The 95,192-nt window shown below is 53.1% G+C and carries 92 protein-coding genes, 1 tRNA gene and 1 rRNA gene (1 of these 94 only partly in view); 42 read left to right on the plus strand and 52 right to left on the minus strand.

Annotated features, from left to right (window positions below):
* Positions 1–715, minus strand: the 5' portion of a protein-coding gene (gene lptG, locus M987_RS03010) for an LPS export ABC transporter permease LptG (protein ID WP_014071960.1). It extends 368 nt beyond the left edge of the window; 715 of the gene's 1,083 nt are visible here — the first part of the coding sequence; it begins with the start codon at positions 713–715; its stop codon lies off the left edge, out of view.
* Positions 715–1,815: an LPS export ABC transporter permease LptF gene (gene lptF, locus M987_RS03015; RefSeq protein ID WP_014071961.1), complete on the minus strand. Its 1,101-nt coding sequence runs from the start codon at positions 1,813–1,815 to the stop codon at positions 715–717. The genes lptG and lptF overlap by 1 nt, the downstream gene beginning before the upstream one ends.
* Before the next feature lie 266 nt (positions 1,816–2,081).
* Here lptF and pepA point away from each other — a divergent pair, with 266 nt between their 5' ends.
* From pepA to ahr, 5 genes are all read left to right on the plus strand, one after another.
* Positions 2,082–3,593, plus strand: coding sequence for a leucyl aminopeptidase (pepA, locus tag M987_RS03020; protein ID WP_014071962.1), 1,512 nt, complete (start codon positions 2,082–2,084; stop codon positions 3,591–3,593).
* Positions 3,594–3,711: 118 nt separating this feature from the next.
* Complete coding sequence (holC, locus tag M987_RS03025) at positions 3,712–4,155, plus strand: DNA polymerase III subunit chi (RefSeq protein WP_014071963.1); 444 nt, start codon at positions 3,712–3,714, stop codon at positions 4,153–4,155.
* Positions 4,155–7,010: a valine--tRNA ligase gene (locus tag M987_RS03030; RefSeq protein WP_014071964.1), complete on the plus strand. Its 2,856-nt coding sequence runs from the start codon at positions 4,155–4,157 to the stop codon at positions 7,008–7,010. Before holC ends, M987_RS03030 begins: the two co-directional genes overlap by 1 nt.
* A 123-nt stretch (positions 7,011–7,133) precedes the next feature.
* On the plus strand, positions 7,134–7,637 hold the full coding sequence (locus M987_RS03035) for a GNAT family N-acetyltransferase (protein ID WP_014071965.1): 504 nt from the start codon (positions 7,134–7,136) through the stop codon (positions 7,635–7,637).
* Between the two features lie 83 nt (positions 7,638–7,720).
* Entirely contained in the window at positions 7,721–8,740 is a 1,020-nt protein-coding gene (gene ahr, locus M987_RS03040) for an NADPH-dependent aldehyde reductase Ahr (protein WP_014071966.1), read from the plus strand.
* Positions 8,741–8,832: 92 nt separating this feature from the next.
* Here the strand turns inward: ahr and M987_RS03045 are convergent, their stop codons facing one another.
* A complete protein-coding gene (locus tag M987_RS03045; RefSeq protein ID WP_014071967.1) occupies positions 8,833–10,479 on the minus strand; it encodes a dihydroxyacetone kinase subunit DhaK in 1,647 nt (548 codons plus the stop codon).
* 137 nt (positions 10,480–10,616) lie between these two features.
* Here M987_RS03045 and M987_RS03050 point away from each other — a divergent pair, with 137 nt between their 5' ends.
* A complete protein-coding gene (locus M987_RS03050; RefSeq protein WP_014071968.1) occupies positions 10,617–12,122 on the plus strand; it encodes a helicase HerA-like C-terminal domain-containing protein in 1,506 nt (501 codons plus the stop codon).
* On the opposite strand, the gene mnmL is transcribed toward M987_RS03050, so the two are convergent.
* Positions 12,102–13,043: a tRNA modification radical SAM protein MnmL/YtqA gene (gene mnmL, locus M987_RS03055; RefSeq protein ID WP_128738943.1), complete on the minus strand. Its 942-nt coding sequence runs from the start codon at positions 13,041–13,043 to the stop codon at positions 12,102–12,104. The genes M987_RS03050 and mnmL overlap by 21 nt on opposite strands.
* Positions 13,044–13,729: 686 nt before the next feature.
* Here mnmL and gltB point away from each other — a divergent pair.
* A complete protein-coding gene (gene gltB, locus M987_RS03060; RefSeq protein WP_041162137.1) occupies positions 13,730–18,190 on the plus strand; it encodes a glutamate synthase large subunit in 4,461 nt (1,486 codons plus the stop codon).
* A gap of 9 nt (positions 18,191–18,199) precedes the next feature.
* Positions 18,200–19,618: a glutamate synthase small subunit gene (locus tag M987_RS03065; protein WP_014071970.1), complete on the plus strand. Its 1,419-nt coding sequence runs from the start codon at positions 18,200–18,202 to the stop codon at positions 19,616–19,618.
* A gap of 35 nt (positions 19,619–19,653) precedes the next feature.
* Here the strand turns inward: M987_RS03065 and nanQ are convergent, their stop codons facing one another.
* From nanQ to zapE, 11 genes are all read right to left on the minus strand, one after another.
* The gene (gene nanQ, locus M987_RS03070) at positions 19,654–20,121 is read right to left on the minus strand and encodes an N-acetylneuraminate anomerase (protein ID WP_014071971.1); all 468 of its coding nucleotides are present in this window, start codon (positions 20,119–20,121) and stop codon (positions 19,654–19,656) included.
* Between the two features lie 11 nt (positions 20,122–20,132).
* On the minus strand, positions 20,133–20,987 hold the full coding sequence (nanK, locus tag M987_RS03075; protein WP_014071972.1) for an N-acetylmannosamine kinase: 855 nt from the start codon (positions 20,985–20,987) through the stop codon (positions 20,133–20,135).
* Positions 20,968–21,672 carry an N-acetylmannosamine-6-phosphate 2-epimerase gene (locus M987_RS03080; protein WP_014071973.1) on the minus strand — a complete coding sequence of 235 codons (705 nt, stop codon included), beginning with the start codon at positions 21,670–21,672 and terminating at the stop codon, positions 20,968–20,970. The genes nanK and M987_RS03080 overlap by 20 nt, the downstream gene beginning before the upstream one ends.
* Before the next feature lie 4 nt (positions 21,673–21,676).
* Complete coding sequence (locus M987_RS03085; protein WP_014071974.1) at positions 21,677–23,167, minus strand: MFS transporter; 1,491 nt, start codon at positions 23,165–23,167, stop codon at positions 21,677–21,679.
* 92 nt (positions 23,168–23,259) lie between these two features.
* Positions 23,260–24,153 (minus strand): N-acetylneuraminate lyase, encoded by an 894-nt coding sequence (gene nanA / locus M987_RS03090; protein ID WP_014071975.1) that lies wholly within the window; start codon positions 24,151–24,153, stop codon positions 23,260–23,262.
* Positions 24,154–24,275: 122 nt separating this feature from the next.
* Complete coding sequence (nanR, locus tag M987_RS03095; protein ID WP_014071976.1) at positions 24,276–25,058, minus strand: transcriptional regulator NanR; 783 nt, start codon at positions 25,056–25,058, stop codon at positions 24,276–24,278.
* A 102-nt stretch (positions 25,059–25,160) separates the two neighbouring features.
* Positions 25,161–25,658: a ClpXP protease specificity-enhancing factor gene (gene sspB, locus M987_RS03100; protein ID WP_041162289.1), complete on the minus strand. Its 498-nt coding sequence runs from the start codon at positions 25,656–25,658 to the stop codon at positions 25,161–25,163.
* A 5-nt stretch (positions 25,659–25,663) separates the two neighbouring features.
* The gene (gene sspA / locus M987_RS03105; RefSeq protein ID WP_014071978.1) at positions 25,664–26,302 is read right to left on the minus strand and encodes a stringent starvation protein SspA; all 639 of its coding nucleotides are present in this window, start codon (positions 26,300–26,302) and stop codon (positions 25,664–25,666) included.
* A gap of 308 nt (positions 26,303–26,610) precedes the next feature.
* Entirely contained in the window at positions 26,611–27,003 is a 393-nt protein-coding gene (gene rpsI, locus M987_RS03115) for a 30S ribosomal protein S9 (RefSeq protein WP_003860436.1), read from the minus strand.
* A gap of 15 nt (positions 27,004–27,018) precedes the next feature.
* Positions 27,019–27,447, minus strand: a complete 429-nt coding sequence (rplM, locus tag M987_RS03120) for a 50S ribosomal protein L13 (protein ID WP_014071979.1) — start codon at positions 27,445–27,447, stop codon at positions 27,019–27,021.
* Positions 27,448–27,737: 290 nt separating this feature from the next.
* A complete protein-coding gene (gene zapE, locus M987_RS03125; RefSeq protein ID WP_014071980.1) occupies positions 27,738–28,862 on the minus strand; it encodes a cell division protein ZapE in 1,125 nt (374 codons plus the stop codon).
* Between the two features lie 189 nt (positions 28,863–29,051).
* Between zapE and zapG the strand changes: the two genes are divergently transcribed.
* The 3 genes from zapG (at position 29,052) to degS (ending at position 32,149) form a co-directional block, all read left to right on the plus strand.
* Positions 29,052–29,450 carry a Z-ring associated protein ZapG gene (gene zapG, locus M987_RS03130; protein WP_014071981.1) on the plus strand — a complete coding sequence of 133 codons (399 nt, stop codon included), beginning with the start codon at positions 29,052–29,054 and terminating at the stop codon, positions 29,448–29,450.
* 171 nt (positions 29,451–29,621) lie between these two features.
* Complete coding sequence (degQ, locus tag M987_RS03135; RefSeq protein WP_014071982.1) at positions 29,622–30,989, plus strand: serine endoprotease DegQ; 1,368 nt, start codon at positions 29,622–29,624, stop codon at positions 30,987–30,989.
* Positions 30,990–31,081: 92 nt separating this feature from the next.
* Positions 31,082–32,149 (plus strand): outer membrane-stress sensor serine endopeptidase DegS, encoded by a 1,068-nt coding sequence (gene degS / locus M987_RS03140; protein WP_014071983.1) that lies wholly within the window; start codon positions 31,082–31,084, stop codon positions 32,147–32,149.
* An 86-nt stretch (positions 32,150–32,235) separates the two neighbouring features.
* On the opposite strand, the gene mdh is transcribed toward degS, so the two are convergent.
* Positions 32,236–33,174, minus strand: a complete 939-nt coding sequence (gene mdh, locus M987_RS03145) for a malate dehydrogenase (protein ID WP_014071984.1) — start codon at positions 33,172–33,174, stop codon at positions 32,236–32,238.
* Between the two features lie 397 nt (positions 33,175–33,571).
* Between mdh and argR the strand changes: the two genes are divergently transcribed.
* The 3 genes from argR (at position 33,572) to yhcN (M987_RS03160) (ending at position 35,057) form a co-directional block, all read left to right on the plus strand.
* The gene (argR, locus tag M987_RS03150) at positions 33,572–34,042 is read left to right on the plus strand and encodes a transcriptional regulator ArgR (protein WP_003860428.1); all 471 of its coding nucleotides are present in this window, start codon (positions 33,572–33,574) and stop codon (positions 34,040–34,042) included.
* Between the two features lie 378 nt (positions 34,043–34,420).
* Entirely contained in the window at positions 34,421–34,684 is a 264-nt protein-coding gene (gene yhcN, locus M987_RS03155; RefSeq protein ID WP_014071985.1) for a peroxide/acid stress response protein YhcN, read from the plus strand.
* 106 nt (positions 34,685–34,790) lie between these two features.
* Positions 34,791–35,057, plus strand: a complete 267-nt coding sequence (gene yhcN / locus M987_RS03160; protein ID WP_014071986.1) for a peroxide/acid stress response protein YhcN — start codon at positions 34,791–34,793, stop codon at positions 35,055–35,057.
* A gap of 67 nt (positions 35,058–35,124) precedes the next feature.
* Here the strand turns inward: yhcN (M987_RS03160) and M987_RS03165 are convergent, their stop codons facing one another.
* The 5 genes from M987_RS03165 to aaeX all read right to left on the minus strand — a co-directional run bounded on the left by M987_RS03165 (position 35,125) and on the right by aaeX (position 40,102).
* Positions 35,125–35,397: a barstar family protein gene (locus tag M987_RS03165; RefSeq protein WP_014071987.1), complete on the minus strand. Its 273-nt coding sequence runs from the start codon at positions 35,395–35,397 to the stop codon at positions 35,125–35,127.
* A 45-nt stretch (positions 35,398–35,442) separates the two neighbouring features.
* Positions 35,443–36,897, minus strand: coding sequence for an NAD-dependent succinate-semialdehyde dehydrogenase (locus tag M987_RS03170; RefSeq protein ID WP_014071988.1), 1,455 nt, complete (start codon positions 36,895–36,897; stop codon positions 35,443–35,445).
* An 88-nt stretch (positions 36,898–36,985) separates the two neighbouring features.
* On the minus strand, positions 36,986–38,953 hold the full coding sequence (gene aaeB, locus M987_RS03175; RefSeq protein WP_014071989.1) for a p-hydroxybenzoic acid efflux pump subunit AaeB: 1,968 nt from the start codon (positions 38,951–38,953) through the stop codon (positions 36,986–36,988).
* Between the two features lie 5 nt (positions 38,954–38,958).
* Positions 38,959–39,891, minus strand: a complete 933-nt coding sequence (gene aaeA, locus M987_RS03180; protein ID WP_014071990.1) for a p-hydroxybenzoic acid efflux pump subunit AaeA — start codon at positions 39,889–39,891, stop codon at positions 38,959–38,961.
* A 7-nt stretch (positions 39,892–39,898) separates the two neighbouring features.
* Positions 39,899–40,102, minus strand: a complete 204-nt coding sequence (gene aaeX / locus M987_RS03185) for a p-hydroxybenzoic acid efflux pump operon protein AaeX (protein WP_003860416.1) — start codon at positions 40,100–40,102, stop codon at positions 39,899–39,901.
* Positions 40,103–40,281: 179 nt separating this feature from the next.
* On the opposite strand from aaeX, the gene aaeR reads away from it, so the two are divergent.
* Positions 40,282–41,208 carry an HTH-type transcriptional activator AaeR gene (aaeR, locus tag M987_RS03190; protein ID WP_014071991.1) on the plus strand — a complete coding sequence of 309 codons (927 nt, stop codon included), beginning with the start codon at positions 40,282–40,284 and terminating at the stop codon, positions 41,206–41,208.
* A gap of 217 nt (positions 41,209–41,425) precedes the next feature.
* The gene (locus tag M987_RS03195) at positions 41,426–42,040 is read left to right on the plus strand and encodes a YagU family protein (protein ID WP_014071992.1); all 615 of its coding nucleotides are present in this window, start codon (positions 41,426–41,428) and stop codon (positions 42,038–42,040) included.
* Positions 42,041–42,090: 50 nt separating this feature from the next.
* On the opposite strand, the gene tldD is transcribed toward M987_RS03195, so the two are convergent.
* The 8 genes from tldD to csrD form a co-directional block, all read right to left on the minus strand.
* A complete protein-coding gene (tldD, locus tag M987_RS03200) occupies positions 42,091–43,536 on the minus strand; it encodes a metalloprotease TldD (protein WP_014071993.1) in 1,446 nt (481 codons plus the stop codon).
* An 86-nt stretch (positions 43,537–43,622) separates the two neighbouring features.
* Positions 43,623–47,423: an AsmA2 domain-containing protein YhdP gene (gene yhdP / locus M987_RS03205; RefSeq protein ID WP_014071994.1), complete on the minus strand. Its 3,801-nt coding sequence runs from the start codon at positions 47,421–47,423 to the stop codon at positions 43,623–43,625.
* A 43-nt stretch (positions 47,424–47,466) separates the two neighbouring features.
* Positions 47,467–48,936: a ribonuclease G gene (rng, locus tag M987_RS03210; RefSeq protein WP_014071995.1), complete on the minus strand. Its 1,470-nt coding sequence runs from the start codon at positions 48,934–48,936 to the stop codon at positions 47,467–47,469.
* Entirely contained in the window at positions 48,926–49,519 is a 594-nt protein-coding gene (locus M987_RS03215) for a Maf family protein (protein ID WP_014071996.1), read from the minus strand. Before M987_RS03215 ends, rng begins: the two co-directional genes overlap by 11 nt.
* 9 nt (positions 49,520–49,528) lie before the next feature.
* Complete coding sequence (mreD, locus tag M987_RS03220) at positions 49,529–50,017, minus strand: rod shape-determining protein MreD (RefSeq protein WP_014071997.1); 489 nt, start codon at positions 50,015–50,017, stop codon at positions 49,529–49,531.
* Positions 50,017–51,033: a rod shape-determining protein MreC gene (gene mreC / locus M987_RS03225; protein ID WP_014071998.1), complete on the minus strand. Its 1,017-nt coding sequence runs from the start codon at positions 51,031–51,033 to the stop codon at positions 50,017–50,019. Before mreC ends, mreD begins: the two co-directional genes overlap by 1 nt.
* A gap of 62 nt (positions 51,034–51,095) precedes the next feature.
* Positions 51,096–52,139: a rod shape-determining protein MreB gene (gene mreB, locus M987_RS03230; RefSeq protein WP_000913396.1), complete on the minus strand. Its 1,044-nt coding sequence runs from the start codon at positions 52,137–52,139 to the stop codon at positions 51,096–51,098.
* A gap of 280 nt (positions 52,140–52,419) precedes the next feature.
* Positions 52,420–54,360: an RNase E specificity factor CsrD gene (gene csrD, locus M987_RS03235; RefSeq protein ID WP_014071999.1), complete on the minus strand. Its 1,941-nt coding sequence runs from the start codon at positions 54,358–54,360 to the stop codon at positions 52,420–52,422.
* Positions 54,361–54,543: 183 nt separating this feature from the next.
* Here csrD and acuI point away from each other — a divergent pair, with 183 nt between their 5' ends.
* From acuI to M987_RS03305, 14 genes are all read left to right on the plus strand, one after another.
* Positions 54,544–55,518: an acrylyl-CoA reductase (NADPH) gene (gene acuI, locus M987_RS03240; protein WP_014072000.1), complete on the plus strand. Its 975-nt coding sequence runs from the start codon at positions 54,544–54,546 to the stop codon at positions 55,516–55,518.
* A gap of 77 nt (positions 55,519–55,595) precedes the next feature.
* Positions 55,596–56,597, plus strand: coding sequence for a protein-methionine-sulfoxide reductase catalytic subunit MsrP (gene msrP / locus M987_RS03245; RefSeq protein ID WP_014072001.1), 1,002 nt, complete (start codon positions 55,596–55,598; stop codon positions 56,595–56,597).
* Positions 56,598–57,197, plus strand: a complete 600-nt coding sequence (msrQ, locus tag M987_RS03250) for a protein-methionine-sulfoxide reductase heme-binding subunit MsrQ (RefSeq protein ID WP_014072002.1) — start codon at positions 56,598–56,600, stop codon at positions 57,195–57,197. It begins immediately after the preceding gene.
* Positions 57,198–57,431: 234 nt separating this feature from the next.
* Positions 57,432–57,884: a type II 3-dehydroquinate dehydratase gene (gene aroQ / locus M987_RS03255; RefSeq protein WP_014072003.1), complete on the plus strand. Its 453-nt coding sequence runs from the start codon at positions 57,432–57,434 to the stop codon at positions 57,882–57,884.
* 21 nt (positions 57,885–57,905) lie between these two features.
* On the plus strand, positions 57,906–58,370 hold the full coding sequence (gene accB, locus M987_RS03260; RefSeq protein ID WP_014072004.1) for an acetyl-CoA carboxylase biotin carboxyl carrier protein: 465 nt from the start codon (positions 57,906–57,908) through the stop codon (positions 58,368–58,370).
* 10 nt (positions 58,371–58,380) lie between these two features.
* On the plus strand, positions 58,381–59,730 hold the full coding sequence (accC, locus tag M987_RS03265) for an acetyl-CoA carboxylase biotin carboxylase subunit (RefSeq protein WP_014072005.1): 1,350 nt from the start codon (positions 58,381–58,383) through the stop codon (positions 59,728–59,730).
* Between the two features lie 108 nt (positions 59,731–59,838).
* Positions 59,839–60,081 (plus strand): YhdT family protein, encoded by a 243-nt coding sequence (locus tag M987_RS03270; RefSeq protein ID WP_014072006.1) that lies wholly within the window; start codon positions 59,839–59,841, stop codon positions 60,079–60,081.
* On the plus strand, positions 60,071–61,522 hold the full coding sequence (gene panF / locus M987_RS03275; protein ID WP_014072007.1) for a sodium/pantothenate symporter: 1,452 nt from the start codon (positions 60,071–60,073) through the stop codon (positions 61,520–61,522). The genes M987_RS03270 and panF overlap by 11 nt, the downstream gene beginning before the upstream one ends.
* A gap of 11 nt (positions 61,523–61,533) precedes the next feature.
* Positions 61,534–62,415: a 50S ribosomal protein L11 methyltransferase gene (prmA, locus tag M987_RS03280; RefSeq protein ID WP_014072008.1), complete on the plus strand. Its 882-nt coding sequence runs from the start codon at positions 61,534–61,536 to the stop codon at positions 62,413–62,415.
* Between the two features lie 137 nt (positions 62,416–62,552).
* Entirely contained in the window at positions 62,553–63,293 is a 741-nt protein-coding gene (locus M987_RS03285; protein WP_014072009.1) for a carbonic anhydrase, read from the plus strand.
* Between the two features lie 330 nt (positions 63,294–63,623).
* A complete protein-coding gene (gene dusB, locus M987_RS03290) occupies positions 63,624–64,589 on the plus strand; it encodes a tRNA dihydrouridine synthase DusB (RefSeq protein ID WP_014072010.1) in 966 nt (321 codons plus the stop codon).
* 23 nt (positions 64,590–64,612) lie between these two features.
* On the plus strand, positions 64,613–64,909 hold the full coding sequence (gene fis / locus M987_RS03295; protein ID WP_000462905.1) for a DNA-binding transcriptional regulator Fis: 297 nt from the start codon (positions 64,613–64,615) through the stop codon (positions 64,907–64,909).
* Positions 64,910–65,077: 168 nt separating this feature from the next.
* Positions 65,078–65,842: an abortive infection family protein gene (locus M987_RS03300; RefSeq protein WP_014072011.1), complete on the plus strand. Its 765-nt coding sequence runs from the start codon at positions 65,078–65,080 to the stop codon at positions 65,840–65,842.
* A 39-nt stretch (positions 65,843–65,881) separates the two neighbouring features.
* The gene (locus tag M987_RS03305; protein ID WP_014072012.1) at positions 65,882–66,136 is read left to right on the plus strand and encodes a hypothetical protein; all 255 of its coding nucleotides are present in this window, start codon (positions 65,882–65,884) and stop codon (positions 66,134–66,136) included.
* A 452-nt stretch (positions 66,137–66,588) separates the two neighbouring features.
* Here the strand turns inward: M987_RS03305 and M987_RS03310 are convergent, their stop codons facing one another.
* The 11 genes from M987_RS03310 to M987_RS03355 all read right to left on the minus strand — a co-directional run bounded on the left by M987_RS03310 (position 66,589) and on the right by M987_RS03355 (position 73,905).
* The gene (locus tag M987_RS03310; protein ID WP_014072013.1) at positions 66,589–66,939 is read right to left on the minus strand and encodes a hypothetical protein; all 351 of its coding nucleotides are present in this window, start codon (positions 66,937–66,939) and stop codon (positions 66,589–66,591) included.
* A complete protein-coding gene (locus M987_RS03315) occupies positions 66,936–67,535 on the minus strand; it encodes a tail assembly protein (RefSeq protein WP_014072014.1) in 600 nt (199 codons plus the stop codon). The genes M987_RS03310 and M987_RS03315 overlap by 4 nt, the downstream gene beginning before the upstream one ends.
* A gap of 13 nt (positions 67,536–67,548) precedes the next feature.
* Positions 67,549–69,210, minus strand: a complete 1,662-nt coding sequence (locus M987_RS03320; protein ID WP_014072015.1) for a terminase large subunit — start codon at positions 69,208–69,210, stop codon at positions 67,549–67,551.
* On the minus strand, positions 69,194–69,550 hold the full coding sequence (locus M987_RS03325) for a phage terminase small subunit P27 family (protein ID WP_000113647.1): 357 nt from the start codon (positions 69,548–69,550) through the stop codon (positions 69,194–69,196). Before M987_RS03325 ends, M987_RS03320 begins: the two co-directional genes overlap by 17 nt.
* 130 nt (positions 69,551–69,680) lie before the next feature.
* Positions 69,681–69,833, minus strand: coding sequence for a hypothetical protein (locus M987_RS24985; protein ID WP_014072017.1), 153 nt, complete (start codon positions 69,831–69,833; stop codon positions 69,681–69,683).
* Positions 69,826–70,269: an HNH endonuclease signature motif containing protein gene (locus M987_RS03330; RefSeq protein ID WP_014072018.1), complete on the minus strand. Its 444-nt coding sequence runs from the start codon at positions 70,267–70,269 to the stop codon at positions 69,826–69,828. The genes M987_RS24985 and M987_RS03330 overlap by 8 nt, the downstream gene beginning before the upstream one ends.
* Positions 70,269–70,562, minus strand: coding sequence for a head-tail connector protein (locus tag M987_RS03335; protein ID WP_001549740.1), 294 nt, complete (start codon positions 70,560–70,562; stop codon positions 70,269–70,271). The genes M987_RS03330 and M987_RS03335 overlap by 1 nt, the downstream gene beginning before the upstream one ends.
* Positions 70,555–70,893, minus strand: coding sequence for a phage head closure protein (locus tag M987_RS03340; protein WP_014072019.1), 339 nt, complete (start codon positions 70,891–70,893; stop codon positions 70,555–70,557). Before M987_RS03340 ends, M987_RS03335 begins: the two co-directional genes overlap by 8 nt.
* On the minus strand, positions 70,890–72,125 hold the full coding sequence (locus M987_RS03345) for a phage portal protein (RefSeq protein ID WP_014072020.1): 1,236 nt from the start codon (positions 72,123–72,125) through the stop codon (positions 70,890–70,892). The genes M987_RS03340 and M987_RS03345 overlap by 4 nt, the downstream gene beginning before the upstream one ends.
* Position 72,126: 1 nt before the next feature.
* Positions 72,127–72,687 carry an HK97 family phage prohead protease gene (locus M987_RS03350; RefSeq protein WP_000848270.1) on the minus strand — a complete coding sequence of 187 codons (561 nt, stop codon included), beginning with the start codon at positions 72,685–72,687 and terminating at the stop codon, positions 72,127–72,129.
* 51 nt (positions 72,688–72,738) lie between these two features.
* Positions 72,739–73,905, minus strand: a complete 1,167-nt coding sequence (locus M987_RS03355) for a phage major capsid protein (protein WP_014072021.1) — start codon at positions 73,903–73,905, stop codon at positions 72,739–72,741.
* Positions 73,906–74,150: 245 nt separating this feature from the next.
* Here M987_RS03355 and M987_RS03360 point away from each other — a divergent pair, with 245 nt between their 5' ends.
* Positions 74,151–74,891: a hypothetical protein gene (locus M987_RS03360; protein WP_014072022.1), complete on the plus strand. Its 741-nt coding sequence runs from the start codon at positions 74,151–74,153 to the stop codon at positions 74,889–74,891.
* Between the two features lie 77 nt (positions 74,892–74,968).
* Positions 74,969–75,478, plus strand: a complete 510-nt coding sequence (locus tag M987_RS03365) for a hypothetical protein (RefSeq protein ID WP_014072023.1) — start codon at positions 74,969–74,971, stop codon at positions 75,476–75,478.
* Between the two features lie 34 nt (positions 75,479–75,512).
* Here the strand turns inward: M987_RS03365 and M987_RS03370 are convergent, their stop codons facing one another.
* From M987_RS03370 to M987_RS25205, 6 genes are all read right to left on the minus strand, one after another.
* Positions 75,513–75,773: a hypothetical protein gene (locus M987_RS03370; RefSeq protein WP_014072024.1), complete on the minus strand. Its 261-nt coding sequence runs from the start codon at positions 75,771–75,773 to the stop codon at positions 75,513–75,515.
* Between the two features lie 214 nt (positions 75,774–75,987).
* Positions 75,988–77,352 carry a helicase RepA family protein gene (locus tag M987_RS03375; RefSeq protein ID WP_014072025.1) on the minus strand — a complete coding sequence of 455 codons (1,365 nt, stop codon included), beginning with the start codon at positions 77,350–77,352 and terminating at the stop codon, positions 75,988–75,990.
* Positions 77,349–77,717, minus strand: coding sequence for a hypothetical protein (locus M987_RS03380; RefSeq protein WP_014072026.1), 369 nt, complete (start codon positions 77,715–77,717; stop codon positions 77,349–77,351). Before M987_RS03380 ends, M987_RS03375 begins: the two co-directional genes overlap by 4 nt.
* Positions 77,714–77,935 carry a hypothetical protein gene (locus M987_RS03385; RefSeq protein WP_006178882.1) on the minus strand — a complete coding sequence of 74 codons (222 nt, stop codon included), beginning with the start codon at positions 77,933–77,935 and terminating at the stop codon, positions 77,714–77,716. Before M987_RS03385 ends, M987_RS03380 begins: the two co-directional genes overlap by 4 nt.
* Positions 77,928–78,113 (minus strand): hypothetical protein, encoded by a 186-nt coding sequence (locus tag M987_RS03390; RefSeq protein ID WP_014072027.1) that lies wholly within the window; start codon positions 78,111–78,113, stop codon positions 77,928–77,930. The genes M987_RS03385 and M987_RS03390 overlap by 8 nt, the downstream gene beginning before the upstream one ends.
* Positions 78,106–78,627, minus strand: a complete 522-nt coding sequence (locus M987_RS25205; RefSeq protein ID WP_342626511.1) for a host cell division inhibitor Icd-like protein — start codon at positions 78,625–78,627, stop codon at positions 78,106–78,108. The genes M987_RS03390 and M987_RS25205 overlap by 8 nt, the downstream gene beginning before the upstream one ends.
* Here M987_RS25205 and M987_RS24995 point away from each other — a divergent pair.
* Entirely contained in the window at positions 78,512–78,808 is a 297-nt protein-coding gene (locus M987_RS24995; RefSeq protein ID WP_014072029.1) for a YlcI/YnfO family protein, read from the plus strand. The two genes, M987_RS25205 and M987_RS24995, sit on opposite strands and share 116 nt — an antisense overlap.
* A 378-nt stretch (positions 78,809–79,186) precedes the next feature.
* On the opposite strand, the gene M987_RS23640 is transcribed toward M987_RS24995, so the two are convergent.
* The 3 genes from M987_RS23640 to M987_RS03410 form a co-directional block, all read right to left on the minus strand.
* A complete protein-coding gene (locus tag M987_RS23640) occupies positions 79,187–79,396 on the minus strand; it encodes a helix-turn-helix transcriptional regulator (protein ID WP_014072030.1) in 210 nt (69 codons plus the stop codon).
* Between the two features lie 115 nt (positions 79,397–79,511).
* Positions 79,512–80,354, minus strand: a complete 843-nt coding sequence (locus M987_RS03405) for a DUF6387 family protein (RefSeq protein WP_014072031.1) — start codon at positions 80,352–80,354, stop codon at positions 79,512–79,514.
* Positions 80,351–81,574, minus strand: a complete 1,224-nt coding sequence (locus M987_RS03410) for a tyrosine-type recombinase/integrase (RefSeq protein ID WP_014072032.1) — start codon at positions 81,572–81,574, stop codon at positions 80,351–80,353. Before M987_RS03410 ends, M987_RS03405 begins: the two co-directional genes overlap by 4 nt.
* Positions 81,575–81,946: 372 nt before the next feature.
* On the opposite strand from M987_RS03410, the gene M987_RS03415 reads away from it, so the two are divergent.
* Positions 81,947–82,111 carry a DUF2556 family protein gene (locus M987_RS03415; protein WP_014072033.1) on the plus strand — a complete coding sequence of 55 codons (165 nt, stop codon included), beginning with the start codon at positions 81,947–81,949 and terminating at the stop codon, positions 82,109–82,111.
* A gap of 139 nt (positions 82,112–82,250) precedes the next feature.
* Complete coding sequence (locus M987_RS03420) at positions 82,251–84,332, plus strand: putative bifunctional diguanylate cyclase/phosphodiesterase (protein ID WP_014072034.1); 2,082 nt, start codon at positions 82,251–82,253, stop codon at positions 84,330–84,332.
* Here the strand turns inward: M987_RS03420 and envR are convergent.
* The gene (gene envR, locus M987_RS03425) at positions 84,327–84,974 is read right to left on the minus strand and encodes an acrEF/envCD operon transcriptional regulator (protein ID WP_014072035.1); all 648 of its coding nucleotides are present in this window, start codon (positions 84,972–84,974) and stop codon (positions 84,327–84,329) included. The two genes, M987_RS03420 and envR, sit on opposite strands and share 6 nt — an antisense overlap.
* Positions 84,975–85,373: 399 nt before the next feature.
* Here envR and M987_RS03430 point away from each other — a divergent pair, with 399 nt between their 5' ends.
* The 7 genes from M987_RS03430 (at position 85,374) to M987_RS03460 (ending at position 94,804) form a co-directional block, all read left to right on the plus strand.
* Positions 85,374–86,513 carry an efflux RND transporter periplasmic adaptor subunit gene (locus M987_RS03430; RefSeq protein ID WP_014072036.1) on the plus strand — a complete coding sequence of 380 codons (1,140 nt, stop codon included), beginning with the start codon at positions 85,374–85,376 and terminating at the stop codon, positions 86,511–86,513.
* A gap of 11 nt (positions 86,514–86,524) precedes the next feature.
* On the plus strand, positions 86,525–89,635 hold the full coding sequence (locus M987_RS03435; protein WP_014072037.1) for an efflux RND transporter permease subunit: 3,111 nt from the start codon (positions 86,525–86,527) through the stop codon (positions 89,633–89,635).
* A 303-nt stretch (positions 89,636–89,938) separates the two neighbouring features.
* Positions 89,939–90,160 carry a lipoprotein gene (locus M987_RS03440; RefSeq protein ID WP_008502867.1) on the plus strand — a complete coding sequence of 74 codons (222 nt, stop codon included), beginning with the start codon at positions 89,939–89,941 and terminating at the stop codon, positions 90,158–90,160.
* 490 nt (positions 90,161–90,650) lie between these two features.
* Positions 90,651–91,676 (plus strand): amino acid ABC transporter substrate-binding protein, encoded by a 1,026-nt coding sequence (locus tag M987_RS03445; RefSeq protein ID WP_014072039.1) that lies wholly within the window; start codon positions 90,651–90,653, stop codon positions 91,674–91,676.
* A gap of 67 nt (positions 91,677–91,743) precedes the next feature.
* Positions 91,744–92,925, plus strand: coding sequence for an amino acid ABC transporter permease (locus M987_RS03450; protein ID WP_014072040.1), 1,182 nt, complete (start codon positions 91,744–91,746; stop codon positions 92,923–92,925).
* Positions 92,926–92,934: 9 nt separating this feature from the next.
* Positions 92,935–94,038 carry an amino acid ABC transporter permease gene (locus M987_RS03455; protein WP_014072041.1) on the plus strand — a complete coding sequence of 368 codons (1,104 nt, stop codon included), beginning with the start codon at positions 92,935–92,937 and terminating at the stop codon, positions 94,036–94,038.
* A 7-nt stretch (positions 94,039–94,045) separates the two neighbouring features.
* A complete protein-coding gene (locus tag M987_RS03460; RefSeq protein ID WP_014072042.1) occupies positions 94,046–94,804 on the plus strand; it encodes an amino acid ABC transporter ATP-binding protein in 759 nt (252 codons plus the stop codon).
* A gap of 142 nt (positions 94,805–94,946) precedes the next feature.
* Here the strand turns inward: M987_RS03460 and rrf are convergent.
* Positions 94,947–95,062 (minus strand): 5S ribosomal RNA (rrf, locus tag M987_RS03465).
* A 43-nt stretch (positions 95,063–95,105) separates the two neighbouring features.
* Positions 95,106–95,181 (minus strand) — tRNA-Thr (locus M987_RS03470).
* Between the last annotated feature and the right edge of the window lie 11 nt (positions 95,182–95,192).

Below are 95,192 nucleotides of genomic sequence, written 5' to 3' on the forward strand. Positions count from 1 at the left end.
GTTTGTCCGGGGTAAGGTTGGTCTTCCACGTACCAGAAACCGTCTGAGAGCCGGTGATCTGTTTCGGGTCTTTGAGGTCTGATTCATCAACCTGTGATAAGCGCCATTGCTTATGCTCGGGATCAAACTTCGCAGAGGACGCGTGACGCACAGACTGTAAACGACGCTGGTCGTTGAAAGCGTAAATACTCACGCCCCCCAGTTCATCATCGCCTTTCACCCGTTCAATGTAGACAAAGTTATTGCCATCTTTTGCCCACAGCCCTTGCTGGGTCGAGAGCAATGAACCACCGTACATGGCCTGCGCACGATAGTTACGCGCCATCTGCTCCCCCTGTGGCGCCACCCACTCGCCGATCGCCATGGTCAGCAGCACCAGCGGAATAGCGGTTTTCATGACCGAGAGAGCAACCTGCAAACGGGTAAACCCGGAAGCCTGCATCACCACCAGCTCACTACGTTGCGCCAGCATCCCCAGGCCAAGCAGTGCGCCTAACAAAGCGGCCATAGGGAAGAAGATCTGGACATCTTTTGGCACGCTGAGAAGGGTATACATCCCGGCGCCCAACGCGTCGTAGCTACCCTGCCCGGCTTTTTTCAATTGGTCGACAAATTTAATAATGCCGGAGAGCGACACCAGCATGAACAACGTCATCATGATGGTGGAGAAAATGGTTTTACCGATGTAGCGGTCGAGAACGCCAAACGCCTGCATTACAACGCTCCTTTACGCGAGAATCTGGCACGAATGCGGCGCACCGGCACCGTATCCCACAGGTTTAATCCCAGCGCCAGCAGGATATACAAACTGTTGACCGCCCACGTCCAGACCATTGGATCAAGTTTACCCTTCGCACCATTCGAACGAATCGAGGTTTGCAGCAGGAAGTAGACCAGATAGAGCAGCATCGCCGGCAGCATTGAAAGCACGCGGCCCTGACGCGGGTTGACCACGCTCAGCGGAACGACAATCAGCGCCATCATAAACACGGTGAATACGAGAGTAATACGCCAGTGGAACTCTGCGCGCGCCCTGTCGGTATCGGTATTCCAGAGCGTGCGCATATCCATCTGTTCGGTATCGCCAGGATCAAGCGCAACCGCCTGGTGACCAATAATGGCCTGATAGTTCTCGAAGTCCGTAATACGGAAATCGCGAAGCATCGCGGTGCCTTCAAAACGAGTGCCTTTATTCAGCGTAACAATCTGGGAACCATCTTTACGCTGCGCCAGCTGGCCTGAATCAGCCACCACAACTGACGGGCGAGCATTGCCCTTCGTGCGCAGCTGCGCGAGGAATACGTCATTGAATTTGCTGCCATCAACGCTTTCGATGAACAGCACAGAGTTACCGTCGGTGGCCTGCTGGAACTGCCCTTGCGCTAACGCCGCCATACCCGGGTTGGCTTTGGCTTCGGCCAGCACTTCATCCTGATGACGAGAGGACATGGGGCCCGCCCACATGACATTCACCGCAGCAACAATCCCGGTAAACAGCGCCAGTATCATGGCGGCCTTCACCAGCACGGCTTTACTCAGGCCGCAGGCGTGCATGACCGTGATTTCACTTTCGGTATAGAGTCTGCCCAGCGTCATGAGCAAACCGAGGAAAAGACTCAGCGGCAGAATGAGCTGCGCCATCTCCGGGATCCCCAGCCCTAGCAGGGAAAGCACCAGATTTGTTGGGATTTCGCCGTCAACGGCCGCGCCGAGGATCTTCACCAGCTTCTGACAGAAGAAGATCAGCAGCAGGATGAACAGGATCGCCAGTTGACTTTTGAGCGTTTCCCGCACCAGATATCTTATGATTATCACTTTAAATACGCCCGTAAAAACCCGTCTTTTTGCTGGAAAATCGCTTGTTTCATGGCTTAAACGTCATTTATTCTCTTGAGTCGTCGAAATCATCGCTAAGATTAAAAAACCCGGCGGATTCACGCTTCAGGATATTTTCTGACGTGTCGAAACCGTAATAACGTAAGATTAACACGAAGTCACCACAACAGCGGACATGAGTTACGAAAGGTTTCAATTCTATCCGTAGCAGCCGCCGTTGTCTTTAAGATTCAGGAGCGTAGTGCATGGAGTTCAGTGTAAAAAGCGGTAGCCCGGAGAAACAGCGGAGTGCCTGCATCGTTGTGGGCGTCTTTGAACCACGCCGACTCTCCCCGATCGCCGAACAACTCGATAAAATCAGTGACGGCTATATCAGCGCCCTGCTGCGCCGTGGCGAACTGGAAGGCAAACCTGGGCAGACGCTGTTACTGCACCATGTTCCGAACGTGCTGTCCGAGCGCATTTTGCTGATTGGTTGTGGCAAAGAGCGCGAACTGGATGAACGCCAGTACAAGCAGGTTATTCAGAAAACCATTAACACGCTGAATGATACCGGCTCAATGGAAGCGGTATGCTTCCTGACCGAACTGCACGTCAAAGGGCGTAACACCTACTGGAAAGTGCGTCAGGCCGTTGAGACGGCAAAAGAGAGCCTGTACAGCTTTGATCAGCTTAAGACCAACAAGAGCGAGCCACGTCGCCCGCTGCGTAAAATGGTCTTTAACGTCCCTACCCGTCGCGAACTGACCAGCGGTGAGCGCGCCATCCAGCACGGTCTGGCGATTGCCGCAGGGATTAAAGCCGCGAAAGATCTTGGCAACATGCCACCGAACATCTGTAACGCGGCATACCTGGCTTCCCAGGCACGCCAGCTGGCGGACTCGTACAGCAAGAACGTCATCACCCGCGTGATTGGCGAACAGCAGATGAAAGAGCTGGGGATGCACTCTTACCTCGCGGTCGGCAACGGTTCTCAGAACGAATCGCTGATGTCAGTCATCGAGTACAAGGGCAACCCGTCCGAAGAAGCACGTCCGATTGTGCTGGTCGGTAAAGGCCTGACCTTCGACTCCGGCGGTATCTCCATCAAGCCTGCCGAAGGCATGGACGAGATGAAGTACGACATGTGCGGCGCGGCAGCGGTGTACGGCGTGATGCGAATGGTCGCTGAGCTTCAGCTGCCAATTAACGTCATTGGCGTGCTGGCTGGCTGTGAAAACATGCCTGGCGGTCGCGCGTACCGTCCGGGTGACGTGCTGACCACCATGTCTGGCCAGACTGTTGAAGTGCTAAATACCGATGCAGAAGGCCGCCTGGTACTGTGCGATGTGCTGACCTACGTTGAGCGCTTCGAGCCAGAAGCGGTTATCGACGTCGCGACGCTGACCGGCGCCTGCGTGATTGCACTGGGTCACCACATTACCGGCCTGATGTCGAACCACAACCCGCTGGCACACGAGCTTATCGGTGCGTCCGAACAAGCCGGTGACCGCGCGTGGCGTCTGCCGCTGGGCGACGAGTACCAGGAACAGCTGGAGTCCAACTTTGCGGATATGGCGAACATCGGCGGTCGTCCTGGTGGTGCTATCACCGCAGGCTGCTTCCTGTCGCGCTTTACTCGCAAGTATAACTGGGCACACCTCGATATCGCGGGCACCGCATGGCGCTCCGGTAAAGCCAAAGGCGCAACCGGTCGTCCGGTCGCTCTGCTGTCGCAGTTCCTGCTCAATCGTGCGGGTTTTAACGGCGAAGAGTGATGTAAAACGCCGGGTGGCGGCTTCGCCGTACCCGGCCAACAACGTCACTCAACCGTAGGCCGGGTAAGCGTAGCGCCACCCGGCTTTGCATTTAAATCCACGACAAGAAGCCCCATATATGAAGAATGCAACGTTCTACCTTCTGGACAACGACACCCATCAGGATGGCCTGAGCGCCGTTGAACAACTGGTGTGTGAAATTGCCGCAGAACGTTGGCGCGCGGGCAAACGTGTTCTGATTGCCTGCGAAGATGAGCAGCAGGCGATCCGCCTTGATGAAGCGCTATGGTCGCGCCCGCCGGAGAGTTTTGTTCCGCATAATTTGTCTGGCGAAGGGCCGCGCGGTGGCGCACCGGTCGAAATTGCCTGGCCGCAGAAGCGCAACAGTAGCGCGCGTGATGTGCTGATTAGCTTGCGCATCGATTTTGCAGATTTTGCCACCGCTTTCACAGAAGTGGTAGACTTTGTCCCCTACGAAGAAACTTTGAAACAACTTGCCCGCGAACGCTACAAAGCGTACCGCCTGGCTGGTTTTAACCTGAATACGGCAACCTGGAAATAATGGAAAAGACATATAACCCACGCGATATCGAACAGCCGCTTTACGAGCACTGGGAACAGCAGGGCTATTTCAAGCCTAACGGCGATGAAAGCAAAGAGTCCTTCTGCATCATGATCCCGCCGCCGAACGTCACCGGCAGTTTGCATATGGGTCATGCTTTCCAGCAGACCATCATGGACACCATGATCCGCTACCAGCGTATGCAGGGTAAAAACACCCTGTGGCAGGCGGGGACTGACCACGCGGGTATCGCGACCCAGATGGTTGTTGAACGTAAAATTGCCGCTGAAGAAGGTAAAACTCGCCATGACTACGGTCGCGATGCCTTCATCGACAAAATCTGGCAGTGGAAAGCAGAATCCGGCGGCACCATCACCCGTCAGATGCGCCGTCTCGGCAACTCCGTGGACTGGGAGCGCGAGCGCTTCACCATGGACGAAGGTCTTTCCAACGCCGTTAAAGAAGTGTTCGTCCGTCTGTACAAAGAAGACCTGATTTACCGTGGCAAGCGCCTGGTAAACTGGGACCCGAAACTGCGCACCGCAATCTCTGACCTGGAAGTGGAAAACCGCGAGTCTAAAGGCTCCATGTGGCATATCCGCTATCCGCTGGCTGACGGCGCGAAAACCGCAGACGGTAAAGACTACCTGGTTGTGGCAACGACCCGTCCGGAAACTCTGCTGGGCGATACCGGCGTGGCCGTTAACCCGGAAGATCCGCGCTATAAAGATCTGATCGGCAAATTCGTGGTGCTGCCGCTGGTTAACCGCCGTATTCCGATTGTGGGCGACGAACACGCCGACATGGAAAAAGGCACCGGCTGCGTAAAAATCACCCCGGCGCACGACTTTAACGACTATGAAGTCGGTCGTCGTCACGCCCTGCCAATGATCAACATTCTGACCTTCGACGGTGATATCCGTGAAAGCGCAGAAGTGTACGATACCAAAGGCGAAGAAACTGACGTTTACTCAAGCGATATCCCGGCAGAGTTCCAGAAACTGGAACGTTTTGCTGCACGTAAAGCCATCGTAGCTGCTGTTGACGCACTGGGCCTGCTGGAAGAAATCAAACCTCACGATCTGACCGTGCCGTACGGCGACCGTGGTGGTGTGGTTATCGAGCCAATGCTGACCGACCAGTGGTACGTGCGTGCCGACGTGCTGGCGAAACCGGCTGTTGAAGCGGTTGAAAACGGCAGCATTCAGTTCGTGCCGAAGCAGTACGAAAACATGTACTTCTCCTGGATGCGTGATATTCAGGACTGGTGTATCTCCCGTCAGCTGTGGTGGGGTCACCGTATCCCGGCCTGGTATGATAACGAAGGCAATGTCTACGTTGGCCGTACTGAAGACGAAGTGCGCCAGGAAAACAACCTGAGTGCCGATGTTGCCCTGCGTCAGGACGAAGACGTGCTGGATACCTGGTTCTCCTCTGCACTGTGGACCTTCTCCACGCTCGGCTGGCCAGAAAACACCGATGCGCTGCGTCAGTTCCACCCAACCAGCGTGATGGTTTCCGGCTTCGACATCATCTTCTTCTGGATTGCTCGCATGATCATGATGACCATGCACTTCATCAAAGACGAAGACGGCAAACCTCAGGTTCCGTTCCATACCGTCTACATGACCGGTTTGATTCGTGACGATGAAGGCCAGAAGATGTCCAAATCCAAGGGTAACGTTATTGACCCACTGGATATGGTTGACGGTATCTCTCTGGAAGACCTGCTGGAAAAACGTACCGGCAACATGATGCAGCCACAGCTGGCTGAGAAAATCCGCAAGCGCACCGAGAAGCAATTCCCGAACGGGATTGAATCTCACGGGACTGACGCCCTGCGTTTCACCCTGGCGGCACTGGCCTCAACCGGCCGTGACATTAACTGGGACATGAAGCGTCTGGAAGGTTACCGTAACTTCTGTAACAAGCTGTGGAACGCCAGCCGCTTCGTGCTGATGAACACCGAAGATCAGGATTGCGGTTTCAACGGCGGCGAAATGACTCTGTCTCTGGCCGATCGCTGGATCCTGGCCGAGTTCAACCAGACGGTGAAAGCGTTCCGCGACGCGCTGGACAGCTATCGCTTCGATATTGCTGCGGGCATCCTGTACGAATTCACCTGGAACCAGTTCTGTGACTGGTATCTGGAACTGGCTAAGCCGGTCATGAACGGCGGTTCAGAAGCGGAACTGCGCGGTACGCGTAATACGCTGATTACCGTGCTGGAAGGTCTGCTGCGTCTTGCGCATCCGGTCATTCCATTCATCACCGAAACCATCTGGCAGCGTGTGAAGGTTATTGCGGGCATCAACGCAGACACCATCATGCTCCAGCCATTCCCGGAATTCGATGCAGCCCGTGTTGATGAAGCCGCAGCGGCCGATACCGAATGGCTGAAACAGGCGATCGTTGCTGTGCGTAACATCCGTGCAGAAATGAACATCGCGCCAGGTAAACCGCTTGAGCTGCTGCTGCGCGGTTGCAGCGAAGCTGCCGTTCGTCGTGTCACCGAGAACAACACCTTCCTGCAAACCATGGCGCGTCTGGAGAGCATCACCGTACTGCCTGCTGATGACAAAGGTCCGGTATCTGTGACCAAAATCATCGACGGCGCCGAGCTGCTGATCCCGATGGCTGGCCTTATCGACAAAGACGCAGAGCTGGCTCGCCTGGCGAAAGAAGTGGCGAAAGTCGATGTGGAAATTGGCAAAATCGAAAGCAAACTGGCGAACGAAGGCTTTGTGGCCCGCGCGCCGGAAGCGGTCATCGCCAAAGAGCGTGAGCGTCTGGTTGCTTTTGCTGATGCGAAGACCAAGCTGATTGAGCAGCAGGCGGTTATCGCGGCGCTGTAATGCTTTAACCCCTTACGCTTCAGAGCGTAAGGGGTTTCCTTCCTGAAATATCCTCGCTTGCACTCCCCTTTATGCGGTGCTATTAACAGCAGATATGTATCAATTTTTGTCATGAGTATTGCTATGAGCGTGATTACCCCCGTCGCGACTACCATGCGTCGGATCACAGAGCAGGATAACCCGGCCATCGCCGCCGTCATCCGCACGGTTTCTGCCGAATATGGCCTCACGGCCGATAAAGGCTATACGGTTGCCGACCCCAACCTGGATGAGCTGTTCCAGCTATACAGCCAGCCGGGCCATGCCTACTGGGTTATCGAGCAGGACGGCAAGGTCGTGGGCGGTGGCGGTGTTGCGCCACTCAGCTGTAGTGAACCGGATATCTGCGAACTCCAGAAAATGTATTTTCTGCCTACGGTCCGTGGGCAAGGCCTGGCGAAGAAACTGGCGCTGCGGGCCTTTGAACACGCGCGTGCTCAGGGTTTTAAACGCTGCTACCTCGAAACAACCGCCTTCCTCAAAGAAGCTATCGCCCTGTATGAACATCTGGGCTTTGAGCATATTAATGCGCCGCTTGGTTGTACCGGCCATGTTGATTGCGAAGTCAGAATGCTGAAAAATCTGTAAATTTCGTTCCTGCCGTCTTGTGTTAAGCGACTGTAAACTGAATGCTCTACACTCTCAGTTCACACCATAACGGGGGAAAAACGATGTCGAAGATAAAAAGCTACGCCGCACCGCAGGCGGGTGCAGAACTTGAACTGTACGAGTACGATGCGGGCGATTTAAAAGCTGAAGACGTCGAAGTGCAGGTTGATTACTGCGGGATCTGCCATTCAGATCTCTCCATGATCGACAATGAATGGGGCTTCTCCAGCTATCCGCTGGTTGCCGGACACGAAGTGATCGGACGCGTCGTCGCCCTCGGAACCGCTGCGCAGGATAAAGGCCTGAAGATCGGCCAGCGCGTGGGAATCGGCTGGACGGCACGCAGCTGTGGTCACTGTGATGCCTGTATCAGCGGCAATCAGATCAACTGCCTGGAAGGCGCTACGCCGACCATTCTGAACAAAGGCGGTTTCGCCGATAAACTGCGTGCCGACTGGCAATGGGTTATTCCGCTGCCGGACAGCATCGATATCGAATCCGCAGGCCCGCTGCTGTGCGGCGGTATTACGGTGTTCAAACCACTGCTGATGCACCATATCACCGCCACCAGCCGCGTTGGTGTGATCGGTATTGGCGGTCTGGGCCATATCGCGATCAAGCTGCTTCATGCCATGGGCTGTGAGGTCACAGCATTTAGCTCAAACCCGGCGAAAGAGAAAGAAGTGCTGGCGATGGGTGCGGATAAAGTGGTGAACAGCCGCGATCCGGAAGCATTGAACGCGCTCGCGGGTCAGTTTGATTTGATCATCAACACCGTCAACGTCGATCTTGACTGGCAGCCGTACTTTGAAGCGCTGGCCTACGGCGGTAACTTCCACACCGTCGGCGCCGTGATGAAGCCACTGCCAGTTCCGGCGTTTACGCTGATCGGCGGGGATCGTAGCGTGTCTGGCTCGGCCACCGGCACACCATTCGAGTTGCGCAAACTGATGAAGTTTGCCGGACGCACCAAAGTAGCGCCAACAACCGAGCTATATCCGATGTCGAAAATCAATGAAGCTATCCAGCACGTTCGTGACGGCAAAGCCCGTTACCGTGTGGTGTTGAAAGCAGATTTCTGATGTGACAGTGCCGGGGAATGTGCGGCCTGATGCCCTCACCCCAACCCTCTCCCACGGGGAGAGGGTGCAAAGACTAAAAACGGTAACGGTTGTTACCGTTTTGCTTCTACCATGGCTTTAAACACTTCTGCCACTGCAACCGCCCCCGGATCGGTCACTCCGTCCAGATTCTCTTTATTCACGTACGACGAACGCCCCGCTCCCACTTTTACCATTTTCGCCGTCGCGTCAGCACCTGCCTGTGCCGCCTGTGCCGCAGCCTTAAGATCGCCTTTTTGCAGCGCCTCAAGCGCCGGCTGCAGCGCGTCGATCAGCGTGCGATCGCCGAGATCGGCCCCGCCGTACTGCTTCATCTGCGCCAGCCCGCTGAGCAATGCCTCGGGTAGCGGCTGACCATCGTGAAGCTTTTGCCCGGCGGCCGTGAAGAATATCGACATTAATACGCCACTCGATCCGCCCATTACCGTTGCCAGCCGCTCCCCCACCAGCAACAACAGCGCCGGCAGATCGTTAAGCGGGAGTTTCCCCGCCTCCAGATACTGCGCAATTTCCCGCGCGCCTTGCGCAAAGGTCGAACCGGTATCACCATCACCGACTTTTGCATCGAGGGCATTGAGCCGGTTTTCCAGCCCGGAAAGCGTGCCCGTAGCCGCCGACACATAGCCCGCCACCTGCGGATTTTCCGACGGGGTATATTCAACGCGGTCATGAATGGCGCTGTGCGCAACGGTACGCAATGGCGCAAACGCCACCGGCCTCTGCCAGCCCAGCGTCTCGACGTCTTCATGGAGCGCTTTTTCGAACAGGTCGTTAAGCTTCAATAACGACAGAGAAAAACCTTTCATATCCAGCGAGCTCACCAGCAGCGCCGGGCCAATCAGCCAGGCTATCTGCTCTTTCAGCGCGGAATGCGCCAGCTCTTTGGTCAGCAACGCCATCTCCAGTGCCGACACACCGCCGAGGTTATTGATCAGTACCGCAAATCGCCCCTCGCCAGCCTGCGCTTTTAGTGCATTGACCAGCGTGTCGATAATCTCTTTGCTGTTTTGCGTATCAACAACCGTTGCCCCCGGTTCACCGTGAATGCCCAGTCCCAGCTCGACATGGCCTTTTCTGATGCGTCCCTCTTCATCGTCGCTGCCCGGCAGGTTACAGGTCTGCATTGCCACACCCAGGCTCCAGAGGTTGTCGCAGGCCTGTTGCGCAATGTCCCGCACCTCACCCAGCGATTTGCCGTGCTCGGCGGCGTAACCCGCGATCTTGTGAACCAGAGCCGTACCCGCAATGCCGCGTGGCTGTTTGTTATCCGGCAGGGCGATGTCATCTGCGACAATCACCATTTCGACCTTCAGGCCATAGCGTTTGGCTTTTTCCGCTGCCAGGCCAAAGTTAAGGCGATCCCCGGTGTAGTTTTTGACAATCAGCAGGCAGCCCCGGTCGCCCGTCACTGCCACAATAGCATTCAGCACCGCATCCACGCTGGGTGAAGCAAACAGGTCGCCACAAACCGCCGCCGTCAGCATCCCTTTTCCGACAAACCCGGCATGAGCCGGTTCATGCCCTGAACCGCCGCCAGAAATAACCGCCACACGGCTCTTATCCCAGTCACTGCGTGCCACCACACGGATGGCCGGGTCGATATCGAGTTTGACGAGGTTGCCGTGCGGAGCAGAAATCAAAATGCCTTCAATGGCGTCGTTGACCAGCTGTTTGCGGTCGTTAAAGAAGAATCTGGACATAATTTCCTGAAATGTTGTGAACCGTATGCAAAAGCATAGTCCGCACTGGATAATACGCCGCAAAGTAAGGAATTTACTGAGTCATAGTGCCGCCAGGTTGCCTATACTCCACCCAGGACAAAGAGAGGACGTTCATCATGAGTACACCACTGTTAATTGCCCGGACGCTGGATAACGAGCTGTTTTTGCTGCCTGCAATGGCGAACCGCCACGGCTTGATCACCGGCGCCACCGGGACGGGTAAAACCGTTACCCTGCAAAAGCTGGCAGAGTCCCTTTCAGACATTGGCGTTCCGGTCTTTATGGCCGATGTAAAAGGCGATTTAACCGGGGTAGCTCAGGAAGGTACGGCATCAGAAAAGCTCATCGAGCGGCTGAAAAATATTGGCATCACTGACTGGGAGCCACATAAAAACCCGGTCGTCGTGTGGGACATCTTCGGCGAGAAAGGCCATCCGGTACGGGCAACGGTATCCGACCTTGGCCCTTTGCTGCTGGCTCGCCTGCTTAATCTGAATGATGTGCAGTCTGGTGTACTGAATATCATCTTCCGTATCGCCGATGACCAGGGGCTGCTGCTGCTTGATTTCAAAGACCTGCGCGCCATTACCCAGTACATCGGCGACAACGCCAAATCGTTCCAGAACCAGTACGGTAATATCAGCAGCGCTTCCGTCGGTGCCATCCAGCGCGGGTTACTGACCCTAGAGCAACAGGGCGCTGAGCATTTCTTCGGCGAGCCAATGCTGGATATCAAAGACTGGATGCGCACCGACAGCAACGGCAAAGGCGTCATCAATATTCTCAGTGCAGAAAAGCTGTATCAGATGCCGAAACTCTATGCCGCCAGCCTGCTGTGGATGCTTTCAGAGCTTTACGAACAATTGCCCGAAGCGGGCGATCTCGACAAGCCAAAACTGGTGTTCTTCTTCGACGAGGCGCACCTGCTGTTTAACGATGCGCCGCAGGTGCTGCTGGACAAAATTGAGCAGGTCATCCGCCTGATCCGTTCTAAAGGCGTTGGCGTGTGGTTTGTTTCGCAAAACCCGTCCGATATCCCCGATAACGTGCTTGGACAACTTGGTAACCGCGTCCAGCACGCTCTGCGCGCCTTTACGCCGAAAGACCAGAAAGCGGTCAAAGCGGCTGCCCAGACCATGCGGGCCAATCCGGCATTTGATACTGAAGCTGCGATTCAGGCATTAGGTACCGGCGAAGCGTTAATCTCATTTCTGGATGCAAAAGGCAGCCCGTCGGTGGTGGAGCGCGCGATGGTCATCGCTCCTTGCTCACGCATGGGGCCAGTCACCGACGATGAGCGCAACGGCCTGATTAACAACTCGCCGGTTTACGGAAAGTATGAAGACGAAGTGGATCGTGAATCAGCGTTCGAGATGCTGCAAAAAGGAGTACAGGCGACCACGCAGGCGCAGAATGCCCCCACAGCCACCAGCAGCCAGCCTTCTGCCGTGGATGACGGTATTTTGGGTGGGCTGAAGGATATTCTGTTTGGCAGCACCGGGCCGCGTGGGGGTAAACGTGATGGCGTAGTCCAGACGATGGCAAAAAGCGCCGCGCGACAGGTCACCAACCAGATTGTACGCGGCATGTTAGGGAGCCTGTTAGGCGGTCGCCGCCGGTAAACGGGGAACCCACGGGCGGCCAAGTGCCGATCCCTGTACTCCCTGTTCATGTAGATAGCGGTCAATTTCCACCATCCCCGTCCAGCGGTTCTCACACCAGAGCGGTGCCAGAAGCGTTGGACGGCGGGCGCTGGCGGAAATGCGGTGATAGATAATTTCCGGCGGCGTGTGACGGATCATCTCCCCTGCCGTGACCGTATATTCCTCCAGCTCGATACCGTTTAACCGCCCCGCTTCCCAGGCTTTCGCCATGATGCTGCCCTTCACGATATGCAGCGGATGCAGCTTGATACCGTCCACGCCCGTCTCAACCACCTTTTCCAGCGTCTCAAGCCCGTGCTGCTGCCCTTCCCCTGGTAAACCGACAATCAGATGCGAGCAGACTTTCAGCCCGCGCTCGCGGGCAAGGCGCGTGGTTTTTTGATAGCAGGCGAAATCATGCCCGCGATTAATCCGGTGCAGCGTTTTATCATTTGCGGTTTGTAACCCCAGCTCCAGCCAGATTTCATAACCCTGATCTTTGTATTCGCAGAGCAAATCGAGCACGGCTTCCGGTACGCAGTCCGGACGCGTCCCCACACACAGCCCCACAATGCTGGCCTGGCTTACGGCCTGCTGATACATCGAGCGTAACACCTGCACTTCCGCCCAGGTGCTGGTGTAGGCCTGGAAATAAGCCAGATATTGCTTTGCGCGGTTCACCAGGTTTGCCTGATGTGAAAGCTGCTCGGCAATGGAGTGATGCTGCTGGGCTTCGTCGGCAAAGGAGGCCACGTTACAGAACGTGCAGCCACCACGCCCGATGGTGCCATCGCGATTCGGGCAGCTAAAACCCCCGTGCAGCGTCAGCTTATGAACCTTTTGCCCATAGCGTTGCAAAAGATCCCCACCAAACATATTGACTAATTTCTGTAACTGCATAATCTGATAGACCGTCCCGGAGAAAGGGGACAAGCCTGCCATTTTTAGCCTCTGTCGGCGATGACCTGGATCAATCGCCCTGGACGGCCTTTATCTATTTGAATAAATACTCAAGATTACTGCAATTTCATTCACGGATGACGTGATTACTTTTCCTTATGTTCTGACTGTTTTTTTCATTAATGCTATCAACACTGAAAAACAGTGGCTTTATGCGGGTTTAAAGCCAGTACCAGATTAAAATCCTGCCAAAAAACCGCTATTCAGCACGCTGCATTGATAATACCGCTTTCATATAGTGAGTCAGATCACACTCCGCGGTGACTTCTCAGGACGTTTAGCAGATGTAAAAATAGTTAAATACTATTTATATTCAATTAGTTAACACCTCTTTAGCACATTTTTGTATAAATAAGATTGCCATTTGACCTGTGTACCAATTCCCGATAAGTTGGAAATCCGCTGGAAGCTTTCTGGATGAGCGGCCTGCTCATCATATTTATGCAGTAATTGAGATTCCCTCTGAAGCAAGTCCTCAAACTTGTTTACCTGCGCGAAAGGATGAAAAGAGGGCGAATGCGAGGTACGCGTATGAAACGCAAACCCCGTCGCCATGCTCTTTCTGTGCCTGTGCGCCACGGTAAAGTTCAGTGGGAAGCCCGACGAGCCTGGGGAGGTTCACTGATATGTTGTACGATAAATCCCTTGAGAAGGATAACTGTGGTTTCGGCCTGATCGCCCACATAGAAGGCGAACCTAGCCACAAGGTAGTGCGTACTGCCATTCACGCACTGGCCCGGATGCAGCACCGTGGTGCAATCCTTGCCGATGGTAAAACCGGTGATGGTTGCGGCCTGCTGCTGCAAAAACCCGATCGTTTCTTCCGTATCGTTGCGGAAGAACGCGGCTGGCGTTTAGCCAAAAACTACGCTGTCGGGATGCTGTTCCTGAATCAGGATCCTGAAAAAGCGGCCGCCTCACGCCGCATCGTCGAAGAAGAACTTCAACGTGAAACCCTGTCAATTGTCGGCTGGCGCAATGTGCCAACCAACGAAGGGGTGCTCGGTGAAATCGCCCTCTCCTCGCTGCCTCGTATTGAACAGATTTTTGTTAACGCGCCTGCGGGCTGGCGTCCACGTGATATGGAACGCCGTCTGTTTATCGCCCGTCGCCGCATTGAAAAGCGTCTCCAGGAAGATAAAGAGTTTTACGTCTGTAGCCTCTCTAACCTGGTGAACATCTATAAAGGTCTGTGTATGCCGGCTGACCTGCCGCGCTTCTACCTGGACCTGGCGGACCTGCGTCTGGAATCGGCCATTTGCCTGTTCCACCAGCGCTTCTCCACCAACACCGTTCCACGCTGGCCGCTGGCTCAGCCGTTCCGCTATCTGGCGCACAACGGCGAGATCAACACCATTACCGGTAACCGCCAGTGGGCACGCGCCCGTACCTATAAGTTCCAGACCCCGCTGATCCCTGACCTGCACGATGCAGCGCCGTTCGTCAACGAAACCGGCTCTGACTCCAGCTCAATGGATAACATGCTGGAACTGCTGCTGGCAGGCGGTATGGATATCGTTCGCGCCATGCGTCTGCTCGTGCCACCCGCCTGGCAGAACAACCCGGATATGGATCCGGAGCTGCGCGCATTCTTTGACTTTAACTCCATGCACATGGAGCCGTGGGATGGCCCGGCGGGCATCGTCATGTCCGACGGTCGTTTTGCTGCCTGTAACCTGGACCGTAACGGTCTGCGTCCGGCGCGCTACGTCATCACCAAAGACAAACTCATCACCTGTGCTTCTGAAGTCGGTATCTGGGATTACCAGCCTGACGAAGTGGTCGAAAAAGGCCGCGTTGGCCCGGGTGAGCTGATGGTTATCGACACCCGCGGTGGGCGTATCCTGCACTCCGCTGAAACCGATCACGACCTGAAGAGCCGCCATCCGTACAAAGAGTGGATGGAGAAAAACGTGCGTCGCCTTGTGCCATTCGAAGACCTGTCTGATGAAGATGTCGGCAGTCGCGAAATGGACGACGATACGCTGGCAAGCTTCCAGAAACAGTTTAACTACAGCGCTGAAGAGCTGGATTCCGTTATCCGCGTGCTGGGGGAAAACGGCCAGGAAGCCGTTGGCTCCATGGGCGATGACACCCCGTTTGCCGTGCTCTCCAGCCAGCCACGTATCATTTACGATTACTTCCGTCAGCAGTTTGCGCAGGTAACCAACCCGCCAATCGATCCGCTGCGTGAAGCTCACGTAATGTCACTGGCCACCAGCATCGGCCGCGAGATGAACGTCTTCTGCGAAGCCGAAGGCCAGGCGCACCGTCTGACCTTTAAATCGCCGATCCTGCTGTACTCCGATTTCAAACAGCTCACCACCATGAAAGAGGAGCACTACCGCGCCGACACGCTCGATATCACGTTCGACGTGACCAAAGCGAGCCTCGAAGAGACGGTGAATGCGCTGTGTGACAAAGCCGAACAGATGGTGCGCAATGGTACCGTTCTGCTGGTATTGTCCGACCGTAATATCGCGAAAGACCGCCTGCCGGTACCTGCGCCAATGGCCGTGGGTGCTATCCAGACGCGTCTGGTCGACAAGAGCCTGCGCTGCGACGCCAACATTATTGTTGAAACCGCCAGCGCACGTGACCCGCACCACTTTGCCGTGCTGTTAGGCTTCGGTGCGACCGCAATCTATCCGTACCTGGCCTACGAAACGCTGGCGCGTCTGGTTGATACCCGTGCTATCGACAAAGAGTACCGTGCTGTGATGCTGAACTACCGTAACGGCATCAACAAAGGCCTGTACAAGATCATGTCCAAAATGGGCATCTCGACGATTGCCTCTTACCGCTGCTCGAAGCTGTTCGAAGCCGTTGGCCTTCACGATGACGTGGCGTCACTGTGCTTCCAGGGCGTGATCAGCCGTATCGGCGGGGCCGGTTTCACCGACTTCGAACAAGACCTGGTGAATCTGTCAAAACGCGCCTGGCTGGCACGTAAGCCGCTGGATCAGGGTGGCCTGCTGAAATACGTCCACGGTGGGGAATATCACGCCTACAACCCGGACGTGGTGCGCACCCTGCAACAGGCCGTACAGAGCGGCGAGTACAGCGATTATCAGCAGTACGCTGAGCTGGTTAACAACCGCCCTGCGGCGACGCTTCGCGACCTGCTGGCAGTGAATCCAGGTGATGAAGCCGTCAGCATCAACGAGGTTGAGCCTGCGACTGAGCTGTTCAAGCGCTTTGATACCGCAGCTATGTCTATCGGTGCTCTCAGCCCGGAAGCCCACGAAGCCCTGGCGGAAGCCATGAACAGCATCGGCGGGAACTCAAACTCCGGCGAAGGTGGTGAAGATCCTGCCCGTTACGGCACCAACAAAGTGTCCCGTATCAAGCAGGTGGCATCCGGTCGCTTTGGCGTTACGCCAGCGTACCTGGTCAACGCCGACGTCATTCAGATTAAAGTCGCTCAGGGTGCTAAACCGGGCGAAGGCGGTCAGTTACCGGGTGATAAAGTCACGCCGTACATCGCCAAACTGCGCTATTCCGTGCCGGGTGTGACGCTGATCTCCCCGCCACCGCACCACGATATTTACTCTATCGAGGACTTAGCACAGCTGATTTTCGACCTGAAACAGGTCAACCCGAAAGCGATGATCTCCGTGAAGCTGGTTTCCGAACCGGGCGTCGGCACCATTGCAACCGGTGTGGCAAAAGCCTATGCCGACCTGATTACCATTGCCGGTTACGACGGTGGTACAGGCGCAAGCCCACTCTCCTCCGTGAAATATGCGGGTTGCCCGTGGGAACTGGGTCTGGTGGAAACCCAACAGGCACTGGTGGCAAACGGCCTGCGTCACAAGATCCGTCTGCAAGTGGATGGCGGTCTGAAAACCGGTCTGGATATCATCAAAGCGGCGATTCTGGGCGCTGAAAGCTTCGGCTTCGGTACCGGTCCAATGGTCGCGCTGGGCTGTAAATATCTGCGTATTTGTCACCTGAACAACTGCGCAACCGGTGTTGCGACTCAGGACGAGAAGCTGCGTAAGAACCATTACCATGGTCTGCCGTTCAAAGTGACCAACTACTTTGACTTTATCGCCCGCGAAACCCGCGAGCTGATGGCGCAGCTGGGCGTGAAACGCCTGGTCGACCTGATTGGCCGTACCGACCTGCTGAAAGAGCTGGAAGGTTTCACTGCCAAACAGCAGAAACTGGAGCTGTCTAAGCTGCTGGAAACGGCCGAGCCGCATCCGGGTAAAGCGGTGTACTGCACCGAGAACAACCCGCCGTTCGATAACGGTGTGCTGAACGCGCAGCTGCTGCAACAGGCAAAAGCCTACGTGGATGACAAACAGAGCAAAACGTTCTGGTTCGATATCCGCAACACCGACCGTTCTGTTGGCGCATCACTCTCTGGTTACATCGCGCAAACGCATGGCGACCAGGGTCTGGCTGCCGATCCAATTACCGCTCACTTCAGCGGTACTGCGGGTCAGAGCTTCGGTGTGTGGAACGCAGGCGGCGTTGAGCTGTACCTGACCGGCGATGCTAACGACTATGTGGGTAAAGGCATGGCGGGTGGTCTGCTGGCGGTTCGTCCTCCGGTGGGTTCAGCCTTCCGCAGCTGCGATGCAAGCATCATCGGTAACACCTGTCTGTATGGGGCAACCGGTGGTCGTCTGTTCGCAGCAGGCCGTGCAGGTGAGCGTTTTGCCGTGCGTAACTCCGGTGCTATCACCGTCGTGGAAGGCATTGGCGATAACGGATGTGAATACATGACAGGCGGGATTGTTTGCGTACTGGGTAAAACCGGCGTGAACTTCGGCGCAGGCATGACGGGCGGTTTTGCTTACGTCCTGGATGAAGACGGTGAGTTCCGCAAACGCGTGAACCCGGAACTGGTGGAAGTGCTGGACGTTGATACGCTGGCCATCCACGAAGAACACCTGCGCGGTTTGATTACCGAACACGTGCAGCATACCGGTTCTTCGCGCGGCGAAGAGATTCTGGCGAACTGGCCGGCGTTCTCTGCGAAATTCGCGCTGGTTAAACCGAAGTCCAGCGATGTTAAAGCACTGTTGGGTCACCGTAGTCGTAGCGCAGCAGAGCTGCGTGTGCAGGCGCAGTAAGGAATTCAGATGAGCCAGAACGTATACCAGTTTATCGACTTGCAGCGTGTTGATCCGCCAAAGAAACCGCTGAAGATCCGTAAAATTGAATTTGTTGAAATCTATGAGCCATTTTCAGAAGGCCAGGCCAAAGCACAGGCAGACCGCTGCCTGTCCTGCGGTAACCCTTACTGTGAATGGAAATGTCCGGTACACAACTACATCCCGAACTGGCTGAAACTGGCCAACGAGGGGCGTATTTTTGAAGCCGCCGAGCTGTCTCACCAGACTAACACCCTGCCGGAAGTCTGCGGCCGCGTGTGTCCTCAGGACCGTCTGTGTGAAGGTTCCTGTACGCTGAACGACGAGTTTGGTGCAGTGACCATCGGTAACATCGAGCGCTATATCAACGATAAAGCGTTCGAGATGGGCTGGCGCCCGGATATGACCGGCGTGAAGCAAACCGACAAACGCGTGGCGATCATCGGTGCAGGTCCGGCGGGCCTCGCCTGTGCGGACGTCCTGACCCGTAACGGCGTGAAGGCGGTGGTCTTTGACCGTCACCCGGAAATCGGTGGTCTGCTGACCTTCGGTATCCCGGCCTTCAAGCTGGAAAAAGAGGTGATGACCCGCCGCCGTGAAATCTTCACCGGCATGGGTATCGAGTTCAAACTGAATGTGGAAGTGGGTCGCGATGTGCAACTCGACGATCTGCTGAAAGATTACGATGCCGTGTTCCTGGGCGTGGGCACTTATCAGTCCATGCGCGGTGGTCTGGAGAACGAAGAAGCGCCAGGCGTTTACGACGCGCTGCCGTTCCTGATTGCTAACACCAAGCAGATTATGGGTTACGGTGAAACTGCCGATGAGCCTTACGTCAGCATGGAAGGCAAACGCGTGGTCGTACTGGGCGGTGGTGATACCGCGATGGACTGCGTGCGTACCTCCATTCGTCAGAATGCGACTCACGTTATCTGTGCTTATCGCCGTGACGAAGAGAACATGCCTGGCTCCAAACGCGAAGTGAAAAACGCGCGTGAAGAGGGCGTGGAGTTCCAGTTCAACATCCAGCCTCTGGGTGTTGAAGTGAATGCCAACGGTAAAGTGAGCGGCGTGAAAATGGCGCGCACTGAAATGGGCGCACCGGATGCAAAAGGCCGTCGTCGCGCTGAAATCGTGGCAGGCTCAGAGCATGTGATCCCGGCAGACGCGGTAGTGATGGCGTTTGGTTTCCGTCCTCACAGCATGGAGTGGCTGGCGAAGCACAGCGTGGAGCTGGATTCTCAGGGCCGCGTGATTGCACCGGAAGGCAGCGATAACGCATTCCAGACCAGCAACCCGAAAATCTTCGCCGGTGGTGATATCGTGCGCGGCTCTGACCTGGTGGTCACCGCGATTGCCGAAGGTCGTAAAGCGGCAGACGGTATTCTGAACTACCTGGAAGTGTAAGACATAAGCCGGATGGCAACACCATCCGGCTTTTTTTATGCCGCCAACAGGCTGGCGCGAACTTTTACCACCACCTTTTTAATTTCTCCTGCTGTGCCCACCACACATCCCGGTTTATGCGGCTCTCCGGGCATAAACACCACAAACATTCCCGGTTTTAGTACCAGTGATTGTTCCTCTTCAATGTGGCAGCAAAGCTGATAATCTTCAGCGACATGCTTTTCCTCGCACTCCCGCGCAGAGCCCTCCGTGCCAAACAGAATGCGTTCTTCTCCGGCTAACAGAAGCTGGATATCAATATATTGCTCGTGCAGCTCTGCCTTCTTTTGTTCCGGCCGTTGCGTGGCAAATTGCATGACGTTCATAAAGACGTCATCCCCCTGAAGTGCATAGTGTCCGGGTGCTTTCTCCTGCGGACGTGCGCTAAGCGCCAGCGTTAACGCATTGACCCAGGCAGAAGGCAGGCCTGATGAAGTGAGTGACGACAATGTTCCCAGAATCATGACGCGTATCCTTATGCTAATAACGCCGCGCCCAATAGCCCGGCATCATGACGATAATGTGCGGCCCGGAGCGCGACCTGATAAATCTCCGGCTCTTGCGACAGATATTCCGCAACCTGCGGTAAATACCCGTCGGCCAGACCGACGCTGCCCCCGATGACAACATTCCGGCAATCGGTGACAGCTTTAACATCAGCAATGAGCCGTGCCAGCGTTTGTGCAGAGCGTGCAACCAGACTTCGCGCCTGGGGAACGCCCTGCGCGGCCTGCACGAATATCGCTTTTGCGTCCAGCCCCGCAAGTTCCGCCTGCGCCTGAGCCGCAATCCCGCGCCCTGACGCAATAGCCTCGACGCAGCCTCTGCGCCCGCAACCGCAAAGCGGCCCGCCGGGGTCGGCCAGCGTGTGCCCAAGATGCCCCGCCAGCCCACCGCTGCCGGTCTGCAATTTCCCATTGAGAACCACACCGCCGCCCACGCCGGTTGAAACCGTCAGGAACACCATATCGTCACCGGCAGGTAAGGCGCAGAACTCAGCCCAGGCGGCGGCCTGCGCGTCGTTGATTGCCATCACCGGGAGATCAGTGATCCCCGAGAGAAACCCAACCAGCGGAAACTGCACCAGCCCGCCCAGATTTGCCGGGTTGATGGACGTCAGTACACCATTGTGGATGATCCCGGTCGAAGCCACCGCCACCCGCTCTGCCGATATGAGTAAGGGTGCGATTAGCACCTGGAGTGCCTCCTGCAACGCCTGCGGTGTCTGGCTGGCAGGTGTCGGGGACTCCCGACGTGCGGTAATGGTTTGCCCATCCACCAGTGCCGCGGCGAGCTTGGTGCCGCCGATATCAATGGCCAGTGTCGACATTTCGCACCTCGCGCATGGCGTCATTAAACCACTGGCAGATGTGTTCAAGACGGGTGATTGCCGAGCCAACCGTCACCGCCCATGCCCCGTGCTGCATCGCCTGCGCCGCAAGCTCCGGTGAGTTATAGCGCCCTTCGGCAATCACCCGGCAACCCGCATCGCTTAGCGCGCGAACCAGCGCAAGATCGGGGTCTTTTGGCGTGTCCGGCGTCAGGTAGCCCGAGAGTGTCGAGCCAATCAATTCAGCGCCAAGTTGCTGGCAATAACGTCCATCCTCCAGCGATGCGCAGTCTGCCATCGCCAGCCGTTCGTGGTGGTGGATCCTCTCCACGATGGCTTCACGTGTGGCGGGGCGCAGGCGGTCGGTGCCGTCAAAAGCAATGATGTCAGCACCCGCCTGCGCCAGGGCATCCACATCCTCAAGAAAGGGCGTGATGCGCACCGGAGAATCAGGCAGGTCGCGTTTAACAATGCCAATCACCGGGATCGAGAGCAGCGGACGCGCAGCACGCAGATTCGCAATGCCCTCAATTCGCACAGCCACAGCGCTGGCATGTTCTGCCGCAAGCGCCATTGCCGCGACGATGTCCGGCCTGTCCAGCGGGCTTTCCGGGACGGGCTGGCAGGAGACAATTAATCCGCCGGTTGCGGCTATCTTCTGATTAAGCGTTTCAATCAATGACATCACGTTATCCCTTGTGTTTAATCAGGCTGCTTTTATCCGCCCCGAAAGGCACTGCACCGCTTAACGGTTTACCATCAATGGCATCGTGGGTACGCAGAGCTTCCGGTCTTACCCAGCGCTGAACGCGAGAAGGCATATCCAGACCGATGAGCAAGATAACCACAAACGTCAGGCCGAAGGAGAGCGAACCCAGCGCCGTACCCAGTTCCATATTCTGCGCCAGCAAGGCACCAATCACCGGCGCGATCGCCCCGCCCAGCGCCCCCACGTTGTAGGTAAAGCCCAGCCCGGCGGCACGTTGGTCGGTATCAAAATAGCCGCCGATGAGTTTAGGTAAGATCCCTGAAATACCCTGCCCCAGCATCTGCTGGAAAAAGAGTAGCAAGCCCAGAACCCAGACATTTGCGCCACCGATCGCAAATACCGGGATAATCAGCAGCTGTGAGGCCAGCAGGCTACAGACGTAGGCCTTGCGCGTGCCCAGCCAGTCACCGAGGAAGCCGCCCACGCAGCACCCCACCGCCGCACCGAATCCACTAAAGAACAACACGCGCGCCACTGTCGACGGGTCATACGCCAGCTCGGTTTTCAGGTAAGTGGGCAACAACGCCTGAATCGGCCAGGAATAGAGAAAAGCGAACAGAACAACGACCATCAGCGTGACGCCAGTAGGCCAGCGCTTACCGCTGCTCTGCACCATAAAGCTGATAAACACCGTGGCACACAGCAGGCCGAGAATGACCACCAGACCCGCATTATTGAGCTCTCCGGCAAAACAGAACCACAGCGCTGTACCGGCAAACAGGGTCATCAGGATGTTGATCACGCGGTATTTGCCGCGATACAGGATATCGACCATCGTACGTACCGGCGCTTTGTCCTGGTACTTTGCTTTCCAGTCTTCGGCTTCCGGAATATTTTTCCGCAGCCACAAAGCAAACACGATGGGCAAGATGCCAATAAAGAACAGCGCCCGCCAGCCCCAAACAGGTACCACGAGGCTATAGACCTGGGCCGCAATCACCGCGCCAACAGAAAAGCCGGAGATAAGAAAGCCGCTCGCCTTATTACGCAGATGCTTCGGCCAGCTTTCAATGACATAGGTGGCGCTGGAACCGTATTCGCCCGCCATTCCCATACCAATCACCATACGGGCGATAAACATGGTGACGTAACCTGGTGCGAAACCACACGCCAGCGTGCCGCAAGAGAAGAGAACGATACTGGTGATCATCGCCAGTTTACGCCCGTAGCGATCGCCCATGGCACCCAGCAGTAACCCGCCGAACCAGCGTGAAATAAAGGCCGCCGAAATCAGGCTGGCCGCTTCCACCGTGGTTAATCCAAATTCACTTTTTACTTCTGTCAGAACTAAGGCAATTAACACAAAATCGAAGCCATCAAGCAGATATCCCAGCCAGGCGGCAGAGAATGCGCGCCACTGGGGGCGACTAAGATGGCGGTACCACGGGATGCTTTGGGTAGACATACTCATAACACTCTCCCGATAACGGTTTACGTAACCGGATGGCGGCTACGTAGCGTGTTTTTGTGGGCCGGATACGCGAAGCGCCATCCGGCAATGGATTAGCGCTTCTCTGCCATCAATTGTTCTGCCAGGGTTTTTAGCTCAGGCACGTATTGTTCGTCCACTGGTGCAAACGGTTTTCGGCACAGCGGCACAGAAAGCACATCCATGTAGTGCAACACGGTTTTCAGACCACGGAAGACACCCGCTTTTATCAGCAGGTCGATGACCTTGTTACACTCGCTTTGTAGCCTTTGAGCGGTCACGTTATCCCCTTCGCGGATCGCTTTGGCGATCGCCTGGTAACGCCAGCCCATGATGTTGTAGGTACTGCCGATCCCGCCGTCAGCACCAGCCAGTAAGCCTGATGCAAAGATCTCATCGTAACCGTTGTAGAGCACCAGATCGGGATGCGCGCGGCGGATCTGTTCCATCTGGAAGAGATCGCCTGATGTTTGTTTCAGTGCGCCAACACCCGGCAGGGTGACCAGCGTGTCTATCTGATCCAGCGTCAGCCTCACGCCGCTGAGCGCGGGGATGTTGTACACCACCATTGGCAAACCATCAGCCGAATCAATAATTGCACGGTAATGGTCGCAATGTTCTTCAAAGCTGAAGGGATAGTAAAACGGTGTGACGGCGGACACGGCGTCAAAGCCAAAACGGGCCGCTGCGCTGGCGAGTTGCTGGCTTTCTGTCGTGCTGATACAGCCGACATGGGCAATCAAGGTGATTTTCCCTTTCGCCTCTTCCGCCACAATTTCCATAACCTGTTCACGTTCAGACAGGCTTTGTACAAAGGCCTCCCCCGTCGAACCACCAACATAGAGCCCGTCGATCCCCTGCTGAATATTGAACTGCACCAGACGACGCAGACTCTCTTTATCCAGTGCCTGCTGGGTGTTAAACGGGGTCAGGAGTGCGGCCATTACGCCACGTAATTGCGTTGCCATAGATACCTCAATGAATGACTGGTTTGTTTTAACGATATACCTTTATACCTGTTATACCAGATCAATTTAGCAGCAATGGCATACAGAACGCTTATATTGCGATCTGCTTCACTAAAGGATCGTTATTTTTTGGCTTTGGAATTCTGCCCGAAGGCATGCCAGGTGGCCGATACGCTGTTGAGGTGGGTTTGTAGCGCACGATCGGCTTCATCAGGATCGCGACGGCGGATCGCATCAACGATCGCAATATGCTGCCGATAGCTGATTTCATTGTGCTGATAAAGTTCGGAATCTGCGACTTTAGGTCGCGCGGCAATCAGCCAGTCGAGCAACGCAACGTGAATCGCCATGAAGATGGGGTTACCGGGGATTTCGGCCAGCACTCGGTGGAAATCGACATCGGACCGAATAAACAGGGTGTTGTCGTCCAGCGACTCGCTGTTGATTTCCAGCGCTTTTGTCAGGCGTTCCAGCTGCTCGTTTGTGGCATATTCCGCAGCAAAGCGCACAAGACTGGATTCAAAGAACAAGCGTAATTGTTCAAAGTGAGCAATGCCGCCAGGCTGGGTCAGGAAATCTTTCGCCATGCCGGAAAGTTCGCTGATGATGGTATCAGCAGAAGGCATGGAGACGCGGGCGCGTTCTCCGTTGTTGATTTGCACCAGTCCTTTACGCTTTAGCGCGGCAAGCGCCTCACGCACGGACGGGCGCCCAACGTTAAAAAACTCCATCAGCTCGCGTTCAGAGGGCAACTGTTCTCCCTGAGCGAACTCCTTGCGGCGGATCATCTGCTCCAGCTCTTCTTCCACCATATCGGACAGCTTTTTGCGCGCCAGCGGACGACGTCGCAGGCTGCGGCCAATGGATTCATCAGAGTTTTCAGCTTTAAGATCAGTCGGTTTCATTGCAGTCCGGTGCCGGAAAGGGAGAAAAATTCATCATAACACAGGAAATTACAGGTGGCGAAAAGGGGCAGAAAGCAAAACAGGCCCGATGGGCCTGTTTAATTATTTCACAACGCGCAGCGCCGGACGGCCACCGCGCGGCGGCGGATCGTCATCAGGATCGTGGTCGTTGTGATGGTCAGGTTTGTCACCGTCAATGATAGACATCACCGTATCGCTTTCGCGATCGTCGGATACGTCGTCATCATTCAGGCTGGCACCGTCTTCATCATAAGCCGCTTCCGGCTCGAACATGGTACCTGCACCGTTTTCACGCGCATAGATAGCCAGTACAGCAGCGAGCGGCACAGAAACCTGACGCGGTACACCGCCGAAGCGCGCGTTAAAACGCACTTCGTCGTTCGCCAGTTCCAGATTACCTACCGCACGCGGTGCGATGTTCAGCACTATCTGTCCGTCGCGTGCGTATTCCATTGGCACCAGCACACCCGGTAACGTCACATCCACAACCAGGTGCGGCGTGAGCTGGTTATCCAGCAGCCATTCATAGAAGGCGCGCAGCAGATAAGGACGGCGTGGAGAAAGTTGTGACATTTCCACAGTCATTAGCCTCGGCCGAGACGCATTTCACGTTCCGGCTCTGTCAGAGAAGCCAGGAAAGAGTCGCGTTCGAATACGCGAGTCATGTAGCCTTTCAGCTCTTTCGCACCCGGGCCGCTGAACTCTACACCCAGCGTAGGCAGGCGCCACAGCAACGGAGCCAGATAGCAGTCTACCAGGCTGAACTCGTCGCTCAGGAAGAAAGGTTTCTGACCAAACACTGGCGCAATCGCCAGCAGCTCTTCACGCAGTTGTTTACGTGCAGCATCCGCTTCAGACGAGGAACCGTTAACGATAACGTTCATCAGCGTGTACCAGTCTTTCTCGATACGCTGCATGTACAGGCGGCTTTCACCACGCGCAACAGGGTATACCGGCATCAGTGGCGGATGCGGGAAACGCTCATCAAGATATTCCATAATGATGCGGGATTCCCACAGGGTCAGCTCACGATCTACCAGCGTCGGCACGCTTTGGCTCGGGTTGAGATCGATCAGATCCTGAGGCGGGTTATCCTTTTCCACATGCTCGATCTCAAAACTGACACCCTTCTCGGCCAGCACGATACGAACCTGATGGCTATAAATGTCAGTAGGACCAGAAAACAGCGTCATTACCGAACGTTTGTTGGCAGCGACAGCCATGAAAACCTCCAGGTATATTCAGAATTTTTACTGCTACCAGCCCACCAGGGCCAGCCAGATGAAATATCGCCCATCCCAGAGAAGACACATTGTTCAAGAATCGAACAAAAATCGAGTATTCACCGATATTTGGGCAGAAAATTGGATGATAGTTTACCAGATTTTACGACCATTGTGGTGAGGGGATTCTGGAAATGTGGAAAAAGAGGACATATATGCATTGAATTTGTGGATAACCTAAGCATTATCCATAAAAAAACCCGCCGAAGCGGGTTTTTCGCCAATCGTTCTGCGTGAGCAGAAAATGATTAACGTTTGGAGAACTGTGGACGACGACGTGCTTTACGCAGACCCACTTTCTTACGTTCAACCTGACGAGCGTCACGAGTAACGAAGCCAGCTTTACGCAGTTCAGAACGCAGGGATTCGTCGTACTCCATCAGAGCGCGGGTGATACCGTGACGGATCGCACCTGCCTGACCGGAGATACCACCACCTTTAACGGTGATGTACAGATCCAGTTTTTCTACCATATCAACCAGTTCCAGCGGCTGGCGAACTACCATGCGGGCAGTTTCACGACCGAAGTACTGTTCCAGAGAACGTTGGTTGATTACGATTTTACCGCTGCCCGGTTTGATGAACACGCGAGCTGCGGAACTTTTGCGGCGACCAGTGCCGTAGTATTGATTTTCAGCCATTGCCTATAATCCCGATTAGATGTCAAGAACTTGCGGTTGCTGTGCCGCGTGGTTGTGCTCGTTACCTGCGTAAACTTTCAGTTTACGGAACATAGCACGACCCAGCGGGCCTTTTGGCAGCATGCCTTTAACCGCGATTTCAATCACACGCTCAGGACGGCGAGCAATCATCTCTTCAAAGGTCGCTTCTTTGATACCACCGATGTGGCCGGTGTGATGGTAGTACATTTTGTCTTCGCGCTTGTTGCCGGTTACAGCAACTTTTTCTGCGTTCAGAACGATGATGTAGTCACCAGTATCAACGTGCAGAGTGTATTCCGCTTTGTGCTTACCGCGCAGGCGACGAGCCAGTTCGGAAGCCAGACGGCCCAGAGTTTTACCGGTCGCGTCAACAACATACCAGTCGCGCTGTACGGTTTCTGGTTTAGCTGTAAAAGTTTTCATTAAAAGCTTACCCAAATAATAAGTTACACGTTGGTGAACACCCAAACGTTTAGTCAGTTGAGGCTCACACGACAAAGTCCGGCAAACCTACCCCTTCGAATAGCAAATGCCGACACATAGAAAGTTTCGGGAAAAAAACCTTCTCGTAACGTGGGGTCGCAAGATTATAGAGAAGTTGAGGTCAAAGATCGACCCTTAAATGTGATTCGGAGCGGGTTTTTCGGAGGGTGAGTTTTGTGCGGCCTGATGCCCTCACCCCCAGCCCTTCTCCCACTGGGAGAAGGTAGCATTTATGGCATATGCTCACGCTTGAGGTACTCTTCGCTTTGCATCTCCTGCAAACGCGACAGGCAGCGCTGAAACTCAAACTTCAGCCGTTCGCCCTGATACACCTCATATAAAGGCACTTCTGCGCTCACCACAAGCTTCACATGGCGCTCATAGAATTCATCCACCAGCGCGATAAAACGGCGCGCTTCGCTCTCCATCAGCAGCGTCATGACGGGCACATCCAGTAGCATCACCGTGTGGAACAGGCGTGAAAGCGCAATGTAGTCATGTTGACTGCGGGCATCCACGCAAAGCGTGGTGAAAGAGACTGCCAGCGTTTGATTCTCAACGCCCTGCGTTTGCAGTGGCCGGTGGTTAATGTCCAGCACCGGCATGTTAGTTCGCGCCGTACCCGCAAGCGCCAGCCACAGCTTATCCATCTGGCTTTGTGTGTCGGCGTTTAACGGTGACAGCCACAAATGTGCCTGGGTCAGCGTGCGCAGACGATAATCCACACCCGCATCAACGTTCATGATGTCGCAATGCTGCTTGATAGCATCAATGGCTGGCAGAAAACGCGCCCGCTGCAAACCGTTTCGGTAAAGCTCGTCAGGGGGAATGTTCGATGTGGCCACCAGCGTAATCCCGCGCGCGAACAGCGCTTTCATCAGGCCACCCAGCAGCATGGCATCGGTGATGTCGGAAACGAAAAACTCATCGAAACACAGTACGTCCGTTTCGGCTTTGAAGCGCTCGGCAACAATATCCAGCGGATCGCTCTGCCCCTGTAGCGCCGTCAGCTCTTCATGAACACGCAGCATAAAACGGTGGAAGTGCAGGCGCTGTTTACGCGTTCCGGGCAGGCTTTGGTAGAACATATCCATCAGCCAGGTTTTACCGCGCCCCACGCCTCCCCACATATATAAGCCACGAACTGGTGCACTCACCTGCGGCTCTTTTTTTCCGAGCAACCGTCCAAATGCCGCTTTTAACCCACCGCTTTGCACTACGTCTGCGGGTTTTGCCGTGAGCTCCTGGTAAATCGTATCCAGTCGGTTTACCGCTTCACGCTGAACGTCATCCGGCTGATGCGAGCCCTCATTCAGGGCCTGTTGGTATCGCGATGAGGGGGAAAGGCTTTGCATGATATTGTTGTTATTCCTTCAGTTAATGCTCATCAGTGTGCATGACTGATGAAAAAAAGGCCGTTCTACACTACGCGATGATACGTCAGGATTCCACTTCTGCGGAAATAGCGGTTATAGTGGCATTATCAGGCACAGGCAGGAGCCGAGCCAACACCCTACGGAATCACAAGACAACGGGAGAAGTTCATGACCTGGGAATATGCGCTAATTGGTTTAGTCGTCGGCATCGTGATCGGTGCTGTGGCCATGCGTTTCGGTAATCGCAAATTGCGTCAGCAGCAGTCCTTACAGTACGAACTGGAAAAGAATAAAGCTGAACTGGAAGAGTATCGCGAAGAGCTGGTCAGCCACTTTGCCCGTAGCGCCGAGCTGCTGGACAACATGGCGACTGATTATCGCCAGCTGTATCAACACATGGCAAAAAGCTCCAGCAGCCTGCTGCCGGAACTGACCGCGGAATCCAACCCATTCCGCAATCGTCTGGCTGACTCCGAAGCCGGTAACGATCAAGCCCCGGTGCAGATGCCACGCGACTATTCAGACGGCGCATCCGGCCTGCTTCGCGGTGGCGCAAAACGCGATTAATCGCACAACCTGAATATATTTTACGGGTGCACATGCTGCACCCGTCCTTTCTTTCTGACCCCAGCTATTATTTAGTCAAACACCTCATTGTTCAGCGGTTTAAAATTCAATAACATCAACATGTTTTTGGGGCCGTTCTTCCTTTATTTCAGGTTACGAGAGTCAGCATCGATGAAGAAAAAAAACCAGCTTTTAAGCGCTATCGCGTTAAGTGTCGGGTTATCTCTCTCGGCGTCCTTCCCTGCAACCGCAAGCCTGCCTGCGCTGGTTCCGGGGCAGGCGACCATTCCTAGCCTCGCACCGATGCTGGAAAAAGTGCTGCCTGCTGTAGTGAGCGTAAAGGTGGAAGGCACTGCGCTGCAAAACCAGCGTGTCCCTGAAGAACTGAAAAAATATTTCGGTGATGAATCCCCCGACCAACAGGCCCAGCCTTTTGAAGGTCTGGGCTCCGGGGTGATCATCGATGCCGCTAAAGGCTATATCCTGACCAACAATCACGTTATCAGCCAGGCCGATAAAATCAGCGTGCAGCTGAACGATGGCCGGGAGTTTGATGCCAAACTGATTGGCGGTGATGACCAGAGTGATATCGCACTGTTGCAGGTGCAAAACCCCAGTAATCTGACGCAAATCGCCATCGCAGACTCCGACAAACTTCGCGTCGGTGATTTCGCCGTGGCGGTCGGTAACCCGTTTGGCTTAGGGCAAACGGCAACCTCCGGCATCATTTCCGCGCTGGGGCGCAGCGGCCTGAATCTGGAAGGGCTGGAAAACTTTATCCAGACCGATGCCTCTATTAACCGGGGTAACTCCGGCGGCGCGCTGCTTAACCTGAACGGAGAACTGATTGGCATTAATACCGCTATCCTGGCGCCTGGCGGCGGCAGTATCGGTATCGGTTTTGCTATCCCGAGTAATATGGCCAAAACCCTGGCGCAACAACTGATGCAGTTTGGCGAAGTGAAACGCGGGCTGTTGGGCATTAAAGGGATGGAGATGAGCGCGGATATCGCTAAAGCGTTCAACATCAACGTGCAGCGTGGCGCGTTTGTCAGCGAAGTGCTGCCAAACTCCGGCTCCGCTAAGGCGGGGGTAAAATCAGGCGACGTCATTGTGAGCCTGAATGATAAGCCTTTGAGCAGTTTTGCCGAGCTTCGTTCACGTATCGCCACCACCGAACCGGGTGCCAAAGTGAAACTCGGCCTGATTCGCGATGGCAAGCCGCTGGATGTGGAAGTCACGCTGGATAAAAGCACGTCCTCTTCGGCCAGCGCAGAGCTTATCGCCCCTGCGCTGCAAGGCGCGACCCTGAGTGACGGGCAGCTTAAAGACGGCACGAAAGGCATTACTATCGATAGCGTCGAAAAAAGCAGCCCTGCAGCTCAGGCGGGTTTACATCAGGATGATGTGATCATCGGCGTGAACCGCAACCGCGTGCAGTCCATTGCGGAAATGCGCAAGGTGCTGGAAAGTAAACCGACGGTCATTGCCCTGCAAATTATGCGTGGCAATGAGTCTATCTATATTTTACTGCGCTAAGCATTTGCGACTCCGGACATCGCCGCTGCGTGTGATGTCCGGAGAACTCATGTTATGCTGCAAACCGTTCCTTTTTTAACGACACGCGCATCATGCTTTTAAAGCTCTTTCGTTCTATTGCCATCGGTTTGATTGTTGCAGGCCTGCTGTTAGTGGCTATGCCGTCTTTACGTCAGTTCAATAAGCTGACGGCACCGCAATTTGACAGCACGGATGAAACGCCTGCCACTTACAACCAGGCCGTTCGCCGTGCCGCCCCCGCCGTGGTTAACGTCTATAACCGCGGTCTTAACAGTTCGAGTCATAACCAGCTGGAAATCCGCACCCTCGGTTCCGGTGTGATTATGGATGAACGCGGCTATATCATTACCAACAAGCACGTTATCAACGATGCCGACCAGATAATCGTCGCATTGCAGGATGGCCGCGTGTTTGAAGCGCTGCTGGTTGGCTCAGACAGCCTGACCGACCTTGCCGTGCTGAAAATCAACGCCACTGGCGGCCTGCCGGTCATCCCGATTAACCGCAAACGTACGCCGCATATCGGGGATGTTGTTCTGGCGATTGGTAACCCATACAACCTGGGGCAAACCATTACCCAGGGGATTATCAGCGCCACCGGTCGAATCGGCCTGAACCCATCAGGCAGACAAAACTTCCTGCAAACGGATGCCTCTATCAACCACGGTAACTCCGGCGGCGCGCTGGTGAACTCGCTGGGTGAACTGATGGGGATCAACACCTTATCTTTCGATAAGAGTAATGACGGCGAAACGCCTGAGGGGATCGGTTTTGCAATCCCGTTCCAGCTGGCCACCAAAATCATGGACAAGCTGATCCGCGATGGTCGCGTGATCCGTGGCTACATTGGTATTGGCGGACGTGAAATTGCCCCAATGCATACCCAGGGTGGCGGCATTGATCAGATCCAGGGGATCGTGGTCAACGAAGTGTCACCTGGCGGCCCGGCAGCCAATGCAGGTATTCAGGTCAACGATGTGATTGTGTCAGTGAATGGCACACCGGCGGTATCTGCGCTGGAGACCATGGATCAGGTTGCGGAAATCCGTCCAGGTTCGATCATTCCGGTAGAAGTGATGCGTAATGATAAGAAGCTGACAATCCAGGTGACTATCCAGGAATACCCGGCCACAAACTGACGCGCATAAAAAAACCGAAGCCTGTGCTTCGGTTTTTTTTGCCGGGTGGCGCTTACGCTTACCCGGCCTACAAGGGGGAGGACGTTTTACTTGTTAACGAACTCTTCGCCCAGGGTGATATCTTTCTTCAGCGTATCCAGCATCCCTTCCATCGCGTTCTGTTCAAACGCGCTCAGTTTGCCAATAGACTGACGTTCTTCGATACCGTTTTTGCCCAGCAGCAGTGGCTGAGAGAAGAAGCGTGCGTGTTCGCCGTCGCCTTCAACGTAAGCGCATTCCACCACGTTTTTCTCGCCTTGCAGAGCGCGAACCAGAGACAGACCGAAACGTGCAGCCGCCTGGCCCATAGACAGAGTTGCAGAACCGCCACCCGCCTTCGCTTCCACCACTTCGGTGCCTGCGTTCTGGATACGTTTGGTCAGGTCAGCCACTTCCTGCTCGGTGAAACTCACACCCGGGATCTGAGACAGCAGAGGCAGAATCGTCACGCCTGAGTGACCACCGATAACCGGCACTTCGATGTCGGTTGGCTGTTTGCCTTTCAGTTCAGCAACAAAGGTGTTGGAACGGATGATATCCAGCGTAGTCACGCCGAACAGTTTGTTCTTGTCGTAAACACCGGCTTTCTTCAGCACTTCTGCTGCGATAGCCACGGTGGTGTTGACTGGGTTAGTGATGATACCTACGCACGCTTTCGGGCAGATTTCAGCGATCTGTTGTACCAGGTTTTTCACGATGCCAGCGTTGACGTTAAACAGGTCTGAACGATCCATGCCTGGCTTACGTGCGACACCTGCAGAGATCAGCACAACGTCAGCACCTTGCAGGGCAGGACGCGCATCTTCACCGGAGAAGCCTTTGATTTTCACAGCTGTCGGGATGTGGCTCAGGTCAACCGCCACACCTGGGGTTACCGGAGCAATATCATACAGGGAGAGTTCTGAGCCTGAAGGCAGTTGGGTTTTTAGTAGTAGGGCAAGCGCCTGGCCGATACCACCAGCAGCGCCGAGGACTGCGACTTTCATCCTAAACTCCTTATTATGGTTAACTTAAGTATCTGAAACTCCGTTGCGGCGACCATAATTCAGCAAGTCAATAATTTCAATTTTCGTAGCTAAAGAATTTGAGGTCACTCGCCTTTCGCCAACGCCAGAATGCTATCGGGCAGCAGGCGGCAACGAATTAAGAGGTGGTTACAATACACCCTGCCCCGCCACCAAAACAACATCAATTTGATAACATTTAATTTACTTTTAACCTTATTTGCGCGGCGTGACCCAGGCATGTTTTCTGATAACGAAATCTGATAAAATCACTCCCTTTCATAACATTATTTCAGCCTTACACCTGGCAGATAGTTTGCATAAAAATTCATCCACATGCATAATAATGTTGTTTCTACCGTCATATTCCGGGTGACTTATGCGAAGCTCGTCTAAGCAAGAAGAATTAGTGAAGGCGTTTAAAGCGCTACTCAAAGAAGAGAAATTCAGTTCTCAGGGAGAAATTGTTCAGGCGTTGCAAGAACAAGGCTTCGATAACATTAACCAGTCGAAAGTCTCCCGCATGTTAACCAAATTTGGCGCAGTACGTACGCGTAATGCCAAAATGGAAATGGTCTACTGCCTGCCTGCTGAGCTGGGCGTACCAACAACCTCAAGTCCACTGAAAAACCTGGTGCTGGATATCGACTACAACGATGCCGTTGTGGTTATCCACACAAGCCCGGGCGCTGCACAGCTGATTGCCCGTCTGCTGGACTCCTTAGGTAAAGCGGAAGGCATCCTCGGTACCATTGCCGGCGATGACACCATCTTTACCACTCCGGCAAATGGCTTCTCTGTAAAAGATCTCTACGAAGCCATTCTGGTGCTGTTCGAACAAGAGCTGTAACCCTTCTCCCCGTGGCCGCTGGCTGCGGGGATCATCCTGCTCCCGCCTCGTTTCACCCTACTTTGTACCACTCTTCACTTTGACAAATAGTGCGTTTTACCGCGTTCAAACATTCATTTGGTGAATGCTAAATCAACAAATCGCACAAAAAATCAAAGTCTCATATCCATATGATTTTTTTAGACATAACCAAACAACGTGACGAGAAAATGACCATTTTTATACATTTTGGTTATAAAAAATACGTTGGTTAACACTTAATTACCACCGAAACAATTAGCATGGTATTAATTTTTGTCGTTATTAGTGTATACTTGATTTTGTGATGAGGGTCACGAAACAAGACCCCAATAAAAAAATTCGACGAGGTAAAGAATCATGAAAATCAAAACTACTGTAGCGGCTCTGAGCGTTCTGTCTGTCCTGTCATTCGGTGCTTTCGCAGCCAACTCCATCAACGCAGATCAGGCGCAATCCCGCCAGGCAATCGGTACGGTTTCCGTAGGTGCTATCAGCACTTCGCCTATGGATATGAACACGATGCTGAACAAAAAAGCGGAAGAACAAGGCGCGTCATCTTATCGCATCATTGAAGCCCGCACTGGCGACCACTGGCACGCAACAGCTGAACTGTACAAATAAGAATTGCTGATATCTGAAGACATAATTTCCCTTAACGGCACCAGGCATAAAAAAAGCAGTTTAACCCTTCTCGCCGTTAAGCAAACACGATTCAGGAGTAATGACTATGAACACTAAATTAATCATCGCAACCCTTGGCCTGGCCTCTGTTCTCTCTTTTGGCGCGAGCGCCGCAGTTCACCAGGTGAATGCCGAACAAGCAGAAAATCTGCAATCCATGGGTAGCGTATCTGTTGCAGCGGTAGCGGGTTCTCCGATGGATATCCGTCAGGAATTGGCCGCTAAAGCTGAAAAAGCAGGCGCCAGCAGCTATCGGATCACCGAACTGAACGAAGGTGACCACTGGCACGCAACGGCTGAACTGTACAAATAAACCCTCGTCGTATCTCATCATACGACTTGCCCCTGACTCCGGTCAGGGGCTTTTTTTTATCTGTGATTCAATACCGGGCGTTAAAACGCAACTGCCCTTCAAGCTCTTCTTCAGCCTCATCGAACAACAACACCAGCGCACCAAAACGCCTGCGCAGTTTTTCCGGCAGATGGATAAATTCGATTTCCAGCGGTAATGGCAACTGATTGCCGGTAACCACATCCCACAGTGTGTCTAAATTGGTGACGCTTTCCCGCTCCAGGTCAAACACCCGAATAAAGTCACGATAGAAGTCTTCCTGACTGTCGATCTCGTCAAAATCAAATGTGTAGGTTTTCATTGCCAGCCACCCGGTCCAGGCGGGCGGCAGATGCCGCCCTGACGATTATAATCCCCCAATATGCAGGGTTTTGACTTCCAGAAACTCTTCCAGCCCCAACACAGAGCCTTCACGGCCTAGCCCTGACTCTTTAACGCCGCCGAAAGGTCCCAGCTCAGTCGAGACGGCGCATTCGTTAATGCCGATCATGCCACTTTCAATGGCCTGAGAAACGCGGAACACGCGCGACAGGTTCTGGGTATAGAAATAGGCTGCCAGGCCGAAGGGAGTATTATTGGAGCGCTGAATGACTTCCTCTTCTGACGTAAAGCGGAAGCAGGCAGCGACCGGGCCAAATGTCTCTTCTGCTGCAAGCAGCATATCTTCGTGGCAATCACCCAAAACAGTCGGTGTCCAGAAGTTACCGCCCAGAGGATGCGCCTTGCCGCCTGCCAGCACGGTTGCACCTTTGGCAACGGCATCTTCAACATGCTCGCGCACTTTACTCACCGCCGCAGGCTCAATCATCGGCCCCACGACAACGCCCTCATCAAGCCCATTTCCGACTTTCAGCGCTTTCACGGCATCAGCAAGCTTGTTCACAAACTGGTCGTAGACGGTTTCCTGAATATAGAAGCGGTTTACGCTGACGCAAACCTGCCCGGCATTACGGAATTTGTTGGCGATAGCACCTTTCACGGCGGCATCGATATCGGCATCTTCAAAGACGATATAGGGCGCGTTTCCGCCCAGCTCCATAGAGACTTTTTTCATTGTCTCGGCCGCGTTGCGTACCAGCGTTTTACCTACCGCAGTCGAACCGGTGAAGGAAATTTTACGTACATCGTGGCTGGCCATAATCGCATCGCTGATTTCGTGCGTGTTCCCTGCCACGGCGTTTAATACACCATCCGGCACACCCGCCTGTTTTGCCAGCGTCAACAGAGCAAAGGCGCTTAGCGGCGTGTTATTAGCCGGTTTGATCACGCCAGTGCATCCCGCGGCCAGCGCCGGACCCAGCTTACGCGTCAGCATCGCCATCGGGAAGTTCCAGGGCGTAATCGCCGCCACCACACCGACAGGTTCACGGGTAGCCAGAATGCGCGAGCCGGGTTTGATCGGCGGGATAATCTCACCGTTCGCCCGTTTAGCCTGTTCAGCAAACCACTGGATAAAACTTGCTGCATACTCAACTTCGCCCTCGGCCTCTTTGAGGGGCTTACCCTGCTCGGTGGTCATTAACCGCCCGAGCCAGCTTTTGTTTTCAATAATCAGTTCATACCAGCGATACAGGATCGTCGAACGCTCCTTCGCTGTTTTCGCCCGCCAGGCGGGGAAAGCACGGGTCGCCGCCGCAATGGCGTCTTCGGTTTCTTTTTTTCCTGCTTTTGCGACTTTGGCGATCACCTCACCCGTTGCCGGGTTGAGCACATCAAAGGTGGTTGTCAGCGTTATCCATTCGCCATTTACCAGATAACCGGTCTGAAAGAGTGCATTGTCCTGAAGTGCCTGGGTAGTCATATGTCCTCCCTTTCTGAGTTTAAGAACTTGCAAGACTAAGTATAGCCACAAAAAAACCGACGCTTTTGGCGTCGGTTTTTTAAGGTAATCAGTTGTCTGTTAGCGCGTTCTGGTAGCGATGAAGCATAAACACCAATCGCTCTACCGGCTCTGTGACCTGCGGTGGCGCTTCCCAGATGCGCAGCTTCTCCTGGTAAATATCCAGCTCTTCCAGCAGCTGCTTAAAGTAGCGGCGGCGTTTGTCATCACTGGAGGCTGAAATGACATGATCGGCGGTGCGGCGCAGCTGGCGGTGAAACGCTGAGAGATCGTCGTTGATCGGCACTGGCGCATTTCGCAAACGCTGGTGCGCGATGATCATCGTTAATGCCAGGCGGAACTTGGCGATGTCGCCAGGGAATTTATTCAGCAGTAAAAACAGCTGCTGATACAGCGCGGGCAAGTGGTTCTCTTTACGCCGCGCGGCGTTGGTGGTCATAGACGATACCGCAGCCGAAACAAACTGATTTAACAACACGCGGCCGGTGCGCGCCTGTGAGTTATCGCGTACCAGCAGAATGACCATCATCGCCAGGAAGCAGCCCACCAACTGCCCCAGCGCGCTGTCGAGGAACTGACTGAAATGGAAGGTCATTGGGTTATCCAGCACAATGATGTTAATGGTGCTCGCCAGCGCCCCCAGAGAACCAATACGGCGCTTCTGTACCTCAATACCAATAAAGAAGGCCAGTACCGCCAGGCTAATACAGAGCAGCAGCATACTTTGCTGGGTCGAAGGGATGATCACCAGGAAATAGAAGGCGCCAATCGGCAAGGCGGCAATGGTCCCGTACAGGAAATCAATCGCCACCATCCGTGGGTTTGGCAGGCGCATTGCCAGCGAGGTGACAACGGCAATCATCACCATGGCACCGCTACCGGAAGTCCAGCCCGTCCAGAGCCAGAACAGCGTGCCAAGCATACAGGCAAGCGTTGTACGCCAGAAGTTAACCATCGCGTGATGCCGCTCGGCAGACTCCGGCTTGATAACCACTTCGCCTTGCAAGACGTCTTCTTCGGTTGCGCTGATTTTGGTGTTGCTGATCACGCCACGTTTGAGCAACAGATAGCGTGTGGCCGCGCCAACCCAGGTATAGATTGTCTCCGGCGTATCGCGTTCACCCGTCCAGGCGATGACCCTACGCATACGTTTAAGCTGTTTGTGGACATCCTGTACCGTTTCAACCGGCTCATCAAACAGCTCCCGGAAGGTATCGGTCACCACTTCCGGGCGCGTGTTCTGGATAAGATAGGTTTCGCACGCCTGGGTTATCAGGGTGAGTGATAGCGTATTGATGGCTTTCAGGCGGCGATTAGCACGCGCCCAGCGGGATGACTCCATGTTCAGGTTGCTGCGCATCCCTTCCAGAGCTGCCGTGCGACGCACCAGCCCGCTCCAGGCTTTATCAACCACTTCGCTGTCGCCATGCTTAATGCACAGCTGCATCAGTTGATACTGCGCAACCAGCAGCGAATCCAGCTCAATATCGACTTCTTGTTTGATTGAACGAGGCGAGAAAAGCAGGTCGGCTACAATGGCGCAGACAATACCAATGACGATTTCACTACAACGCTCCACTGCAAATTGCGGTGCGAGCAGCGGATCGGTCTGAATAGTGATGATGATGATCAGCGCGGTATAACCCGAAAGCCCCCAGGCGTAAGAGTTTTCCACCTTCACAAGGGAAGAGATCCAGGTACAGAAACCGGCCCAGATACAACACACCATCAGCATCAGCAGAGGCGTGCGGATCATCAGAATGATGATCGTTAGCGCCGCAATACAGCCGATGAACGTCCCGACGATACGCAACATCCCGCGGTAGCGGATAGCGCCCGAGTAAGGTTCACCGCCCGCAGCAAATGCCGGGCCGGCGGCCACAATCGCCGCCGTCAGCACAGCCCAGCGGGGTGTTTCCAGCTGGAAGTGAAAGCCGACAAACAGCGCCAGCACAATGGCACATGCCAGCTTCACGGCGAAGCGGATGTGCTGGCTGGCGATGGAGAAGATGCCCATAGCGATTAACCAAACTCACGCAGGCGATGTGCGATTTTACGGAAGATAGAATCCTGGCTGGCATCCCGGTCTTTTTCGCCGGTAATCACCACCGTGGCGGTTGTCCCCGCAGGCCACAGGTTCCCCTGCTGCTCATCCAGATGAATACGCACCGGCACACGCTGCGCCAGACGCACCCACTCAAGATTGGAATCAACGGTAGCCATGCCTTTCGTGTCGTTGGTGCTGCTGGAGTTAGTGACACCCGCTGCTACGCTGTCCACCGTTCCTTTCAGCACGCGGTTACTGCCAAGCGGAGTAATTTCTGCACGATACCCCGGACGCACGCCCTCAAGCTTGGTTTCTTCCATATAGGCAAGTACGTAGAATGAGTTTTGCTTCACCAGCGCGACCGCGGTGGAACCCCGGGTAATAAACTCACCGGTATAAACATTCAGGTTTGTCACCCAGCCGTCAGAGGGCGCACGGATCACGGTACGCTCCAGATCGAGCTTCGCCAGATCGCGCGTTGCTTCAGATTTGGCCAGTTGATGCAGCACGGTTTGCAGCACGTTATTGGACTGGTCAATCTCTTCACGAGACATAGCCTGAACACCTAACTGGTTGCGGCGTCCGGCTTCACGACGTTTTTCAGCCGCCAGTGCCTGGTAGTAGGCTACGTCGGCTTCAGCCTCTTCTAAGGCTTTTTGATAACGTGGCTGGTCGATGGTGAACAGTACCTGATCCTTTTTCACCAGCTGGTTATCGTGTACGTTCACCGCAGTGATAAGACCGGCGACATCTGGTGCTATCGCCACCACATCGGCACTAAAGCGCGCATCGCGCGTCCACGGTGATTCGGTGTAATAGACCCAGGCGCGAAAAATAGCGATGAACGCGAGGATAACCAGCGCCATGGTGATGGCGGTGCGGGAGATTTTTCTTGTTAGCGTTTTCACATCGACCTCAGACAAACATGCGCGATATTAGATAAAACAGGCAGCAATACAGCGCGGTATTAAACAATGCAGGATGCCAGACGAAATCGTAGATCCCGGTAGGAACCAGCACCTTGCGCACCAGCCAGAAGATCGCCAGTGATAAAAGAAGTTCGAAGAATATCGGTGGGAACGACAAACCGAACACCACGATAACGGGAAACAGACTCATGTTGACCTTGATTAGAGAGAGTGCAGGCTACAGAATTTTTAAGCACACGCCACCGCAGGAGAGCAAGAAAAGCTGGGCGAGAGTGGCGTAGCCGTTATGTAATTAATAATATATTAACGTAACTGTTATGCTGTTATCTATAATATGTGATCTAAATCACTTTTAAGCCAGAGTGAACAATGGAACGTTTAAAACGCATGTCGGTCTTCGCCAAAGTGGTCGAACTTGGCTCCTTTACTGCCGCTGCCAGACAGCTCCAGATGAGCGTCTCTTCCATCAGCCAGACGGTTTCGAAACTGGAAGATGAGCTACAGGTAAAACTGTTGAACCGGAGCACTCGCAGCATTGGGCTGACGGAAGCGGGCAAAATTTACTACCAGGGTTGCCGTCGCATGTTGCAGGAAGTGCAGGAAGTGCACGAACAGCTCTATGCCTTTAACAACACGCCCATCGGTACGCTGCGCATCGGTTGTTCTTCAACTATGGCACAAAATGTACTCGCTGGCATGACAGCTGAAATGCTCAAAGAGTACCCCGGATTAACGGTAAATCTGGTCACCGGGATCCCCGCGCCGGATCTGATCGCCGACGGGCTAGATGTGGTGATCCGCGTCGGTGCGTTGCAGGATTCCAGCCTCTTTTCCCGCCGCCTGGGGAGTATGCCTATGGTGGTCTGCGCCTCAAAGAGCTACCTGGCCCAGTATGGCGTCCCGGAAAAACCCGCCGACCTCAGCAACCATTCATGGCTGGAGTACAGCGTCCGCCCGGACAACGAATTCGAGTTGATTGCTCCGGAAGGCCTTTCAACCAAACTGCTGCCGGAAGGGCGGTTTGTCACCAACGATCCGATGACCATCTCGCGCTGGCTGGTTGCAGGTGCCGGGATCGCCTACGTGCCCCTGATGTGGGTGATCAACGAGATCAACAGCGGAGTACTGGAGATCCTGTTCCCGCGCTATCAGTCCGACCCACGTCCGGTGTATGCCCTGTACACCGAAAAAGACAAGCTGCCGCTGAAAGTGCAGGTGTGTATTAACTATCTGACGGAGTATTTTGTGGAAGTGGCGGAGCTGTTTCAGGGAATGCGGGGAAGACGCAAAGAGTAATAATTAAATCCCGGAAGAATATTTGGCATGAATATTTCCGGGATTCCCCCGCCGCATTTCAGGAATTTTCCCGCCTTACTATCAAGAATAGCGAATTGACACCGCCACCACCCGACATTTACCGTGTAAGCAGTCTGACATTCAGACTGTTATTTTTTTGTTACCAATATGAATAATAAAAATATAATTTTCAGGATTATTTAAACAAGGACCAGAAATGAATCTATTTGAACAAACACCGCCTTCACGCAGGCGCTACGGGCTTGCTGCGTTCATTGGGCTGATCGCAGGGATTGTCTCCGCGTTCGTCAAATGGGGAGCCGAAGTGCCCCTTCCCCCGCGTAGCCCCACCGATTTATTCAGCGGTGCATGTGGGCCAGAGCAATTAATAAGAGCAGCGAGTCAGATTGATTGCTCTCGCAACTTTTTAAATCCTCCTTATATATTTTTACGCGACTGGCTGGGTGTTGTTGATCCTAACGCGGCGGTTTACACATTTGCCGGGCATATATTTAACTGGGTTGGCGTCACGCATATTATCTTCTCTATCGTCTTCGCCGTAGGTTATTGCATAGTTGCAGAAGTCTTCCCAAAAATTAAACTCTGGCAAGGCCTGCTCGCCGGTGCACTAGCGCAGCTTTTTGTCCACATGATCTCGTTCCCGCTGATGGGGCTGACCCCACCGCTTTTCGAACTCCCCTGGTATGAGCACGTTTCGGAGATCGTGGGGCATCTGATCTGGTTCTGGTCGATTGAAATTATTCGCCGTGATTTACGTAACCGTATCACTCACGAGCCCGACCCTGAGTTCCCGCGCGGAAACTTACGTTAAAATAAATGGCGCTACCCACAGAGTAGCGCCATTTTTCATGTCGGGTCAGGTCAGGCTGTGCCGCCCACCGTCAGGCTGTCCACTTTCAGCGTTGGCTGGCCTACGCCAACCGGCAGGCTCTGACCTTCTTTACCGCAGACGCCCACGCCGTTATCCAGCTTCAGATCGTTACCCACCATCGAAATCTGCTGCATGGCTTCAATGCCGGAGCCAATCAGGGTTGCGCCCTTCACGGCTTTGGTCACTTTACCTTTCTCAATCAGATACGCTTCTGAGGTGGAGAAGACAAATTTACCGGAGGTGATATCCACCTGGCCGCCGCCAAAGTTTGGCGCGAAGATACCGTAATCAACAGATTCGATAATCTCCTGCGGTGTGGATTTGCCCGGCAGCATGTAGGTGTTGGTCATACGCGGCATCGGCAGGTGCGCATAAGACTCGCGACGGCCGTTACCGGTTGGCGCAACACCCATCAGGCGCGCGTTCAGTTTGTCCTGCATGTAGCCTTTCAGCACACCGTTTTCGATAAGCACGTTGTACTGGCCCGGCGTACCTTCATCGTCGATAGCCACAGAGCCGCGGCGATCGCGCATCGTGCCGTCATCGACCACAGTGCAAAGCTCAGACGAGACGAGTAGCCCCATCTGGCCACTGAATACGGAAGTGCCACGGCGGTTAAAGTCGCCTTCCAGACCGTGACCCACGGCTTCATGCAGCAGCACGCCCGGCCAGCCAGCCCCCAGCACTACCGGGAATGTCCCGGCAGGCGCAGCAACGGCATTCAGATTCACCAGCGCCATGCGCACGGCTTCTTTGGCCCATGCGTCAGCGCGTGTTTCACCGTCAACATCGCCCAGGAACCAGTCATAACCGAAACGACCGCCGCCGCCGCTTGAGCCGCGCTCACGTTTGCCGTCGTCATCGACCTGCACGCTAATGGAAAGACGCACAAGCGGACGCACGTCCGCTGCCAGGGTGCCGTCAGTCGCGGCAACCAGGATTAATTCATAGACGCCGCTCAGGCTGGCAGACACTTCCTGTACACGTTTATCGGCGGCGCGAGCCACTTTGTCCACGCGGCGCAGAATATCCAGCTTCTCTTCGCGGCTCATGCTTTGCAGTGGATCGATGCTGGTATACAGCGGGGAGTGCTGTACTTCACCCAGCGTTTTTACCCGGCCATCGCCAGTGTCACGCACGATGGTACGCGCGGCTTGCGCGCTTTGCTCCAGCGCAGCCAGGCTTATCTGATCCGCATACGCAAAACCGGTCTTCTCACCGCTGACGGCACGCACACCAACGCCCTGGTCGATGTTATAAGAGCCATCTTTAATGATGCTGTCTTCTAAAACCCAGGATTCGTGATAGCTCGACTGAAAGTAAAGATCGCCGTAGTCGAGTCGGCGTTCGGTCAGTTGACCAAGAATGGAAAACAGGTCCTGATGGCTCAGGCCGTTCGCTGCCAGCAGATGTTCACTTACCAGGTTCAGACTCATCGTTTTGCTACTCGTTCGTTGCCGCCAAAAGGCGGTAAATAAATTCTTATCAGTTGAGAGTGAGGCAATTAAGTGCCTTCGTCAAATCATTGCTGTGCATCTTTGCGCGGCTGGCGCAGCACTTCATTAATCTGCGGCTTATCAACCGGGCCCGTAATACGGTAACGCAGAATAGAGACTTTACTCCACAGCGGCCCCAGCACTTTACTGGCTGCAAACACCGCCGCGCCGATAATAGGGTTCACCACGAATGCCGTCGCAACGCCTACGGTTGCGGAGATCTCTGGTGCAACCACGGCCTCCATATTCAGCTCGCGGCGAACGAGATCCACCGAACCTTTCATGGCGATATCAGCTTCCAGGCCATCCACCAGCGTGTCGTCCGTGTGCAGCACACCATCTTTGATCCAGGCCGTACTGCGGATGGAATCATAGTAGAAACCTTCGCTGAAGGTATCGCTGAAATCGAAACGCAGCTTACGCAGCAGGGCATCAAAGCTCAGCAGGCGCAGGATCTGCCCTGCATGGCCGGTGCTGACATCTGCGATCTCCCCTTTACCAAAGTTGGTTTTCAGGATGCCGTTCAGGGAAGCTTCGTCTGGTTTCCACGGCGCTGCACGCCAGTGCAAATCATAGTTCACGTCAAACGAGGAACCACGCAGCGGAGTACTGATACCAAAGAAGTTGGCCGCCGCATCCAGTTTGTTCCCCTTAATTTGCCCCTTGAGGGATGTACGCTGTTCGCCTGGGTTATTCACCCATTCGCCCTCTGCCGTCAGGCGCCCAAAACCGGTATCCACCAGACCGCCGGAAAGACTTAACGTATTTCCCTGAATCGCTAAATCAGCGTCGATACGGCCATACTTTTGTCCCCACAACCAGCACTCGGCGCAGCGCAGTTGCAGATCGGGCCAGCCGCTGAAATCCACACGCGCAGTGCTGCTGAACGGCGACGAGTTTGCTGACTGATCTTTCCCGGACGCAGTCACCGGGTTGTAGTAGAGGTAGCGGATCGCCGCTTGCCATGGCGCATGATTACGCAGGGTGAGTGTGCCGTTGATCTCTCTGCCCTGCGCCTCGACTTTCGAGCCAGTCGCCGTGGGCTGCGAGACAATGCTGAGGTTATTCCACTGCTGCCCGGCCATCGTCAGCGCCGGGGTGCGCAGGGTAACGGTTTGCGGGAATTGCGCAGCGTCGTCGACATTTTGCCCGACACCTTTCTGGAACAGAGCCAGCCATTCAGCGCCATCCATCGGCGGCAGATTCAGCTCGATGCCTGATTGTTCCGGCAATGGCGGGATGGTGCGGCTGTCCGTGGTCCAGATGGCTTTATCAAGGGTAAGCTTGCGGTTCAGCAGCCAGCGGCTATTAAAGTGATTCGTGCCGTTCGCATTGCCAGTCAGCTCAAAGCTGTTCAGGTTGCCATCCACGTTAAGCTTCACCGGCAGCGACTGGCCGGCTTTCTTATTCAGCGGCGCCGGAAGGTCACTGCTGAGGTTTTTCAGGTCGCCGGTAATGTCGACGTTATACCGCGCGCTGGCGTGATACGGCAGCTCAATGCCAACCTTACCCTTCCAGGACACTGCGCCGTTGATGGCGCCCGCAATCGGCTTTGGTAACACGTCCATGCGGGATGGCTGCCAGCTGGCGTCCATATTGACGGCCACCTGATAGGCTTTTTCACCCTCAGTGGTCGAAAAATCAATGTTAACCGGCTGATTGAACCAGCTCGCCTTCAGCGGATCACTCTTCAGATTGCCGTTCTCAAAGCTGAACTGCCCGGTGAGGTTTTTCAGCGTGCTATTAAGCGGTTTGATAAACAGGCTGTTGTTGTTAAGCCGGACGTCGCCTTTGGCGGTGGTCATCTTCCCGTCCAGCGGGATGTCCAGATGTAAGCGAGCATTCACATCGCCATCAAGTTGCAACTCCTGAAGGGTAGCGGCCAGGGACTCTTTCAGCGGCGTCTCTTCAAAGTAAGGACCAACGGCTTTACCTGGACCGTTGATATCCGCATCAATGAGCAGTTTTTCTTTCGAATAGTCCGGGATGTTCGCCGTCAGGTTGCTGGCGGTAACGCCTCCAAGCCCAACGCTTGCCGACTTCATCCACAGCCCGTCATTGAGGAAGTTAAGCTCAATATCGAGGTTTTTCAGCGCAGGCCAGTTCGGCTGGAAGGCAAAGGTGGCGTTGTGCAAAGGCACCAGCACCTGGAACTGCCCTTCATTATGTTTGTACGGGAAAAGATGCGGGTTGCCGCCATACACCAGCGTGGCGTTATCGGCCTGGCCGCCCTGGATCGCGCCGCTCAGGTAATCCACCAGCTCTTTGCCCATCAGGTTTTCCGGGAAATAGCGCCAGGCCTGAGAGCCATCGTCAGTGCTAATACCGGCCAGGATGCCGAGCCAGGGTTCATCACCCTCCGGCTGCAAATAACGGAAGTCACCGCGGGCATGTACCGCTTTGGCTTTCACATCAATATTGCGTCCATCCAGCTGGAAGCCGTTATCATTTTTGAGCCAGTTAAGCGTGGCGGTGCCTTTTTCTATCTCCAGCGGGGCGCGGAATACCGTTTCGTATGGCATTTTGGCGTCGGTCATTTCTGCCGTCAGCCTGCCGTCCTCAACGCTACCTTCCAGCTTGCCGCTAAAGTGCTGCGCGCCTGGCAGCAGTTTCCACTGTTTCCAGGCCAGGTCTTTCCATGTCGCCTGGAAACGGGTTTTTTCTGTGGCCTGTAAGGGGATATCCAGCGCCAGCGCCTCTATCTGCCCGCTTGGCTGTGTTGCCAGCCAGATGTCACCCAAATCAGGAGAGAGTTTGGCCGCCATTGAACGCAGCCCTTCGACTGCGGCCAGATCCAGATTGCTGGCGCGGATGCGTAACTCATCGCTACGTTTACTGCTTGTCCCGCCAACATCCTGCTCGGGTATCCAGGCCAGCGCCAGCGCGCCACGCGGCCAGGGTTTGCTGTCCATGGTGATGCGTGTATCCGGGATAACGAATTGCCAGCCGTTCTGTACTTTGGTGACGTGTGCGGTCAGGTTATCAACGGATAGCTGATGCTGCTGGTTTTCCCCTTTCCAGCTCCCGCCCCCCTGCTTCAGCCAGATATCACCGCTGGCGAATTCGCCTTTGGTCAGCGTCATCCAGCCTTCCAGGCTAAAACGGGCGGTTTCCAGCTGCATGTTTTGCTGTAACCAGTCGCCCAGCCAGGGCTTCACATCCACATCATCGGCTTGCAGCCAGACCTTGCCATTGTTCAGCAGACCATTGTCATCGCGCAGATCCATCCGCACCTGCATCACGCCGTGCTGCCCGTTCAGGCTGGAGAGGTTAACCTGCCCTTCGGCGCGATGTCGGTCTTTGCCGTTAAGCCAGGTCAGCTGTGGAATGGCCAGCTCAGCGCGCTGGCCAGAGAGCGTAATGAAGCTCACTTCGCTGTCGCGCAGATCGAAATGATCGAACTGGCGCAGGAAGAGATCGCTTATCCGGTTGGTTTCGATACCCTGGCTACTGTCGCCGCTGCGCAGTGGGGTGTTGGTCAGAAACTGGAGCTGATAAAAGGTGAGATCGCGAAACTGCCAGCGAAGATGCAGCAAGCTTTGCCAGACATCCAGCGCCAGAGTCACACGTTTGATTTTCAGATAGCCGCCATCTTTCAGGCTGGCATTGATATCCCGCACATCGAGCGTCGGGCCAAAGTTTTGCCAGTTGGCGCTAACCTGGCTCACGTCCACCGGCACGCCGGTGGCGGATTCGATTTTCGCCAGCACCTGCGGGCGCCAGCTGTCCAGATGCGGTAAAACGAGGCGCAGCCCGCTCACGAGCAACGCGACAATCACGACAAGCGTTGCCCCTGTAAGCAGTAAAATCCCCGGCAATCGCCTCACGCATCTCTCCTTGTCAGCCTTTGGTCTCGCAGCGTACTGCGTCTTACATCATGACTACGTCAAACTGCTCCTGGTTATAGAGCGGCTCGATTTGCACTTTAACCTGTTTGCCGACAAAGATTTCTACTTCCGCCAGCGCGTGCGACTCTTCACCTTTGAGGGCCTCAGCCACCGCAGGGGAAGCATAGACCAGAAAACGGTCAGAGTCGTAGGCGTGATGGACACGAACAACTTCACGCATGATTTCGTAACAGACAGTCTCCACCGTCTTTACGGTGCCGCGGCCGTGACAGGTCGGGCATTCATTACACAGCACGTGCTCTACGCTTTCGCGGGTACGCTTACGCGTCATTTCCACCAGACCCAGCTGTGAGAAGCCGTTGATACTGGTTTTCACGCGATCTTTACTCAGCGCCTGCTCCAGCGAGTGCAGTACGCGGCGGCGGTGATCTTCATTATTCATATCGATAAAATCGATGATGATAATGCCGCCCAGATTCCGCAGACGAAGCTGGCGCGCGATGGCCTGCGTCGCTTCGATGTTGGTATTGAAAATGGTGTCATCCAGATTACGATGGCCAACAAAGGCTCCGGTGTTGATATCCACCGTGGTCATGGCTTCGGTCTGATCGATAATCAGATAACCGCCCGATTTGAGCTCAACCTTGCGCTCAAGCGCGCGCTGGATTTCGTTCTCTACGTCATAGAGATCGAAAATCGGCTGGCGGCCGGAGTAGTGCTCCAGCAGACCGGGCATTTCCGGGATATATTCGGCGGTAAACTCCAGCAGCGCTTCATACGTCAGGCGGGAGTCAACACGAATTCTGTCGAGCTGCGCATCGGCAAAGTCACGTAATACGCGCTGAGCGAGCGCCAGTTCGCCGTACAGCTGATAACGGGTCTGGTTGCGTTTTTTACGCTCCATCACCTTGGTCCAGACGCGTTTCAGGTAGGCCGCATCAGACGCCAGATCCTCTTCGCTGATCCCTTCTGCCGCAGTACGGATGATAAATCCGCCCTGTTCGTCGCAGTAGGCGCTCACCACTTTTTTCAGGCGTTCGCGTTCGCTTTCGCTCTCAATGCGCTGCGAGACACCAACGTGCGAAGCACCCGGCATAAAGACCAGATAACGGGAAGGAAGCGTGATGTCGGTCGTCAGGCGTGCGCCTTTGGTGCCCAGAGGATCTTTCACCACCTGCACCATCAGATCCTGACCCTGACGCACCAGCTCGGAGATGTCGCGAACGGCAAACTGTTTTTGCTCTTCGCCTGCAACGCACTCGGTGTGCGGCATGATATCGGAGGCATGTAAAAATGCCGCCTTATCCAGTCCAATATCTACAAAAGCCGCCTGCATACCCGGTAGTACACGACTGACACGACCTTTGTAGATATTGCCTACTATTCCGCGCCGCGCTTCACGCTCAATATGAATTTCCTGAAGAATGCCACCATCAATGTAGGCCACACGGGTTTCCGATGGCGTTACGTTTACCAACAATTCAGCCGTCATAATTATCCCTTCCCTCACGCAGTGAGTTAAAATTGCTCAGCAACTCATACGTTTCCACCAGCGGTAAGCCGACTACGGCGTGATAGCTGCCATTAATCTTCCTGACAAAACAGCCACCCAGCCCTTGAATACCGTATGCACCTGCTTTATCCATTGGTTCACCGCTGGCGATATACGCGGCGATCTCGTCGTCGGTAAGCACTCTGAACGTGACGTCCGTGACCACCAGGCAATCCAGTACGTCCTGGCTATCAGCCAGTGCCACTGCGGTCATCACCTGGTGAGTTTGTCCGGACATCTTGCGCAGCATTCGCGCCGCATGTTCTGCGTCGCGGGGTTTCTCAAGGACTTCACCGTTTAGAATGACGATGGTATCTGCCCCCAGCACCGGTAAATCACGCGGCACAAGCGCCACACCAGCACGCGCTTTTTCACGTGCCAGGCGGGAAACATACTGCTGGGCGCTTTCACCCTCAGCACGTTTTTCTTCAATGCCGGTAACGATGCGTTCAAAGGAGACGCCCAATTGCGTGAGCAACTCCTGACGACGCGGTGAACCAGAGGCAAGATATACAGACGTCATAGAAACCTTTTATTGCACGGCAAACTGCTGACGAACTTTACGCATCAGCAGGAACAGCCACGGCCAGAGCACACCATTCACTACACTACTCCAGAACACTTCCGGTCGGAAAGAGACATTGATCACTAAAAACTCTGCCCAGAAAACAACGATATCCGCAGCAAGCGACAACAACATCACCACCAGCGCCTGTTGCCAGAGCGCGAGGTTACGAAAGAGCTGGAATTTGAGTGCGACGAGGTACGCAATAATGCTCATGGATAAGGCGCGCACGCCAAGCGTAGAGCCACTAATGAGATCCAGTATGGCACCCATCACAAAACCTGTGCCGACATTTACGCGGTGCGGCAGGGCCAGGATCCAGTAGAGCAAAATGAGCAATACCCAGTTTGGCCGGAAGACAAGGATGTCGTCCGGCCAGGGCATAATTTGCAGCAACAGTGCTATGAGAAACGAGAGCCAGATAACCCAGCGTCCCTGGCTACGATAACTTGCCACTACTGCCCTCCCTGGGAGAGTCGTGGTGGCGGTGGCGCATCCGGCGGAGGCTGCGTTAATCCCGTAGCAGGAGCAGGGACTGGCGCAGGTGGCCCCATAGAGTCTGCTGGCGGAAGCACCTGCGGCATCATTTGCATCAGGCGTTCATTCGCAACACGGTGAACCTCTTCCGGGGTCATCGGGTTAGTGCCGTTACGATCGGCGCCCCACAGCAGCAGCAAATAGCGCAAACGCTGTAAACCGGCCGTTGGACGAGCCTGAATCACGGTGTAAGCACGCTGAGTATCCAGCTTCACAGACGAGACCACCCCTACCGGATAACCTTCAGGGAATCGTCCGCCAAGGCCGGATGTCACCAGCACATCGCCCACACGAATATCCGTATTGGCTGGCAGGTGTTCCAGTTGCAGATCGTCCGTACAGCCGTTACCGGCCGCGATCACACGGATGTCGTTACGCAGTACCTGAATCGGCAGTGCATGGGTTGCATCGCAAATCAGCAGAACGCGGCTGGTCAGTTTCGCGACCGCCACAACCTGGCCGACAACACCTTTATCACTGATGACAGGCTGGCCTTCATAAACCCCGTTGACGCTACCTTTGTCGATCACCACCTGATCGCTGTAAGGATCGTTTACGGTGGAGATAACCTGGGTCACCATTTTCTGCTCGTCCTGACGCAGCGGCGAGCCAAGCAGTTCACGCAGACGCGCGTTTTCCTGCTTATATTGCCCAAGCATCAACAGCTCGCTATTTTTCAGCAGCAGTTCCTGACGTAACGCCCGGTTTTCAAGTTCGAGCTGGTCACGTGAAGACAGCGTTTGAGAAACGGAGTCGAGTAATTCACGGGGACCATTTGATACAAAGTAGAAAGGACTGACGGCGGTATCCATGTACGTTCTGATTTGGCTGAACGTACCGAGGCGGCTATCGGCAATAATGACACCAAGCGCCACCAGAACCGCCAGGATCAGGCGAAACTGTAGCGATGGGCCACGGCTAAAAATTGGCTTCATAGGCTATGCGTATTCTCGCGTCAGAGAGAAAGGGTAGCCATTCGCTACCCTTTCACAACCGACTACTCTTCGCTGAACAAGTCGCCGCCGTGCATGTCGATCATTTCCAGCGCCTTGCCACCACCACGGGCGACGCAAGTCAGTGGATCTTCTGCAACTACGACAGGAATACCTGTCTCTTCCATTAACAGGCGGTCGAGGTTACGCAGCAGCGCACCACCACCGGTCAGCACCATACCGCGCTCTGAGATGTCAGAAGCCAGTTCTGGTGGGCACTGTTCCAGGGCAACCATTACCGCGCTCACGATACCGGTCAGCGGCTCTTGCAGCGCTTCGAGGATTTCGTTGGAGTTCAGGGTAAAGCCACGTGGAACGCCTTCAGCCAGGTTACGACCACGAACTTCGATTTCGCGAACTTCGTCACCTGGGTAAGCAGAACCGATTTCGTGCTTGATACGCTCTGCGGTGGCTTCACCGATCAGAGAGCCGTAGTTACGGCGCACATAATTAATAATGGCTTCGTCGAAGCGGTCACCACCGATACGTACGGAAGAGGAATAAACCACACCGTTCAGGGAGATAACGGCCACTTCAGTGGTACCACCACCGATATCAACCACCATAGAACCGGTCGCTTCAGACACAGGCAGACCCGCACCGATTGCCGCAGCCATTGGCTCTTCAATCAGGAACACTTCACGCGCACCAGCACCCTGAGCGGATTCACGGATTGCACGACGTTCTACCTGCGTTGCACCAACGGGCACACACACCAGAACACGCGGGCTTGGACGCATGAAGCTGTTGCTGTGAACCTGCTTGATGAAGTGCTGAAGCATTTTTTCAGTCACGAAGAAGTCAGCAATAACACCGTCTTTCATTGGGCGGATCGCGGCGATGTTGCCTGGGGTACGACCCAGCATCTGCTTCGCATCATGACCCACAGCAGCTACGCTTTTTGGCGAGCCGGCACGGTCCTGACGAATGGCCACAACGGAAGGCTCATTCAATACGATGCCTTGTCCTTTTACATAAATAAGGGTATTCGCGGTACCCAGGTCAATGGACAGGTCATTGGAAAACATGCCACGAAATTTTTTCAACATACTAAGGGATAATCCTGAAAGCTGGGGCGGAAAACAAAATCCGCTTACTTTACCAACCACACGCAGCAGCGACAAGGCGCAAAAATCGTCTGCTACGGTGAAAATTAGTGCAGTACGTTTCCTTTGTTACAAATTCATCCCCTGAGTCCATCAGGGCTGAGTAAACAGTAGCGTCCCTCACTTTCATTTGTAACCAGTCAAAGGTCGTTCACTGGCTTTTGCTCGTCATACTCAAAGCTACAGGCGCGATATTCTACGTGAAAACAAATTAAACGGCAGGTCAAACAGAGTATCTTTGCAAATATTTTTTCACATTGGTGTCAAGAGGCTGAGAGGACGCAAAAAAATCGCCCTGACCGCCCGCAACACCGCGCTCTGTCAACATCTGCCATTCGCCTCTGGAGCGCACGCCGGTGGCAAATACTTGTGTTCGCGTTCCTTTGCACGCTTCAACCAGGCTCTGAACCAGAAGCTGATTTTCCGTGCGTTTTTCGATATTCCTTACCAGCCCTGGATGAAGCTTCAATAATTCGACATCCAGTTCCTTGATCCAGCTGGTGCTGACCAGCGTCAGGCCCGCCTGCGTGACCGCCACACGAGCGCCGAGCGCATTCATCAAACGTACCACCGGGCGTAACCGGCTGATGTGTTGACCTACATCCGCCTCAGCAAGTTCAAAAATAATGCGTTTGCGTTGCGATTTTTCGCATTGCATTAATACATCGCGTAGCCAGCGCTGAAAACGCGAGCGAATCAAAGACTCGACGGTGACCTGTAACGCCAGGTTTTCCTCAGGCCAAAACGTTAAGAAAGGAATAAGCCGCGTAATTTGCTGGCGGTCGTACTCTTCTGATAACCCAAATTGCAGCACCATCGGCAGATACTCTGCCGAAATCACCTCTTCCGTACCGTCGAAAATACGGCACATCAGTTCACGGTGATGTACATGACCGTCTTTCATGACCGCCGGTTTTTGATAAATACGTGGCCCGCCGCGACTCAGCATTTGCTCAATCAGCGTCCGCCAGCGCACATTCCCGCGCCCTTTTTCCGGCAGCGAATCATCATATACGGCCCACCCGTTCGCTCCTTGCAACACAGCGTTACGGGTAGCGGCTTCCGCATGTTCCATGACCTGTTCAGTCGATTGCCCGCCGCGCCAGGCGCAGATACCAATATGGACCATGTCATCCCTGTCGAGCATTTTACTTTGCGGCAGGGCATCAACAGCTTTAAGCAGTTGACCTGCAATACTTTCCGACTCTTTTAGCGTGCGGTGCGGCAACAGCACGGCAAAATCGCTGCGGTGATAGCGCGCCAGCAGCGAGCCAGGATAGCGCATAATAAAGGTCGACAGCAGGTTGATAAGGACAAAGAGATTATCTTCCGCCACGGCCCGTCCCCAGTTGTCCCGCAGCAGATCAAAATCGGGCAGGCGGATCATCATCACGACCCCGTGCGTACCCACTTTTTCAGGATCATCCAGCAGTGTAGCCAGCTGATTATCAAAGAAGAGACGGTTATTCAGACCGGTTTTATTGTCCTGCGCGGCGTAAGAGCGAATCAGTGTATCCATCCGACTGCGCTGATCGCTGGCAAACTGGATCTCCGAAAGCAGCACGTCCAGAGCGCTGCTGGTGCGCGACGGCCATTCGTAGATTGACCCGCGAACCTGCGGACCACGTTCGCCATTTAAAATGCGTACCGAGCGATTTTCCAGCAATTCCTGCCCTGAAAGCTGACGACGCTGCCAGCGCACGGCCAGAAAAATCAGCAACACAATAAACCCGACCGCCAGCGTGAGCGGCGCGGTGGTCATTAAAGAGCGGAAGTAATTTGCCATCGGATCCTGATAAACCAGTTTAATGGTCATACCTGGATTTTTAAGCGAGTGGACTGTTACTTCACGATACTGATTCATCATGCCTGCCGGACGGTAGCTTCCCTGTCGGGCATGGCTGAAGACGAGCGAATTCCCCTGGCGGATGTCTATCTGGACGATATCAACCGGTACCATAATTTCATCCAGCTCACGCGACAGGGTCGGCAGTGGCGTGGTCACCAGGCGCGTATCAATAACTGATGCCACAGACTGAATACGGTTTACCAACTTGTCCTGAATGGCGTTATAAAAACTCAGGGAACAGCCGATAAGCGTGACAAAGATGGTGAGCCCCGTCAGCAGCGTGATAAAAGCCGAGAATTTCGTCGTTAATCGCATCCTTGAGATTACTCCGTGGGTTGATGGGGTAGCGAGTAAGCGCTAACTTGCATTTCAAATGCGGCATACTACCAAACCTGGTGTATCTGGCAATTTATTGCGTTAAATCGGCATTGGCTTTCAATGAGCGAGTATAGTCTTCAGAAAATTTTTTCCAATCATCATACGTAGTGAGGACCCTGTATGCAGGCTTTGATCTTAGAACAGCAGGACGGCAAAACGCTTGCCTCGGTGCAAACCATTGAAGAGAGCCGTCTGCCGGAAGGTGACGTAACCGTCGACATCGACTGGTCCAGCCTGAATTATAAGGATGCGCTGGCCATCACTGGCAAAGGCAAAATCATCCGTAATTTCCCGATGGTTCCAGGTATCGATTTCGCGGGCCGTGTGCATACGAGCGAAGATCCTCGCTTCCATGCTGGGCAGCAGGTGCTGCTCACCGGCTGGGGCGTTGGCGAAAACCACTGGGGGGGTCTGGCGGCGCAGGCCCGGGTGAAAGGCGACTGGCTGGTGCCGATGCCGACAGGTCTGGATGGCCGTAAAGCGATGATCATTGGCACCGCAGGCTTTACCGCCATGCTCTGCGTGATGGCGCTGGAAGATGCCGGTATTCGTCCTGAGTCTGGTGAAATCGTTGTCACCGGAGCCAGCGGTGGCGTGGGCAGTACTGCCGTGACGCTGCTGCACAAATTAGGCTACCAGGTTGCTGCCGTAACAGGACGTGAAAGCACCCACGACTACCTGCGCCAACTGGGCGCAAACCGTATTCTGGGACGTGACGAATTTGCCGAAACCCGTCCGCTGGAAAAACAGATCTGGGCTGGTGCGGTCGATACCGTGGGCGACAAAGTGCTGGCAAAAGTGCTGGCGCAAATGAACTACGGCGGTTGTGTAGCGGCCTGCGGCCTGGCGGGTGGATTTGCCCTGCCAACCACCGTCATGCCATTTATTCTGCGCAATGTGCGTTTACAGGGGGTGGATTCCGTCATGACCCCTGCGGCGCGTCGTGCAGAAGCCTGGGAACGCCTGTCGCGTGACCTGCCAGAATCGTTCTACGCCCAGAGCGCAACGGAAATCAGCCTTAGCCAGGCACCGGAATATGCCAGTAAGATCATGGATAACCAGTTCCACGGCCGCGCGCTGGTGAAAATTGTCTAATCTTCAAATTTTCGTGACATATTCGCGCTAACCCTTCTCCTCCGTCATGCTTAGAAAAACGCATGACGGAGGATGCCATGAAAACCAGAAAACTGACGGAAGCCGACGTAACGTCCGAGTCTGTCTTTATGTTACAGCGCCGCCAGATCCTGAAAATGCTTGGCATCAGCGCAACCGCCCTGACGCTCTCACCGGCAGCCCATGCTGACCTGCTTGACTGGTTTAAAGGCAACGATCGCCCGAAAGCCCCTTCCGGTGCGCCACTCACCTTTACCAAACCGGCGGAATGGCAAAGCAAACTCACGTTAACACCTGAAGACAAAGTCACCGGTTACAACAACTTCTATGAGTTTGGTCTGGATAAGGCCGACCCGGCAGCCAACGCGGGCGGCATGAAAACCGATCCCTGGACGTTGAAAATTGACGGCGAGGTCGCAAAGCCCCTGACCCTGGATCACCACGATCTGACCACCCGTTTCCCGCTGGAAGAACGCATTTACCGGATGCGCTGTGTCGAAGCCTGGTCGATGGTCGTGCCCTGGGTGGGATTCCCGCTGCATAAGCTGCTGGAGATGGTAGAACCCACCAGCAATGCAAAATATGTCGCTTTTCAGACGCTCTACTCACCTGATGAGATGCCCGGCCAGAAGGACCGGTTTATCGGCGGTGGGCTGGATTATCCTTACGTAGAAGGATTGCGTCTCGATGAAGCCATGCATCCGCTCACTCTGCTGACGGTGGGTGTTTACGGTAAAGCCCTTCCGCCACAAAACGGCGCACCCATTCGCTTAACCGTGCCGTGGAAATACGGATTTAAAGGGATTAAATCGATTGTCAGTATTAAGCTCACCCGCGAGCGCCCTCCTACTACCTGGAATCTGGCAGCACCCGATGAGTACGGTTTTTTTGCCAATGTGAATCCGCATGTGGATCACCCTCGCTGGTCACAGGCCACAGAACGTTTTATCGGCTCAGGCGGCGCACTGGACGTTAAGCGTCAGCCAACGCTGCTGTTTAACGGCTATGCTGATGAGGTCGCTTCTCTGTATCGCGGCCTGAATTTACGGGAGAATTTTTAAGTGCGTTTAAGCGTAAAACAGATAACCTGGCTCAAGGTCATTTTGCACTTAGCGGGATTGCTTCCTTTTATCTGGCTGTTTTGGGCAGCCAGTCACGGATACTTCAGCGCCGACCCGGCAAAGGATATTCAACACTTTACCGGTAGGATGGCTCTGAAATTTCTGCTGGCCACCTTGCTGGTTTCGCCTTTAGCGCGCTACGCTAAACAGCCATTATTGATACGTACCCGTCGGCTTTTAGGGCTATGGTGTTTTGCCTGGGCGACGCTGCACCTCACCAGCTATGCGCTGCTTGAGCTGGGTATTAACAATCTGGCATTGCTGGGTCGTGAGCTGGTTACGCGTCCTTATCTGACGTTAGGTATTGTCAGCTGGCTGATTTTGCTGGCACTGACGCTGACCTCGACGCAATTTGCGCAGCGGAAACTGGGCAGGCGTTGGCAATTGCTGCACAACTTCGTCTATCTTGTCGCGATCCTCGCTCCCATACATTACCTATGGTCGGTGAAGATTTTATCCCCGCAACCCATCATCTACGCCCTGCTCGCACTGGCCCTTTTAGCGTGGCGTTACAAGAAGTTCCGCCAGTGGATGAGATAGTTCGCGAAACTGTGCGTTTTCCCGCAGATTACTTATCCGCCGCGACTCTTTTTCGGATAGCGGTTGATAATCTTCCCTGATAAGACCAGTATTTAGCTGCCAAATGCTACGAAATCGTTATAATGTGCGACCTTGGTTTTCCTGACAGGGGTTTTAGGCCTCTGAAAAGGTGACAATCGCGCATCGAAGGTATATTTTGTTTTTTACCGGAGAATCGCAGGAGATAGCAGCACAATGGCTGACAAGTTCCAGATCTTAGTTTTGAACGGACCGAACTTAAACATGCTCGGCACCCGTGAGCCAGAGAAGTACGGCACCCTGACATTGAGTGAAATTGTTAACCGTCTTGGGACGGAAGCGGCCTCATTGAATGTGGATTTGGATCATTTTCAGTCAAACGCGGAGTACGCAATCATCGACCGTATTCATCAGGCTAAAGACAATGTGGACTATATCCTGATCAATCCGGCCGCGTTTACGCACACCAGTGTTGCTATCCGTGACGCGCTGCTTGCGGTGAGTATCCCGTTCATCGAGATCCACCTCAGCAACGTACATGCGCGGGAGCCGTTCCGTCACCATTCGTATCTGTCAGATATCGCCGCTGGCGTTATCTGCGGACTTGGTGCGGACGGTTATTCATACGCTTTACAGACAGCGGTAAAACGCTTGTCACAATCACACTAAACAAGAGTACGGAACCCACTCATGGATATTCGTAAGATTAAAAAACTGATCGAGCTGGTTGAAGAATCAGGCATCTCCGAACTGGAAATTTCTGAAGGCGAAGAATCTGTACGCATCAGCCGTGCAGCCCCAGCCGCTAGCTTCCCGGTAATGCAGCAAGCTTACGCTGCACCGATGATGCAGCAGCCTGCGCTGGCCGCAGCCGTTGCACCAGCAGCAGAAGCCGCACCTGCAGCAGCTGCAGAAATCAGTGGTCACATCGTACGTTCCCCAATGGTTGGTACTTTCTACCGCACCCCGAGCCCGGACGCGAAAGCGTTCATCGAAATCGGTCAGAAAGTCAATGTAGGCGATACCCTGTGCATCGTTGAAGCCATGAAAATGATGAACCAGATCGAAGCAGACAAGTCAGGTACTGTGAAAGCGATTCTGGTCGAAAGTGGTCAGCCGGTTGAATTCGACGAGCCGCTGGTCGTCATCGAGTAACGAGGCGCACATGCTGGATAAAATTGTTATCGCCAACCGCGGCGAGATTGCTCTGCGTATTCTTCGTGCCTGTAAAGAACTGGGCATCAAGACTGTCGCTGTGCACTCAAGCGCGGATCGCGATTTAAAACACGTATTGCTGGCGGATGAGACGGTCTGTATCGGCCCGGCTCCGTCCGTAAAAAGCTATCTGAACATCCCGGCTATCATCAGCGCCGCTGAAATCACCGGCGCGGTGGCAATTCATCCGGGTTATGGCTTCCTCTCTGAGAACGCCAACTTTGCTGAGCAGGTTGAACGCTCTGGCTTTATCTTCATCGGCCCGAAAGCCGACACCATTCGCCTGATGGGTGACAAAGTGTCTGCAATCACGGCGATGAAAAAAGCCGGTGTTCCAACCGTTCCAGGTTCTGACGGCCCTCTGACCGACGACATGGATGCTAACCGTGCTCATGCTAAACGCATTGGCTACCCGGTTATTATCAAGGCGTCCGGCGGTGGCGGCGGTCGCGGGATGCGCGTTGTGCGCAGCGACACCGAACTGGCGCAGTCCATCTCCATGACCAAAGCTGAAGCGAAAGCGGCTTTCAGCAATGACATGGTGTACATGGAAAAATACCTGGAAAACCCACGCCACATCGAAATTCAGGTGCTGGCAGACGGTCAGGGTAACGCTATCTATCTGGCAGAACGTGACTGCTCTATGCAGCGTCGTCACCAGAAAGTTGTTGAAGAAGCACCAGCACCGGGCATTACCCCGGAACTGCGTCGCTACATCGGCGAGCGTTGCTCTAAAGCCTGTGTGGATATCGGCTATCGCGGTGCAGGTACCTTTGAGTTCCTGTTCGAAAACGGCGAGTTCTATTTCATCGAAATGAACACCCGTATTCAGGTAGAACACCCGGTTACCGAAATGATCACCGGCGTTGACCTGATCAAAGAGCAGCTGCGCATTGCTGCTGGTCAGCCTCTGTCCATCAAGCAGGAAGAAGTTATGGTGAAAGGCCATGCGGTAGAATGCCGTATCAACGCCGAAGACCCGAATACCTTCCTGCCAAGCCCGGGTAAAATCACGCGTTTCCACGCGCCGGGTGGCTTTGGTGTGCGTTGGGAGTCTCATATCTACGCCGGCTACACCGTACCGCCGTACTATGACTCAATGATCGGTAAGCTGATTTGCTACGGCGAAAACCGTGACGTGGCAATTGCCCGCATGAAGAACGCCCTGCAAGAACTGATCATCGATGGTATCAAAACCAACGTTGACCTGCAGATGCGTATCATGAGTGACGAGCACTTCCAGAATGGTGGAACTAACATCCACTATCTGGAGAAAAAACTCGGTATGCACGAGAAGTAAGACTGTATCGACGCTAAAAGGCCGGACTTTCCGGCCTTTTTTATTTCTGGGGATCAGAAAGCCCCATCATGTACAATCCCCGCTTTCTTCATCCACAAGGGACAAAAAATGGACACGCGTTTTGTTCAGGCCCATAAAGAAGCGCGCTGGGCGCTGTGGCTGACCCTTCTCTATCTTGCTGCATGGTTAGTAACTGCTAACTTACCTGATTCCGCTATTGGCATCACCGGCTTGCCGCATTGGTTTGAAATGGCCTGCCTGCTGGTACCGTTGGTATTTATTCTGCTCAGTTGGCTAATGGTGCGCTTTATCTTCAGCGATTTCTCACTGGAGGATAAAGATGCAAAGTGAAATCATCACCGTACTGGTCATCTATTTAATCGTCGTGTTTGGCCTTTCGGCCTGGGCTATGCGTAAACGCAGCACCGGCTCTTTCCTGAGCGAGTATTTCCTCGGTAGCCGCTCAATGGGCGGATTTGTTCTTGCCATGACCCTGACTGCTACCTACGTCAGCGCCAGCTCCTTTATCGGTGGGCCGGGTGCAGCGTATAAATACGGTCTGGGCTGGGTATTGCTGGCCATGATTCAGGTGCCGACTATCTGGCTTTCACTGGGTATATTGGGCAAAAAGTTTGCCATCCTCGCCCGTCGCTATAACGCCATTACGCTTAACGATATGCTCTTTGCGCGTTACCAGAGCCGCGCGGTAGTATGGATTGCCAGCGTCAGCCTGATTGTCGCCTTCGTGGGTGCGATTGCCGTGCAGTTTATTGGCGGTGCTCGTCTGCTGGAAACCGCCGCCGGGATTAACTACGAAACCGGGTTACTTTTCTTTGGTATCACCATTGCGCTGTACACGGCATTTGGCGGTTTCCGCGCCAGCGTGCTGAACGACACCATGCAGGGCATGGTGATGCTGATTGGTACACTGGTGCTGCTGGTCGGGGTGATTTACGCTGCCGGTGGTTTGCACAATGCGGTTCAAACGCTTGAACAGATCGATCCTAAATTGGTCAGCCCGCACGGTGCTGACGACATCCTCACGCCTGCCTTTATGACCTCATTCTGGGTTCTGGTCTGTTTTGGTGTCATTGGTCTGCCGCATACCGCAGTACGTTGTATCTCTTATAAAGACAGTAAGGCCGTTCACCGCGGCATTGTCATTGGAACGGTTGTAGTGGCGTTGCTGATGCTGGGAATGCACCTGGCAGGCGCACTGGGGCGCGCGGTATTGCCACACCTTACCGTGCCGGATCAGGTGATCCCAACGCTGATGGTGCAGGTTCTGCCGCCGTGGGCTGCCGGGCTGTTCCTTGCGGCGCCAATGGCAGCAATTATGTCTAACGTTAACGCACACCTCTTGCAGGCTTCGGCCACGATCATCAAAGATCTGTGGCTCAGCGCGCGTCCGGCTAAAATGCATAATGAGCACAAGCTGAAACGCATCTCCACCTGGACCACGCTGGTGCTTGGCATCCTGATGATGTTAGCCGCATGGCGTCCGCCAGAGATGATCATCTGGCTCAACCTGCTTGCGTTTGGCGGGCTGGAAGCCGTGTTCCTGTGGCCACTGGTTCTGGGGCTGTACTGGGAGCGGGCAAATGCCGCTGGTGCCTTAAGCGGCATGATTGTCGGTGGCGTGCTGTATGCCGTCCTGGCGACATTTAAAATTCAGTATCTGGGCTTCCATCCGATTGTGCCTTCGCTACTGTTAAGTTTGCTGGCGTTTGTGGTGGGTAACCGTTTTGGCCAACCCGTGCCACAGGCTGCCGTAATTTCTACTGATAAATAAAGAGTTTTGCCATGCCGTGGATCCAACTAAAACTGAACACAACCGGCGCTAACGCCGAAGAGCTGAGCGATGCGCTGATGGAAGCCGGTTCGGTTTCCATCACCTTCCAGGACACGCATGACACCCCGGTGTTTGAGCCGCTGCCTGGCGAAACACGCCTGTGGGGCGACACCGACGTTATCGGCCTGTTCGACGCAGAAACCGACATGAAAGAGGTGGTCGCGACCCTGGAAAACCACCCGCTGCTGGGTGTTGGCTTTGTGCATAAAATTGAACAGCTGGAAGACAAAGACTGGGAACGCGAGTGGATGGATAATTTCCACCCGATGCAGTTCGGCAAACGTCTTTGGATCTGCCCAAGCTGGCGCGATGTGCCGGATGAAAACGCGGTCAACGTGATGCTTGATCCGGGTCTGGCGTTTGGTACGGGTACACACCCGACAACGTCACTGTGCCTGCAATGGCTGGATGGACTGGATCTGGAAGGCAAAACAGTGATCGATTTCGGCTGCGGATCCGGGATCCTCGCGATTGCCGCACTGAAACTGGGCGCGAAAAAAGCCATCGGGATCGATATCGATCCGCAGGCGATTCAGGCCAGCCGTGATAACGCCGAACGCAATGGCGTATCCGATCGTCTGGAACTGTATCTGCCAGACGCCCAGCCAGAGGTCATGAAAGCCGATGTAGTGGTCGCTAACATCCTGGCTGGCCCGTTACGCGAACTGGCCCCGTTAATCAGCGTGCTGCCCGTTGAGGGGGGTCTGCTGGGCCTTTCTGGTATCCTGGCAAGCCAGGCAGACAGCGTTTGCGAAGCCTATGCCGATCTCTTTGCGCTCGACCCTGTGGTTGAGAAAGAAGAGTGGTGTCGTATTACCGGCCGTAAAAAATAAGCTTTTGGCGTGGTCATCTGACCACGCCTGCCTTCCCCGAATTTTTCTCTCGCCGCCAGATGTTCTTCGGTAAAATAACCCCATCAATCATATTGTTAATATATGGTTGAATTACAAAAATTCACCGGAAGAATATTATGACTCACTTAACTGGCAAGGCAGCGCTGTTCGCGCTGAGCATTATCTCGGCTTCTGCTTATGCATCGCACTGGAGCTACCAGGGAGAAGGCGCACCGGAACACTGGGGTGAACTGGATGACGCGTACAAGACCTGCCAAAGCGGGATGAATCAATCACCTGTCAATATTGATTCAACTGCCAAAGCGCATCTCTCCCCGCTGCAAACACACTACACCGATGGCCCTGTGACCCTGACAAATAACGGCCATACCATCCAGGCAACTGAAAAAGCAGAAACTCGCGACACCATCACCCTCGACAAGCAATCCTGGACGCTACAGCAATTCCATTTCCACGCACCGAGTGAAAACACCATTCACGGCAAAAAATACGCGATGGAAATGCATTTGGTACATAAAAATAGCGATGGCGAGCTGGTCGTGGTTGCGGTGATGTTCGATAAGGGTGCCGCAGCTCCTGAGCTTGAAAAACTGTGGAGCGTAATGCCCGAGCAAGCCGGGCAGAGCGTCGCCATCAAGCAGGATCTTGATCTCAATAAGCTTCTGCCAAAAAATAAAACCTACTGGCGCTTTAGCGGTTCTCTGACCACTCCGCCGTGCTCCGAAGGTGTGACCTGGATTGTTCTTCAGCAACCACTCACCCTTTCTGCCGCGCAACTGGCAAAATTCACCCATACCATGCATCACGATAATAACCGCCCGGTACAGTCACTTCATGGACGCGTCGTTGTCGAATAACGTGCATTTTTTGCGCTAAGATCATGTTCTAAATTGCGACGCAGATCGCATAGAACCGGGATAATCCGCTGCAAAAAACAGCAGATTATCCCGCTTAAGTGATACCTTTATTCAGAAATGATGAGAAGTTACGGGAAATTGTAAGAGACGATAAAATAACCGTTATCGCATAACATAATGATTTAAATAGTGAATAATTTTCACCGCTGGCCCTGAGCGGCGATTCATTGATCTACAACAGTGGATTGTTCAAAGTTTGGCCTTTCATCTCGTGCAAAAAATGCGTAATATACGCCGCCTTGCAGTCACAGTATGGTCATTTCTTAACTCATGCGCATCGGACACCACCAGCTCAGAAATCGCCTGATCGCAGCCCCTATGGCAGGTATTACCGACCGGCCGTTCAGGACGCTGTGCTATGAGATGGGAGCAGGTTTAACCGTTTCCGAGATGATGTCGTCTAACCCGCAAGTGTGGGAAAGCGATAAGTCCCGCCTGCGGATGGTGCACATAGATGAACCAGGTATTCGTACCGTGCAAATTGCCGGAAGCGTGCCTGAAGAGATGGCAGATGCCGCGCGTATTAACGTGGAAAGTGGCGCCCAGATTATTGATATCAATATGGGTTGCCCGGCCAAAAAGGTGAATCGCAAGCTTGCAGGTTCAGCCCTTCTGCAATACCCCGACCAGGTGAAGTCAATCCTGGAGGCGGTTGTCAGCGCGGTGGACGTTCCTGTTACGTTGAAGATTCGCACGGGTTGGTCGCCGGATCACCGTAACTGTGTAGAGATTGCCCAACTGGCCGAAGACTGTGGCATTCAGGCCCTGACCATTCATGGACGCACTCGCGCCTGTTTGTTCAACGGTGAAGCTGAATACGACAGCATTCGGGCAGTTAAGCAGAAAGTTTCCATTCCGATTATCGCGAATGGCGACATAACTGACCCGCTTAAAGCCAGAGCTGTGCTCGACTATACGGGAGCTGATGCTCTGATGATAGGACGTGCCGCTCAGGGAAGACCCTGGATCTTTCGGGAAATCCAGCATTATCTGGACACTGGAGAGCTGCTTGCTCCACTGCCTCTGGCAGAGATTAAGCGCTTGCTTTGTTCGCATGTTCGGGAATTGCATGACTTTTATGGTCAGGCAAAAGGGTACCGAATTGCGCGTAAACACGTCTCCTGGTATCTCCAGGAGCACGCTCCGAATGACCAGTTTCGGCGCACATTCAACGCCATAGAGGATGCCAGCGTACAGCTGGAGGCGTTGGAGGCATACTTCGAAAATCTTGCGTAATGAAATAAAGAGCTGACAGAACTATGTTCGAACAACGCGTAAATTCTGACGTACTGACCGTTTCCACCGTTAACTCTCAGGATCAGGTAACTCAAAAGCCCCTGCGTGACTCGGTTAAACAGGCACTGAAGAACTATTTTGCTCAACTGAACGGTCAGGATGTTAATGACCTGTATGAGCTGGTATTGGCTGAAGTTGAACAGCCACTGTTGGACATGGTGATGCAATACACCCGCGGTAACCAAACCCGCGCTGCGCTGATGATGGGTATCAACCGTGGTACTCTGCGTAAGAAACTGAAAAAATACGGCATGAACTGATACTAGTCAGTTAAATGCTTGTTTAAAAAGGCGCTCTTCGGCATGGGGAAGCGCCTTTTTTATTTAACTGACTGCACCACTGACTGCACAGGCCGCTGAACATCCTTGAACCACATTAAACCTTGATGTTGAATATCAGAAATCAACGTACAATATCAGAGGGATTTTATGGCTTCGGTAATGGAAGAACTGCTGGACGATAGCGAGAAAGCAGAACATCTCCAGTTAATCATGATTAGCACTGCAACGAACGGCACAACGCCTGCTGATGATTATGCAGAGTTGAGAAATTACTTTCTTGATAATCCGCTCTATAAGTCATTAGTGCCCAGCTTTGTGCGTAAAAGCAGATCTCTCGATCAGTTCTGGCAATTTATCAAAAGCAAATTCCCCTCATATGCTGAGCGCCGTACCTACATCTGGGCCGAATTCACCCCTTTGCTCGACTTCATAGAAGGCAAGAACCGAGCCCCAGCAGATGAAGTAATTACGGATGCTTTCAAATCTTTTGATACTGACGGGGTCCATGCTGTTTGGACAAAAGCTCTAGAGCGCAGACTAACAGATCCAGACGGAGCAATAACTTCGGCCAGAACGTTGCTAGAAACAGTCTGTAAGCACATCTTGGATGATATGAACGTCCCCTATAACAATAAAAATATTGAGATGTCTGAACTCTACAAGCTCGTTTCCAAAGAGTTAAATCTTTCTAGCGATCAGCATTCAGAAAGTATTTTTAAGCAAATATTAGGCGGGTGTTCCGCTGTTGTGAACGGACTTGGTACTCTCCGTAACCGTTTGGGAGATGCCCATGGTAAGAACAGAGCGGCCGTTAAACCCTCTCCGCGTCACGCTGAACTCGCAGTGAATCTCTCTGGCTCCATGGCGCTCTTTTTGATAAGTACCTGGCAACATAGAAAGGACTCTGATTAATTTTCATTTCACATGGCAAAAAAATTCAAGGAGTTACAAATGAACATTGAGGTAAAAAAAGCAGTGAAATGTTGGGCCGACCGACCAACTTGGTTTAGCCCCCATCCGATGGATGCGGCTGAATTTAAACGTGCGGTGTCAAACCTCAAGCGCCTATCCCCTACACCTACTTTCGAAGAAATCAAAGATGCAATAATGTTCTTTGTATCCGATGCGCCAACGATGTTAGGCACCCCTTCGGATATTCCTCAGGCAGTTCATGATTTCGCAGCAAAAATGTACAACAAACTGTAATAAAATGCGGGCTCGATCAGCCCGCAATATTAATTAAAAATTTTAAACTCACGGGCGAAGCCATAACTAAAGACAGGCCATAGCCATTTTACCCCATGGGTTTCCATATCCGGCTGTAAATGCGTGCATTCTGACCTCTGAGCCCTCACCGTCAGCATCCACCAGGGCAACAACTGAAGCACCTACATCAGAAACTGATACCACTATTCTGTAGCCCGTTTCAGTCTCCATTGTTGTTGCCGATGGGTTCAAATCTGACATCTTGGGTGCCAAGCAGCGAACTACCGCAGCTGGATTTTTTGGGCTTTTACCAGTGAAAATTGGGGGTTTGCTAGTAATAGTGTCTACTGAACAACCAGCCAGTAAAATCGATGCGACAAACAAGGAAAATATCTTTCTCACTTCATCCCCTTCTTTATGTTTGAATCCAACCGTATAACGGATATGCAGGCTTAATTAATAGTGTTTGGCGAATGGATAAATGACTCTTGATTTTTCTCAAGATGCGCCTTCATACGCTCACACCAACCCGCAAAAATAGCTTGATCTGTACCAGGGTAAGCTGTCAGAAAACACATAAGTATTTCGTCGGTAAGTTTGTCCTGCTGATCCCAGTCAACAATGAACTGTCTAAAAAGAGCGTAGGCCTTCGCCGGGTCCCTGTTCTGCCATGTTTCCACAACCTTATCGAAAGGAGGAACAATGTAAGTTACCTCCACCGGCAATGGCTCGTATTTCGTTGGTATTAATACCTCTCGGGTAAATACCTCACCTTCCGGCCAGAGTAGCATCTGATTTGTCAAAGCTGATCCTCCACGTAGATACCCGCCGATATGATTGCTCCCCCGATACGGCGTTTACCGTAAAGCAATGGCACCGGATAGCCTTGCGCAGCAGTGTTAGTTACGCCTCCAAACGCGTATGAGGCCTTATTATCAGCACTTTGTTTGCTTGCAAGCCCCGTAGCCTGAGGGGAAAGAAGTTGGGCTACTCCTCCTACAGTCATCGCAGTACCAGCAGCAAACATCATATTACTTGCAGCAATTCCAATACCAGGCATCCAGATCGAGGCAGCCACTAGTACCGCGCCGAGAATAGTTTGTAACATCCCTGCTTTTTTACTTCCAATTACCACCGGAACGATATGAATCTCGCGTCCATTGTTCGGAAATTCCAGGTCATCTGCCCCAATGTTCTTTTTCCCGACATAAATCGCATACGTTAAACCGCGAGCTCTACTTGTATTCATGTATTTTTCGAATCCGGGAATTGTTACGGCCAGAGCCCGAAAAGCTTCATGCGTAGTCCTTACAAGGCGCTGGTGAGTTTTACCGAAGGTCTTACCTAGCGGGCCAAACATACGGATGGTAGCAAGTGTTTCATTGTTAGCTGTATTCATCGTTCTACTCCAGTCAGATACCGTTAAATGTCGCCAGCCGTTGTTTGTGGCTGTCGCTCATGTCGAAAGCAAAATCCTCGTGCTCAGCCTGGAAGGTTCCGAACGCCATTAGCGCGGATACCGCCGGGTCTATCTTGTTAGAGGATTTCTTCTTGTTGGGCTTAATGTTGGCGTTGGCGTCAGACTCCATCACCACGTTCCCAATCGCCCAGGCCAGAACCGGATCGCCACGGTGGCGAACCACTCTGCGATTAACGAACACCTCAAAGGATTTCGCCACCGGACTGAATTTGAGATAGGTTTGCGGGAACGGCTCCACATCAAGCCCCGCCCCCTGTAGCTGGGTGCGCAGGTGCGTGGCGTTCCACGTATCGAAACCCACCAGCCGGATATTGAAGGTTTCAGCATCGCGCAGAATATCGTCACGGATGCGGTCATAGTCGATGCAGTCGCCGGGCGTGGTGCGTATCCAGCCCGCTTTTACCCACTGGCGGTAGATGGCGCGGTTTTTGTTGGCGACGTTAAGCAGCTGTGCTTCCGGCAGATAATGACGGGTAAGGAGTCTGATCTCCCTGTCGAACGGGAACGCGTAGCTTACGCTGGTGATGTCGCTGGTAGAGGACAGGTCAAACCCGGCGTAGCACTCCATCCCGGCAAGGTCTTCTTCGGTATAGTCGAGCGCACAGGCATCCCATGCCCCGGCCCCCATCCACGGCGTGGAGCCCTGGCACCAGATATTGAAACGCTTGGTCAGCATTTCGACCCACTGCGACGGTATGCCCCGCGCTTTCTGGATAGTGGATTCCAGTTTCGCCGCATCAACGGACACATGCAGATTAGGGTTAGCCTTGATCCACATTTCAGGCAGCTCAACCTCGCTTTCGTCGTCCAGTTCGTAGATCAGGACAAACAGCGAATCGTTGCTCTCTTCCCCGGCCAGAATCTGGCAGCAGTAGTCATAATGCTGCTTACAGGCAGAGACAACGTTACTCCCGGCGGTCGTAATAGCGAATAAAATCGCCTCCGGACGTGCGCCCATACCCAGCTCAAGCGCGGAATAAACACCATTATCCGGGTGAAGGTGGTATTCATCGACAATCGCCAGGCTGGGGTTAGTCCCCTCAATGGTGGCCGCTTTCGCCGCCAGAGGCTTTAACAGGCTGTTGCTTTTCGGGAAAATGACCTTATGTGCCTGGATATTGACACGCTTTTTCAGCGGTTTTGACAGCAGGCACATCTGGCGGGCATCGTCGAATACGATTCGGGCCTGATCACGACTCACCGCCGCCGTGTAGATATCCTGCTGGCCCTTCTCCATCACCAGAAACCAGTTAGCCAGCATGGCGGCCACGGTTGATTTTGCGTTCTTACGCGGCACCTCAATAAATGCGCTGCTGTACTTCCGGCGCCCTGACTCGCTGTTCCTAAAGCCCAGCAGATTAGCAAAGGCGAACTGTTGCCACGGCTCCAGCTCTATAGGCTGGCCGCGCAGCGGACCTTTGACGTGTGGACAGAGCCGGGAGAAAGCAATAAACCGCTCCACGGTCGCCGTATCGAACTCATAACGGGGGTCATTCAGGTCTGAAAAGTACCTTTCAACGGCCTGTTTTACGCGCTTACAGGCCGGAATTTCACCGGATTTAATGGCGTTTGCGTAATCATTCCAGACGGTCAAGCTCGTCCTCCTCTTCCGTTTCTACCGGATTACGGCGGCGGCTTACCGGATCAAAGCCCAGCAGCGACGACATTTTAATCATGATTTTTTCAGCGTCGGCCTTTGCGCTAAGCGCCGGATTACGGCTCTCGCCGCCCTGGCTGTTAACAATGCTGAATCCGCGGCTGGCAAGGTCTTCCACTGCTTTGCGGTACATCGAATAGTTAACGCAAAAAAGCTCAAGGTTGTTCCAGTCGGCGGGAGTCAGATCCCCGCGTTCGGCCAGTTGCTTTGCCTTCGCCTTCCACTGCTGCGCGGCTAACTCATCAAGGTAAGCGGGCGGTTTTGGTGGTCTTGCCATAAAAATTTCTCGTTTCCATCGCGTTTTATTTTCAAAAAAATCACCGTGCGTAAAAATTTGAGGGGGCAGGCGGTGCCTTGCAGCAGGGGGTTTGTCTTTAAAACCTCCCCCACCCCGCCCATGCCGCCTGTCATCGGTTGCGGAAGCATTCCATAAGCTCCCGGTCACGCTGGCTCATGCGCTTTGCTACGGGCTTCGTGTGCGCTCTCTGTCTAGCTGGTTGCCATGCCTCGCGCTGCTTTATCAGCCCACTAATCAGCCGCTGCTGTTCCTGCTCAGTCATTGTCAGCCTCATGCATCCAGTCATTGCGATGGGCTGCACGATCTTCCTGCTCACGGTACAGCCCTGCTTTTCGCTTCGCTTTGGTGGTTGGGTCTTGCTGTGTGGTCTTCTGGTTATGATGAGCCTGGCATAACGGCTGATGATTCCACTCAGGCCAGAACAGAACATCATCACCGCCGTTGATAGGGATGATGTGATCGACAATCTTTGCAGGAACGTAGAGGCCCAGCTTCTGACACTCAACGCACAGCGGATAGCGCTTAAGGTACTGAGCGCGGTACTTCTCCCATGAGGCTGAATAACCACGGGCGCGACGGTGGCCGCGTCTGGCATCCTCTGCCCGCCACGCTTCTCGCTTATGCTCGTCACACTTGCCAGACTTCACCCGTTTATTGCATCCCGGCTCTGTGCACCGGCGTAGTGGTTGCCACGGCATCAGTACACCCCCACATCTCGGTAGACAGACCACAACGCAGAGACAGCCATCGGTATCTCTTTGGCGTCGGTGTCACCGATCATCGTGCGGTACTCGTACAACTGAGAAACGTACATCAGACAGCCGATCTTGATAGCAGGGGTGAACTCCAGACCGTTATCAAATCGCTTGCCGATATGCTTCTGGCAGACCTCCAGCGCAGCTTCGATGTACGCCTGTATCAGCGTATCTTCGTAATCATCATCAATACGGCAATGCAGCTTTGCTTCTTCCAGACCGATTAACTCACTCATTGAAAATGCCTCCCTTGCACAGCAGCTCAAGCCGGGTGTGATCCACATCAGGAATGACGGCCACGATGCCATAAACCTGCCCCCGGACGTTTGGCGAGCGATACAGAATGCGGTTTGCGGTGGTGATATCGTCGCGGTAGCGCGTCCAGATTCGCACAGTGGCTTCGGAGTAAAGCGCCCCGGAAGACATGCGCTCACGCCCACTGATAGCACGAATTTCAGCCCAAACGGTGGCAAGGTCAGACCATACGTAAATAACCTGCCCCATCTGATCCCGATGAGATTCTGACTTCTGGAAGGTGATGCGGCGCTTCATCTTTCCGGCTCTCATTCATCACCTTCCTTGTTGTCCTTGCTGATCTTTACTTCCTGCTTCCATGCCTGGCTAAATTCGTCACCACCTTCACGCGGCGGCATCCCCTCACGTTCACGGGCTTCGTTCGGGTTCATGATCCCGTTCTTAATACCGCGCTCATAAGTAGCGTAACGTTCGGTTGGCGTGGCGCGGAGAAGGTCAGCAGAATCAAACTCCACCTGATAGCGGGTTCCCGGAACCGGAGAGGCCACCAGCAGCGCAGATTTGATTTGTTGTTCGAAGTTCGCCAGCCACGGACGCATTGTCATAGTGAGAAATGCGCGGCTCGCTTCGCTGAAATTGCTGTAGGTGCTGTTGCTGTATTCCTGCAAGAAGATGGGCGACACGTTGAACATGCGGGCAATGTCTTCAATGGTGAAGCGACGGGAGGCTAGCCATTCGGCATCCTGATTGCTCATGCCAAGCTGCTTGTAGTCCATGCCACCTTCAAGGATCGGTGTTTTACCGGCATTTCTGGCGCCCTTGTAGCGATCCAGTGCATCCATCGCCTGTTTGCCCTTCACGCTATCGAGCCACTCTTTAGTGACCACCACGCCAGCCGCCATCATGCCATCTTTCATAATGCTGGCACCGTGGCGCTGCTGTGCCAGACCTAACCCCAGCGCCTCACGGCAGACGGTGATAGGCGAACGCCCCAGAAAGCCATCATCGGTGGAGTAACGCAAGTGCAGAATCTCTTCCTGTAGATAGGTGCGCACAGCCCCGGCAAACGGCTCAGTAACGGTGTATTTGTACTTATGCTGGCCGATACGCTCAGGAACAACCGCCCCCGGGGCATAAGGGTGCAGGGATTGAGGCTGACCATCACGGCCCCATTGGATCACCGCATAGGCGTTACCGTTAAGCAGACAGTGGCGCATCATTGTGCGTTTAAACTGGTAAGGCGTCTGGCAGTCGTTCGGCTGCTCATTCAGGAGAAAATCCACTGGGTGATTGCTCAGCCATTCTCGCGCCTCACGACCATTATCATTACGGACGCGGTAGAGATAGCAGGGCATTGTTGCTACCGCCTCACTGATAACTGATATGGCGTTCATGACCGCCGGCAGAGATTCCGCTGTACCCGCAGACACATACTCGCCTGATCCGGTATTTGGAATCCCTGCCATCGCCAGCCACTCATCAATGGTCATACTGCGCTGTTCGGAGGGTTCATACTTACGGCCAAACGGCCAGATATTCCACATATCAAAGCCCCGCTAATTCAGCCCAGCGGCGACGGTTATCGCCAGCGCGGCGCAGTTCAGGATGTTGGGAGAAAAGCGAACGGTGCGCGATTTCCACGCCAGACTCAGGATAAGCTGGCATAGAGGTAACGGTAATCTCCCGCAGTTCGGCAGCGGTAACAGTGCGCAAGTATGGGGACTGGCCGATATCCCACGCCTCTTTCAGCGCCCGGAAACCAAAGCTCATGCCGGAGATATCCCCGCGCTCCACCAGCTCCAGCACATCGTTGCCAAGCTGGGTATTCGGCGGGGTCAGCTCGAAGCGCAGCCCGGTATCGTCTTCGGACAGCACCAGCGTGCCGGATTTAGTGCGGCCCAGCAGCTGGGTATAGTTATGCTCGTACAGCGCACGCACATCGCTACCGGATGCCAGGCTGTCTTTAAATGCGCCCGGCGCAAACTGCTCACGGAACTCGTCCCAGATAATTTCTGAGAGACTGTTCCAGCGCACGGCATAGCCCACCAGCTTTTTGTTGCTGGCGCTCACTTCGGAGGTACGGATTTCAAAATCGATTGTTTTCATTACTGGACTCCACAGAGGGCAAAAAGGGGCCGAAGCCCCTTAAACGTCAAATCAGGAACCGGAGCCGGAAAGCTCAAGCACCTTGATGGCGTTGGAGTCCACCACGCCGCCGCCCAGGTATTTATCGGTATGCACCTTGTAGAAACCCGGTTCGGTGATGTTGTCAGGACGGGTACGCACGCCAGTGGTGTGATCCACGATGAAATAGCCGCGTTTGAAGTCGCCAACCGCAAGGAACGCTTTACCCGCATCCGCATCCGGCATGGTTTCCAGATACTGAACAGGACGGCCCAGCAGCGTATCGGGAGAACCGGCAACCAGACGATCGCGCCAGATGTAATCTCCGTTGCCGTTTTTCAGCTTTTGCAGTTTGGCGGCGGTGTTGGAGTTCATCACCCATACGGCATTTTTGCGGTATTTGGCTTTCAGCTTATACAGCAGGTCAATCAGACCATCAGAGGAAACGTCAGCGGCTTCCATCTTCTCCAGCGTGCCGAACGGACGGGTTTTATCAGCAGTGGCCGCGCGAGGGTAAGACAGGAACCCTTTGGATTTTTTATCACCGTCGCCGTTCACAAAGTCACTTTCTTCGGTAGCGGTGAAGGTGTCAGCGATTTCAGAAGACAGCCAGCCCAGAATATCCACCTCGGAGAAGTCGAGAATCTCCTGGGTGGTTTTCGGGTAGGCGTAGATCGGGTTGAGTTTGATATCAACACGCTCCATCTTCGGCGTGCTGGTTTCGGTACGTGATTCACCTTCGGTGCCGCGATTAACGGTAGTGCCGCCTACAGATACCAGCTTCTGGTATTCGTTGGTTTTGGTGGTCTTCACCGTTGCGATGGAGCGCATCACGCTATCATCCTGCAACTGGCGCATAATCTCTTTGTCCAGCTCAGGGATAACGGTATAGCCGCCGTCAGCCTGCACCAGCGTGGAGAGAGAGCGGGTATCACCGGTCATGATGTAGTGGCGTAGCTCGTCGTTGCTTACTGGCTCACCTTCAACGGAAGTGCCAGGCAGATTGCGCTGATCGTCGGCGACGGCTTCAAGACGGGTGATCTCAACTTCGAGGGCATCAGCCTGGGCGCGTAGTTCATCGAACTTTTTGCCCTCTTCTTCGTTCAGGCTGCGCTTTTCGGTGTCGGCTTTGTCCAGCATGGAGCGCATCTGGGTTTTGAGTGCGGTTTTCTGCTGGCGTAATTCGAGTAATTTCTTCATGGAGTGGTTTCCGTAACAATTAACGTTGAGACGTGAAACCAGCGCTTGGAGGAGAGGCCGTCAGTAAAGGAGCCTGTCTGAAGGGCAAAAAACCTGACGGCCAGTGGCGGCTCACGTCTGAGTGCCACTCTTTAAGATATGGATCAAATTATCGATGTAAATAAGGTATTTTTACTCCGAACATCCTTGAAAGTTAACGCACAAATAATTTACAAAAAGCAATGGTCAAAATGATGGGGATTCACATGACAAAAGAGATTCTTGCCGTTCCGGGCTTACATCCATCCCCGTTGTACAAAAGAACCTATAAATCCGTTCAAGACATTGATGAAAAACTAACCAAGCTAATTCATAGATGGCGATTTTTCAATGCGGGACCGCCTATGAAAGTTACTGCATATGATGGAACAGAAATCTGCTATCAAGGTGTGGCATTTAAAGGGTCTCCTGTTGATGTTTTTTGGAGCGGCTTTATCGGCCCTTACATTGAAAATTACTCAGTGAATGTATTAGAGCAGACCTCAGCCTTGGCAATTGAATGCCAATTTTCAATAGAGGAACCCATTGAAGAAGCAAAACTCCTATTACTTGTAATGGTTCGCAGGCTTTACCATGAAATGGCCGAGACAGATAAAATCTTAAGAGGAGATGGATTTTCCTTCCCAGAAAAGAAAGATGTCAGCGGTTACATTGAGAACATGTCCCGGAAGATTAAAGAATACGCTGAAATAGAAAAACTGAAAAAACCACTGCCAAATCATAACATATTCAATATAGATACTGTAAATAGCAAATATGTGCAATTTGGTACAAGTAATAACATTAACACTCAAGAACTAAGTGAGTTCTTCACAATGATCGCTTCTTCAGGTGAAGATGAAGTTATCACCCTCTCAAAAATACTTCTGAAGAGCATTATGTCAAAGAACTTACTGAGCAAAGAAAAATATGATTTTCTAATATCTATCTTTAAATCCCAGCCATGACTATTGCTTATTAAGCATTAAGCATTAAGCATTAAGCATTAAGCAACATAAACACAGCTACCAAAAGGAGTAACATGATGGATTTTGACGCTATGGCATACCCTGAAAAATTCACAATCGCAGGAACTGAATACAAAGGGCGCAGAAATTCAACTGAAAAAAAGGTACTAATTCCTTACACTGAGGAGCCAGACATCAGTATTGGAGATGAAATAACTCAAAAGCTTGGAAAGGGTGAAATATCCTTAAAAGTACTGGATATGTCATTCTTACCAGGAGGCACGCTTAATGTTGGCACTAATCACCCACACATGCTTACATTAAAGGTTGAAAATTTAACTGCCAATGAGCACAAGCCCAAACCATCCAGCCAAAACACGTTCAACATTGGTAGCGTATCAGGCACACAAGTTCAAATCGGTGAACGTAACCATCTTATTGTAAATATAAGTATCACTGAACTTGTTGAAAAGGTGTCTCAATCACAAGATCCTCAAGCAAAATCTTTACTTAAAGATTTATTAAATAATAGCACTGTAGCTAGTCTCGTTGGTGCTGGAGCCTCAGCATTATTAGCTTTGCTTTGAATAAATGGCCTGGCAAAGAACCAGGCCAAATAAATCATTTATCACTCATCCATTTTGGAGGTATTGGCATTCTTTCTCGAAAGGCCCGCAGGTGTTCAATCAAAGCATCAACCTGCTCTCTGTTTGTTGCAAGAATTTCATCTGATAAAGTGCTACGAATAAAATCATGATGGTCTATCCACAACAGACCGCCATTTGATAGAGCCTGACGGTAATCGGAGGTAGGCATTGAGCTCAGGTCATGAAGCCCAAACTGATCGTAATACTCTTTTATTTCCTGAACCGTAATAGGCATACATTCTCCTCGTTTGTCTAACTTGCCGCATTTAGTGCCGCGTTTAGCAATGCCGCACCTAGCGCCGCACCTGTTTTCTCAAAAAATTACGCAAACCCAGTAATGACGGGGGTTTTAGTGAAATGCCGCACTTAGCGCGTGTATACAGGGACTAAGTGCGGCATTTGGTCATAAAACATACTAAATGCCGCACATGCCGCATTTCCCGCCGCATTTACTCAATCGTTACCGGGTAAAGGTTCTCACCCTCGATGCGAATAATTTGCTCACTCTCAAGCTTGTCCAGCCAGCGCGGGAATGACTTTCTCACTTTATCTGCCCCCAGTGATGCACGCAGATCGTCTTTAATGACGGAGATAGTGCATGGCTCCCCCTTAGCTGTTCGGCTGCGAACTGCCTGCCATAGTGCATGGTGGTTATCGCTAAGACGGGAGACATGGGCCAGTTCAGGCTCAACCTCTTTAGCCTCTCTCGGCTGATCGTGCACCACCAGAGAGCAAACCAGCTCACCATCTTCATCGGTATAAAGCTCTGCCGTTCTCAGGTCATACGCCTTACGCTCTGGCTCCTCAGCATCTTTCATCTTGGTGCAGGTCAGAATAAGCGCCTTTCCATCTCCTTCACGCTTAACATTAAACTCGGTATCAAGCGCGGCGCGGAAAGCACTGGAACCACGAGCCCCCTTCCCCTCATCTTTGCCGGAGTGGTGTACTACCAGCACCGTTGCACCCGTTTTCTGTTTGATAACGTCACACCCCTCAATAAACGCCCCCATATCACGAGCGTCGTTCTCGTCGTTACCACCAAAACAACGGGCCAGCGTATCGATCACCACCATGCGAACCGGTACACCACATTCGGCTTCAATCTGCCTGGCAGCCAGAAGCACTTCCGTTACCTCCGATTCGCGCACAGGAAACACAGGACGATTGACTAACCAGAGGTTGTCTGCCTGTATGCCATGCACCTGTTCCCATGCCCGTATACGTCTTGGAACACCTACACCACCCTCACCAACTACATACAACACCGCGCCGGGAGTGACCTTCTTCCCCGCCCATGGAAGACCCGCAGCGATGTGACAGGCCCACGATACAGCGAGAAAACTCTTATACGAACCGCTGGGACCGTAAATGCTGCACAGTGATTGCGCTGGCAGAAAGTGTTTAAGGATATAGTCCTGACGGATATCAAATCCCTCAGAACCGCGAGAGAGAGGCAGCTTTGTCCTGAACTTTGCACCAGCATCAGGGAAGACGCGGTGAATGCGCTGCACGTCAGACAGCATGGCATTCATTTCCCCTTCGCCTATCTCTTCCACCAGCACTGAACGCCGTGCGGTAATCATTTGTTTGCGGTCCGTATCGAGATACCCGGCATCACAAAGCTCCTCATACGGCATTGCTGCTATCTGGTTAAGGCGAGCCACCAGCTTTCCGTAACGGGTAGTGGGGTCCTTATGCTGGTGGAGGGCTTTATCCAAATCGCTGCGACTGTACTGCTTGCCATGCGCCCACAGATACGAACAGGTGAACAAGGCATCAGATACAGTTTCTACAGCTGTCAGTTGTACCGTCATTTTGGTATGCCCCCGCTCATCTGGAATTTGCCGATCAGAGGATGGAACCAGTACGCAGAGCCATATTTGCGCTTAGCACTGCGCAACACCAGCCGAGCCGCTTCCCTGAACTTTTCATCAGGCGCAACGAACCCGCCAGATTTCAGCTTAACCAGCATCACCCCTGTGTTTTTCGCCAACTCCTCAGCCTTTTTGGTTGAGATACCGTATTCAGCGGCCAGTGTTGCTACTGGCGTCATACCCGGAGGGATTTCTCCTCCCTGACTATCGGTGAGTGACTTAACCTGTGCCTCAAGATGCAAAATCTTTTCAACCAGCAGATCAACGCGGTTAGCCAGCTCGTTGAATTTCACGTTACTGATCATTTGCGTTCCCCTTCAGCTGGAAGGACGAATGACTTATCCAAAGCGTTAGCCAGATCATCAGCCAAGCGCGATGCAATATCCATTAAAGCCATCAGGTGGATGCGCTTCTTTTCATCGTTCGCTATAGCTACAAAAGCCGCACACGAAAGAAGAGCCGAAACCTCTTGAGCAGTGGTCAATAAGTCCTGATCGCTCTTGTAGGTATAAAGGTTATCCATTGATCGCCCCCTTTGAATTCTGCTCTATCATGCTTGCCGCCAGTTGATCCGATACTCGTCTGGCCAGGCTGATAAGGTTTTCACGCTCAACCTGATCAACGTCGCACTCTTCGACAACCATCAACAATGCAGCCAGTTCACAGGCTATTGACGCACTTTTATTGGTTAATTCACGCATGGCGTACCTCCATAGCCTGAAAGGCATGGAATGGCAGACGTGCAGCAAAAATGAGGTTTACACCCGGCATAGTGTTGCGGGCTTCCTGTTCGCTGGATGCGTTGACGTAGATCACCAATGGTTTGGCGGTAGGGTAGCGCTCAGAAGCGGAGAGAAATCTCCATGTAAATTCCGGGCGAGTTTGGGTAGACTTCTTGAAAGCCATAGCTGTTACCTCAGATAACGGTTTGGTTAGAGGCCCGTTGGTGTTGGTAGCGCCAGCGGGCTTCGTCTTTTCTGTACCCTGATTATCAATCAAGGTGTAAGTAACTTTATTTTTAGGTGGCTTACATGTCAATGCTTTTGTGTAAGACTGATTCTGTGTATATTGTCTTACACCAGCATACGGAGGATTGCAGATGGCTACAGGCCCCAAAAACACGAAGTCACAATCATTAACCGCCCGCATCCCACACGATGTCATAGAGGGAATGGAGTCCGTCAAACGGAACGACGAAAGCAATGCAGCGTTCATCGTAGCCGCCATGCGCGGGGAGATCGCCCGACGCCAAGCAGAAGGAAACGGGGAAAATATCCTTGTTTCTTCCCTCGATACGCTAGCGCAGGTAGAAAAGATTGGAGTCAAAGCCTCCGAAGAGATCGGACAACTTATCAGCGTTGTTCGTGACGAACTCCAGCGCAGGAAGGCCAAGTAAGCAGACAAGGAGTGATACCCGATATCTTGATAACGGTCGAAACTACGGGATTTTCCCGGGGTATGCTGCATTGCAGTACACCCGGCACTCTGTTCCAGTTCTCCCGAAGTTTCGGGAGATTGGGTATGCGGCAATGCCGTACACCTTAAACAGCCCAATTTCTGGGTAGTTTCACGTAACCTCGCCAATGGCGCAGTTCCTTTAATAACAGGAGCGCTCAGGCTTTGACCACCGGCCGCAAAAAGTTTAGGATGGTTTCTCCAAATGCATGATGAGCATACGAAGGTAAGGATGCCCTGCACGGCAGACGAACCTTCACTGTAGTAGCAATGGCGGCCAGTTTTGGCCGCTTTTGTTTTATGTGACATTCCCCACCCCTCACGCTGCTTTGCTGCGGCTCTGCTGCCATGCTGTGACCTCAGACAGAAGCCAACCAACGGCACGACCTCCCAGCTTGCGGCGGGCGGGAAAGCTCCCCTCTTTTTCCATCATGTATCGAGTGGTTCGACAAATACCGGTTAGCTGTCGGCACTCAGCCTCACGGATAACTCTTTCTGCTGGCTGCTGGGATTGTTTAATATTGTTCATAAAAAAATGCTCTCGTTCGCTAAGGTTCGAGAGCATTCTTATTCAACAAAATTATCACCGCGACGGTGAGAAAAAAATTATATTCCTCTAAAGGGGTTACCCTTCTTCAGTTATATCAAGATAATTCTTTCCTGATTTTATCTAAAGAATCACTTCTTATGATTTTATCCAAGAAAGGTTTCACCGTTTGAGCTATGGCAAAGGACTCCTTTTCTCCATCCGGGAACAGGGATACTGCGAGTACGCCAAGAGATATTTTGCTGTCGGTAGCGCTTTCCCATGACATCAAATCAATAAGTGGAATTATTCTGTAGTCAATTATTTTCCGTCTGACGCTCTCCCAATCCCCTGAGACTGGCTTATCTGGTTCAGGTATTCCGAGTTCTTCGCGCCATTTTGGGAGGAGGTTCGTGAATGCTTCAATCAAAAGATCATCTCTGTTGTTTAAGTCAACAGTAATCATCACGTTTTCCACAACATCAGAAAGTAAGTTTACTGGCTCGCGCATGACAGCCCAAAACATACCGTTATCTGCTGTAAACAAATCCCCCACCAAATCATCGTCAACTACTATTGGCTTTCCTTTCCAGTGACCTTTATCAGCATTGATTTTATTTAAAAATGCCAACTCAAATCTCATTAATGGTTTTATACCATCGCCGTAACTTAATTTTAGCAAATCAGGCTGAGTCTTGTACTCATATTCCTTTTGCTTTTCAAGAAACCATTCTTCTGCTTTGAGTTCCCCGAATGGATCACCAAAATTATTGTTAAGCGGGTATTTAGCACCATATTGCAAACCATAGTCAGGGCAGTCTGTATTTTTTATGGTTAAATCATCGCATCGCCAATAAAGCTGGCGAAACAAATCCTTATCAGACATATTTTCAAGGTCATCATATTTTTCCAAGCTGAATGACTTTGGTAAGTCTCTTTTACTGTTAATTTTTTTTGTCATCTTGCGGCCCCAAGAATAGTAACATTTGAGATATCAGAGGTAATAACCTCTAATCTCTGCATCCATTTATTCAGTGCATCCAGCTTTTCAGGTAAATACTGACTGCGGTTATATACGGACATAACACCGCCCAGCGCATGGCCCAGAAGCTGCTCGACAACATGCGGAGAAATTCCCATGTTGTTCAGAGTCGTGGAAAACGTACGGCGTAGATCGTGAAGCGTCCACGGTTCAGAGTGGCCCAGACGCTTATACAACATCCTTCCCCACTGACTGACAGCTTCCGGTTTCTTTATCTCTCCAAGCAAAAGCCCTGTGCTTTGGTGCTGCTCTAAGAGCTGTTTGATAAATGGGCGGATATCAACGGGAATAGGCCGTAATATTTTCTCACCACCTTTGCTGTGCTCTTTAGGTACAGTCCAAACCCAATCACTAAGATCCCATTCGGTTACGCGAGACAATCTCAACTCCTGAGTTCGGCACCCAAACACCACTAGCAGACGCAGCAGCGAGGAGTAATAGGGCTTGAATTTCAAGCCTGAGCACTCCCGCCATATATCAGCAAGCTCTTGCCGGGTATGCTCCCTGTCCCGCTTATTCTGTTTACGTCCAACATCATCAATGGTCAGATCGTCCAGGACGTTACTCACCGCGTACCGATGAACCCGGCAGAACTTAAGAGCTTGCTTACACATCTGCAAAAGATAGCCAGCAGCTACAGGCGCTTCGTTCCGTACCCTGGCGAAACATTCCAGCCAGTGGCGAGTTTCACACATAGAAAGCGGATAAGTACCTATATAAGGAAAGATATGCTTATTGAGCTGCTCAATGTGTTTTTCAACATTAGCGCGGTTATGGGTGGCATATTCCCTGATCCAGTATTCAAGGGCATCCCTGACCGTCACCGGCTTTAACGTTTCCTGAGTGGTAACGCTCAACTGGTGCTTTGGATTCTTTCCTCCTGCGAGCCATGCGCGACACTGCTCTCGTTTCTCACGAGCTGCTTTGAGTGAAAGGTCTGGATAATTACCCAGCTTTATACGCTGAGATTTTGATTCCCGGCCACCTATGCGGAAAGTGAAATACCAGGTCAATACACCCGATCTAGACACCTTCACACTTAGCCCATCACCATCAGCATAGAAGCTGTCTCCGGGGCTTTCTCTTCCAAGCATTTTACGAAGCGATGTATCGCTTAATTTGTTCGTTCCACCAGCCATAGAAAACCTTAGTTCATATTGGAGACTGACTGCACCACAGACTGCACATCTCAATGTTACTCTATGAACGGCAATGAACAAAGGCAAACCGAGAAATCAATTTTATTGTTTTTTATCAGTATGATAGATAAACACCAGCAAACATAGACGAACGGTAAAAAACGTAGGTTTTGAAAATACGGCATGAACTGATACTAATCAGTTAAATGCTTGTTTAAAAAGGCGCTCTTCGGCATGGGGAAGCGCCTTTTTTATTGCCGCTTACAATTAGCGTCAACGCTTTGTAAACCTTCACATTCCCTGCTTTTCAATGTCTGCATTTCGTGTATATTTCCACCACCTTAACGGCCTCACTTCTCCCGGAATGACACAATGATTCGTAAATACTGGTGGCTGGTTGTCTTTGCTGTCTCCGTTTTCATTTTCGATGCGCTGCTGATGCAGTGGATTGAACTGATGAGCACCGAAACCGATAAGTGCCGCAATATGAATTCCGTGAACCCGTTAAAGCTCGTGAATTGTTCCGATCTCGATTAAACCTCTGACGCTGCGCCCCCCTGCTATCACTCAATAATTGAAGGGATTTAAATCCCTTTGAGTCATTACCTGACGGTGATAATGTCTCAGCCCTTCTCAACCTCTCTTGCTAAACCTCTCACAACGAGCTGAATAGACCATGCTGGTTAGCCAATACAACCAAATCCTCGTAGTCACCTCCTTTGTTGTCGCCATCCTTGCTGCCTTTACCGCGTTGAATATGGCTGCACGTGTCGCCGGAAGCCAGGGAGTGGCGGCTCGTATCTGGCTAGCAGGCGGTGGCATCGCAATGGGTATCGGCGTGTGGGCGATGCATTTCATCGGGATGCTGGCCATGGACCTCTCCATGAGCATGAGTTACAACGCGGCGCTCACGGTGTTATCAATGGTAATTGCCATCGGCTCATCGATGTTTGCGTTGTGGCTTGTCAGCTGCGAGCAACTGCGTTTACGCCGCCTGCTGCCCGGTGCGTTAGTGATGGGAAGCGGTATTGTCGCCATGCATTACACCGGCATGGCTGCGCTTGAGGTTATGCCTGGCATCGTCTGGGACAAAAGTTGGGTGGCCATTTCTGTCGTCATTGCCCTCGCCGCCTCCCTCGCGGCTCTGTGGCTGACGTTCCGTTTACGCCACGAAGCCGCGCAGGTGGCGCTGATGCGCCTGGGCGCGGCTATCACCATGGGGATAGCCATCGCCGGGATGCACTATGCCGGCATGAAAGCCGCACAGTTTCCGATGTCGACAATGGTGCATCACCACGGCATTAACGGCAGTTGGCTGGCGGTGCTGGTGAGCGTAGTCGCGCTCTCAATTCTGGGGATCACCCTGCTGGTATCGATGCTGGATGCCCGCCTTCAGGCACGCACATCGTTGCTGGCCTCTTCTCTGGCGGAAGCTAACCGCGAGCTGGCGCAACTGGCGCTGCACGATACGCTAACCCGCCTGCCCAATCGTATTCTTCTGGAAGACCGACTTGATCAGGCCATCAGTAAAGCTGACCGTGAAGGCTCCCATTTTGCGCTGATGTTTATGGATCTCGACGGCTTTAAAGCCATCAACGATGCCTACGGTCACGATGTGGGCGATAAGCTGCTGGTCGCCGTCACAAAGCGCCTGCTGTTGCCACTGAAAGGCCAGTACACACTTGCCCGTATCGGCGGGGATGAGTTTGTCCTGCTGGCGGAAACGGAAGGGCCAGACGATGTTGCCTCTCTGGCAAGCGCGCTGGTTCGTGCCATTGATAGCCCCTTCGCCCTGGAACCCTATGAGCTGGTCGTGACCCTCAGCATCGGGATTGCGCTGTACCCACACGACGGTCATAACGATCGTGAGCTGATGTTTAACGCTGATGCGGCGATGTATCACACTAAACATATGGGACGAAATGGCTATCACTTCTTCCAGCCATCAATGAACACCCTGGCGCAAACGCATCTCCAGCTGATGAATGACCTGTGGCTGGCTATCGGCCGCGATGAGTTACGTTTGCTTTATCAGCCTAAATTCCACGCTCCGGCAGGGCCAGTCCTCGGATTTGAAGCCCTGCTGCGCTGGCAACACCCGAAACAGGGCCTGCTGACACCGGACATGTTCCTGCCGCTGGCCGAAAAAACGGGGCTTATTATTCCTATCGGTAACTGGGTGATTAACGAAGCCTGCCGTCAGTTACGGGAATGGCATCTTCAGGGGCATCTGAGCTGGTCGATGGCGGTGAACCTGTCAACGCTTCAGTTTGAGCAACCTTCACTGGTTAAAACCGTGCTCGACTGCCTGGAGCGCCATAATGTGCCGCCTGAAATGCTGATTCTGGAAGTGACCGAGACCACGGCAATGAGTAACCCGGATGAAAGTGTGCGCGTATTGACCGAGTTAACCAATGCTGGTGTGAAAGCCTCCATAGACGACTTTGGCACAGGCTACTCAAGCCTGCTTTACCTCAAACGCTTACCGGCCTGTGAGCTGAAAATCGACCGCGCATTTGTAAAAGAGCTGAGTGGCGAAAGTGATGACGCGACGATTGTCTCGGCTATTGTGGCGCTGGCCAAAACGCTTAACCTGAAAGTGGTTGCCGAAGGTGTTGAAACACAGGCGCAGCAGGAATTTTTAACGGAACTGGGCTGCAACACGCTTCAGGGGTATCTGTTAGGTAAACCCGTTAGCGCACAAACTATTGAAGCCCTTTGCCAGGATGGAGAGTTACTCCCCACCAGCGAGTCATAAGGCTACGTCATACATCACTGGTGGCACATGCGTGCGATGCAGTGTCGCCAGAATGTTATCGACCAGAGCCGGAGCCTGTTGATAAAGGTTAAAGCTCTCTCTGTTCATTAACCAGTTCTTAATAAGTCCACTAAAGAAACCGTGGAAAACGATCAGGGTGAGTTCAATATTCACGTTTGGTGAAATCGTATTTTTTAAAACACACAACTCCAGTGTCTTGCGCAAACACTCGTAATTTATGCCGATGCGCTTACGAATTTCATATTCTGAAATAACTTCGTCAGTAAATTCACATTTATGATAAAGAATTTGCAATAGCGCACACTGCCGGGGTTCGTGGGCGATATATTGCAATGCAGTAATAAATTGCTCACGAAGCATTAACAGCGGATCGTCATTCTCAGAGAGTAAAAGCCGCTCCCTGATGATATCCCGCAGTGGTAATTGCTGTTCCCAGATTGCATTAAATATTTCTGATTTACTGGAGAAATGCCAGTACACAGCGCCACGTGTCACCCGCGCGGCATCGGCAATGTCCGTCAGGGTCGTGTTCGCCACGCCGCGTGTCGCGAACTGCGCGATGGCCGCTTCGATCAGCCGTTGCCGTGTCTGTTGTGCCTCTTTTTTCGTTTTACGCGCCATAGACAGTATTCATTACTCGCAGGGTTGATATGCCATCCGCAGCCAATAAGCGGGTTCAGCAAAGCTGAAGTATTCACCAGAACCGAAATTAATTTTGCACAAAAAAAGTCACTTTATTTAATTCATATATTTGATAAATGCTTCAATAGCAACACATTCATTAAATACATTAATAATATGAATCAACCAAGGCAAAATTAAAAACTGCCAGATATGATAACCCTGAATATAGGGCGTCAGATTCTGATTATGATGCTCACATATCTTCCTCAGCACTTATAAATTAAACAACATTAAATACCCTCATTATTATACGCAGCTACATTTTTTGTTTTTGTGCCCTCAGCCCTCTCACCGATTTACGGCAAACATCGGTTATGGGTATTTAAAGGAACAGTAATGACACTTCATTTCAGGCTCTTACCCTTATCCGGTTTAATTGTTGCTGCAGCCCTGCTCGCGGGCTGCGATGGGCAGGGTGACCAACAACAGCATCCGCAGTCGCCGCAGGTCAGCGTGTATACCGTAAAAAGCGCGCCACTGGCCGTGACCACTGAGCTTCCGGGCAGAACCGATGCCTTCCGCGTTGCAGAAGTGCGGCCTCAGGTGAGCGGTATCATACTTCGCCGTAACTTTACCGAAGGAAGCGATGTCAAAGCCGGGGACTCCCTTTATCAGATAGATCCTGCAACCTATCAGGCGGCATACGACAACGCAAAAGGTGAGCTGGCTAAGGCTCAGGCGGCGGCGAATATTGCGCATCTGACGGTCAAACGTTATGTCCCACTGGTGGGCACCCAATATGTCAGTAAGCAGGAGTACGATCAGGCCGTAGCAACCGCTCAGCAGGCTGATGCCAGCGTTGTCGCAGCGCAGGCAGGGGTTGAGAGCGCCCGCATTAATCTCGCGTATACCAAAGTAACATCGCCCATTGAGGGCCGGATTGGTAAATCCAGCGTGACCGAAGGGGCGCTGGTCACCAATGGACAGGCCACGGCTCTGGCAACCGTCCAGCAGCTTGATCCCATTTATGTCGACGTGACCCAGCCCAGCAGTGATTTTATGCGTCTGAAACAGTCCAGCCTGCAAAAAGGAGATGGCAGCAGCACCGTCGAGTTACTGATGGAAAATGGTCAGCCTTATCCCCTGAAAGGCACGCTGCAATTTTCCGATGTGACGGTGGATGAAAGCACCGGCTCGATTACGCTTCGCGCTATTTTCCCGAACCCTAACCACCTGTTATTGCCGGGCATGTTTGTGCGGGCGCGTATTGATGAAGGCGTACAGCCGGACGCCATTCTGGTGCCTCAGCAGGGGGTCACTCGCACCCCACGTGGCGATGCGACCGTACTGGTCGTGAATGACAAAAATCAGGTGGAATCGCGCACGGTTGTTGCACCACAAGCCATTGGCGATCGCTGGCTGATTACCGAAGGGTTAAAGAATGGTGACCGCGTGATCGTCAGCGGTTTACAGAAAGCCCGTCCAGGTACCACCGTGGTGGCTACACCCGATACCACTGCTAATACAGCCAGTTAAGGGAAGAGAACATGGCTAATTTCTTTATCCAGAGGCCTGTTTTCGCCTGGGTGCTCGCCATCATTCTGATGATTGCCGGTGGGCTTGCCATCTTAAAACTGCCCATTGCACAGTATCCTACCATTGCACCGCCCGCAGTAGCGGTCACGGCAACTTACCCTGGTGCGGACGCCCAGACGGTGCAGGACACCGTTACGCAGGTTATCGAACAGAACATGAACGGTATCGATAACCTGATGTATATGTCCTCCACCAGCGACTCTGCCGGTAGCGTAACGATCACCCTGACCTTCCAGTCGGGTACAGACCCGGACATCGCCCAGGTACAGGTGCAAAATAAACTCCAGCTCGCCATGCCATTGTTGCCGCAAGAAGTGCAGCAGCAGGGTATTGGCGTAGAGAAATCCAGTAGCAGCTTCCTGTTGGTTGCGGGCTTTGTTTCGGACAATAAGAGCCTCACCCAGGATGACATCTCTGACTATGTCGCATCGAACGTAAAAGATGCCATAAGTCGAACCTCCGGCGTTGGCGATGTTCAGCTGTTTGGCGCCCAGTATGCCATGCGTATCTGGCTCGACAGCAATGCCATGAACAAATACCAGCTCACACCGCTGGATGTGATCAACCAGCTGAAAACCCAGAACAACCAGATTGCCGCGGGCCAGTTGGGTGGAACACCGTCAGTACCGGGGCAGCAGTTAAACGCATCCATCATTGCGCAGACCCGGCTGAAAACGCCGGAAGAGTTTGGCCGCGTAACGCTGAAGGTGAACCAGGATGGCTCAATGGTGCATCTGAAAGACGTTGCGCGTATTGAGCTGGGCGGCGAAAACTACAACATGGTGACCAAGATCAACGGTCAGGCTGCAACCGGGTTGGGGATTAAGCTTGCCACCGGCGCCAACGCCCTGGATACCGCCGCGGCGATCAAAACCAAGCTTGCGCAGTTGCAGCCTTTCTTCCCGCAAGGGCTGAAAGTGGTTTATCCGTACGACACCACTCCGTTCGTGAAAATTTCTATTCATGAAGTGGTGAAGACGCTGTTTGAGGCAATCATTCTCGTCTTCCTGGTCATGTATCTGTTCCTGCAAAACCTGCGGGCAACCCTCATCCCTACCATCGCGGTTCCGGTGGTGTTGCTGGGAACATTCGCCATACTGGCCGCATTTGGCTTCTCTGTAAACACGCTAACGATGTTCGGCATGGTGCTGGCCATCGGCCTGCTGGTTGATGATGCCATCGTGGTGGTGGAGAACGTCGAACGTGTAATGGTCGAAGACAAACTGCCGCCCAAAGAGGCCACGCAGAAGTCGATGGAACAAATTCAGGGCGCACTGGTCGGTATTGCCATGGTGCTCTCCGCGGTGTTCATCCCGATGGCCTTTTTTGGCGGGTCGACGGGGGCCATTTACCGACAGTTTTCACTCACCATTGTTTCAGCGATGGCGCTGTCCGTGCTGGTGGCGTTGATTTTAACGCCCGCACTCTGTGCCACGCTGCTCAAACCAGCCAGCGAGCACCATGAAAAACGAGGCGGGTTTTTCGGCTGGTTTAATGCCCTCTTTGATAAAAGCGTGGAGCACTACACCAACAGCGTCAGCGGTATTTTGCGCAAGACCGGGCGTTATCTGCTGGTTTATGTCCTTATCGTCGGCGGTATGGCGGTTCTGTTCCTGCGCCTGCCAACCTCCTTCCTGCCAGAAGAGGATCAGGGGGTGTTTATGACAATGGTTCAGCTGCCGGCCGGGGCAACGCAGACGCGTACCCAGCAGGTCCTTGACCAGGTTCAGAACTATTATCTGAACAAGGAAAAAGCCAATGTGGAATCGGTGTTTACCGTTAATGGGTTTAGCTTCAGCGGTCAGGGGCAAAACTCAGGTTTGGTGTTCATAAGCCTGAAACCCTGGGAAGATCGCCCGGGGAGCGAAAACAACGTTGAGGCAATTGTTGGACGCGCCACTAAAGCGTTTAGCCAGATAAAAGATGGTCTGGTATTTCCGTTTAACTTGCCTGCCATTCTGGAGCTAGGCACGGCGACAGGCTTCGATTTTGAGCTGATTGACCAGGCCAACCTTGGACATACTCAGCTGACCCAGGCGCGTAATCAGCTACTCGGCATGGTGAAAGAGCATCCTGACCTGCTGGTACGCGTGCGTCCTAACGGGCTTGAAGATACGCCACAGTTCAAACTGGATGTGGATCAGGAAAAAGCACAGGCGCTGGGTATAAGTCTCTCTGATGTTAACCAGACCATTTCGACCGCGCTTGGCGGGACCTATGTGAATGACTTTATTGATCATGGCCGCGTGAAAAAGGTTTATGTCCAGGCGGATGCCCGTTTCCGAATGCTGCCGGGCGATATCAATAATCTTTACGTGCGCAGTGCAAACGGCGAGATGGTTCCTTTCTCATCGTTTAGCAGCTCTCACTGGGTTTACGGTTCACCGCGCCTGGAGCGATACAACGGGATGCCATCAATGGAGATCCTCGGAGAATCCGCACCGGGTAAAAGTACCGGTGAGGCAATGGCAATGATGGAAAACCTGGCCGCAAAATTGCCTGCGGGTATCGGCTACGACTGGACGGGGATGTCCTTCCAGGAACGTCTGTCGGGTAATCAGGCGCCTGCGCTGTATGCCATCTCTCTGATCGTGGTCTTCTTGTGCCTCGCCGCACTGTATGAAAGCTGGTCGATACCGTTCTCGGTCATGCTGGTTGTGCCACTGGGGGTCATCGGCGCGCTTCTCGCAGCCTCCCTTCGCGGTCTGAACAATGACGTGTACTTCCAGGTCGGCTTGCTCACGACGATAGGGTTATCGGCCAAGAACGCCATTCTGATTGTTGAGTTTGCAAAAGACCTGATGGAGAAAGAAGGCAAAGGCATTGTTGAAGCAACGCTTGAAGCATCAAGAATGCGTCTTCGCCCTATTCTGATGACTTCACTGGCCTTCATTCTGGGTGTGATGCCTCTGGTGATTAGCAGCGGAGCCGGGAGCGGCGCTCAAAATGCCGTGGGGACAGGGGTAATGGGCGGCATGTTGTCAGCCACCCTTCTGGCCATCTTCTTCGTACCGGTGTTCTTTGTGGTTGTCCGACGACGTTTCACCCGTCATAAAGAGTAACGCTTAACAAAAGGCACCCAAGGTGCCTTTTTTATTTTTAACGGAAACAATGAATTGGCCGGGGAAACATCACAACGCTTAAAATGCGCTATTTGCATTAAGTAAAAATAAAACAGCCAGTGGCTTCACACTTTCTCCATTAATTCATCCGGGTAAGTCTCTTTTCTCCATGATTTTTACAAACCACATAATTTGAGATTATTCCCCATGCAACCTGGGCTTATCACAATGGTAAAATAACCTCGATTCGTTAATTGCCCTCCTGGCTTTCTGGCGAATTAAAAAGAATGCAGAGGTAACATCATGAAAAGGTTCATTTCCGTTGCACTACTCGCTGCGCTGCTTGCTGGTTGCGCGCACGACTCTCCATGTGTACCGGTATACGACGATCAGGGGCGACTGGTTCATACCAATACCTGTATGAAAGGCACCACCCAGGATAACTGGGAAACAGCCGGTGCAATTGCTGGCGGTGCTGCCGCAGTAGCAGGTCTGACGCTAGGTATCGTTGCTTTGACGAAGTAATCGCTAAGGCATAAATGTACACTTGTGAAAGCGCGGCTCCGGTCGCGCTTTTGCTTTGAAATAGTGCAGTTTTTTCAGAGAAGTAAAATATTAGCCCTGGTTTCTTCCATCAGCTTATTTTAATTCAGACGTTAATCACATCTTTTTTGCCCATCGATTCAAATTTCATATTCCACAGTGATGATTTTCACAAATTAATTACATTAAATATCCTGCCAATATTCACGCCAGAAACTATCTATTGTTAAATCCGACATGTAATCAAACTTTTGCTCTAATTTGTGGCGCAGGTTGTAATTTCGCACCATTTCGGGGCGCTCGATTTATTTAACCCTGTCTACACTCAGCATTATGCGTTCCGTAGTCCTTTATTTTCGCGAGCGCAAACCTGGCATTACGTTTGCTTTATAAACGTTGGCCAAAGCCACAGACAGGTCAAAGCGTTTTAAAACGCCTCTATAACGATAAATTTCGCCACACAGGATGCATTATGAAAAAGACGATGATAGCCAGCCTGGCCGCCGCGGGCGTGTTGTTTGCTGTAGCCAACCAGGCCCATGCGGGCACAACGCTTGATGCCGTAAAAAAGAAAGGTTTTGTACAGTGCGGTATCAGTGACGGGTTACCTGGCTTCTCTTATGCCGATGCCAACGGCAAATTTACCGGTATTGACGTTGATGTCTGCCGTGGTGTCGCCGCAGCCGTTTTCGGTGATGACAGCAAAGTAAAATATACCCCGCTGACGGCGAAAGAACGCTTCACTGCCCTGCAATCTGGCGAAGTTGATATGCTCTCGCGTAATACCACCTGGACCTCTTCCCGTGATGCCGGCATGGGGATGTCATTCACTGGCGTAACCTATTACGACGGTATCGGCTTCCTTACCCATAATAAAGCGGGCCTGAAAAGCGCCAAAGAGCTGGATGGGGCAACCGTATGTATTCAGGCCGGTACCGATACCGAACTGAACGTCGCAGATTACTTTAAAGCGAACAAGATGAAATATACACCAGTGACGTTCGACCGCTCTGACGAATCAGCGAAAGCGCTGGAGTCGGGTCGTTGCGATACGCTGGCTTCTGACCAGTCGCAGCTGTACGCCCTGCGTATCAAGCTGAGCAATCCTGCTGAGTGGATCGTATTACCTGAAGTGATCTCCAAAGAGCCTCTGGGACCGGTTGTTCGCCGTGGCGATGAAGACTGGTTCTCCATTGTGCGCTGGACGCTGTTTGCCATGCTGAACGCCGAAGAGATGGGTATCAACTCGAAGAACGTCGATGAGAAAGCAGCGAACCCAACTAACCCGGATATGGCGCACCTGTTAGGGAAAGAAGGCGATTTCGGTAAAGACCTGAAGCTCGACAACAAATGGGCTTACAACATTGTTAAGCAGGTTGGTAACTACTCTGAGATCTTCGAGCGCAACGTAGGATCGGAAAGTCCGCTGAAGATCAAACGCGGCCAGAACAATCTCTGGAACAACGGCGGTATTCAGTACGCTCCGCCAGTTCGTTAAGCATTTGCTGTAACGGGCACCGCGCTTGCGGTGCCCACTCCAGAGTCATGGTTACCGAGGTTTCTTTATGTCCCATCGCCGCTTAGCCGTAAAAGGATCGTTATCCTTTTCTCACCCCGCGGTTCGCGCCTGGCTGTTCCAGATTATCGCCATCGTCGTGGTTGTGGTTATCGCCGTTTACTTAATCCATAACACCGTTACCAACCTGAATAACCGCGGTATCACCTCCGGCTTTGCATTTCTGGATCGCAGCGCGGGTTTCGGCATTGTTCAGCACCTTATTGATTATCAGGAAGGAGACACCTACGGACGCGTGTTCGTGGTCGGCCTGCTGAATACGCTGCTGGTTTCGGCGCTCTGTATTGTTTTCGCTTCCGTACTGGGGTTCTTTATCGGCCTGGCGCGGCTTTCTGAAAACTGGCTGCTGCGAAAACTGTCGACGATTTATATCGAGACGTTCCGTAATATCCCGCCACTGCTGCAAATTTTCTTCTGGTATTTTGCCGTTCTGCGTAACCTCCCAGGACCTCGCCAGGCAGTGGACGCCTTCGACCTGCTTTTTCTGAGCAATCGTGGGCTGTACATTCCCTCGCCTCTGGCGGGTGAAGGGCTGTATGCATTTATTGCTGCTATTGCTATCGCCATTGCCCTGTCTGTAGGGCTGTTCCGCTATAACCGCAAACACCAGATTAAAACCGGTCAGCTGCGCAAAACCTGGCCTGGTGCCGCACTCCTTATCGTAGGTTTGCCACTGCTGGCACACTGGTTCGTTGGCGCTGCGCTGCACTGGGATATTCCGCATTTGCGCGGTTTTAACTTCCAGGGAGGGATGGTCTTAATCCCTGAGCTGGCGGCACTGACGCTGGCGCTATCTATTTATACGTCGGCATTTATCGCGGAGATCATCCGTTCGGGGATCCAGGCCGTGCCTTACGGTCAGCACGAGGCTGCACGCTCCCTCGGCCTGCCGAACACAGTGACGCTGCGTCAGGTCATTATTCCGCAAGCGTTGCGGGTCATCATTCCACCGCTGACCAGCCAGTATCTCAATATTGTCAAAAACTCGTCGCTGGCTGCCGCTATTGGCTATCCCGATATGGTGTCGCTGTTTGCAGGAACCGTGCTCAACCAGACCGGGCAAGCGATTGAAACTATTGCCATCACAATGTCCGTCTATCTGATTATCAGCCTGGTAATTTCGTTGCTGATGAACCTTTATAACCGTCGCATCGCACTGGTTGAGCGTTAAGGAGCCATGATGACAAAAGCGATATTGTCTCACTCTTCGCGTCCATCCAGAAAACCTGGTGGGCGCTATATCAACTGGGCGCGCAAGAACCTGTTCTCCAGCTGGAGTAACAGCCTGCTGACCGTTGTCTGTCTGTGGCTGATGTGGGAAGTGATCCCACCCTTACTGAACTGGGCATTTTTGCAGGCTAACTGGGTAGGCTCTACCCGCGCTGACTGTACAAAAGCGGGCGCATGTTGGGTGTTTATCCACGAGCGTTTTGGCCAGTTTATGTATGGGCTATATCCGCACGAACAACGCTGGAGAATTAACCTGGCTCTGGTCATCGGTTTGCTCTCCATCGCCGTCATGTTCTGGAAAAAGCTGCCGCATCGCGGGCGTTACATTGCCTGCTGGGCTGTGGCCTATCCCATTATTGTCTGGGTGTTGCTGTACGGTGGTTTCCTGGGACTGGAACGTGTCGAAACTCGCCAGTGGGGTGGTCTGACGCTGACGCTGATTATCGCCTCCGTGGGAATTGCCGGTGCATTACCCTGGGGGATTTTACTGGCACTTGGACGGCGCTCCAGAATGCCGGTCGTGCGTGTGCTTTCCGTTATCTTTATCGAGTTCTGGCGCGGCGTGCCGTTGATTACCGTGCTGTTTATGTCATCGGTCATGCTTCCACTCTTTATGGCTGAAGGAACGACGATCGATAAGCTTATTCGCGCGCTGGTAGGCGTGATTTTATTCCAGTCGGCTTACGTTGCCGAAGTGGTGCGTGGCGGTCTTCAGGCATTGCCAAAAGGTCAGTACGAGGCTGCGGAATCTCTGGCTCTCGGATACTGGAAAACACAGGGGCTGGTGATAATGCCTCAGGCGCTTAAGTTGGTTATTCCAGGGCTGGTGAACACGATCATCGCACTCTTTAAGGATACCAGCCTGGTGATCATCATTGGCTTGTTTGATCTCTTTAGCAGCGTGCAGCAGGCCACTGTCGATCCTGTCTGGCTTGGTATGTCTACTGAGGGCTATGTCTTTGCCGCTCTGATTTACTGGATTTTCTGTTTTAGCATGTCGCGCTATAGCCAGCATCTGGAGAAGCGCTTTAACACCGGGCGCACACCGCACTGAGGAAATTATGAGCCAGATTACTATGACACCTGCCGACGCGATGATTACGCTGGAAAACGTCAATAAATGGTACGGACAGTTTCACGTACTGAAAGATATCAACCTGAAGGTTAAACAGGGGGAGCGAATCGTTCTCTGTGGGCCTTCAGGATCGGGTAAATCCACAACCATTCGCTGCATTAATCACCTGGAGGAACATCAGCAGGGACGTATTGTGGTTGATGGTATCGAGCTGAATGAGGATATTCGCAATATCGAACGTGTGCGCCAGGAAGTCGGAATGGTATTTCAGCACTTTAACCTTTTCCCGCACCTGACGGTTCTACAGAACTGCACCCTTGCACCGATTTGGGTGCAGAAGATGCCGAAAAAGGAAGCGGAAGCGCTGGCAATGCATTACCTGGAACGCGTGCGTATTGCTGAACATGCAAATAAGTTTCCGGGACAGATATCAGGTGGGCAGCAGCAGCGTGTGGCCATCGCCCGTTCACTGTGCATGAAACCTAAAATAATGCTGTTTGATGAGCCAACCTCCGCACTCGATCCGGAAATGGTGAAGGAAGTTCTGGATACCATGATTGGTCTGGCGCAATCCGGGATGACCATGCTCTGCGTGACGCATGAAATGGGGTTTGCCCGTACCGTAGCTGACAGGGTGATCTTTATGGATCGCGGTGAGATTGTGGAACAGGCTCCGCCAGATGAGTTCTTTGCTCATCCAAAGTCAGAGCGTACACGAGCATTCTTGTCGCAGGTGATTCACTAGTCGTTAGTCTGCCCGGTGGTGTCTTGTCTACCGGGCTAATTGGCTATCCAGATCGGGTAAGACTAAGTCGCTACCCGACTTTTTCAGATGGCACAAAGCAAAAAACCCCGCACCTTACGGTACGGGGTTTTTCTTATTTGATGTCTGGCAGTTCCCTACTCTCACATGGGGAGACCCCACACTACCATCGGCGCTACGGCGTTTCACTTCTGAGTTCGGCATGGGGTCAGGTGGGACCACCGCGCTAAAGCCGCCAGACAAATTCTTTTACTATGTGCCGAACTTCAACCTACGTATTAAGTGGTGCTGATACCCAGAGTCGAACTGGGGACCTCACCCTTACCAAGGGTGCGCTCTACCAACTGAGCCATATCAGCACGCTAAATTT

The organism is Enterobacter soli ATCC BAA-2102 (assembly GCF_001654845.1).
GTDB lineage: Bacteria > Pseudomonadota > Gammaproteobacteria > Enterobacterales > Enterobacteriaceae > Enterobacter > Enterobacter soli.

What these genes read in the sequence shown, in the direction of transcription:
- pepA (WP_014071962.1), top strand. Translation starts at nt 2,082, where the DNA reads ATGGAGTTCAGTGTAAAAAGCGGTAGCCCGGAGAAACAGCGGAGTGCC.
- holC (WP_014071963.1), top strand. Translation starts at nt 3,712, where the DNA reads ATGAAGAATGCAACGTTCTACCTTCTGGACAACGACACCCATCAGGAT.
- M987_RS03030 (WP_014071964.1), top strand. Translation starts at nt 4,155, where the DNA reads ATGGAAAAGACATATAACCCACGCGATATCGAACAGCCGCTTTACGAG.
- M987_RS03035 (WP_014071965.1), top strand. Translation starts at nt 7,134, where the DNA reads ATGAGCGTGATTACCCCCGTCGCGACTACCATGCGTCGGATCACAGAG.
- ahr (WP_014071966.1), top strand. Translation starts at nt 7,721, where the DNA reads ATGTCGAAGATAAAAAGCTACGCCGCACCGCAGGCGGGTGCAGAACTT.
- M987_RS03045 (WP_014071967.1), bottom strand. Translation starts at nt 10,479, where the DNA reads ATGTCCAGATTCTTCTTTAACGACCGCAAACAGCTGGTCAACGACGCC.
- M987_RS03050 (WP_014071968.1), top strand. Translation starts at nt 10,617, where the DNA reads ATGAGTACACCACTGTTAATTGCCCGGACGCTGGATAACGAGCTGTTT.
- mnmL (WP_128738943.1), bottom strand. Translation starts at nt 13,043, where the DNA reads ATGCAGTTACAGAAATTAGTCAATATGTTTGGTGGGGATCTTTTGCAA.
- gltB (WP_041162137.1), top strand. Translation starts at nt 13,730, where the DNA reads ATGTTGTACGATAAATCCCTTGAGAAGGATAACTGTGGTTTCGGCCTG.
- M987_RS03065 (WP_014071970.1), top strand. Translation starts at nt 18,200, where the DNA reads ATGAGCCAGAACGTATACCAGTTTATCGACTTGCAGCGTGTTGATCCG.
- nanQ (WP_014071971.1), bottom strand. Translation starts at nt 20,121, where the DNA reads ATGATTCTGGGAACATTGTCGTCACTCACTTCATCAGGCCTGCCTTCT.
- nanK (WP_014071972.1), bottom strand. Translation starts at nt 20,987, where the DNA reads ATGTCGACACTGGCCATTGATATCGGCGGCACCAAGCTCGCCGCGGCA.
- M987_RS03080 (WP_014071973.1), bottom strand. Translation starts at nt 21,672, where the DNA reads ATGTCATTGATTGAAACGCTTAATCAGAAGATAGCCGCAACCGGCGGA.
- M987_RS03085 (WP_014071974.1), bottom strand. Translation starts at nt 23,167, where the DNA reads ATGAGTATGTCTACCCAAAGCATCCCGTGGTACCGCCATCTTAGTCGC.
- nanA (WP_014071975.1), bottom strand. Translation starts at nt 24,153, where the DNA reads ATGGCAACGCAATTACGTGGCGTAATGGCCGCACTCCTGACCCCGTTT.
- nanR (WP_014071976.1), bottom strand. Translation starts at nt 25,058, where the DNA reads ATGAAACCGACTGATCTTAAAGCTGAAAACTCTGATGAATCCATTGGC.
- sspA (WP_014071978.1), bottom strand. Translation starts at nt 26,302, where the DNA reads ATGGCTGTCGCTGCCAACAAACGTTCGGTAATGACGCTGTTTTCTGGT.
- rpsI (WP_003860436.1), bottom strand. Translation starts at nt 27,003, where the DNA reads ATGGCTGAAAATCAATACTACGGCACTGGTCGCCGCAAAAGTTCCGCA.
- rplM (WP_014071979.1), bottom strand. Translation starts at nt 27,447, where the DNA reads ATGAAAACTTTTACAGCTAAACCAGAAACCGTACAGCGCGACTGGTAT.
- zapE (WP_014071980.1), bottom strand. Translation starts at nt 28,862, where the DNA reads ATGCAAAGCCTTTCCCCCTCATCGCGATACCAACAGGCCCTGAATGAG.
- zapG (WP_014071981.1), top strand. Translation starts at nt 29,052, where the DNA reads ATGACCTGGGAATATGCGCTAATTGGTTTAGTCGTCGGCATCGTGATC.
- degQ (WP_014071982.1), top strand. Translation starts at nt 29,622, where the DNA reads ATGAAGAAAAAAAACCAGCTTTTAAGCGCTATCGCGTTAAGTGTCGGG.
- degS (WP_014071983.1), top strand. Translation starts at nt 31,082, where the DNA reads ATGCTTTTAAAGCTCTTTCGTTCTATTGCCATCGGTTTGATTGTTGCA.
- mdh (WP_014071984.1), bottom strand. Translation starts at nt 33,174, where the DNA reads ATGAAAGTCGCAGTCCTCGGCGCTGCTGGTGGTATCGGCCAGGCGCTT.
- argR (WP_003860428.1), top strand. Translation starts at nt 33,572, where the DNA reads ATGCGAAGCTCGTCTAAGCAAGAAGAATTAGTGAAGGCGTTTAAAGCG.
- yhcN (WP_014071985.1), top strand. Translation starts at nt 34,421, where the DNA reads ATGAAAATCAAAACTACTGTAGCGGCTCTGAGCGTTCTGTCTGTCCTG.
- yhcN (WP_014071986.1), top strand. Translation starts at nt 34,791, where the DNA reads ATGAACACTAAATTAATCATCGCAACCCTTGGCCTGGCCTCTGTTCTC.
- M987_RS03165 (WP_014071987.1), bottom strand. Translation starts at nt 35,397, where the DNA reads ATGAAAACCTACACATTTGATTTTGACGAGATCGACAGTCAGGAAGAC.
- M987_RS03170 (WP_014071988.1), bottom strand. Translation starts at nt 36,897, where the DNA reads ATGACTACCCAGGCACTTCAGGACAATGCACTCTTTCAGACCGGTTAT.
- aaeB (WP_014071989.1), bottom strand. Translation starts at nt 38,953, where the DNA reads ATGGGCATCTTCTCCATCGCCAGCCAGCACATCCGCTTCGCCGTGAAG.
- aaeX (WP_003860416.1), bottom strand. Translation starts at nt 40,102, where the DNA reads ATGAGTCTGTTTCCCGTTATCGTGGTGTTCGGTTTGTCGTTCCCACCG.
- aaeR (WP_014071991.1), top strand. Translation starts at nt 40,282, where the DNA reads ATGGAACGTTTAAAACGCATGTCGGTCTTCGCCAAAGTGGTCGAACTT.
- M987_RS03195 (WP_014071992.1), top strand. Translation starts at nt 41,426, where the DNA reads ATGAATCTATTTGAACAAACACCGCCTTCACGCAGGCGCTACGGGCTT.
- tldD (WP_014071993.1), bottom strand. Translation starts at nt 43,536, where the DNA reads ATGAGTCTGAACCTGGTAAGTGAACATCTGCTGGCAGCGAACGGCCTG.
- rng (WP_014071995.1), bottom strand. Translation starts at nt 48,936, where the DNA reads ATGACGGCTGAATTGTTGGTAAACGTAACGCCATCGGAAACCCGTGTG.
- M987_RS03215 (WP_014071996.1), bottom strand. Translation starts at nt 49,519, where the DNA reads ATGACGTCTGTATATCTTGCCTCTGGTTCACCGCGTCGTCAGGAGTTG.
- mreC (WP_014071998.1), bottom strand. Translation starts at nt 51,033, where the DNA reads ATGAAGCCAATTTTTAGCCGTGGCCCATCGCTACAGTTTCGCCTGATC.
- mreB (WP_000913396.1), bottom strand. Translation starts at nt 52,139, where the DNA reads ATGTTGAAAAAATTTCGTGGCATGTTTTCCAATGACCTGTCCATTGAC.
- csrD (WP_014071999.1), bottom strand. Translation starts at nt 54,360, where the DNA reads ATGCGATTAACGACGAAATTCTCGGCTTTTATCACGCTGCTGACGGGG.
- acuI (WP_014072000.1), top strand. Translation starts at nt 54,544, where the DNA reads ATGCAGGCTTTGATCTTAGAACAGCAGGACGGCAAAACGCTTGCCTCG.
- msrP (WP_014072001.1), top strand. Translation starts at nt 55,596, where the DNA reads ATGAAAACCAGAAAACTGACGGAAGCCGACGTAACGTCCGAGTCTGTC.
- aroQ (WP_014072003.1), top strand. Translation starts at nt 57,432, where the DNA reads ATGGCTGACAAGTTCCAGATCTTAGTTTTGAACGGACCGAACTTAAAC.
- accB (WP_014072004.1), top strand. Translation starts at nt 57,906, where the DNA reads ATGGATATTCGTAAGATTAAAAAACTGATCGAGCTGGTTGAAGAATCA.
- accC (WP_014072005.1), top strand. Translation starts at nt 58,381, where the DNA reads ATGCTGGATAAAATTGTTATCGCCAACCGCGGCGAGATTGCTCTGCGT.
- M987_RS03270 (WP_014072006.1), top strand. Translation starts at nt 59,839, where the DNA reads ATGGACACGCGTTTTGTTCAGGCCCATAAAGAAGCGCGCTGGGCGCTG.
- panF (WP_014072007.1), top strand. Translation starts at nt 60,071, where the DNA reads ATGCAAAGTGAAATCATCACCGTACTGGTCATCTATTTAATCGTCGTG.
- prmA (WP_014072008.1), top strand. Translation starts at nt 61,534, where the DNA reads ATGCCGTGGATCCAACTAAAACTGAACACAACCGGCGCTAACGCCGAA.
- M987_RS03285 (WP_014072009.1), top strand. Translation starts at nt 62,553, where the DNA reads ATGACTCACTTAACTGGCAAGGCAGCGCTGTTCGCGCTGAGCATTATC.
- dusB (WP_014072010.1), top strand. Translation starts at nt 63,624, where the DNA reads ATGCGCATCGGACACCACCAGCTCAGAAATCGCCTGATCGCAGCCCCT.
- fis (WP_000462905.1), top strand. Translation starts at nt 64,613, where the DNA reads ATGTTCGAACAACGCGTAAATTCTGACGTACTGACCGTTTCCACCGTT.
- M987_RS03300 (WP_014072011.1), top strand. Translation starts at nt 65,078, where the DNA reads ATGGCTTCGGTAATGGAAGAACTGCTGGACGATAGCGAGAAAGCAGAA.
- M987_RS03305 (WP_014072012.1), top strand. Translation starts at nt 65,882, where the DNA reads ATGAACATTGAGGTAAAAAAAGCAGTGAAATGTTGGGCCGACCGACCA.
- M987_RS03315 (WP_014072014.1), bottom strand. Translation starts at nt 67,535, where the DNA reads ATGAATACAGCTAACAATGAAACACTTGCTACCATCCGTATGTTTGGC.
- M987_RS03325 (WP_000113647.1), bottom strand. Translation starts at nt 69,550, where the DNA reads ATGGCAAGACCACCAAAACCGCCCGCTTACCTTGATGAGTTAGCCGCG.
- M987_RS24985 (WP_014072017.1), bottom strand. Translation starts at nt 69,833, where the DNA reads ATGACTGAGCAGGAACAGCAGCGGCTGATTAGTGGGCTGATAAAGCAG.
- M987_RS03330 (WP_014072018.1), bottom strand. Translation starts at nt 70,269, where the DNA reads ATGCCGTGGCAACCACTACGCCGGTGCACAGAGCCGGGATGCAATAAA.
- M987_RS03335 (WP_001549740.1), bottom strand. Translation starts at nt 70,562, where the DNA reads ATGAGTGAGTTAATCGGTCTGGAAGAAGCAAAGCTGCATTGCCGTATT.
- M987_RS03340 (WP_014072019.1), bottom strand. Translation starts at nt 70,893, where the DNA reads ATGAGAGCCGGAAAGATGAAGCGCCGCATCACCTTCCAGAAGTCAGAA.
- M987_RS03345 (WP_014072020.1), bottom strand. Translation starts at nt 72,125, where the DNA reads ATGTGGAATATCTGGCCGTTTGGCCGTAAGTATGAACCCTCCGAACAG.
- M987_RS03350 (WP_000848270.1), bottom strand. Translation starts at nt 72,687, where the DNA reads ATGAAAACAATCGATTTTGAAATCCGTACCTCCGAAGTGAGCGCCAGC.
- M987_RS03355 (WP_014072021.1), bottom strand. Translation starts at nt 73,905, where the DNA reads ATGAAGAAATTACTCGAATTACGCCAGCAGAAAACCGCACTCAAAACC.
- M987_RS03360 (WP_014072022.1), top strand. Translation starts at nt 74,151, where the DNA reads ATGACAAAAGAGATTCTTGCCGTTCCGGGCTTACATCCATCCCCGTTG.
- M987_RS03365 (WP_014072023.1), top strand. Translation starts at nt 74,969, where the DNA reads ATGGATTTTGACGCTATGGCATACCCTGAAAAATTCACAATCGCAGGA.
- M987_RS03370 (WP_014072024.1), bottom strand. Translation starts at nt 75,773, where the DNA reads ATGCCTATTACGGTTCAGGAAATAAAAGAGTATTACGATCAGTTTGGG.
- M987_RS03375 (WP_014072025.1), bottom strand. Translation starts at nt 77,352, where the DNA reads ATGACGGTACAACTGACAGCTGTAGAAACTGTATCTGATGCCTTGTTC.
- M987_RS03380 (WP_014072026.1), bottom strand. Translation starts at nt 77,717, where the DNA reads ATGATCAGTAACGTGAAATTCAACGAGCTGGCTAACCGCGTTGATCTG.
- M987_RS03385 (WP_006178882.1), bottom strand. Translation starts at nt 77,935, where the DNA reads ATGGATAACCTTTATACCTACAAGAGCGATCAGGACTTATTGACCACT.
- M987_RS03390 (WP_014072027.1), bottom strand. Translation starts at nt 78,113, where the DNA reads ATGCGTGAATTAACCAATAAAAGTGCGTCAATAGCCTGTGAACTGGCT.
- M987_RS24995 (WP_014072029.1), top strand. Translation starts at nt 78,512, where the DNA reads ATGGCTACAGGCCCCAAAAACACGAAGTCACAATCATTAACCGCCCGC.
- M987_RS25205 (WP_342626511.1), bottom strand. Translation starts at nt 78,627, where the DNA reads ATGAACGCTGCATTGCTTTCGTCGTTCCGTTTGACGGACTCCATTCCC.
- M987_RS23640 (WP_014072030.1), bottom strand. Translation starts at nt 79,396, where the DNA reads ATGAACAATATTAAACAATCCCAGCAGCCAGCAGAAAGAGTTATCCGT.
- M987_RS03405 (WP_014072031.1), bottom strand. Translation starts at nt 80,354, where the DNA reads ATGACAAAAAAAATTAACAGTAAAAGAGACTTACCAAAGTCATTCAGC.
- M987_RS03410 (WP_014072032.1), bottom strand. Translation starts at nt 81,574, where the DNA reads ATGGCTGGTGGAACGAACAAATTAAGCGATACATCGCTTCGTAAAATG.
- M987_RS03415 (WP_014072033.1), top strand. Translation starts at nt 81,947, where the DNA reads ATGATTCGTAAATACTGGTGGCTGGTTGTCTTTGCTGTCTCCGTTTTC.
- M987_RS03420 (WP_014072034.1), top strand. Translation starts at nt 82,251, where the DNA reads ATGCTGGTTAGCCAATACAACCAAATCCTCGTAGTCACCTCCTTTGTT.
- envR (WP_014072035.1), bottom strand. Translation starts at nt 84,974, where the DNA reads ATGGCGCGTAAAACGAAAAAAGAGGCACAACAGACACGGCAACGGCTG.
- M987_RS03430 (WP_014072036.1), top strand. Translation starts at nt 85,374, where the DNA reads ATGACACTTCATTTCAGGCTCTTACCCTTATCCGGTTTAATTGTTGCT.
- M987_RS03435 (WP_014072037.1), top strand. Translation starts at nt 86,525, where the DNA reads ATGGCTAATTTCTTTATCCAGAGGCCTGTTTTCGCCTGGGTGCTCGCC.
- M987_RS03440 (WP_008502867.1), top strand. Translation starts at nt 89,939, where the DNA reads ATGAAAAGGTTCATTTCCGTTGCACTACTCGCTGCGCTGCTTGCTGGT.
- M987_RS03445 (WP_014072039.1), top strand. Translation starts at nt 90,651, where the DNA reads ATGAAAAAGACGATGATAGCCAGCCTGGCCGCCGCGGGCGTGTTGTTT.
- M987_RS03450 (WP_014072040.1), top strand. Translation starts at nt 91,744, where the DNA reads ATGTCCCATCGCCGCTTAGCCGTAAAAGGATCGTTATCCTTTTCTCAC.
- M987_RS03455 (WP_014072041.1), top strand. Translation starts at nt 92,935, where the DNA reads ATGACAAAAGCGATATTGTCTCACTCTTCGCGTCCATCCAGAAAACCT.
- M987_RS03460 (WP_014072042.1), top strand. Translation starts at nt 94,046, where the DNA reads ATGAGCCAGATTACTATGACACCTGCCGACGCGATGATTACGCTGGAA.